Annotated in this window: 106 protein-coding genes and 4 tRNA genes (1 of these 110 running past the window's edge); 84 read left to right on the plus strand and 26 right to left on the minus strand. The window is 71.3% G+C overall.

The annotated features are described in order from the left end of the window. A partial coding sequence (locus AC1DXT_RS13945; RefSeq protein ID WP_477061911.1) for a M23 family metallopeptidase occupies window positions 1-500 on the plus strand: 500 nt, incomplete at its 5' end. 17 nt (window positions 501-517) lie between these two features. On the opposite strand, the gene AC1DXT_RS13950 is transcribed toward AC1DXT_RS13945, so the two are convergent. The 4 genes from AC1DXT_RS13950 to AC1DXT_RS13965 are packed head-to-tail and all read right to left on the minus strand — an operon-like array spanning window position 518 to window position 2928. Continuing rightward, a complete protein-coding gene (locus AC1DXT_RS13950) occupies window positions 518-871 on the minus strand; it encodes a PRC-barrel domain-containing protein (protein ID WP_477061912.1) in 354 nt (117 codons plus the stop codon). Further along, window positions 858-1250 carry a hypothetical protein gene (locus AC1DXT_RS13955; protein WP_477061913.1) on the minus strand — a complete coding sequence of 131 codons (393 nt, stop codon included), beginning with the start codon at window positions 1248-1250 and terminating at the stop codon, window positions 858-860. Before AC1DXT_RS13955 ends, AC1DXT_RS13950 begins: the two co-directional genes overlap by 14 nt. Continuing rightward, window positions 1247-2476: an NRAMP family divalent metal transporter gene (locus AC1DXT_RS13960; protein ID WP_477061914.1), complete on the minus strand. Its 1230-nt coding sequence runs from the start codon at window positions 2474-2476 to the stop codon at window positions 1247-1249. The genes AC1DXT_RS13955 and AC1DXT_RS13960 overlap by 4 nt, the downstream gene beginning before the upstream one ends. Next, window positions 2473-2928, minus strand: coding sequence for a hypothetical protein (locus AC1DXT_RS13965; RefSeq protein WP_477061915.1), 456 nt, complete (start codon window positions 2926-2928; stop codon window positions 2473-2475). The genes AC1DXT_RS13960 and AC1DXT_RS13965 overlap by 4 nt, the downstream gene beginning before the upstream one ends. A gap of 97 nt (window positions 2929-3025) precedes the next feature. Here AC1DXT_RS13965 and AC1DXT_RS13970 point away from each other — a divergent pair, with 97 nt between their 5' ends. Then, window positions 3026-3535, plus strand: coding sequence for a metallophosphoesterase family protein (locus tag AC1DXT_RS13970; RefSeq protein WP_477061916.1), 510 nt, complete (start codon window positions 3026-3028; stop codon window positions 3533-3535). A 229-nt stretch (window positions 3536-3764) separates the two neighbouring features. Here the strand turns inward: AC1DXT_RS13970 and AC1DXT_RS13975 are convergent, their stop codons facing one another. Continuing rightward, complete coding sequence (locus tag AC1DXT_RS13975) at window positions 3765-4160, minus strand: hypothetical protein (RefSeq protein WP_477061917.1); 396 nt, start codon at window positions 4158-4160, stop codon at window positions 3765-3767. 140 nt (window positions 4161-4300) lie between these two features. Between AC1DXT_RS13975 and AC1DXT_RS13980 the strand changes: the two genes are divergently transcribed. Continuing rightward, complete coding sequence (locus tag AC1DXT_RS13980) at window positions 4301-5947, plus strand: FAD-dependent monooxygenase (RefSeq protein ID WP_477061918.1); 1647 nt, start codon at window positions 4301-4303, stop codon at window positions 5945-5947. Between the two features lie 20 nt (window positions 5948-5967). Here the strand turns inward: AC1DXT_RS13980 and AC1DXT_RS13985 are convergent, their stop codons facing one another. From AC1DXT_RS13985 to AC1DXT_RS14000, 4 genes are all read right to left on the minus strand, one after another. Next, window positions 5968-6270, minus strand: coding sequence for a thioredoxin family protein (locus tag AC1DXT_RS13985; RefSeq protein WP_477061919.1), 303 nt, complete (start codon window positions 6268-6270; stop codon window positions 5968-5970). Between the two features lie 70 nt (window positions 6271-6340). Next, window positions 6341-9064: a tyrosinase family protein gene (locus AC1DXT_RS13990; protein WP_477061920.1), complete on the minus strand. Its 2724-nt coding sequence runs from the start codon at window positions 9062-9064 to the stop codon at window positions 6341-6343. 140 nt (window positions 9065-9204) lie between these two features. Beyond that, the gene (locus tag AC1DXT_RS13995; RefSeq protein WP_477062286.1) at window positions 9205-11964 is read right to left on the minus strand and encodes a helix-turn-helix transcriptional regulator; all 2760 of its coding nucleotides are present in this window, start codon (window positions 11962-11964) and stop codon (window positions 9205-9207) included. A gap of 230 nt (window positions 11965-12194) precedes the next feature. Continuing rightward, complete coding sequence (locus AC1DXT_RS14000) at window positions 12195-13325, minus strand: alpha/beta fold hydrolase (RefSeq protein ID WP_477061921.1); 1131 nt, start codon at window positions 13323-13325, stop codon at window positions 12195-12197. Between the two features lie 359 nt (window positions 13326-13684). On the opposite strand from AC1DXT_RS14000, the gene AC1DXT_RS14005 reads away from it, so the two are divergent. The 4 genes from AC1DXT_RS14005 (at window position 13685) to AC1DXT_RS14020 (ending at window position 18001) form a co-directional block, all read left to right on the plus strand. After that, entirely contained in the window at window positions 13685-14641 is a 957-nt protein-coding gene (locus AC1DXT_RS14005; protein WP_477061922.1) for an alpha/beta fold hydrolase, read from the plus strand. A gap of 137 nt (window positions 14642-14778) precedes the next feature. Next, window positions 14779-15264, plus strand: a complete 486-nt coding sequence (locus tag AC1DXT_RS14010) for a hypothetical protein (protein ID WP_477061923.1) — start codon at window positions 14779-14781, stop codon at window positions 15262-15264. A 93-nt stretch (window positions 15265-15357) separates the two neighbouring features. Continuing rightward, window positions 15358-17073: a SulP family inorganic anion transporter gene (locus AC1DXT_RS14015; protein ID WP_477061924.1), complete on the plus strand. Its 1716-nt coding sequence runs from the start codon at window positions 15358-15360 to the stop codon at window positions 17071-17073. A 25-nt stretch (window positions 17074-17098) separates the two neighbouring features. Beyond that, window positions 17099-18001 (plus strand): isocitrate lyase/PEP mutase family protein, encoded by a 903-nt coding sequence (locus AC1DXT_RS14020; RefSeq protein WP_477061925.1) that lies wholly within the window; start codon window positions 17099-17101, stop codon window positions 17999-18001. A 118-nt stretch (window positions 18002-18119) separates the two neighbouring features. Here AC1DXT_RS14020 and AC1DXT_RS14025 read toward each other — a convergent pair whose 3' ends face one another. The 4 genes from AC1DXT_RS14025 to AC1DXT_RS14040 form a co-directional block, all read right to left on the minus strand. Further along, window positions 18120-19550: a 4Fe-4S binding protein gene (locus AC1DXT_RS14025; RefSeq protein ID WP_477061926.1), complete on the minus strand. Its 1431-nt coding sequence runs from the start codon at window positions 19548-19550 to the stop codon at window positions 18120-18122. Between the two features lie 20 nt (window positions 19551-19570). After that, complete coding sequence (locus AC1DXT_RS14030) at window positions 19571-19990, minus strand: hypothetical protein (RefSeq protein WP_477061927.1); 420 nt, start codon at window positions 19988-19990, stop codon at window positions 19571-19573. 196 nt (window positions 19991-20186) lie between these two features. Beyond that, window positions 20187-21260, minus strand: a complete 1074-nt coding sequence (locus AC1DXT_RS14035) for a HAMP domain-containing sensor histidine kinase (RefSeq protein ID WP_477061928.1) — start codon at window positions 21258-21260, stop codon at window positions 20187-20189. Window positions 21261-21301: 41 nt separating this feature from the next. Continuing rightward, window positions 21302-22027 (minus strand): response regulator, encoded by a 726-nt coding sequence (locus AC1DXT_RS14040; protein WP_477061929.1) that lies wholly within the window; start codon window positions 22025-22027, stop codon window positions 21302-21304. A 147-nt stretch (window positions 22028-22174) separates the two neighbouring features. Here AC1DXT_RS14040 and AC1DXT_RS14045 point away from each other — a divergent pair, with 147 nt between their 5' ends. The 6 genes from AC1DXT_RS14045 to AC1DXT_RS14070 all read left to right on the plus strand — a co-directional run bounded on the left by AC1DXT_RS14045 (window position 22175) and on the right by AC1DXT_RS14070 (window position 27745). Beyond that, window positions 22175-22486 carry a glutaredoxin gene (locus AC1DXT_RS14045; RefSeq protein WP_477061930.1) on the plus strand — a complete coding sequence of 104 codons (312 nt, stop codon included), beginning with the start codon at window positions 22175-22177 and terminating at the stop codon, window positions 22484-22486. Window position 22487: 1 nt separating this feature from the next. Then, window positions 22488-23495 (plus strand): cytochrome c biogenesis CcdA family protein, encoded by a 1008-nt coding sequence (locus AC1DXT_RS14050; protein WP_477061931.1) that lies wholly within the window; start codon window positions 22488-22490, stop codon window positions 23493-23495. After that, on the plus strand, window positions 23492-24118 hold the full coding sequence (locus AC1DXT_RS14055; protein WP_477061932.1) for a peroxiredoxin family protein: 627 nt from the start codon (window positions 23492-23494) through the stop codon (window positions 24116-24118). The genes AC1DXT_RS14050 and AC1DXT_RS14055 overlap by 4 nt, the downstream gene beginning before the upstream one ends. A 157-nt stretch (window positions 24119-24275) precedes the next feature. After that, window positions 24276-26702: a heavy metal translocating P-type ATPase gene (locus AC1DXT_RS14060; RefSeq protein ID WP_477061933.1), complete on the plus strand. Its 2427-nt coding sequence runs from the start codon at window positions 24276-24278 to the stop codon at window positions 26700-26702. A 133-nt stretch (window positions 26703-26835) separates the two neighbouring features. Next, complete coding sequence (locus AC1DXT_RS14065; RefSeq protein WP_477061934.1) at window positions 26836-27444, plus strand: DUF305 domain-containing protein; 609 nt, start codon at window positions 26836-26838, stop codon at window positions 27442-27444. A gap of 55 nt (window positions 27445-27499) precedes the next feature. Continuing rightward, complete coding sequence (locus tag AC1DXT_RS14070; protein WP_477061935.1) at window positions 27500-27745, plus strand: SHOCT domain-containing protein; 246 nt, start codon at window positions 27500-27502, stop codon at window positions 27743-27745. Between the two features lie 48 nt (window positions 27746-27793). Here the strand turns inward: AC1DXT_RS14070 and AC1DXT_RS14075 are convergent, their stop codons facing one another. After that, window positions 27794-30511: a helix-turn-helix transcriptional regulator gene (locus AC1DXT_RS14075; protein WP_477061936.1), complete on the minus strand. Its 2718-nt coding sequence runs from the start codon at window positions 30509-30511 to the stop codon at window positions 27794-27796. Between the two features lie 153 nt (window positions 30512-30664). Here AC1DXT_RS14075 and AC1DXT_RS14080 point away from each other — a divergent pair, with 153 nt between their 5' ends. Next, window positions 30665-32038 (plus strand): alpha/beta fold hydrolase, encoded by a 1374-nt coding sequence (locus tag AC1DXT_RS14080; RefSeq protein ID WP_477061937.1) that lies wholly within the window; start codon window positions 30665-30667, stop codon window positions 32036-32038. A 234-nt stretch (window positions 32039-32272) separates the two neighbouring features. On the opposite strand, the gene AC1DXT_RS14085 is transcribed toward AC1DXT_RS14080, so the two are convergent. Both AC1DXT_RS14085 and AC1DXT_RS14090 read right to left on the minus strand, forming a co-directional pair. Continuing rightward, window positions 32273-32500, minus strand: coding sequence for a tyrosine-type recombinase/integrase (locus tag AC1DXT_RS14085; protein WP_477061938.1), 228 nt, complete (start codon window positions 32498-32500; stop codon window positions 32273-32275). Between the two features lie 6 nt (window positions 32501-32506). Then, window positions 32507-32800 carry a hypothetical protein gene (locus tag AC1DXT_RS14090; RefSeq protein WP_477061939.1) on the minus strand — a complete coding sequence of 98 codons (294 nt, stop codon included), beginning with the start codon at window positions 32798-32800 and terminating at the stop codon, window positions 32507-32509. A 343-nt stretch (window positions 32801-33143) separates the two neighbouring features. Between AC1DXT_RS14090 and AC1DXT_RS14095 the strand changes: the two genes are divergently transcribed. After that, entirely contained in the window at window positions 33144-33893 is a 750-nt protein-coding gene (locus AC1DXT_RS14095; protein ID WP_477061940.1) for a M15 family metallopeptidase, read from the plus strand. A gap of 485 nt (window positions 33894-34378) precedes the next feature. Here the strand turns inward: AC1DXT_RS14095 and AC1DXT_RS14100 are convergent. The 3 genes from AC1DXT_RS14100 to AC1DXT_RS14110 form a co-directional block, all read right to left on the minus strand. Further along, window positions 34379-34453 (minus strand) — tRNA-Val (locus tag AC1DXT_RS14100). Window positions 34454-34502: 49 nt separating this feature from the next. Then, window positions 34503-34573, minus strand: a tRNA-Cys gene (locus tag AC1DXT_RS14105). A 55-nt stretch (window positions 34574-34628) separates the two neighbouring features. Further along, window positions 34629-34700: transfer RNA gene (locus AC1DXT_RS14110), tRNA-Gly, on the minus strand. A 146-nt stretch (window positions 34701-34846) separates the two neighbouring features. On the opposite strand from AC1DXT_RS14110, the gene AC1DXT_RS14115 reads away from it, so the two are divergent. Together AC1DXT_RS14115 and AC1DXT_RS14120 are read left to right on the plus strand one after the other, a co-directional pair. Further along, window positions 34847-35914 (plus strand): chorismate-binding protein, encoded by a 1068-nt coding sequence (locus AC1DXT_RS14115; RefSeq protein ID WP_477061941.1) that lies wholly within the window; start codon window positions 34847-34849, stop codon window positions 35912-35914. A gap of 4 nt (window positions 35915-35918) precedes the next feature. Then, complete coding sequence (locus AC1DXT_RS14120; protein ID WP_477061942.1) at window positions 35919-36782, plus strand: aminotransferase class IV; 864 nt, start codon at window positions 35919-35921, stop codon at window positions 36780-36782. 62 nt (window positions 36783-36844) lie between these two features. Here the strand turns inward: AC1DXT_RS14120 and AC1DXT_RS14125 are convergent, their stop codons facing one another. Beyond that, complete coding sequence (locus AC1DXT_RS14125; RefSeq protein WP_477061943.1) at window positions 36845-37198, minus strand: SsgA family sporulation/cell division regulator; 354 nt, start codon at window positions 37196-37198, stop codon at window positions 36845-36847. A gap of 366 nt (window positions 37199-37564) precedes the next feature. On the opposite strand from AC1DXT_RS14125, the gene AC1DXT_RS14130 reads away from it, so the two are divergent. The 19 genes from AC1DXT_RS14130 (at window position 37565) to AC1DXT_RS14220 (ending at window position 55973) form a co-directional block, all read left to right on the plus strand. Beyond that, a tRNA-Val gene (locus AC1DXT_RS14130) sits at window positions 37565-37637 on the plus strand. A gap of 133 nt (window positions 37638-37770) precedes the next feature. Beyond that, window positions 37771-39783, plus strand: a complete 2013-nt coding sequence (gene thrS, locus AC1DXT_RS14135) for a threonine--tRNA ligase (RefSeq protein WP_477061944.1) — start codon at window positions 37771-37773, stop codon at window positions 39781-39783. Between the two features lie 2 nt (window positions 39784-39785). Further along, window positions 39786-40337 (plus strand): HIT family protein, encoded by a 552-nt coding sequence (locus tag AC1DXT_RS14140; protein ID WP_477061945.1) that lies wholly within the window; start codon window positions 39786-39788, stop codon window positions 40335-40337. A gap of 7 nt (window positions 40338-40344) precedes the next feature. Then, window positions 40345-40959 (plus strand): phosphatidylinositol phosphate synthase, encoded by a 615-nt coding sequence (pgsA, locus tag AC1DXT_RS14145; RefSeq protein WP_477061946.1) that lies wholly within the window; start codon window positions 40345-40347, stop codon window positions 40957-40959. Continuing rightward, window positions 40956-41918: a phosphatidylinositol mannoside acyltransferase gene (locus AC1DXT_RS14150; protein ID WP_477061947.1), complete on the plus strand. Its 963-nt coding sequence runs from the start codon at window positions 40956-40958 to the stop codon at window positions 41916-41918. The genes pgsA and AC1DXT_RS14150 overlap by 4 nt, the downstream gene beginning before the upstream one ends. Then, window positions 41915-43141 carry a glycosyltransferase family 4 protein gene (locus AC1DXT_RS14155; protein WP_477061948.1) on the plus strand — a complete coding sequence of 409 codons (1227 nt, stop codon included), beginning with the start codon at window positions 41915-41917 and terminating at the stop codon, window positions 43139-43141. Before AC1DXT_RS14150 ends, AC1DXT_RS14155 begins: the two co-directional genes overlap by 4 nt. Next, window positions 43138-43794: a hypothetical protein gene (locus AC1DXT_RS14160; RefSeq protein WP_477061949.1), complete on the plus strand. Its 657-nt coding sequence runs from the start codon at window positions 43138-43140 to the stop codon at window positions 43792-43794. Before AC1DXT_RS14155 ends, AC1DXT_RS14160 begins: the two co-directional genes overlap by 4 nt. A 99-nt stretch (window positions 43795-43893) precedes the next feature. Continuing rightward, window positions 43894-44817, plus strand: a complete 924-nt coding sequence (pdxS, locus tag AC1DXT_RS14165; protein WP_477061950.1) for a pyridoxal 5'-phosphate synthase lyase subunit PdxS — start codon at window positions 43894-43896, stop codon at window positions 44815-44817. Window positions 44818-44831: 14 nt separating this feature from the next. Beyond that, window positions 44832-45443, plus strand: coding sequence for an NUDIX hydrolase (locus AC1DXT_RS14170; RefSeq protein WP_477061951.1), 612 nt, complete (start codon window positions 44832-44834; stop codon window positions 45441-45443). Window positions 45444-45488: 45 nt separating this feature from the next. Next, window positions 45489-46088, plus strand: a complete 600-nt coding sequence (pdxT, locus tag AC1DXT_RS14175; protein ID WP_477061952.1) for a pyridoxal 5'-phosphate synthase glutaminase subunit PdxT — start codon at window positions 45489-45491, stop codon at window positions 46086-46088. Window positions 46089-46155: 67 nt separating this feature from the next. Further along, the gene (locus tag AC1DXT_RS14180; protein ID WP_477061953.1) at window positions 46156-46911 is read left to right on the plus strand and encodes a YebC/PmpR family DNA-binding transcriptional regulator; all 756 of its coding nucleotides are present in this window, start codon (window positions 46156-46158) and stop codon (window positions 46909-46911) included. Between the two features lie 150 nt (window positions 46912-47061). Next, window positions 47062-47628, plus strand: a complete 567-nt coding sequence (gene ruvC / locus AC1DXT_RS14185) for a crossover junction endodeoxyribonuclease RuvC (RefSeq protein ID WP_477061954.1) — start codon at window positions 47062-47064, stop codon at window positions 47626-47628. An 83-nt stretch (window positions 47629-47711) separates the two neighbouring features. Continuing rightward, window positions 47712-48323, plus strand: a complete 612-nt coding sequence (gene ruvA / locus AC1DXT_RS14190) for a Holliday junction branch migration protein RuvA (protein ID WP_056095076.1) — start codon at window positions 47712-47714, stop codon at window positions 48321-48323. Further along, window positions 48316-49374 carry a Holliday junction branch migration DNA helicase RuvB gene (gene ruvB / locus AC1DXT_RS14195; protein ID WP_477061955.1) on the plus strand — a complete coding sequence of 353 codons (1059 nt, stop codon included), beginning with the start codon at window positions 48316-48318 and terminating at the stop codon, window positions 49372-49374. Before ruvA ends, ruvB begins: the two co-directional genes overlap by 8 nt. A 124-nt stretch (window positions 49375-49498) precedes the next feature. Next, window positions 49499-49915, plus strand: a complete 417-nt coding sequence (gene yajC / locus AC1DXT_RS14200; RefSeq protein ID WP_477061956.1) for a preprotein translocase subunit YajC — start codon at window positions 49499-49501, stop codon at window positions 49913-49915. A gap of 139 nt (window positions 49916-50054) precedes the next feature. Beyond that, window positions 50055-51899 (plus strand): protein translocase subunit SecD, encoded by a 1845-nt coding sequence (gene secD, locus AC1DXT_RS14205; RefSeq protein WP_477062287.1) that lies wholly within the window; start codon window positions 50055-50057, stop codon window positions 51897-51899. Continuing rightward, the gene (gene secF, locus AC1DXT_RS14210) at window positions 51899-52993 is read left to right on the plus strand and encodes a protein translocase subunit SecF (RefSeq protein WP_477061957.1); all 1095 of its coding nucleotides are present in this window, start codon (window positions 51899-51901) and stop codon (window positions 52991-52993) included. Before secD ends, secF begins: the two co-directional genes overlap by 1 nt. Next, on the plus strand, window positions 52990-53568 hold the full coding sequence (locus AC1DXT_RS14215) for an adenine phosphoribosyltransferase (protein WP_477061958.1): 579 nt from the start codon (window positions 52990-52992) through the stop codon (window positions 53566-53568). The genes secF and AC1DXT_RS14215 overlap by 4 nt, the downstream gene beginning before the upstream one ends. Before the next feature lie 80 nt (window positions 53569-53648). Further along, complete coding sequence (locus AC1DXT_RS14220) at window positions 53649-55973, plus strand: RelA/SpoT family protein (RefSeq protein WP_477061959.1); 2325 nt, start codon at window positions 53649-53651, stop codon at window positions 55971-55973. 2 nt (window positions 55974-55975) lie between these two features. Here the strand turns inward: AC1DXT_RS14220 and AC1DXT_RS14225 are convergent, their stop codons facing one another. The 3 genes from AC1DXT_RS14225 to AC1DXT_RS14235 all read right to left on the minus strand — a co-directional run bounded on the left by AC1DXT_RS14225 (window position 55976) and on the right by AC1DXT_RS14235 (window position 59417). Further along, window positions 55976-56536, minus strand: a complete 561-nt coding sequence (locus tag AC1DXT_RS14225; protein WP_477061960.1) for a hypothetical protein — start codon at window positions 56534-56536, stop codon at window positions 55976-55978. Window positions 56537-56646: 110 nt separating this feature from the next. Beyond that, the gene (locus AC1DXT_RS14230; protein WP_477061961.1) at window positions 56647-58644 is read right to left on the minus strand and encodes a DUF349 domain-containing protein; all 1998 of its coding nucleotides are present in this window, start codon (window positions 58642-58644) and stop codon (window positions 56647-56649) included. Next, complete coding sequence (locus AC1DXT_RS14235) at window positions 58641-59417, minus strand: peptidylprolyl isomerase (protein WP_477061962.1); 777 nt, start codon at window positions 59415-59417, stop codon at window positions 58641-58643. The genes AC1DXT_RS14230 and AC1DXT_RS14235 overlap by 4 nt, the downstream gene beginning before the upstream one ends. Window positions 59418-59576: 159 nt before the next feature. Between AC1DXT_RS14235 and AC1DXT_RS14240 the strand changes: the two genes are divergently transcribed. The 6 genes from AC1DXT_RS14240 to AC1DXT_RS14265 are packed head-to-tail and all read left to right on the plus strand — an operon-like array spanning window position 59577 to window position 66094. After that, entirely contained in the window at window positions 59577-60293 is a 717-nt protein-coding gene (locus AC1DXT_RS14240) for an MBL fold metallo-hydrolase (protein ID WP_477061963.1), read from the plus strand. Between the two features lie 31 nt (window positions 60294-60324). Further along, a complete protein-coding gene (gene hisS, locus AC1DXT_RS14245) occupies window positions 60325-61677 on the plus strand; it encodes a histidine--tRNA ligase (RefSeq protein ID WP_477061964.1) in 1353 nt (450 codons plus the stop codon). Between the two features lie 31 nt (window positions 61678-61708). Then, entirely contained in the window at window positions 61709-62782 is a 1074-nt protein-coding gene (locus tag AC1DXT_RS14250; protein WP_477061965.1) for an Rv2578c family radical SAM protein, read from the plus strand. 54 nt (window positions 62783-62836) lie between these two features. Beyond that, complete coding sequence (locus AC1DXT_RS14255; RefSeq protein WP_477061966.1) at window positions 62837-63511, plus strand: hypothetical protein; 675 nt, start codon at window positions 62837-62839, stop codon at window positions 63509-63511. 55 nt (window positions 63512-63566) lie between these two features. Continuing rightward, window positions 63567-65336 carry an aspartate--tRNA ligase gene (gene aspS, locus AC1DXT_RS14260; RefSeq protein WP_477061967.1) on the plus strand — a complete coding sequence of 590 codons (1770 nt, stop codon included), beginning with the start codon at window positions 63567-63569 and terminating at the stop codon, window positions 65334-65336. Further along, the gene (locus AC1DXT_RS14265; protein ID WP_477061968.1) at window positions 65336-66094 is read left to right on the plus strand and encodes a GNAT family N-acetyltransferase; all 759 of its coding nucleotides are present in this window, start codon (window positions 65336-65338) and stop codon (window positions 66092-66094) included. Before aspS ends, AC1DXT_RS14265 begins: the two co-directional genes overlap by 1 nt. Window positions 66095-66107: 13 nt before the next feature. On the opposite strand, the gene AC1DXT_RS14270 is transcribed toward AC1DXT_RS14265, so the two are convergent. Further along, window positions 66108-66467, minus strand: a complete 360-nt coding sequence (locus AC1DXT_RS14270) for a hypothetical protein (RefSeq protein WP_477061969.1) — start codon at window positions 66465-66467, stop codon at window positions 66108-66110. An 8-nt stretch (window positions 66468-66475) separates the two neighbouring features. Continuing rightward, on the minus strand, window positions 66476-68719 hold the full coding sequence (locus AC1DXT_RS14275) for an MMPL family transporter (RefSeq protein ID WP_477061970.1): 2244 nt from the start codon (window positions 68717-68719) through the stop codon (window positions 66476-66478). A 93-nt stretch (window positions 68720-68812) separates the two neighbouring features. On the opposite strand from AC1DXT_RS14275, the gene AC1DXT_RS14280 reads away from it, so the two are divergent. From AC1DXT_RS14280 to AC1DXT_RS14425, 30 genes are all read left to right on the plus strand, one after another. Next, window positions 68813-70183, plus strand: a complete 1371-nt coding sequence (locus tag AC1DXT_RS14280; protein ID WP_477061971.1) for a replication-associated recombination protein A — start codon at window positions 68813-68815, stop codon at window positions 70181-70183. 199 nt (window positions 70184-70382) lie between these two features. Continuing rightward, window positions 70383-71009, plus strand: a complete 627-nt coding sequence (gene rpsD, locus AC1DXT_RS14285; protein ID WP_056095024.1) for a 30S ribosomal protein S4 — start codon at window positions 70383-70385, stop codon at window positions 71007-71009. 111 nt (window positions 71010-71120) lie between these two features. After that, a complete protein-coding gene (locus AC1DXT_RS14290; protein ID WP_056095021.1) occupies window positions 71121-71489 on the plus strand; it encodes a DUF948 domain-containing protein in 369 nt (122 codons plus the stop codon). Further along, window positions 71489-71854: a hypothetical protein gene (locus tag AC1DXT_RS14295; protein WP_477061972.1), complete on the plus strand. Its 366-nt coding sequence runs from the start codon at window positions 71489-71491 to the stop codon at window positions 71852-71854. Before AC1DXT_RS14290 ends, AC1DXT_RS14295 begins: the two co-directional genes overlap by 1 nt. A 40-nt stretch (window positions 71855-71894) precedes the next feature. Further along, entirely contained in the window at window positions 71895-74573 is a 2679-nt protein-coding gene (gene alaS, locus AC1DXT_RS14300; protein WP_477061973.1) for an alanine--tRNA ligase, read from the plus strand. 1 nt (window position 74574) lies between these two features. Next, a complete protein-coding gene (gene ruvX / locus AC1DXT_RS14305) occupies window positions 74575-75144 on the plus strand; it encodes a Holliday junction resolvase RuvX (RefSeq protein ID WP_477061974.1) in 570 nt (189 codons plus the stop codon). A gap of 58 nt (window positions 75145-75202) precedes the next feature. Next, the gene (gene mltG, locus AC1DXT_RS14310; protein ID WP_477061975.1) at window positions 75203-76351 is read left to right on the plus strand and encodes an endolytic transglycosylase MltG; all 1149 of its coding nucleotides are present in this window, start codon (window positions 75203-75205) and stop codon (window positions 76349-76351) included. A gap of 2 nt (window positions 76352-76353) precedes the next feature. Beyond that, complete coding sequence (locus AC1DXT_RS14315) at window positions 76354-77166, plus strand: shikimate dehydrogenase (RefSeq protein WP_477062288.1); 813 nt, start codon at window positions 76354-76356, stop codon at window positions 77164-77166. 89 nt (window positions 77167-77255) lie between these two features. Further along, a complete protein-coding gene (locus AC1DXT_RS14320; protein ID WP_477061976.1) occupies window positions 77256-78932 on the plus strand; it encodes a GspE/PulE family protein in 1677 nt (558 codons plus the stop codon). 121 nt (window positions 78933-79053) lie between these two features. Then, window positions 79054-80640, plus strand: coding sequence for a type IV pilus twitching motility protein PilT (locus AC1DXT_RS14325; RefSeq protein WP_477061977.1), 1587 nt, complete (start codon window positions 79054-79056; stop codon window positions 80638-80640). Beyond that, window positions 80640-81872, plus strand: a complete 1233-nt coding sequence (locus tag AC1DXT_RS14330) for a type II secretion system F family protein (RefSeq protein WP_477061978.1) — start codon at window positions 80640-80642, stop codon at window positions 81870-81872. The genes AC1DXT_RS14325 and AC1DXT_RS14330 overlap by 1 nt, the downstream gene beginning before the upstream one ends. 161 nt (window positions 81873-82033) lie before the next feature. Continuing rightward, complete coding sequence (locus AC1DXT_RS14335) at window positions 82034-82477, plus strand: type II secretion system protein (protein ID WP_477061979.1); 444 nt, start codon at window positions 82034-82036, stop codon at window positions 82475-82477. A gap of 252 nt (window positions 82478-82729) precedes the next feature. Further along, window positions 82730-83158 carry a type II secretion system protein gene (locus AC1DXT_RS14340; protein ID WP_477061980.1) on the plus strand — a complete coding sequence of 143 codons (429 nt, stop codon included), beginning with the start codon at window positions 82730-82732 and terminating at the stop codon, window positions 83156-83158. 147 nt (window positions 83159-83305) lie between these two features. Beyond that, on the plus strand, window positions 83306-84382 hold the full coding sequence (locus AC1DXT_RS14345) for a type IV pilus modification PilV family protein (protein ID WP_477061981.1): 1077 nt from the start codon (window positions 83306-83308) through the stop codon (window positions 84380-84382). After that, the gene (locus tag AC1DXT_RS14350; protein WP_477061982.1) at window positions 84379-85152 is read left to right on the plus strand and encodes a type IV pilus modification PilV family protein; all 774 of its coding nucleotides are present in this window, start codon (window positions 84379-84381) and stop codon (window positions 85150-85152) included. The genes AC1DXT_RS14345 and AC1DXT_RS14350 overlap by 4 nt, the downstream gene beginning before the upstream one ends. Continuing rightward, window positions 85149-87113 (plus strand): pilus assembly PilX family protein, encoded by a 1965-nt coding sequence (locus AC1DXT_RS14355; protein ID WP_477061983.1) that lies wholly within the window; start codon window positions 85149-85151, stop codon window positions 87111-87113. The genes AC1DXT_RS14350 and AC1DXT_RS14355 overlap by 4 nt, the downstream gene beginning before the upstream one ends. A gap of 157 nt (window positions 87114-87270) precedes the next feature. Beyond that, window positions 87271-89046 (plus strand): prepilin-type N-terminal cleavage/methylation domain-containing protein, encoded by a 1776-nt coding sequence (locus AC1DXT_RS14360; RefSeq protein WP_477061984.1) that lies wholly within the window; start codon window positions 87271-87273, stop codon window positions 89044-89046. Further along, the gene (locus tag AC1DXT_RS14365) at window positions 89039-89701 is read left to right on the plus strand and encodes a PulJ/GspJ family protein (protein ID WP_477061985.1); all 663 of its coding nucleotides are present in this window, start codon (window positions 89039-89041) and stop codon (window positions 89699-89701) included. The genes AC1DXT_RS14360 and AC1DXT_RS14365 overlap by 8 nt, the downstream gene beginning before the upstream one ends. A gap of 26 nt (window positions 89702-89727) precedes the next feature. Then, window positions 89728-91281 carry a hypothetical protein gene (locus tag AC1DXT_RS14370; protein WP_477061986.1) on the plus strand — a complete coding sequence of 518 codons (1554 nt, stop codon included), beginning with the start codon at window positions 89728-89730 and terminating at the stop codon, window positions 91279-91281. Between the two features lie 28 nt (window positions 91282-91309). Beyond that, window positions 91310-92119, plus strand: coding sequence for a prepilin peptidase (locus AC1DXT_RS14375; RefSeq protein WP_477061987.1), 810 nt, complete (start codon window positions 91310-91312; stop codon window positions 92117-92119). Window positions 92120-92220: 101 nt separating this feature from the next. Beyond that, window positions 92221-93285 (plus strand): type IV pilus assembly protein PilM, encoded by a 1065-nt coding sequence (gene pilM, locus AC1DXT_RS14380; protein ID WP_477061988.1) that lies wholly within the window; start codon window positions 92221-92223, stop codon window positions 93283-93285. Beyond that, complete coding sequence (locus AC1DXT_RS14385) at window positions 93282-93980, plus strand: PilN domain-containing protein (RefSeq protein ID WP_477061989.1); 699 nt, start codon at window positions 93282-93284, stop codon at window positions 93978-93980. Before pilM ends, AC1DXT_RS14385 begins: the two co-directional genes overlap by 4 nt. Window position 93981: 1 nt before the next feature. Further along, window positions 93982-94788, plus strand: a complete 807-nt coding sequence (locus AC1DXT_RS14390; protein WP_477061990.1) for a hypothetical protein — start codon at window positions 93982-93984, stop codon at window positions 94786-94788. A gap of 73 nt (window positions 94789-94861) precedes the next feature. Next, complete coding sequence (gene aroC, locus AC1DXT_RS14395) at window positions 94862-96052, plus strand: chorismate synthase (protein WP_477061991.1); 1191 nt, start codon at window positions 94862-94864, stop codon at window positions 96050-96052. Continuing rightward, the gene (locus AC1DXT_RS14400) at window positions 96049-96606 is read left to right on the plus strand and encodes a shikimate kinase (RefSeq protein ID WP_477061992.1); all 558 of its coding nucleotides are present in this window, start codon (window positions 96049-96051) and stop codon (window positions 96604-96606) included. The genes aroC and AC1DXT_RS14400 overlap by 4 nt, the downstream gene beginning before the upstream one ends. After that, the gene (gene aroB / locus AC1DXT_RS14405; RefSeq protein WP_477061993.1) at window positions 96603-97727 is read left to right on the plus strand and encodes a 3-dehydroquinate synthase; all 1125 of its coding nucleotides are present in this window, start codon (window positions 96603-96605) and stop codon (window positions 97725-97727) included. Before AC1DXT_RS14400 ends, aroB begins: the two co-directional genes overlap by 4 nt. Window positions 97728-97757: 30 nt before the next feature. After that, window positions 97758-98198, plus strand: a complete 441-nt coding sequence (locus AC1DXT_RS14410) for a type II 3-dehydroquinate dehydratase (RefSeq protein WP_477061994.1) — start codon at window positions 97758-97760, stop codon at window positions 98196-98198. A gap of 123 nt (window positions 98199-98321) precedes the next feature. Then, the gene (gene efp, locus AC1DXT_RS14415; protein ID WP_056094949.1) at window positions 98322-98885 is read left to right on the plus strand and encodes an elongation factor P; all 564 of its coding nucleotides are present in this window, start codon (window positions 98322-98324) and stop codon (window positions 98883-98885) included. A gap of 1 nt (window position 98886) precedes the next feature. Then, window positions 98887-99303 (plus strand): transcription antitermination factor NusB, encoded by a 417-nt coding sequence (gene nusB / locus AC1DXT_RS14420; RefSeq protein ID WP_477061995.1) that lies wholly within the window; start codon window positions 98887-98889, stop codon window positions 99301-99303. 231 nt (window positions 99304-99534) lie between these two features. Then, window positions 99535-100776: a sugar ABC transporter substrate-binding protein gene (locus AC1DXT_RS14425; RefSeq protein ID WP_477061996.1), complete on the plus strand. Its 1242-nt coding sequence runs from the start codon at window positions 99535-99537 to the stop codon at window positions 100774-100776. Between the two features lie 13 nt (window positions 100777-100789). Here the strand turns inward: AC1DXT_RS14425 and AC1DXT_RS14430 are convergent, their stop codons facing one another. Then, window positions 100790-103054, minus strand: coding sequence for a putative bifunctional diguanylate cyclase/phosphodiesterase (locus AC1DXT_RS14430; RefSeq protein WP_477061997.1), 2265 nt, complete (start codon window positions 103052-103054; stop codon window positions 100790-100792). Between the two features lie 211 nt (window positions 103055-103265). Here AC1DXT_RS14430 and pyrR point away from each other — a divergent pair, with 211 nt between their 5' ends. The 12 genes from pyrR to metK form a co-directional block, all read left to right on the plus strand. Further along, complete coding sequence (gene pyrR, locus AC1DXT_RS14435) at window positions 103266-103856, plus strand: bifunctional pyr operon transcriptional regulator/uracil phosphoribosyltransferase PyrR (RefSeq protein WP_056094934.1); 591 nt, start codon at window positions 103266-103268, stop codon at window positions 103854-103856. After that, a complete protein-coding gene (locus AC1DXT_RS14440) occupies window positions 103853-104875 on the plus strand; it encodes an aspartate carbamoyltransferase catalytic subunit (RefSeq protein WP_477061998.1) in 1023 nt (340 codons plus the stop codon). Before pyrR ends, AC1DXT_RS14440 begins: the two co-directional genes overlap by 4 nt. Next, the gene (locus AC1DXT_RS14445; protein WP_477061999.1) at window positions 104872-106194 is read left to right on the plus strand and encodes a dihydroorotase; all 1323 of its coding nucleotides are present in this window, start codon (window positions 104872-104874) and stop codon (window positions 106192-106194) included. The genes AC1DXT_RS14440 and AC1DXT_RS14445 overlap by 4 nt, the downstream gene beginning before the upstream one ends. Continuing rightward, on the plus strand, window positions 106191-106724 hold the full coding sequence (locus AC1DXT_RS14450; protein WP_477062000.1) for a PH-like domain-containing protein: 534 nt from the start codon (window positions 106191-106193) through the stop codon (window positions 106722-106724). The genes AC1DXT_RS14445 and AC1DXT_RS14450 overlap by 4 nt, the downstream gene beginning before the upstream one ends. Continuing rightward, window positions 106721-107893, plus strand: a complete 1173-nt coding sequence (gene carA, locus AC1DXT_RS14455) for a glutamine-hydrolyzing carbamoyl-phosphate synthase small subunit (protein ID WP_477062001.1) — start codon at window positions 106721-106723, stop codon at window positions 107891-107893. The genes AC1DXT_RS14450 and carA overlap by 4 nt, the downstream gene beginning before the upstream one ends. Beyond that, window positions 107893-111231 carry a carbamoyl-phosphate synthase large subunit gene (gene carB / locus AC1DXT_RS14460; protein WP_477062002.1) on the plus strand — a complete coding sequence of 1113 codons (3339 nt, stop codon included), beginning with the start codon at window positions 107893-107895 and terminating at the stop codon, window positions 111229-111231. Before carA ends, carB begins: the two co-directional genes overlap by 1 nt. Continuing rightward, window positions 111228-112073, plus strand: a complete 846-nt coding sequence (gene pyrF, locus AC1DXT_RS14465; RefSeq protein WP_477062003.1) for an orotidine-5'-phosphate decarboxylase — start codon at window positions 111228-111230, stop codon at window positions 112071-112073. Before carB ends, pyrF begins: the two co-directional genes overlap by 4 nt. 144 nt (window positions 112074-112217) lie before the next feature. Beyond that, a complete protein-coding gene (mihF, locus tag AC1DXT_RS14470) occupies window positions 112218-112529 on the plus strand; it encodes an integration host factor, actinobacterial type (RefSeq protein WP_028046342.1) in 312 nt (103 codons plus the stop codon). A gap of 44 nt (window positions 112530-112573) precedes the next feature. Continuing rightward, window positions 112574-113143: a guanylate kinase gene (gene gmk, locus AC1DXT_RS14475; protein ID WP_477062004.1), complete on the plus strand. Its 570-nt coding sequence runs from the start codon at window positions 112574-112576 to the stop codon at window positions 113141-113143. Window positions 113144-113183: 40 nt separating this feature from the next. Beyond that, window positions 113184-113447: a DNA-directed RNA polymerase subunit omega gene (rpoZ, locus tag AC1DXT_RS14480; RefSeq protein WP_028046344.1), complete on the plus strand. Its 264-nt coding sequence runs from the start codon at window positions 113184-113186 to the stop codon at window positions 113445-113447. A 9-nt stretch (window positions 113448-113456) separates the two neighbouring features. Further along, window positions 113457-114653, plus strand: a complete 1197-nt coding sequence (gene coaBC / locus AC1DXT_RS14485) for a bifunctional phosphopantothenoylcysteine decarboxylase/phosphopantothenate--cysteine ligase CoaBC (protein ID WP_477062005.1) — start codon at window positions 113457-113459, stop codon at window positions 114651-114653. 43 nt (window positions 114654-114696) lie between these two features. Beyond that, window positions 114697-115343: the 5' portion of a methionine adenosyltransferase gene (metK, locus tag AC1DXT_RS14490; protein WP_477062006.1), read on the plus strand. 556 nt of this gene lie beyond the right edge of the window; 647 of the gene's 1203 nt are visible here — the first part of the coding sequence; it begins with the start codon at window positions 114697-114699; its stop codon lies off the right edge, out of view.

Genomic DNA, 115343 nt, shown 5'->3' on the forward strand with positions numbered 1-115343 from the left:
CCGCCGCAGAGGCGGCCGGGCGGGAGCCGCCACCCCCGCCACCACCGCCGGCGCCGGCGCCGGTCCAGCCCCCGTCGGGATCGGTGTCCGGAGCCCTGTTCGCCAACCCGACCTCGATCAACCCGATGTACGTGACCTCGGAGTACGGCATGCGGCTGCACCCGATCCTGGGCTACGTGCGCCTGCACGCCGGCATCGACCTGCGCACCGGGTGCAACACGCCCCTGTACGCGCCGCGCGACGCGACAGTGCTCTGGTCGCAGTGGCGCAACGGCTTCGGCAACCAGGTCATGCTCGACTACGGGACGGTCGGGGGGAACTCGGTGATGAGCAGCTCCAACCACCTGACCCGCTCGGTCGTCAGGGCAGGTCAGGGCGTCGCCAAGGGGCAGCTGATCGGCTACTCCGGGAACACGGGCCTCTCCGGTGCATGCCACCTGCACTTCGAGGTCTACGTGAACGGGTCGACCGTCAACCCGCGACCTCTGCTGGCCCGCTGAGCGACGGTCCCCGCTCCTCAGGCCCGTGAGGCGCGCGCGCCCGGCAGGTCGGGCGCGTACCTGCGGTGTCCCGGGCGCAGCACCACGGCGTCCCGGCTGACGGCCTGGACGTCCTCCCAGTGCACCAGGAACGTGCCACGGTGCCGCCAGGCGAACCACCGGGCGAGCACCGCGGGGGCGTTGACGCCGGTGCGCTCGTAGCCGAGGAACGACGTGCCCGTGCGTGGACTGACCAGCAGACCGTGCAGGCGCAGCGCCGCGAGGAGTCCGTCGACAGGGCCGTCCATGACGAGGCGGACGTCGACGACGTACCCGAGCGCGCGGCCGTCGGCGTCGCGGACCGGGGAGTCGAGCAGGTCACCCAGGATCATGGCTGCCCCCAGGGATGCGGCGGATGACGTGGTCGCGGACCCATCGCTCCTGCCAGGTGACGTCCAGCTCGTCGCCGTGCACCCCCAGCCGGACGGTGGTGCCCACGTCGGCGACGTGTGCCCAGCGGATCCGGTGCCAGCGGGATGGCGGTGGTCTCCCACCGAAGATGCGCGTGGCCAGCACGGCCCCGCTCAACAGCGACGTCACGACGACGGTCTGCCTCCCGTCGGGGAGGTCGGCGCCGTCGACTCCGTGCAGCTCGAGGTCGTCGACCGTGCACACCGGGACGCCGTCGACGTCGAGGACCTGCCGGTCGAGCAGGTGCAGGCGCGCGTCGAGCGCGAGTCCCCGGAGGTGCTCGTCGGGGGGAAGGCTCACGATCCGGCTCCCGTCGCGATCATCAGAGGGATCGCGGCGACGGACGCCGCCACGATGATCACCAGGTACACCAGCGCCAACCCGTTGGTGACCCGGCCGTTGACGTGCTCGCCCATGTACTCCGGATCGTTCGCCACCACGAGGATCGGCAGGTAGGTCAGCGGCAGGGCGATGGCGGAGAAGACGACCGAGAACTCGGTGACCTTGATGGGGTCGACGCTGGTCATCAGCACGCCGGCAGCCACCAGGATGCAGACGATCATCGTCAGGTGGAACCGCGCGGCCCGGGCCGGCCGCCGGAACTTGCCCCACGACCAGCCCATGAACTGCGCCAAGGTGTACCCGCTGGACAGCGACGTCTCCAGGGCGGCGCCGAACGTCGCGGCGACGATCCCGACGATGACGACGGCGAGGGCCAGCTTTCCGCCGGCGAGCGCGACCGGCAGCACGATCTGCGAGAGCGACGAGACCTCGATCCCGGCGGGTAGGAACACGATGGCGGCGCACGCGGCGATGGCGATCGACAGCACCCCGCCGAACGGGAAGCCCACCAGCACGTTGAGCCGCGACTGCGCCAGGTCCTTGACGGTCCACCGTTCCTCGACCGCGCCGGAGGAGAAGAAGAACACCTCGTACGGCGTCATGGCGGCGCCGAACAGGGCGATCGCGTAGTACCAGTACACGGCGGGGCCCTCGGTACCAGGGACGCTCGGGTGGAACGCCTGCTCGGCGAGCTCGCTCCAGTCGGGGCCGAGCTGGAAGACCGCGACCGCGAACACGACGAGCGTGAGCCCGACGATCCCGGTGACGTTCTCCATGATCGAGAACTTGGTGCGCCACACCACCAGCCACAGCGCCAGGGCTGCCACGGGGATCCACAACCGCGGCTCCACGCTGCTGGCCAGCTGCAGGGCCAGCGCGATGCCGCCGACCTCGGCCGTCAGCGTGAGCAGGTTGATGAGAAAGCTCGCCGCCAGGTTGGCGCCGGCCGCCCGCGGTCCCAGGCGTTCGCGGATGATCTCGAAGGTCGCCCGCCCGCTGACGGCGGCCACCCGCCCGGACATGCTGGCGAACAGGCAGATCCCCACGACGCCGACGCCGACGACCCAGGCGAGCGAGAGCCCGAAGCGGGACCCGACGACCGCGTTGGTGACCATGTCCCCGATGTCCAGGAACCCACCGATGGCGGTGAGGATGCCCAGCGCGAGCCCGAGGATCTTCTTCACGATCCGCCCGCCGTCTCCAGCGTGGCGGCGATCTCGTCCAGCCGGTCCGCGCTGGCCCCGAGTGCGGCGGTCGCGTCCGACAGCGCGCCGGTCCCGTTCGCCCAGGCGCGTGCCTGCGCCACGGCCGTCTGCGCCGACTGCACGGCGTCGAGAGTGTCGATCTGCCAGGCGGAGCCTGTGCCGTTGCTGGGGACGAAGGTGGCGACGGCGTCGGATGCCTCGGCGAGAACGTGGATCGAGTCGATCAGCGCGGTGTCGGCAACGGGGGCCGACGTGCGGTCGTCGCCGAGCAGCCGCACCGACAGCTGCGCGGTTCCGACCGCGGAGGCAGCCTGGGCCACGGGCTCCGCGAGCGCGCGGGCCTCGTCAGCCTCGGTCGCCGCCGAACCCGTCGCGCAGCCCGCCGCGACGGCGACTGCGACGAGCGCGGCAAAACCGCGGATCGCCTGCATGGACGCATCGTCGCGTTCTCCGGCTCGAGCCGCACGGCGAACGGCGAACGCCGTGCTCGCGAGCCTGCGCGTGATCCGAAGGCGACAGAATCGGAGCATGCGCCTGGTCCTGCTCGCCGACACCCATATCCCGCGGAGGGCGCGCGACCTGCCCGGCGTCGTCTGGGACGCGGTGGACGACGCCGACGTCGTGGTGCACGCCGGCGACTGGGTGTCCGACGAGTTCTCCGACGTGCTCAACCGGCGGGCCCGCCGGATGGTCGGGTGCCACGGCAACAACGACGGTCCCACCCTGCACCGACTGCTGCCGAGAGTCGCGCGTGCCGACCTGGACGGCGTTCGGCTCGGCGTCGTGCACGAGACGGGACCGGCCGTCGGCCGCGAGCACCGGTGCGACGTCGCGCACCCGAACCTCGACGTGCTGGTCTTCGGACACAGTCACATCCCGTGGGACTCGGTCACGCCGGCAGGGCTGCGCCTGCTGAACCCCGGATCGCCGACGGACCGCCGGCGTCAGCCGTTCGCGACGTTCATGACGGCGCAGATCCGACAGGGCGCGCTCGTCGACGTGGAGCTGCACCAGGTCGACCGGCCGTCTCGCTCTTGACCCGACCGGCCGTAGCAGGCGCCGGAGCTGACCCGCCTGACGATCACCGTCGACTTCGAGGGTCACGGCATCGGGCGCCTGCTCGTCCCGCTCGTCGTCCGACGGCAGGCGGCGGCGGAGATGCCGGCGAACCTCCAGGTCCTCAACAGCCGCCTGAAGCTGCCGCACCCCTGATCGATAGCCCGTCCTCGGCACGCGGAGGCCGTGACCCCGCCGCACCGCTCGTCCGTCAGCCGGTGGTGGTGCTCCAGCTGGTGACCTGCTCGCCGACCGCGGCGGCCAGGGCTTCCAGATCGCGCCGCGTCTGACGCCGTGATCTCGCTGCCCGCGCAGCGCCGGCGATGCCTCGCAGCTCGACATCGGACTCGGCCGTCAGGACGACCACGGTCTCGCGGGCGCCGCGTGGAATCAGGTGTGCAGACACTCGGTAGTCGACGTCGTTCCACGCCCCGTACCCGCTCGCGGCCTCCGCGGGGGAGAGGGTGTCGAGCGTGACGTCCGCGTGTGCCAGGTGCCAGACGGTGGCGTCGGTCGCAGCGCCGGCGGCGGTCGTGAGGGCGCGCCACGCGACCTCGGGGTTCACCGGGATCTCGATGCTCGCGGAGGTCTCCTTCGGCACGCCCATGGGTCCATCATGCGCCCGACGATCGGGGTGACGGTGGCCCCGGCTGCGTCGGCGATCGCCCGCACGCTCTGGCACCGTGGCGGTCACTGTGTCGTGCGCAATCCGTACCTGCACCTCGGCTCGGTGGTTACGTTGCTCGTGTGAGCGATGAGGGCGAACCGCTCGGCGCAGCGTCGGTCGAGGTCCTGGTGGTCGGCGCCGGGCCCACCGGCCTCACCCTTGCCGCGGAGCTGGCGCGTCGTCACGTCCGGGTGCGCATCGTCGACCGCCAGCTCGACCGCGTCCGAGAGTCACGGGCGCTGGCGATCCAGCCGCGCACCCTCGAGGTCCTCGCCGGGCTTGGGGTCACCGACGAGCTCCTCCGACGCGGGGATCGCGCTGTCGACGTGCTCATCCACTTCCCCCACAAGGTGGTGCGGTTCCCGCTGTTCGACATCGGGGTCCCGGACACCCGCTACCCGTTCCTGCTCTTCCTCTCCCAGGCCGAGACGGAGCAGGTGCTCGGTCAGCACCTGAACGCGCGTGGGGTACGGCTCGAGCGGGGAGTGGAGCTGGTCGCGCTCGAGAACGGCACGCAGGCCGTCACCTGCACCCTGCGAGACGGTGCGGGACGAGAGGAGACCGTCGTCGCGCAGTACGTCGTCGGCTGCGACGGTCCGCGCAGCGCGGTTCGCACCCACGTCGGGATCCCGTTCACGGGCAACGTCTACCCACAGACCTTCGTGCTGGCCGACCTCGAGGCCGACGGGATCGAGAGGGGAGCCGCGCACGCGTTCCTCGGCACGTCGGGGATGCTGTTCTTCTTCCCGCTCGGCAGGCCGACCACCTGGCGCATGCTGGTGATGCGACCCCCTGGCGACGCGGGCCGCGCCGACGATGACGTGACCCTGTCGGAGCTCCAGGCCCTCGCTCACCGCTACACGGGTGGGCAGGTGCGGTTGCGCGACCCGGTGTGGATGACGAACTTCCGGCTGCACAACCGTGGAGCCGCGCACTATCGCGCCGGCCGGGTGTTCGTTGCCGGGGACGCCGCGCACGTGCACAGCCCGGCCGGGGCGCAGGGGATGAACACCGGGATCCAGGACGCGGTGAACCTCGCCTGGAAGCTCGCGCTGGTGACCTCCGGTCGCGGGAGGCCAGCCCTGCTGGACACGTACGAGTCCGAGCGGGCGCCGGTCGGACGCACCGTGCTCCGCTTCACGGACCGCGCCTTCACGATCGCAACGTCCCCGAACGCTGCGGTGGTGTTCGCGCGAAGCCGTCTCGCCCCGGCGATGCTGCCTGTGCTGGTGCGTGTCCGCGCCGGTCGTGCGGCGGCGTTCCGGACCATCTCCGAGCTCGGCATCCGCTACCGTCGCAGCCCACTCTCGGTCGAGGCCCCCCGATCCTCCCGTCGCGCGAGCCGTGCCGGCGATCGACTCCCCGACGCGCCACTCGAGCTCGACGGCAGGTCGACGACGCTGCACGAGGCCACCGCCGGGGAGTGGTTCCACCTGCTCGTCCACGGACCGTCCGACGTCCGAGGTCCCGACATCGACGACGTCCTCTCCTCCGGACGCGGCACGGTCGCCGTCCATCGCCTGAGCACGGTCGCCGCGCCGCACGTCCTGCACGACGCGTCGGGTCGAGCCCACAGGCTCCTGGGCGTGAGCGGCTCGCGACCCGGTCACGTCCTTGTTCGCCCGGACGGGTACGTGGCATACCGCGGCGGCGGCGACATGAGCGGACTGCGGGAGTACCTCGACGCCTGGTTGACCCAGGTGCGGGGTGACGGAGGGCGCCGCTGACCCGGCCACCTCGGGATGGTTCATCGCAGCACGGCCACCAGCTGCTCCACGGTCGGAGAGCCCGCAAGCCCGTCAGGGGTGGTGAAGAGCCGGCACGCCGGACCCCCGACCCTCGCGCCCGGTGCTCCGAACGGATCACGACCGTCGACGAGGACCGTCGGCGATCCCGCGAGTCCGGTCGTCGCGGCATCCTCGGCCGTGTCCACCTGCACGTACGAGATCGACTGGTCCGCACGACCGACCGCGGCCAACGCCAGTCGCAACCGCTCGTCGGCCAGGCGCCAGTGCGGGCACCGGGCGACGTACAGGAGCTCCACCTCCACGGGGTCATCGTCGCACCCACCCCTTCACGGACCCGTAGCGGCACCGGGCGATGCGTCCGGGGCCGCGTGGTCAGCGGTGGTCGGTGCAGTGGGCACGGATGCAGCGACGGAGCTCCTCGGGCGAGATGTCGTTGCGCTCGAGGAACTTGGCACCGACCTCGGTGAGGCAGTCGAGCAGGTCGCACAGGTCGCGGCCCTTGCCGCCGCCGGGGTCGTCGGTCGGGGTGCTGGGCCGGTCGCCACCGCGGATGGCGACGGCGGTGAGCAGCTGCTCGCGGGTGAAGGCGCTGCCGCGCATGGTGAGCCCGTCGGCGACGACCCTGACCTGGTAGGTACCCGGCAGGGGAGTGGCCAGGGTGCCGGTGAACAGGCCCCCGGTGGTCTCGGCCAGGGTGAGCATCGAGACGCCGGTGGGACCGGTGACGTGCGCAACCACGTGTGCTCGGTGTTCCACGGGCAACCCGTACTCGGTCAGCGCGGCGTGGATGGTCGCCGTGCTGCCGGGTTCGATGCTGGGCTGCTCGAGGCTCGCCGCGAGGCGCAGGTTGGACGCGGAGTAGACGTTCACCGAGTACCGCGCGCCATGAGCGGCGGCCCGCGCGAACGCGATCCTGCCCTCGTCGTCGTCGCGACTGCGCAGGCGCTTGAGGACCTTCTTCCAGGCGCCCTCGTCGATCGTCAGGATCGCGTGCCAGGTGCCCTCGTGGGCGCCCGCGCCGACGGGCACCGGGAGGTTGGTGCGGTAGTAGCGCATGTCGTCGCCGGCCCCGGCAGTGACGCCGACCCCGGACGCCGTCGCGGGGTCGATGATCGTGCCGTCCGGGGTCTCGAGCACCATGTCGATCACGGGCAGGTCCTCCAGCAGGACCACGGTCGCGTCGATGTCGGCCTCGTTGAGCACGAACGGGATCCGCAGCGTGTCGCCGGGGGGCAGGTACCCGGAGGGGTCCACCACGATGGCGGTGTCCGTGACGCCGGCGAGGATCTGCAGGAAGTACTTCGTCAGCCGGAAGTACTCGTCGGTGCCCGGCGTGAGCACGCCCGTGAGCAGCAGGTAGCCGCCGGTGTTGTTCGCCAGCTTGCGCAGCGCGGTCGTCGAGACCTGGGCCTCGTTGCCGAGCCCGATGGCGAACGTGCGCTGGTCGATGCTCGCCGTCACGCTGTCGATCGTCGCGTCCCGGTTCTCCAGGCCGTCGGTGAAGACGATCAACGCCTTGTGCTGGTAGTCGGTGGCGGGCACCGCGCTCAGGACGTTGCGGGCCATGACGACGCCGTCGCCGATGGAGGTCGCGCCGGCGAGGTTGGTGTGGTGGTCGCCGATCGCGGAGAGCGCGATGACGCGGTTCGGGTCGAAGTCGCCGCCAGGCCCGATGAGCGTGACGCCGAGCCCGGGGAACGTCGGGTCGGCGACCGGGTAGGCGTCGGTGTCGAACCGGATCAGGCCCAGACCGTTGCCCGCCTGGATGAGCTGGCCGAACCGGCCGGCGGCCTGCTTGAGCACCTCGATACGGGTTGCTCCGGAGGTCCCCGCCGGGTCGTCCATCGACCCCGACTGGTCCAGGGCCATCATGACCGCGACGGTGGGCCGGGGGATCGAGTTCCCGGTGAGGTCGAAGACGAAGTCCTGGCCGGTCTCGACGCACCGGATCGTCGTGGTACCGGTCGGGGCGCTCGTTCCGGCCGCGCCGCCCGTCATGCCGAACCAGATCCTGGCCTCGGTGTAGGGCACGAGGGCGTGCGGCACGGTGACCTGGCCGCCAGGGGTCAGGACGAGGTAGGGGCTCGCCGGCGCGACGATGACCTCGAAGGTGACCGCGTCGCAGGAGTACACGCGGAAGACCGCCGCGCGAGCGGTCGTCTCGCCGGTCGGCACGTCGTTGAAGGTGATGTGGCTGCCCGGATTGACCACCTCGAGCAGCGAGACCTCGGGCACCGTGTCGTAGCACGGCGGAGCGACCATCGAGGGGTGCTTGTAGGTCTTGACGACCTGCTGGTTGTCCGGCGGTGCCCACGGGCGCAGCTGGAGCGACGGGTCGGCGACGTTGCCCGCCCACGGCTCCACGGGTCCGTTCAGACCCGGGTCAGCGCTGTCGCCGGCGTACACCGTGGCGGGATTGAGCCGTTCGGGGTGTCCTGCCGCGGTCTGCCACATCGAGTACAGCCGGTCGACGTTGGAGTGCAGCAGGAACACGAACGGGTCGTGGAACGAGTAGTGCGCCTGGGTGAGCGTGCCGCCGATGAACCCGTGCGCGTCGCCGTGGACCTGCTGGATGTTGTCGTTGAAGATCTCCCAGGTCGCCGACCCGACGACGGTCGCGTCCGACAGACTCACCGGGGAGGCCGACAGGGTGGTGCTGCCGCCGTTGACCGAGCGCCAGATGTGGGTGTGGCCACCGCCCTCGGTCGACTCGAAGGCGCCCAGCGGTGCCCCGGCGTCGCCCTGGGAGTCGCCCATGAACGACGTCGTGAACAGGTTCGCCCGGCCGTCCGCGGTGCTGCGGGGGTCGACGCTCCAGTTCCAGTAGTGCAGCGACAGGTCGGGGTCGACCTCGCGGATGAGCTGCTCGAACCGGTTGACGATCTCCCGGTGCCAGGGCACGAAGCCCGGTCCGCCGTGCACGTTGACGCCCGAGAGGTGGGCGTTCTTGTGGATGTCCTCCTGCTTGTCCCAGAAGGTCACGCCGTCCGGGTAGATCTTGCTCGTGTCGAGCGTGAGGATCGCGGCGACCAACCTGTCGCGTTCCGCCTGGGAGACCAACGCGATGTCCCGCCTGATCCCGTCGCCGATTGCCATGACCGACCTCCCCCGTGAAGTCGACGGCCGCACTGGTCGTCAGCGGGAAGGAGCGCGCCCGGGAATCCCGAGATACCGGCTAGCCCTCACGCGGCGTCGCCGCCAAGGCGTTGACGGCCACTGGCGCTGGGCGGTCGACCCTACGAGGCCGGCAGTGCCGCCAGCCCCGCACCGGGGAGTGCGGAGTTCAGCTCTCGACGGGAGCTCACGCGCAGCTTGGTGAAGACCTTGCCCAGGTGCCACTCGACGGTGCGCGCACTGAGGAAGAGCCGAGCTCCGATCTCCGGGTTCGTCAGACCGTCGCTCGCCAGCTGGGCGATCTGCGCCTCTTGGAGGGTGAGACGGTCTCGCGTCTCCACGGTCCGGCTGCGCGCTCTCTCCCCGGTGGCGAGAAGCTCGCGCCGAGCGCGCTCGACGAACGCGTCCATGCCGATCGTGGTGAGCATCTCGTGGGCGGTGCGGAGCTGGTCACGGGCGCTGACGCGCTGGCCCCGGCGCCGGAGCCACTCGCCGTAGAGCAGGTGGGCGCGAGCGAGCTCCGGTCGGAGCTGTGTCCGGCTCAGGCGTGCGATCGCTTCTCGGTACGAGGACTCGGCCGCGTCACCATCGCTCAGTAGGGCACGGGATCGCGCATGGATCCCGAGTGCCCAATCGGTCTCGCATCCCTCGATGTGCTGCCCGAGTCGACGGAGAGCGTCGCTGGCCAGATCTGCGTGGTCTGTCCGCGTGGCAGCCTCGATGAGCTCGCTCAACGCCCACGAAGCAACGTGTAGCTCGGGTGTGCTGTCGCACGCCGCCACGGCCTCCGTGCGCGCCTCGTCATAGCGGCCGAGTCCGTTGAGGAGCACGGAGCTCGCCCAGCGCGCGTACTGGACGGCGGTTCCCTGTCCGCCGACGGTGGCGTGGGCGACGACTCCCGCGATGAGATCGGAGGCGAAGGCCTCGTGGCCGCGTGCTCCCGCGAGGGCGAGCGCAGCGTGTGGGGCGATGCGGGTGTTGGTCGCCTCCTTGATGGTGTCCACTTCGGCCACCAGCAGCGCCGCCCGCGAGAAGTCACCGCCGGAGACCGCGGCCTGACCGCACGCGTTGTCTGCGACAGCCAGGACCTCGAGCGCCCCTGCGTCGCGGGCGAGTCGAACAGCCGCCGTGCCGATCTCGAGCCCGCGGTCGTAGTCCCAGATCAGGTTCGCCGCTCGGGTCGCGAGCCACCCCCACCGAAGCACCTCCTCCTCGGAGACGTCGCGACTCGCGAACGCAGCGACCGCACGCCGTAGCGCGGGCACTGCCGCCGGACGTCCGTCGGAGAAGACCAACGCCAAGCCGTCGAGGAGCAGATCGCACGGAAGAGGAGAAGGCACAGGCTCGGGCGCGGTCGCCACGGCGCGGGAGACGTCCAGGAGGCTGCCGCCCTCACCCGCCAGATGGCCGGCGAAGAGCGCTGCGGCCCACGCGTCGAGATAGGTGTTGCGCGACAGGCGTACGTCGAGGGTCTCGAGCTTCCGAGCTGCCCTGAGCAGGAGCAGCGAAGCCTCGCCCCCGCGGTTCTGGGCGAACGCGACCTCGGCGTTCAGCCGATCGACGCGGGCTCGAGAGAGCTCGTCGAGTGGTCCGGTCTCCGCTGCGGCCACCAGCCGGGACGCCGCGTCGAACGCGCCGGCTTGCAGACTCGCCTGGGCCGCGGCCAACGCGCGATCGGCCCGCAGCGTGGGCTCCCGCGTCAGCGCGACCGACCGCTGCAGAAATGCGGCGGCAGCGGCGAGTCCACCGCGAGCCCTGGCCCGTCCGGCCGACCGCTCGAGCTCGGCGGCGATGACGTCGTCGGGACCGAGCACGGCCTGAGCGCGGTGCCAGGCCCGACGATCGGGGTCGATCTCAGGATCGGTGGCCGCGGCCAGTGCTCGATGTGCGTTGCGGCGTTCCGTCGGCGACGCTGCCCGGTAGATCGCCGAGCGCAGGAGGGGGTGACGGAAGCCCACGCGTGCGTCGATCTCGATCAGGTCGTCCGCCTCGGCCGGCGCCGCCGCGTCAACGGGGATACCGAGCTCGGACACTGCGCGCCAGAGCAGGTTGGGATCACCGACCGGTTCCGCCGCCGCCACCAGCAGCAGGCGTTGCGTCTCGTCCGGGAGAATCTCGATCCGGCGGCGATAGCTCGCTTCGATCCGGCTGGGCACGGTCACCTTGCCCGGGACGGAGAAGCCGCCCGCGACGGCAGCTGACGACTGCCCACGCGGGAGCTCCAGCAGGGCGAGCGGGTTGCCGTGCGCCTCGGCGATGATCCGGCCGCGTACCGACGCATCCAGCGGTCCGAGGCTCGAGGCAATGACCAGGCGTGCCGCGTCATCCTCCGACAGCCCTCGGAGGCGCAGTTCCGGCAGGCCCTCGAACTCGCTGGGGGAGTCCCCGTCGCGCTCGGCAAGAACGAGGACGACCGACTCCGCGTGAAGACGCCTCGCGACGAACGAGAGCACCTGGGCCGAGGACCGGTCCAGCCACTGGGCGTCGTCGACGAGGCAGACGACCGGCCGCGCTTCAGCGTGCTCGGCGAGCTGGCTCAGCAGGGCCAGCCCCACGAAGAAGCGATCAGGCGGCTGGCCCGAGCTCAGGCCGAACGCCGTCTCCAGGGCCTCGCGCTGCGGTGCGGGCAGACGCCCGAGGCCATCGAGGAGCGGTCGGGACAGCTGATGGATAGCCGCGAACGGCAGCTCCATCTCCGACTCGATACCGACCACCCTGACGACTCGACAGCCTGTGCTGCGGACCGCCAGGTACTCGAGCAGCGCGGTCTTGCCGATGCCGGCTTCGCCGCGTAGCACCACAGTCCGGCTGTCGCCTGCCCGCGCAGCTTCGAGATGGGCGTCGAGCTCCGCGCACTCGCTCCCGCGGCCACGCAACTGCATCACGACCCGCTGCTGTGACACCTGTCACTCCTCTGGCCGCCGTGTGCCGTTGCGTGGCGTCTGCCAGAGCATATTCCCGTGCGGCGCGCGACCGGAGGAGCGGGCCTGCTGGTCGCGCAGCCATCCTTCGCGTCCGGTGGAGGTGCGGTCACCCGGGGCGAGCAGCGGGGACCGACGGCTCGATGCCTGGTCGGTCCCCGCAGTCCAGCGGTGTTCGCCCTGGGGTGATGTCAGTCCGCTCCCTTCTCCGCCGCGCCGTACGGCACGAGGAACTCGGTCAGAACGTCGAGCAGCTCGCCCGGGGCTTGCTCGGCGACCCAGTGCCCGGATCCGGGGAGAACCGCGGTCGTCACGTCGGTCGCGGTGAGCTCCATGCCATGCCCGACAGCGTCGCCCCAGCTGTTCTCTCCGCCGACAGCGAGGACGGGGATCGTCAGCTTCGTGGCCTGACGCACCGCACGGTTCTGGTTCACGGTGGCGTCCCAGTCGCGGTAGAGCCCGAAGCTCGTCCGCAGGACGTCCCTGTTGCGGGTGTAGAGGTCGATGTAGTAGTCGATCGCCGCGTCAGGCAGTGTCGCCCCGCCGCCTTGGATGGAGTACTCGTAGCGGTAGAAGGCGTCGGCGTTGCTGCCGACCATGTCGAGGATCAGGTCGTTGTCGACACGGTTGAACGGAATGTGCCACAGCTTGTCGTTGAGCTGGTCGGGAACGAACATCGGCGGCGCTGGGGGCTGCGCGAGATCGCCGACTCCGGGAGGACCGGGAATCTCCGCGAAAGCAAGGCGCTCGACCCGGTCGCGGTGGTCAGCGGCCAGGGCATAGGAGACGACGGCGCCGGTGTCGTGGCCGACCACGGCGAACTTCTCGTGGCCGAGCTTCGTCATCAGCGCAGCGAGGTCGTCGGCGAGCGTCGCCGCGTCGTACCCGCCTGCCGTCCCCTCGGACCGGCCGATACCGCGCTGGTCGACCGCGATGACGGTGTAGTTCTTGGCCAGCTCCGGCATCACCAGGCGCCAGGCGTACCAGGTCTCGGGCCAGCCGTGCACGAGCAGGAGGGGCGGGCCCTCGCCGCCGATGACCACGTGCTGACGGATGTTGTTGGCCCGCACGAACCGGCTCTCGAAGACGGTCCTGAATCCGGCAGGCAGGTTCGGCGCCGTCGAGACGAGACCGATGTCGCGGGACGCCCTGACCGTGCGCGACGGCGCATCGGCTACCGCGTCGGCCGACACGGCCGTGCTGCCGAGTGCGGCGATGGCGGCGGCACAGGCGATCGCCACCAGTCGCGTTGCGCGACGCCGCCTCGTCGACGACCCGTGCGTCCGGCTCGCAGGCAGGGGCTTGAGAGAGAACTCGTCCATGGGCTTCTCCTTCAGGAACACCGACCACGGTGATCGGTATCGACGACCTTCGTCGTCGCGCCGCCGCGTCGCGCCCGGGAGCCCCCCTGTCTGCTCACGGGGCCGCCGGTGGAGGTTGCGGGGAACCCGCCTGGGCTCAGAGCTCGGTACGCCGTCTGGTGTGCTGCTCGGAATCGCGTGCGTGGTGGTGGCAGACGCCTCTGGTCACGCTGCGACACCGGTGGCCCGGGGGCTCGTTCGCTGCTCCCGGGGACTGGACCAGGGTGCTCCCTGGCGCGAGCCGGCGGTCGCGGGAGCCACGGTTCAGGTGCTGGAGCCGTCTCGGCGTCGGCCCCCAGAGAAGAGAAGGGATTCCCATCATGACCGCACTCTCGCTCTACCCGGAGTCCGAGGCCTTCGGCTCGGTCGTGCGAGCGCCCGACCTGCCGGACGGATTCACCGCGACATTCACGAGCCGCCTGATCGACGCGAACGGCATCCGCCAGCACGCGGTGATCGGTGGCGACGGGCCCGCCCTGCTCCTCGTGCACGGTTGGCCGGAGACCTGGTACGCCTGGCGCCACGTGATGCCCGAGCTTGCGAAGGACTACACGGTGGTTGCCGTCGACCAGCGCGGCCTCGGCCTGACCGACAAGCCGGAGGGCGGGTACGACGCCGCGACGCTCGCCGGCGACCTCGCGGCCCTCATGCACGAGCTGGGGCACGACCGGTTCGCCGTCGTCGGCCACGACACCGGACTCGTGATCAGCTATGCCCTCGCAGCGGACTACCCCGACCGGGTCGACCGCGTCGCGCTCGCCGAGGTCCCGGGGCCCCCCACCCCGGACCACTCACCACCGTTGTTCGCACCACGGCAGGTCAACAACAAGCTGTGGCACATCGCCTTCAACCGTGCCGGTGAGATCGCCGAGCAGCTCGTCGTGGGTCGGGAGGCGATCTTCTTCGGCTACGAGTTCGCCGTCCAGGGGGGTCAGGTCCCCGATGCCGCCATCGACTACTACGTCAAGGGTCTCGCCGCGCCCGGCGCGCTTCCCGGCAGCTTCGGCTTCTATCGCTCCTGGGACGAGACCATGGCGCAGAACGGGGCACGAGCCGCCCGCAAGCTGACGATGCCCGTCCTCGGCATCGGCTGCGAAGCGAGTTGGGGCGCATCGGTGGCCGGTGCGCTGTCGGCCGTTGCCGAGGACGTCGAGACCCTCGTCGTTCCCGGGACCGGTCACTGGGTCGCGGAAGCCGCGCCGGAAGCACTGTTGGCCGGACTGTCGGCGTTCTTGGCGCCGTTCGGCGCTCTCGCCGACTCACGCGCGATCGGTTAGCCAACCAGGGAGTCACACCGCCGCGGGCCTCGTGACACTGCTGGGAGCCGCGCTCCTGGTGCCGATGAACCCGTCGCGTCCCCGTCTCGTCTCCATTGTGAGGGGCCCGTCGTGGGCCCCCGGAGGAGGGGTTGACGATGACGACGATCCTGAGGCGCGTCGCGATGGCGGCGGCGATCGTGGCGACCGCCGGGTTGCTCGGGGCGCCCGCGGCGGTGGCCGGTGGCGAGCACGGGGGCGGTGGTGGGCGGACCGTCCTGAGGGCGGAGCTGGCCGGCAGCCTGACGACCGACCCGGTGCTGTTCCAGACGACACCGGGCGGCGCGGACTGGGTGATCGGCGACGGCCAGGCTCGGCTGCGCCACGACGGTCGGCTGGACGTCCGGGTCGAGGGCCTCGTCCTGACGTCGACCGGGGCGAACCCCATCCCACAGCTCGCGGCGAGCGTGGCGTGCAACGGGGCCGTGGTCGCGACGACGGCGGTCGTGCCGTTCTCGTCCACGGGTGACGCCAAGATCCACGCCCGGCTCGCCCTGCCGGAGCGGTGCATCGCTCCTGTCGTGCTGCTCAACCCGCGCGGCAATGCGGCGGTCTACATCGGGGTGACCGGCACGGAGGCATGAGGCCAGCAGCTCGACGAGGACCGTGGCCATAGCGGTGCGTCGGGGGACGTCCGGCCCGGGTGTCCGTCAGGTGCCCGGTCCTAGGCTCGAGAGGTGGACCGCGGGCGGGTCGTAGGGCTGCTCCCCGGCGTCGGTGTGACCCGGAGCTACGAGCGCGCGTGGCTACGACGGGACCTGGTCGCCGGGGCGACGCTCGTCGCGGTCGCGATACCTGCGGGCATGGCTTACGCCACGGCCGCAGGGCTGCCGCCGGTCACCGGCCTGTACGCGACGATCGTGCCCCTTCTCGTCTACGCGGTCGTCGGCCCGTCGCGGGTGCTCGTGCTCGGGCCCGACTCGTCGCTCGCGCCGATGATCGGGGCCGCGGTGCTGCCGCTCGCGTTGGGCGATGCCGACCGTGCCGTCGCGCTGGCCGGCATGCTTGCCGTGCTCATGGGCCTCATGCTCATCGGCGGCCGCGTGCTGCGGCTCGGGTTCCTCACCGGCCTGCTGTCGATGCCGATCCGCGTCGGCTACATGAACGGGATCGCGCTGGTCGTCATCGCCGGCCAGCTGCCCAAGCTGCTCGGCGTCGCCGTGCCTCCCGGGTCGGTCTGGGAGCACCTCGGCCAGACGGTCGCCGCGGTCGCCGACGGTCAGGTCGATGGCGCGGCGGCCGCGATCGGCGTCGGATCGCTCGCGGTCATCGTCGCGGCGCGCGCGCTGGGTGCCACCGCGAAGGGCATCGTGCTGGCGGTCGTCGGGGCGAGCGTCCTGACTGCTGCGCTCGGGCTCGCCGACCAGATCCCCGTCGTGGGCGCCCTGCCGTCCGGCCTGCCCGCACCGGCCCTCGCGGGCCTCGACCCCGCAGACGTGCTCGCGCTCGTCGGTCCGGCGGCCGGCATCGCACTCATCACGTTCGCCGACACGACTGTCCTCTCGCGCGCGCTCGGCGGCAGCCGGGGGGAGGCCGTCGACGGCAGCCAGGAGATGGGCGCGCTGGGAGCCTCGAACCTCGCGACCGGGCTGCTCGGCGGCTTTCCCGTCTCGGGGAGCGCGTCGCGCACGCCGGTCGCGGTCCAGGCCGGCGCCCGCACGCAGCTGACCGGCGTCGTGGCCGCCGTGCTGCTCGTCGTCTTCATGCTGGTCGCACCCGGCCTGTCCGAGTACCTGCCGTCGGCGACACTGGCCGCGGTCGTCATCGCAGCTGCGTCCTCGTTCGTCGACGTGCACACGCTCGTCCGCCTCGTGCGGATGAGCCGGAGCGACGCGGCGCTGCTGGTCGCGGCGTTCCTCGGTGTGGCGTTCGTCGGCGTGCTGCAGGGCATCGCCGTCGCCGTCGCCTTGTCGCTCGCGGTGTTCGTGCGCCGAGCGTGGGATCCGTACCGCGCCGAGCTGGTCAGCGTGGAGGGCGTTCCCGGGTTCCACGACCTCAGCCGGCACCCCGAGGGGGAGCGGGTCCCAGGCCTGGTGATCGCGCGGTTCGACGCGCCCCTCTTCTTCGCCAACGGCGACGTGTTCGACACCTGGGTTCGCGGCCTCGTCGCGGACGCCCCGACGCCGGTGCGCCGCGTGATCATCGCGTCAGAACCGATCACGGGCCTCGACACCACCGCACTCGACGAGCTCGTCGAGCTGGACGACCATCTCGCCGCGCTCGGGGTCGACCTGGTGTTCGCGGAGATGAAGGGCCCGGTCAAGGACCGCCTCGTGCGCTTCGGCGTCGGCAGCCGGTTCGGTGCCGACCACTTCTTCCCCACCGTGCACAGCGCTGTGCGGGCCTACCGGGCCGAGCGAGCCGGTTCGGCGGACGTGACCGACGCGGGCTGACGGCCGAAGGGCGCTGAGTCGTCGGGTGATCCGGACCCGGGTGGCAGACGCAACAGACCTCACACAGGTCGACTCGATCGGAATAGAGTGCGAGAAACCTGGCTCGTTGACGGGGTGTGGGTCGGACATGGACGAGGATCGGGTCGCCGAGTTCCATCGGCTGCATCGTGCGGGGTGCTTCGTGATGCCGAACCCGTGGGACGTGGGGAGCGCGCGTCTCCTGGAAGAGCTGGGGTTCCAGGCGTTGGCGACGACGAGTGCCGGCCTGGCCTGGACGCTCGGCCTCCCGGACGCCCGGGTCACCCTGGATCAGACGCTCGAGCATCTCCGTCAGGTCGCCGAGGCAGTGTCGGTGCCGGTCAACGCAGACTTCAAGGACGGGTACGCAGTGGATCCCGCCGGCGTCGCGGCGAACGTGAAGCTGGCCGCGGGGACGGGGATCGCCGGGCTCTCGATCGAAGACTCTTCAGGAGATGAGGCCGATCCGCTGTTCGACTTCGAGCTGGCGGTGGCGCGGGTGGCCGCGGCACGCCAAGCGATCGACGAGAGCGGCACGGGGATCGTTCTGACGGGCCGCTCCGAGGGGTTCGTCTGCGGCCGTCCCGACATCGACGAGACGATCAGACGGCTCCGTGCGTACGCAGACGTCGGCGCGGACTGCCTCTACGCTCCGCGAGTCGACAACCTGGAGCACGTGTCCGCCATCGTGGCGGCGGTGTCGCCGAAACCGGTGAACCTCCTGATCAACTCTCCGTTCACCACGGTTGCCGAGGCCGCGCAGCTCGGGGTCCGCCGTATCAGCGTGGGGGGCACGCTCGCGCGTACCGCGTGGGACGGAGTCCTGTCGGCCGCAAGGGAGATCGCGGAGCGAGGGACGTTCTCGCGGTTCGAGCGTCTACCGGACGTCGAGGCCCTGTTCGGGGACTGAGAGTGTCGACGCCCGGCGAGGGTGGACGTCGTCCCGCGGCTTGAGCGCACCCCGATGGGAAGACTGCCGTGCTCTGCCCGAGTCGTCACGGCCCGGGGTGAGCGTCAGCAGGCAGCGGTCACATGCGGTGGGCCATGGGTAGCAGGAACATCCACACGTTGATCGCACCGAGCAGCACGATGATCGCGACGTACGGCATGAGTGTCGCCCTCCGGCGGGCGGTCGTGCGATAGCGACGGTGGGCGATGCGTCGAGCCGTGTAGAGCGAGCCCGCGATGCCCAGTGCGAGCAGGGCGAACTGCAGGACCTGGATGGCACCCGTGCTCATGAGCGCAGGATCGCCGCCGGTGCCGCCGACGCCGAAGAGTGCGCCGACGGTGTAGTAGACCGAGCCGCCCTCGGCGAGCAGGTGGAACAGGTTGTGCGCGAGGTGCGCGGCGACGTCCAGGGGGATGAGCGCGTACCCGAAGCGGGCGAAGTTCAGCTTCGTGCTCTCGAGGTTCCGGCTGGCGGCGACGCGAGACGCCAGAGCCAGCAGGCCCACAGGTACCGACACGGCGACGGCGAACGCCACGGTGAAGATCACGGCGTAGCTGGTGATCCCCGTGAGCGCCTCGATCTGGGCGAGGACGACGTTCCAGACCTCGAGCATGGTGATGTTCTGGATCAGGACGATGCCCATGATCGCCATGGCGAGCATCGACTGCTCGATCTTGGGCTTGGTGATGAACCACAGCTCGCTGGTGGGCTTGCGCAGGCGCACCTGGATCGCGTCGTTCGGGCAGGACTTGATGCAGTTGGCGCACAGGTTGCAGTTCGCGGAGTCCTCCATCGTGCGAGGGAACGTGAACAGCGGGCACCCGGCCACCTTGTCGTTGCCGTTGTAGCAGACGGCTTTGGCCTTGCAGGTCCTGCAGATGTCGGAGTCGGCACGCAGCTCGACCATGCCGGTGCGGGCGTAGTTGCCCGACAGGCCGCCGAGGAAGCACAGGTACCGGCAGAACGTGCGTCGCTGGAACAGGGCGCCGGAGGCGATCACGGCGGTGGTGAGCAGGAGGAGGAGGACCCCGGATCCCCACGGCGACTCCACGACACCCCAGACGTGGTCGGCCCACGTGATCGCGAGGAACGACACATCGATGATCCAGATGCCGTTGTTCTTGAGGAAGTTCGGCACGGGCCGGTTGACTCCGACCCACTTCTGCACGACGTCCGAGATCGCGCCGAACGGGCAGACCGCGCACCAGAAGCGTCCCAGCAGCACGAACACGATCGGGATGACCGGCCACCACAGCACCCACATGAGCGCGGTGCCGGCGTTCTCGTGCGCGACGTCCGGGCCGACGAGCAGCTGGTAGGCGACCAGTCCGAAGACGGCCGCCACGGGGATCTGGAAGATCTTCGGGTACCACCCGGAGCGCAGCGAGCGGGCGACCCACGGGATCGTCATGAGGTTGCGACCCACCGGCGGCGGGGTCAGGTCCGGGCCCGGCGTGACGTCCGGGTCGACGGCGTCGACCTGAGCCGGCGGCGGAGTGAGCGTGGTCATCGTGGTGTCCTTCGCGAGGGTCAGGCAGCGGCGGGGGCGGCGGCCGGGCGGGGCCGGTGGCGGGGGCGATCGCGGTCGCGTCGGCGCAGCACCGCAGCAACGACCAGGACGGCTGCGTTCAGGCCGGCGAAGGTCGACAGCACGGCCGCTCGCGGACGGGCGGAGGAGGGCGTCGCGTCGGTGCTCGCACCGTGCTCGCTGTGCCCGGCCGCCGATTCGTCGGGCTCGGTGTCGGCCCCTGTGTGATCCATCCCTTCCATGTCGCTCATGTCGTGAGCGGGCGGAGAGGTGGGGTCAGCCGGCTCGGCCACGGCACCCGCGCTCACGAGGGTGACCAGCTGCGCTGCGCTCGGCGTCGTCGCGAACGCGAAGGCGGGGTAGCCGGTCAGCGACGCGGCGAGTGCCACGACGGCGGGCAGTCGGACAAGGGCGGGATGCATGCGAGCTCCTCGAGAACGGTTCCGTCAGAACTGTCGACGGGCCGAGGGCCGCGCACATGGGACCTGTAGGTCCGAGACCTGAACCTCCATCGAAACTTCATGGACTGCCCGGCCCAGGACGTGGGCGCGGGATCGGCGGTGCGGGCGAGGCATCGCGCAGAGGCGACCAGGAGTCGGGTGCCCTGGGGTTGGTCGCTCAGCCCGACTGGCCCGGCGCGGGCATCAGGTCGATGTCGAACCGCGATCCGCGGCCCAGCCCGGCGCTGTGGGCCGTGACGGTGCCGCCGTGGGCGACGACGATCGCGCGAACGATCGCCAGGCCGATCCCGGAGCCACCGCTGTCGCGGTCCCGCGCCGTGTCGACACGGTAGAAGCGCTCGAAGATGAGGCCGACCTGCTCGGGGTCGATGCCCTCCCCGGTGTCGGCGACGGTCAGGCGGACGAGACCAGCCTCGGTCAGTGCTGCACCGAGGCGCACCGATCCGCCGCGCGGCGTGTGTCGCAGGGCGTTGTCGAGCAGGTTGCCCAGCACCTGGCTCATCCGGTCCGCGTCGGCGGTGACAGCCGGCAGTCCTGGGTCCACGTCGAGGGTCAGCTCGACACCGGCGGAGACGTAGCTGCCGCGGGCGGCAGAGAGTGCCGCGGACAGGAGCTCGCCGGGTGGTGTCGGTGCGAGCACCAGGCTGCGGGCACCTTGTTCCGCGCGGGTGACCGCCGCGAGGTCGGCGGCGAGTCGTGCCAGCCGGGTGCCCTGGTCGCGCAGCACGCTCACGGTCTGCGGTGTCAGGGTGGTCACCCCGTCCTCCAGGCCTTCCAGGTACGCGCCGATGACCGCGACCGGGGTGCGGACCTCGTGCGCGACGTCCGCAAGCAGACGCTGTCGAAGGGCGTCACTCTCCTCGAGCTGGCGTGCCATGTCGTTGAAGGCGTCGGCGAGCTGGTCGAACTCGGCACCGAGTGACGGGCGGTCCACGCGCGAGTCGAGATGGCCGCCGGCGATGCGGGTCGCGGCCGAGGTCAGGGTGCCGAGGGAGGAGGCGATGCGCCGGGTCAGGAACACGCTCACGGCGAGCGACGCGACCACGGAGGCGGCCAGGCCGATGGCCAGGGCGAGTGCGCTGGCCGACTGAAACGCCTCTTCGGCGTGCATGACCGCGCTGGGTCCGGCCCCCATGCCGGCCTCACCCATGTGCTGGTGGAAGATCACCGGTCCGACCGCCCCCGCGACGATCCACGCGGTGATCCCGCCGGCCAGGATGACCAGGGTCATGGCCGCCATGAGCCTGCCGGCCAGCCCCCATCCCGGCGATCTCATCCGCCGGTGCCGATCCGGTAGCCCACACCGCGGACGGTGCGGATGTAGCGCTGCGCGTCGGCCGTGTCGCCGAGCTTCTGCCGCACGTGCAGCACGTGGACGTCGACCAGGTGCTCGTCACCCACCCAGTTCTCACCCCAGACGGCCTCGATGAGGACGCGGCGGCTGAAGACGAGCTGCGGGGAGAGCGCCAGCGCCGCGAGCACGTCGAACTCCGTTCGGGTGAGCGGCACCGGCTCGCCCTCCAGGAGGACCTCCCGGGCGGGTAGATCGATCGAGAGGGCGCCGATGCGCACCGGTTCGCTCAGTGCCTCGATGCCGTGAGGCGCGCGTCGCGGTCTGCGGAGCAGAGCGGCGATGCGTGCCTGAAGCTCGCGTGGGCTGAACGGCTTGGTCATGTAGTCGTCGGCGCCGACGGACAGCCCGATCAGGGTGTCGACCTCCTCGCTCCGGGCGGTGAGCATCACGACGTAGCAGTCGGAGAACGTGCGCAGCTGCCGGCACACCTCCACGCCATCGATGCCGGGAAGTCCGAGGTCCAGCACCACGACGTCCGGGTCGATCGACCGCGCCGCCTCGAGACCTTGGGGGCCGTCGTGGGCCAGGTGCACCTCGAAGCCGTCGCGTTCCAGGTAGTCGGCGATCAGGGTGGCCAGCGCCTTCTCGTCGTCGATGACGAGGGCACGTCGGGACGACGGCATCTGCGGGGCCATGTCACACATTGTGTCCGGTCGGCACGGTCAGATCGCGGGACCACCGACCGCTCGGGCCAGGCTTCATCGAACGCTCATCACACCGCGACGGCAGAAACAGCATCGGGCGGGACCGTGGTCGTGGCACCGAAGCCCACCCACCCCGATGGAGATCCCGTGACCGACCAGTACGCGACGCCACCTGCCCCGGTGACGGTCGTGCACGCGACCGCGTGCCACCTGTGCGACGACGCTGTCGAGGCGCTCACCGAGCTGTCCAGGACACTGCCCCTCACGGTGCGGATCGTCGAGCTGGAGTCCGCCGAGGGGGCGTCGCTGGTGGCCGTCCACCGTCCCTCGATGAACCCGCTCGTGCTGGTCGACGATGCGTACTTCAGCGCCGGGCGGCTGCCGCGCAAGAAGCTGGCGAAGCTGCTCGAGCGGCGTACCGGCGGGGCCCCGCAGGACGCCTCGCCCGTGGGGGCATGAGGTGGGTGCCGAGCTCCTGACCACGGGCAGCATCCTGGCGGCGTTCTTCGCCGGCGGTGTGGCTCTGTTCGCGCCGTGCTGCATCGTCTTCCTGGCACCCAGCTACCTGGCCGGAGCGATCAAGAACCGCCGGTGGCGCCTGCTGCCGCTGACCTTCATCTTCGCCGCGGGCCTGGCCCTGGTGCTGGTGCCGATCACGCTCGGGATGAGCCTGCTCTCCGGTGCGATCGCGAGATACCACGGCCCGCTGTACTGGGCGGGCGGGCTGCTCATGATCGCCCTCGCCGTGCTCGCGCTCTCGGGGAAGATGTGGTCGCTGCCCAGCTTCCTGCGGGCCCCGGACACCAGCCGCGGCGACTCGGCCAGCTTCTTCGCCCTGGGTGTCTTCTCCGGCGTGGCCTCCAGCTGCTGCGCTCCCGTCCTCGCCGGCGTCATGACCCTGTCCGCGTTGTCCGGCTCGGCCGTCGGCGGGCTGACCCTGGGGCTGGCCTACGTGTTCGGCATGGTCTTCCCGCTGTTCGTGATGGCCCTGGTCTGGGACAAGGCGAGGCTGGGGGAGCGCACGCTCGTGCGCGCCAGGCTCGTGCGCATCCGCCTCGCCGGTCGCGTCATCGTGACCAACACGCTGAACGTTGGCGTGGCCGTCGGCTTCGCGGTGATGGGCGTCTTCATCATCGCGCTGGCCGGTGACGCCAACATGACCGGCGGCACGCAGGCCCAGGACTCGGCCGCGAGCACGCTCACCGACATCTTCCTGGCGGTTCAGCGGTTCGTGAGCCCTGTCCCCGAACCCATCCTGGGCGCCGGGCTCCTCGTCCTCGTCGGCGTGTTCGTCGTGGCGATGCTCTCCGAACGTCGCCGCCGCGCAGGCCGAGCCCCCGACGACGCCGCGGCCGACGTGCCCGCTGAGCCCGTCGACGAGCACCCGTCACTGGCCGACGAGGCGAGCGACGCGGACGTTCCGTCGTGTCACTCCACCACGACCTCACAGCAAGGAACAGCGCGATGACCTCCGGAACCGCCAGCCGACGCCAGGCCGAGCACGAGCACCAGCTCGACGAGCTCAGGCAGAACGAGGCCCGCGCCAGGCGCGGCCGACGCCGCATCGGGCTGGCGGCGTGGGGCGCAGGCTTCCTGGTCATTGCGACGCTGGTGACCGTGGCGCTGCTCAGCTCGCGACCCGTCGTCTCGGCGGAGACCCGCCACGCCCCCGGGTTCACCCTCCCGACCTCGGACGGGCAGACGGTCTCGCTCTCGTCGTTCCTCGGCGAACCCGTGATCCTCTACTTCAACGAAGGCGCGGCGTGCGATGCGTGCCTGCAGCAGATGGCCGAGATCGAGAAGGAGCCAGGCTTCGCTGCGGCCGGGATCACCGTGCTGCCGATCGTCATGAACACCGCCGAGCAGATCAACGCCGACCGCGACCGGCTCGGCGTAGCCAGCCCGTTCCTGCTGGACGACGGCACGGTCTCGCGGGCCTACGGAACCCTCGGCACCGGCATGCACGAGGGCCTCCCGGGCCACGGGTTCGTCCTCGTCGACGCCGACGGTGTCCAGCAGTGGTACGGGAACTACCCCTCCATGTGGCTCGAGCCCAAGGAGCTCCTCGACGAGGCCACGGCCCGGCTCTAGGCAGCACCCGACCCCACGACTCGGCGCTCGACCACGTCGGCTTCATCAAGGCTTCATGGTCGGCTGGGAAGTTCCTTGCGGGCACCCGCGTTATGCCTCCAACACATACCCCCATGGGGTATGCAGAGGAGCTAGTCCGACGAGACGGGGAGCGGTCATGAAGGTCGAGACGACAGTCCTGGAAGTGGGGGGCCTGCACTGGGCGACCTCCGAGCCGATCGTGGAGCGCGCGCTGGCCCGCCGCCCCGGGGTCCTGGGTGTGGAGGCCAACGCACTCGCCCAGACCGCGAACGTGACCTACGACGCCGACCAGACCTCCCTGGCCCAGCTCGTCGGCTGGGTCACCGAGTGCGGCTACCACTGCGACGGTCGCTCCGTCCCGCAGCACATCTGCGAGCCGATGGACGATCCGGCCGGCAGCCGGATGCCCGCGTCGAGCGCTGATCTCCGGGGCGCCGGGTCCGCGCACGGTCATCACGGCGACCACGGTGCGACTGCGCCGATGTCGGCCCAGGACACGATGGGGCACGGCGGTCATCACGGCGGCGGCTCGATGGCAGACATGGTGCGCGACATGCGCAACCGCTTCCTGGTCGCGCTGCTGCTGTCGATCCCGATCGTCCTGTGGTCCCCGATCGGCCGCGAGCTGCTCGGATTCTCGGCCGGCACCCCGCTCGGCCTGCGCGACGACGTGTTCAGCCTGCTGCTCTCGCTGCCGGTCATCTTCTACTCGGCGTGGATCTTCTTCGACGGCGCCTACCGGGCGCTGCGGGCGCGGACGCTGGACATGATGGTCCTGGTCGCCGTCGGTGTGGGCACCGGGTGGCTCTACAGCCTGTGGATCACCCTGACCGGCGGCGGTGAGGTCTTCTACGAGGCCGCCACGGTCCTGACAACGTTCGTCCTGCTGGGGCACTGGGTCGAGATGCGGGCTCGGGGCGGCGCGAACGACGCCGTCCGGACGCTGCTCGAGCTCGCTCCCGACACGGCGGTCCTCCTGCGGGACGGGGTCGAGGTCGAGGTCCCGACGGGTGAGGTCCTCGTCGGCGACCTGCTTCTTGTGCGGCCCGGAGCGAAGGTCCCGGTCGACGCGGTCGTCGAGGCGGGGGAGTCCGAGGTCGACGAGTCGATGGTCACCGGAGAGAGCCTGCCGGTGCCGAAGGCTCCCGGGTCGCAGGTCATCGGTGCGTCGATCAACACCACCGGGACCCTGCGGGTGCGGGCCGCCAAGGTCGGCTCGGACACCGCCCTGGCTCAGATCGTCGCGATGGTGCAGCAGGCGCAGAACTCCAAGGCGCCCGGCCAACGGCTGGCCGACCGCGCAGCGTTCTGGCTCGTGCTCGTCGCGCTGGTCGGGGGGACCGTCACGTTCCTCGCCTGGACCCTCGCCGGGGCCAGCGTGCCCACCGCGATGCTGTTCGCCATCACCGTGGTCGTGATCACCTGCCCCGACGCCCTGGGTCTCGCCACACCGACGGCCATCATGGTCGGCACCGGGCTGGGCGCCCGCCGCGGTGTGCTGTTCAAGAACGCCACGGCGCTGGAGACGTCCGCACGCATCGACACCGTGGTGATGGACAAGACCGGCACCCTCACCAGGGGCGAGCCGGAGGTGACGGATGTGGTCGTCGATCACCTGCCCGGGCTGGAGGTCCTCGCGCTGGCGGCCGCCGTGGAACGCGAGTCCGAGCACCCCCTGGCGCGTGCCGTCGTCGCGCACGCCACCAAGCTCGGCGCCTCCGTGCTCGTCGCCGTCGACTTCCGCAACGTTCCTGGCCACGGTGCCGGGGCCACGGTCGACGGTCGCCGGGTGCTGGTCGGCAACCAGCGGCTGATGTCCGCCGAGGGCGTCGCGCTCGGGGAGCTGTCCGCCCGGCGCGACGAGCTGGCGCAGTCGGGCAGGACCGCCGTGCTCGTCGCGGTCGACGGCCGGCTGGTCGGCGTGGTCGCACTGGCCGATGCCGCCCGGGAGACCGCGGCCGCTGCCGTGGCCGCGTTGCACGAGGCCGGTCTCGAGGTCGTCATGCTCACCGGGGACAACGAGGCGACCGCCCGCCGCATCGCCGGCCAGCTCGGCATCGACGCTGTCGTGGCGGAGGTGCTGCCGGGCGACAAGGCCGACCAGGTCGCCCGTCTGCAGGCCGATGGACGCACGGTCGCCATGGTGGGTGACGGCGTCAACGACGCCCCCGCCCTGGCCAAGGCCGACCTCGGCATCGCAATCGGCGCCGGCACGGATGTCGCGATCGAGACGGCGGATGTCGTCCTGATGCGATCCGACCCGCTCGACGTGGCGATCGCGCTGCGGATCGGGAGGGGCACGTTGCGCAAGATGCGGCAGAACCTGGGCTGGGCGATCGGCTACAACGCCCTCGCACTCCCGATCGCCGCAGGCGTGCTCTACCCGTCGCTCGGCGTGTCGCTGAGCCCCGAGATCGCCGCCCTGACGATGTCCGGGTCCTCGGTGATCGTCGCCGTCAACGCCTTGCTGCTCAAGCGGCTGCCGCTCCCCGCGACGCAGGATGCCCGCCTGCGTGCACCGACGACCGTGAAGGAAGCAGTCAGCGGGGGAGCAGGACGGTGAACGGCCCCTTCTTCCCGGGCGACGGGCGCCACCTTCATCACACCTTGATGAGACGACGACCGGCCATGAGGGTGTCACGGCGCAAGGTGAGCAGGGCCGATGAACTCGACGACCGCTCAAGGAGACCTGACTCATGAACCCGATGCGTCGCCGCCTGACCGCCTCTGCCGCTGCGGTCGCCCTGGCGATCGCCCTGGCCGCGTGCTCCAGCAGCAACGACACAGGGCAGGCGCCTGGCTCGGACCAGGGCACGGAGAGCACGGCGGCCACCCACAACGACGCCGACACCCAGTTCGCGCAGCTGATGATCATCCATCACCAGGGCGCCGTCGAGATGGCCGACGTCGCGATCGCCCGAGCCGCGAGCCCCGAGGTCAAGGCCCTCGCACAGCGCATCCAGGCCGCCCAAGGGCCTGAGATCGACCTCATGACCGGTTGGCTCGACGACTGGGACGAGGAGACGTCCCACGACATGGGCATGGACGACATGGACATGGGCGGGATGGACATGGACGGCATGAGCCAGTCCGAGGTGATGGACGAGCTCGACGGCCTCGACGGCACCGAGTTCGACCGGTCATTCCTCGAGCGCATGGTGGCGCACCACCGCGGCGCCATCGAGATGTCCGAGCAGGAGAAGGCCGAGGGCATGAACCCCGACGCCATGGCCCTGGCGGGCACGATCATCGACGCCCAGACGGCGGAGATCACGGAGATGCAGAACCTGCTCGCTGGCCTGTGAGGAGTGGATCGTCATGATGTGGTGGGGACACGGCGGATGGGGCGCCAGTGCCTGGGTGACCATGGCCCTGATGATGCTCGTGTTCTGGGGACTGGTCGCAGCACTCGTCGTCTGGATCATGCGCAGCGCCTCCAGCGGCGGGACGGCCCGGGGCGACGCTGGCAAGACGCCGCTCCCGAGCCCGGACAGCGTCCTCGCGGACAGGTTCGCCCGCGGCGAGATCGACGAGAGCGAGTTCGTCCGAAGCAGAGACGCCCTGCACGGCTCACGAGGTAGGCCGCGAGAGCCGCGGGACCAGTGAGAGCGGGTCGCGCGCATGTCGTGCGCATCGTCGGACCAGGACCTGGCGTCAAGCGAGTGAGAGCTGGGCGAGCTCGCCGCGGGAGCTGACGCCTGTCTTGGCGAAGCAGTTGCGCAGGTGGAAGGCGACGGTTCGTGGCGACACCCAGCAGTGGGCGGCGACCTCCTTGTTCGACATCCCCTGGCTGACGAGCTGCGCGACCTGGAGCTCCATCGGGGTGAGCTGCACCAGGGTGCTGACGTCGCGCGTGCGTGCCGTCTCACCGGCTGCGCGCAGCTCTCGAGCGGCCAGGGCGCTCAGGGGCGCGGCGCGCAGGTCCTCGAGGTTCTCGAGTGCCCGGCGCAGGTGTAGGCGCGCGTCGACACGGTGCTGCGCGCGTCGCAGGTGCTGACCGTAGGCCAGGTGCGTGCGGGCGAGGTCGAACGGTCGGGCGGCGTGCGCGTAGTGGGCCAGCGAGAGCTCGAAGTGTTCGGGTGCTCCTGCCTGCGGCGAGAGCAGCGCGCGGGCGTGTTCGACGGCTCCGAGCGCCCAGGGCCATCGGGTGCCCTGGGCGAACGGCACGAGCTCGTCGAGCCATTCGGTCGCCTGCTCGGGTTGGTTGGCGTGCACCGCAGCAGTGATGCGGTCGATCGCTGCCATCCGGGTGAGTGCCGGCACGCGCATCTGGGTGACGTGGTGGAGCGCGGCTTCGGCGGCGCCCGCCTGTCCCGCTCGGGCGCCGTCGGCCCAACGGATCAGGTCGGCTGTCGGAGCGGCGAGGATGCCTAGCGGGTGGTGCTCGACCACGTCGTCGAGCTCGGCGCGGACCTCGGGCGCCCCGTCCTCGCCCCGGAGCGCCGCGAGCAGGACGAGCCACGCGAGTGGGGTGGCGGACAGGGCTCGCTGACCGACGCTGGTGCTCAGGCGGTGTGCCTCGTCGGCGGACCTTCCGACAGCGGACCACTGACCGGCCAGGAACAGCGGGAACGCCTGGCGGGGGAGCGCGTACAGCACGGTCATCCCCGCTCCGCTCTGACGTCCGGTGCCGAGCATCGCCGCGAAGGCCTGCGCTGCCGTGGCATCGTCGCCGAGGTGCACGGCGGCCTGTCCGAGGTGCGCCAGGAGGTCGGGGTCCGCGTCGGTGCGGTTCCGGGCGGCGCCTCGCAGGTGTGCGACGGCCTCCGGCCAGGCRTGCTGGGACGCAGCGGTCATGGCCAGCAGCAGGTCGTGCAGAGTCTGGGTACGTGGGTCGTCCGGCTCGTGCCCGGATCGGATCACGACCGACGGGTCGAGGCGGATCTCGCTGTCTCCGCCGTAGGCAGCAAGGCCCGCGGCGGCGACCGCGAGATCGAGTGCGCGACCTGGCGCCGTGTCAGCCGCGGCGACGGCCGCGGACACGAAGATGCGGTGGGCAGCCGCCGCCGAGCCAACGTTCACCTCGATCCGGCCACGAAGCCGGTCGACGTCCGCGAGCAGCACGGGGTCGTCGGCCTCGCCCCGGGCAGCGGTGGCGAGCGACCGGGCGCGGGTCGTCTGGCCGGCGGCCCACGCGTTGCGCGCGGCAGAGAACCGCCGTTCCGCCCGCAGGTCGGAGTCCGGGGAGAGCTCAGCCGCGCGCTCGAAGAAGTCGGCCGCCGAGACATGACCCCCTCGTCGTTCGGAGCGAGCACCGGCGCCGTCGAGACGGGCCGCGATCGCCGCGTCCGGTCCGTCTGCCCCGAACGCGGCGTGCCACACCTGGCGGTCCGGTTCGCCCACGCCCTCGAGTGCTGCCGCCAGCGCGCGGTGCACATCCCGGCGCACGCTCGGGGGCGCGGCCTGGTAGAGGGCCGAGCGCACGAGAGGATGCCGGACGCGCAGGTGGTCACCGTCTCGGACCACGAGGCCCGACCCTTCCGCCTCCGCCAAGGCGTGGTCCGGGATGGCGAGGCTCCCGGCCGCGCGACGAACGGTGGCGACGCGTCCGGAGTCGTCGGCTGCGACGATCAGCAGGACGTGCTGAACCAGTTCCGGCAGGCGCCGAGCACGGTCGAGGAAGACTCGCTCCATGCCTGCGGTCACGGGCAGAGACGCCGGCACGGGTTCGGCGCCGTTGAGCTGGTCCGAGGTCAGCGCGGCAGAGAGCTCGACCAGGGCGAGGGCGTTCCCGCCGGCCTGGCGCAGCACCCGATCGGTCGCGACGGAGTCCTTACCGGCGCCCGTGTGGTCCTCGACCACTGCCCGCGCGGAGGCCTCGTCGAGCTCGCCGATGAGCAGCGAGGGCACTCCCGGGTGCGGGAACGACATCTCGAGCCCGTCGCGGACCGAGAACAGCAGCACGACCCGATCGGCATCCAGCCGGCGGGCTGTGAACAGCAACGCGTCGGCCGACGCGGCGTCGAGCCAATGGGCGTCGTCCACCATCGCGAGCACTGGCTGGATCTCGGCGGCCTCCGTGACCAGCGACAGCGTCGCGACGGCGACGAGGAACGGGTCGACGGGGTCGCCGTCGTGACGACCGAACGCGAGGTCGAGCGCCCGGGCCTGTGGCGGCGGGATGCGGTCCAGCAGCGGGAGCACCGGCCGCAGGAGCCGGTGCAGGGACGCGAACGCCAGCGGCGACTCCGACTCGATCCCTTGGGTCCGGAGCAGCGTCACCCCGTGGCAGGCCTCGGCGAGGTCGTCGAGGAGCGCGGTCTTGCCCGTTCCGGGATCGCCGTGCAGCGCGAGCGTGCCCGCACGCCCCCGCCGTACGCCGTCGACGAGAGCGGCCAGTCGCGCTCGTTCGCCGTCCCGCCCGTGCAGCACACATCGACGCTACCCAGCCCGGCGCTACCGCGGTGGGCGTCCGATCCCGGCACTTTGACCGGGGCGAGCCGACCGGGCGACCGCGAGGCTCGACACGACGGCGATTCGGAACCCCCACGGCGTCCACCATCCAAGCTGAGGAGAGCGCTCATCATGTCTACGACGTACGAGAACCCCGAGACGACGAAGGACCGGTCGAGCGTGCGCTCGCCCGCACGATCTGGACACATCGGATGGGTCGTGGCCGGTTCGCTGATCAGCGGTCTCCTGTCCGCGCTGCTGCTGGCCGCCGCACCCTTCGTCCCCCCGCAGGAAGCGGCCGTCACCGGTGCGGTGCTGTGCGGGTTCGCGCTCGGCTGGGCGATGCTCGCTCTTCTGTCGGTGCGGATGACGGACCAGCCCCAGTCGTGGGCGGCCGTCCCTGCCGTCGTCATGGGCATCGGCGGGTTCCTCCTCCTGACGCTGGGGTCTTCGGTGGACCCGGTCCTGGGCTGGGTCTGGCCTCCGGCCGTGCTGGTGCTGGTCGTCTGGATGGTCGCTCAGTCCCGCCGCCACCTGCAGAGCCGGAGCCGACGCTGGCTGCTGTACCCGGTGACCGCGATGCTGGCGGTTGCCGCGGTGGGCGGGATGTACGAGACGCTCGGCGCAGCTACCGACCCGTCGACACGAATCACCGGACACTCGATCGACGTCGGTGGGCGGTCGCTGCACCTGGAGTGCACCGGTACCGGAAGCCCGACCGTCCTCCTGCAGCCCGGTGGTGGCGCGATGTCTGCTCAGATGGCATGGATCGCACCCCGGGTCGCAGCGAGCACCCGCGTCTGCGTGTACGACCGCCCCGGCCGCGGCGGCAGCGACCCGGTGGAGACCGCCCAGGACGCGACGCAGATCGCCGTCGACCTGCACACGCTGCTGGAGCAGGCGAACGTTCCCGGACCGTACGTGTTGGCCGGCCACTCCTTCGGGGGCCTGTACGCGCTGACCTACGCTGCCCGCTACCCCGACCAGATCGCCGGCTTGGTGATCGTCGACACGACCGCCCCCCGCGATCAGCCCGTGCCCGCAGGCTCCGACCGACCGAGCCGCTACGACCCCGTCGACCGGCTCGCCACCTTGTTGTCAACCTCTGCCCGGCTCGGCCTGACGCGTCTGTACGCGACGACCGAAGGCGCCGGCCTGCCGCCCCGGTCCGGGAGCGAGGTGCGCGCATCCACCGCAACCGGCAGCAACCTCCGCAGCTTCATCGACGAGTTCGCCCAGGCCAACCGGTCCATGGGCGAAGCGGCATCGTTCACCGACTTCGGCGCACGGCCACTGGTCGTCCTGACCGCAGGTACCGGTACCGACGCCGCGCTGACTGCGAGCCACGAGCGCATCGCCCAGATGTCGAGCAACAGCACCCACCGCGTCATCGCCGGAGCGACTCACGACGAGCTCGTCTCGGACCAGGACGACTCCGCCGCGACCAGCGATGCGATCCTCGACGTGGTCGCGGCGATCCGCGGCGCGACGACGGTGACCGAGTAGCAGGGTCTGGGGCATCCGCCCTCGACCGTCCGTCACCGGTCGCCCGCGGTGCCACAGCGGTTCCAGAATGCAGGAAGCGGCGCGGTCCCGGGGGGACTCGCGCCGCTGACCTGCACACACATGGTGGACGGTACTGGGATCGAACCAGTGACCTCTTCCGTGTCGGGGAAGTCAGGCGATGCCGTCTGATCTGCGGGTTGGTGCATCGGCTCAGGTCAGAGGCCCTATAGATCCCTACGCGCTACTCCGCGCCACCCCCGGACTCTCGGCTGATGTTCCGCCAATGTTCCGCCGGAACACGTCGGCGTACGGGTCCGCGACGTCGTCGGCGCGCGGCTGGAACCGGGCGTAGGTGTCGAGCGTGGTCGACGGCTTGGAGTGCCCGAGGCGGTGCGCGACCTCGATGGGTGGCAGCCCAGCCGCGAGCATCCACGACGCCGCGGTGTGCCGCAGGTTCCGCATCGTGATCTAAGGCACCGGGCTCCCGTCGACGACTGCTGACGCGACCGCGGGATCCCACACACGGCGTCGCAGGTTGTCGCGACGAACGTGGACGCCGCGCTCGGCCGTGAAGAGGAGCTGTCCGCGCTGGCGGTCCTGCTGCGCGATGTGCTCGGCCAGGAGGTCGACGACGCGGTCCGGAATGGGGATCCACCGGTCAGAGCCGCGGGTCTTGCCGGACTCGCGCAGCTCGACGACCCCGCCGACCTCTTCGAGGACCCGGTGCCCGACGTGCACGCGCCGCCGGGCCGGCTGGGGCATGGGTCGGGCGGCAGCTGCACGGTGCGCTACAGGACGCGGTCCGCTGGCACCCAGGCGTGCCAGTGCTGTTCGGGGCCGATGGTCTGCCGGATGCAGAGCCAGGCTGCGGGTGCTGGTGGTGCGGGTGCGCGTGACCGGTGGGCGGGGTGCCGGCGAGCTGGTCAGCTCGAGCCACATTGACCAGGCCTCCCCGTAACACGGTCGGGACGCTAGCCTGGATGTGCTGCGAGACACCGCGGCCGCACCGACGGCGCCGCGGATCGTCGCGGACGGCTCGGAAGGGCACGGGACTCGTGGGCATCCAGCGTGCACCAGGGCGGGGCACGATCGAGGTCGGCTGGCCATGACCCCGGTCGCGATCCTCAACGGGCTCTTGCCGGAGAGCATGCTCGCCACTATCTCGGGCACCAATCAGCGTGTGGCGCGCGAGTTCGTCGCGCAGACCGAGGCACTCCGGACAGCGTTCCAGGAGAGGTTCGGGAAGGCACTCAAGATCACCGACGCGTACCGGACGTTCGATGAGCAGGTGAGCTTGAAGGCTGATCTGGGCTCCTTCGCCGCCAAACCGGGAACGTCGAACCACGGGTGGGGCCGGGCCATCGACTTCGGGTCCGGCGTGAATGTGGAGGAATCAGCCGAGTACCTCTGGATGAAGGCGAACGCTCCCGATTTCGGCTGGCACCATCCGAAGTGGGCCGAGGACAACAACCCGAAGAACGGCCAGCAGGAACCGTGGCACTGGGAGGCGACGTTAGCCGCCGGCCTCTTCGACGTCAGCCCCGAGATGGAGGACGACATGTACAACGAGGACGATCGCTTCGCCATGGGCCTGGTCCTCGCGGCGGTAGGACGCATGGAGATAGCCATGGGGCAGGTGGTCCCGAACACGAACCGGCTCCCGCACATCCACACCCAGGCGGACATCATCGCCGCGGGTGTGGGCAACGTCACGAACGGCGTCGTGACTCTGTTGGCGCGTGACCCCGGTGCCGTGACGGCGGCCGACATCGCTGAGGCGATCCCGGACGACTTCGTCGAGCTGGTCGCCGCGGCGTTGGCCGCCCGGATCCAGGGCAGGCACCCGCCTGGGTGACGCGGTCGCGGCGATGCCTGCGTGAGGTCGGTAGCCCTCGTAGCTCGCACGTCAGTGACAGATGCGGCCGGATCGCTTGTCACACGACTCCCCAACAACGAGAGGTCCGGTCCAGCTCACATCGGCTCCCGACGAGCCCGGGCGTCCGTCCGACGACCTCCTCATACGCGTGCCACGCCGAGTGGTGAGGGTTGATCGCAGATGACTGGGCGCTGCCATTGATCGCGCGGTGGTGTCAGCGCCGCACCGCTGATCGGTTGCGCTGGGCCATTCCGAACCGCATCGGGATGATGCGTCGTGGTGCGGTGCGGTTCGAAGTACGCGGATGCGGTCGGTGTAGTCCATGCGGCGGACGGTACGGGGGAGCGGTGACAGGCGGGCCGTCGCGGAACAGGAACTGATGCTGGTGTTCCGCCGATGCTCCGCCGTACGGCAGAGGCCCTCTCCGTCGTGAGACGGAAAGGGCCTCTGACCTGCGGTGATGCTGGTGGGCGATACTGGGATCGAACCAGTGACCTCTTCCGTGTCAGGGAAGCGCGCTACCGCTGCGCCAATCGCCCGGGGATCAAGCCGGGTCATGCATGGGGTGAAACACAAGAAGCTGCTACGAGGTGGAGATGGGATTCGAACCCACGTATACGGCTTTGCAGGCCGCTGCCTCGCCACTCGGCCACTCCACCCTGAGACCGCAGTCCTCAGCGGCTGCGGTCAGCCGATCAGGAGTGTCTGCCTCCGAGCGGACGACGGGATTCGAACCCGCKACCCTCACCTTGGCAAGGTGATGCTCTACCACTGAGCCACGTCCGCACAGCACGTCGTTCCGGCATTCACCGGTGTTCCGTGTGCGTCCCGAACTCTAACTGACGATCTCCGCGAGAGTCCAACTGGCTCCCGGCAGCCGGGTGATCGTGCGGATCGCGGGTGGTCGGGGTGCCGGTCGATAGCGTGTGCGGGTGCCTGAGCAGACCCTCCGTTCCCGTGGCGTCGCGTGGTTCGCGGGCGTGCAGGCGAGGGGTGTCGTCGAGGTCGTCGACGTGCGGGCCGAGCCCGAGCGGCTCTCGGTGCCGGGCTGGTGGGCGGTCGTCGGGGACTTCGAGGGACGTGTCCGGGCGTGGCGTTTCGCCGAGACCAGGACCACGGGTCCGACGACGACGAGTGCCTGGACCGGGCCGGACGTGACTGCCTGGGTCTCGTCTCTGGACCGTGCCGAGTACGTCTCCGCGGTGGACCGGGTGCGCGACCGCATCCAGGAGGGCGACGTCTACCAGGCGAACCTCTGCCGCGTGCTCAGTGCGCCTCTGCACGACGAGCCGGATGCGCGCGCACTGGGTGCAGTCCTGGCGGCGGGCAACCCGGCGCCCTACGCGGGCGGGTTGCACGTGCCGGGAGAGGCCTGGGTGGTCACGGCGTCGCCCGAGCTGTTCCTGCGGGTGGAGGACGGTGTGGTGACGTCGGGTCCCATCAAGGGGACGGCGGTCACCGCGGACGCGCTGACGGACAAGGACCGCGCCGAGAACGTCATGATCACCGACCTCGTGCGCAACGACCTGCAGCGCGTGTGCGTGCCGGGCACCGTGGAGGTGACGACCCTGCTGGGCGAGGAGCACCACCCCGGCCTGGTCCACCTCGTCAGCACGGTCCAGGGCGTCCTGGCCGACGACGTCGTGCGAGCCCCTGACCTGTGGGCGCGGCTGCTGGATGCCACGTACCCGCCGGGGTCGGTGTCGGGCGCCCCGAAGTCGTCGGCCCTCGACATCATCGCCGCCCTGGAGACCGCCCCGCGGGGGCCGTACTGCGGAGCGGTCGGGTGGATCGAGGTGAGCCCCGACGGCTCGGTGCGGGCGGAGCTCGCCGTCGGCATCCGCACGTTCTGGTGGGAGGACGGCGTGCTGCGGTTCGGTACGGGTGCGGGGATCACGTGGGGGAGCGACGCGCAGGCCGAGTGGGCCGAGACCGAGCTCAAGGCCGCGCGGCTCGTCGGCCTCGCCTCCGGCGTCCGTGTCGAGCCGGTGACAGACTGACCCGATGGGTGTCGTGATCTGGTCGAACGGTCGTCTGCACGGTCCGGAGGACCTTCTCCTGTCGGGCATCGACCACGGGCTGACCGTCGGCGACGGGGTGTTCGAGACGTGCGCGGTCTACGACGGCACCGCGTTCGCGCTCACTCGTCACCTGCGACGCCTGAAGCGGTCCGCGCTTGGCATCGGCCTGGCCGAGCCCGACGAGGACGCGGTGCGCGACGGGGTCGCTGCGGTGCTCGCCGCCGCCGGACCGGACACGGGCCGGCTGCGGATCACGCTCACGGGCGGGCCGGGTCCGCTGGGCTCCTACCGGTTCGCGCCCGAGGACCAGCGCCAGAGCGTCCTCGTCCTGGCGGGGCCGGGCGCGCGGTCCGAGGTCTCGCGCGTCGTGCGGGTGCCGTGGGTGCGCAACGAACGGTCGGCGGTCGCCGGCCTGAAGACGACGTCGTACGCGGAGAACGTGGTCGCCGTGGCCGAGGCGTACCGGCAGGGCGCCGACGAGGCCCTGCTGGCGAACACCGTCGGGGAGCTCTGCGAGGGCACGGCGTCCAACGTCTTCGTCGAGCGCGACGGCGAGCTGGTGACCCCACCGCTGTCCAGCGGTTGCCTGGCCGGCATCACCCGCGAGCTCCTGCTCGAGTGGTCGGCCGCCGCGGGGCACCCGGTCCGGGAGGCGGCGCCGGGGGAGCTCCGGTACGAGGTGCTCGACGAGGTCGCCGGCGGGACCGCGCACCTGACGATGAGCGGCTCCATCCGCAACGTCTCGCCCGTCGTGAGCCTCGACGGCACCGACGTCGTCGTGGGGCCGCTCTCGAGGCAGGCGCAGCAGCTGTTCCAGGCACGGTTGGCGGACGACCTCGACCCCTGACCGCGTCCGGACATGCGACGACCGGCCCCGCCTCAGGCGGAACCGGTCGGCGTGAGCTGTGGTCAGGCTGTCAGCAGCGCGGCGATCAGCGCCGTGATCTCGCCTTCCATGCGGTCGCTCTCCGTGCCCAGAGGCACGAGGGCCTCGGTTCCGGCGAGGAATCGCTCGATGGGCTCCGTGGGGGCGGCGAGCAGCGCGCTGCCCTCGACACCACTGAGCGACACGAGCGTGTAGTCGGGGTCTTCGTCACGCCACACCTGCACGTCACCGGTCCCGGCGGGGGCATCGGCCGTCGCGTGCATCCCCAGAGAGAGGAGCTCGCGGCCGATGAGCCAGGTCGACATGGTGTGGGGGCCGGTGAAGACCGCGCGCACCGTGTACGGATCGGAGGTTCTGAAGGAGAACTCGGCGCTCACGGGGATGACGCTGGCGTCGGACCCGATGAGCTGCATGGCGACGACCTCGACGACGTCATAAGTCGAGCTCGGCATCGGGTCCTCCTGTTCGCAAGGGCTGGAGGTCCCATCATGGCAGGCCAGATGCCCGATTGGACCGGTAGGCGCTGCGAGTTCACCCGGAGGGACGCGCGGGTGGCTCGAGAGACCAGGTGACAGCACCCATCTTGGGGACGGCGCACCCTCTTGACGCCAGCGCCACGACCTGCGTGCGACGCGTTTCGGATTCTAGACCCGACACGGGTAGCATCCTCCTCGATGTCACCCGCGGGTGCACGTCCTCTCTGCGTACCGGCGTGTCGCAGCGATGGCGTCGCCGGCGACGACGGGCGATTGGCTCAGTTGGTAGAGCGCCTCGTTCACACCGAGGAGGTCATCGGTTCGAGTCCGGTATCGCCCACTCGATCAGAAGGGGTCGGCCCAGACGGGTCGGCCCCTTCTGTCGTGCATAAGAGGTCCGGGGGGCGACGAGCCCGCCGGTAGCATCGAGGGGCTCGCCGCCAGGGCGAGCGGCCACGAAGGAGGCTGTACCGGTGCCCGAGCTCATCACCCTGACCGTCGACGGGATCGCGACCACGGTGGAGCCGGGGACGACGGGTACCGACCTGTACTCCGCCCGCCGCGACGTCCTCGTCGCCCGCGTGGACGGCGAGCTCCGTGACCTGCACCTGCCTCTGCCGGACGGCGCCGTCGTGGAGGCCGTGACCATCGAGGAGCCGGACGGCCTCGCGGTGCTGCGGCACTCCGCCGCGCACGTGCTCGCGCAGGCCGTGCAGGAGGTCAACCCGAAGGCCAAGCTCGGCATCGGCCCGCCGATCACCGACGGCTTCTACTACGACTTCGACGTGGACACCCCGTTCACCCCCGACGACCTCAAGGCGATCGAGAAGGTCATGGGCCGGATCGTCAAGGAGGGGCAGACCTTCCGGCGCTGGGACGTCACCGAGGAGCAGGCCCGCGCCGAGATGCGCGAGGAGCCGTACAAGCTGGAGCTCATCGGCCTCAAGGGCGACCCGACGGCGGCCGACGGTGCGTCCGTGGAGGTCGGGCTCGGTGGCCTGAGCATCTACCAGAACGTGCGTGGAGCCGGCCGCGAGAGCGAGGCGGTCGTGTGGCAGGACCTGTGCCGCGGGCCGCACGTGCCGAGCACCCGGGTGCTCGGCAACGGCTTCCAGCTGACCCGGTCGGCGGCCGCCTACTGGCGCGGGTCGGAGAAGAACCCGCAGCTGCAGCGTGTCTACGGCACCGCGTGGCCGACGAAGGACGAGCTGCGCGCCTACCTCGAGCGCATCGCCGAGGCAGAGCGCCGCGACCACCGCAAGCTGGGCAACGAGCTGGACCTGTTCTCCTTCCCGGAGGAGATCGGCTCCGGGCTGGCCGTGTTCCACCCCAAGGGCGGCATCATCCGCATGGAGATGGAGCACTACTCCCGCCGGCGGCACGTGGAGGCGGGGTACTCGTTCGTCAACACCCCGCACATCACCAAGGAGCAGCTGTTCCAGATCTCGGGGCACCTCGACTGGTACTCGGAGGGCATGTACCCCCCGATGACCCTGGACGAGGAGCGCGACGCCGAGGGCAACATCCGCAAGCAGGGGCAGAACTACTACCTCAAGCCGATGAACTGCCCGATGCACAACCTGATCTTCGCGGCGCGCGGGCGCTCGTACCGGGAGCTGCCGCTGCGGCTCTTCGAGTTCGGCACCGTCTACCGCTACGAGAAGTCGGGTGTGGTCCACGGCATGACCCGCGCGCGCGGGTTTACCCAGGACGACGCGCACATCTACTGCACCCGCGAGCAGATGAAGGACGAGCTGACCAGCCTGCTGACCTTCGTGCTCGACCTGCTCAAGGACTACGGGCTCGACGACTTCTACCTGGAGCTGTCCACCAAGAACCCGGAGAAGTCCGTCGGTTCCGACGCGGCCTGGGACGAGGCCACCGAGACCCTGCGCCAGGTGGCCGAGGCCTCGGGTCTGGACCTGGTTCCGGACCCGGGCGGTGCCGCGTTCTACGGTCCGAAGATCTCCGTGCAGGCGAAGGACGCGCTGGGACGCACCTGGCAGATGTCGACCATCCAGCTCGACTTCAACCTGCCGGAGCGGTTCGAGCTCGAGTACACCGCGCCCGACGGCACTCGCCAGCGGCCCGTGATGATCCACCGCGCGCTGTTCGGGTCCATCGAGCGGTTCTTCGCCGTGCTGACCGAGCACTACGCCGGTGCGTTCCCCGCGTGGCTGGCGCCCGTGCAGGTGCTCGCGGTGCCCGTCGCGGAGCCGTTCGAGGGGTACCTCGACGACGTCGTGTCGCAGCTGCGCGCGCAGGGGATCCGTGCCGAGGTGGACCGGTCCGACGACCGGTTCGGCAAGAAGATCCGCAACGCCAGCACGCAGAAGATCCCGTTCGTGCTCATCGCGGGCGGCGAGGACGCGGACGCCGGGGCCGTGTCGTTCCGCTACCGCGACGGCCGCCAGGACAACGGTGTGCCGGTCGCGGAGGCGATCGAGCGGATCGTCTCGGCGGTGCGCGACCGCGTGCAGGTCTGAGCGTGAGCGAGCCCGCCGACCACTTCGCCGGCGTGCCGGACGGCTTCCAACGGCTGTGGACACCGCACCGGATGGCGTACCTGGGCGGCCAGGACAAGCCGGTCGACCGCGAGGCCGGCCAGGGGTGCCCGTTCTGCCGCATTCCGACGCTGTCCGACGAGGACGGACTCATCGTCGCGCGCGGCGAGGTCGCGTACGTGGTGCTCAACCTGTACCCGTACAACTCCGGTCACCTGCTGGTCTGCCCGTACCGGCACGTCGCCGACTACACGGACCTGACGGAGGCCGAGGTCACCGAGGTCGCCGAGCTCACCCGCACGGCGATGCGCGTCCTGCGCGAGGTGTCGGCGCCGCAGGGCTTCAACCTCGGTATGAACCAGGGCGACGTGGCGGGTGCGGGCATCGCGGCTCACCTGCACCAGCACGTCGTCCCCCGGTGGGGTGGGGACTCGAACTTCCTGCCGATCGTCGGGCGCAGCCGCGCGCTGCCCGAGCTGCTGGGCGACACGCGGGCACGGCTGGCGGCCGCCTGGCCGACCGGATCGAAGGGATGATCGGCACGTGCTGAACGGACTGCGCGGCGCCATGACGCGCTTCTTCACCCCGATCGCCAGGGCGCTCCTGCGGCTGGGCGTCTCGCCGGACGCGGTGACGATCGCGGGAACCCTCGTCGTCGTCGTCACCGCGCTGTGGGCGTTCCCCACCGGACACCTGCTCGTCGGCACCCTGGTCATCGCAGTCTTCGTGCTCACCGACTCGCTCGACGGCGTGATGGCACGCCAGGCGGGCCGGTCCGGACCGTGGGGCGCGTTCCTCGACTCCACCCTCGACCGGTTCGGCGACGGCGCGATCTTCGCCGGGCTCGTCCTGTGGTTCACCGCAGGCGGGGACGACCGGCTCACCGCGGTCCTGGCGCTGGCGTGCCTCGTGCTCGGCTCGATCGTGCCGTACGCGAGGGCACGCGCCGAGGGTCTCGGCATGACCGCCTCGGGCGGCATCGCGGAGCGGGCCGACCGGCTCGCTCTCGTGCTCGTGGCGACCGCGGCGGTCGGCTTCGGCGCACCGGACGTCGTCCTCACCGTCGTGCTCGCCCTGCTCGCGCTCGCGTCGGCCGTGACGATCGTGCAGCGGATGAGCAAGGTGTACCGCCAGGCCGCGGCGCAGGTGTCCGAGTGAAGGTCGACGTCGCCCGCGCCTACGCCCTCGCGTGGAAGGTGGCCGGCAGGCTGCCCGGCGCGGTGCTGCGCGCCCTGTGCGACCTCGCGGCGGACGTGTCCTGGCTGCGGCACGGCGGGGGCGTCCGCCAGCTGGAGAAGAACCTCGCACGCGTGCGTCCCGAGCTGGACGCGCGCGGGCTGCGCAGGCTCAGTCGTGCGGGCATGCGGTCGTACATGCGCTACTTCGGGGAGGCGTTCGCCCTCGCGACGATGTCCCCGGAGCAGGTCGACGCGCGCGTCCGGGCCGTCGGCATGGAGAACCTGCGTCGCTTCACGGACCAGGGCCAGGCCGTGATCCTCGCGCTCGGCCACACCGGCAACTGGGACCTCGCCGGCGCGTACTCCACCCGAGCGATCGCGCCGGTCACCACGGTGGCCGAGCGCCTCGAGCCCGAGGAGCTGTTCCAGGAGTTCGTCGCGTTCCGGGAGAGCATCGGGATGACGATCTTCCCGCTGACGGGTGGGGGAGACGTGTTCCGGGGTCTGGTGCGCGCGGCCCGCGGGGGCGCGGGTCTGCTGCCCCTGCTCGCGGACCGCGACCTCACGGCCAAGGGTCTCGAGGTGGACCTGTTCGGACACAAGGCGCGCGTGGCCGCGGGTCCCGCCGCGCTGTCGGTGACGACCGGTGCGCCGCTGGTCACCACGGTCATCTACTACGAGCGGCTCCGTGGCGCGCAGCGTCGGGCGGCCGGGTCGCCGTGGGGCATCGTCATCCAGTTCAACAAGGCGATCGAGATGCCGGCCGGCGTGCCGCGTGCCGACCGGGTGCGCGCGATGACGCAGGCCTGGGTCGACGAGTTCGCCGCGGGCGTCCGGCAACGCCCGCAGGACTGGCACATGCTGCAGAAGGTGTTCGTCGAGGACCTGGACCCCGCCCGCTACGAGGCGATGCTCGCGGCGCAGGGGAGCGCGTCGTGAGCCCGCGCAAGGCGGAGCGGGCGCTGCGGGTCGGGATCGTGTGCCCGTACTCCTACGACGTCCCCGGCGGGGTGCAGTTCCACGTGCGGGACCTGGCCGAGGCGCTGATCGCCCGCGGGCATGACGTCTCGGTCCTGGTGCCCGCGGACGACGAGACGCCGATCCCGCCGTACATGACCGCGGCCGGCCGTGCCATCCCGGTCCGGTACAACGGGGCGGTCGCGCGGATGACGTTCGGTCCGGTGACGGCCGCGCGCGTCCGCAAGTGGCTCGCGGCGGGGGAGTTCGACGTCCTGCACCTGCACGAGCCGGTCACGCCCAGCCTCGGGATGCTCGCCCTGTGGATCGCCGACGGGCCGATCGTGGCCACGTTCCACACCGCCCTGATCCGGTCGAGGCCGCTCCAGATGGCCTACCCCTTGGTGCGGCAGTCCCTGGAGAAGATCTCCGCCCGGATCGCCGTGTCGGAGGACGCTCGCCGCACCCTGGTCGAGCACATGGGCGGCGACGCCGTGGTGATCCCCAACGGGGTCTACGTCGACGCGTTCACCGCGGCGCAGCCGGACCCGCGCTGGACCGGAACTCCCGAGCGGCCCACCATCGCGTTCCTGGGGCGGCTCGACGAGGCGCGCAAGGGCCTGCCGGTCCTCCTCGAGGCCGTCCCGCGCGTGCTCGCCGTCATCCCCGGTGCCCGCTTCCTCGTCGCCGGTCGCGGTGAGACCGGTCCGGAGGAGGTGCGCGAGCTGCTGGGCGAGGAAGCTGCCGCGGCCGTCGAGTTCCTCGGCGGGATCTCCGACGACGACAAGGCGAACCTGCTGGCCTCGGTCGACGTCTACTGCGGTCCGCAGACCGGCGGCGAGAGCTTCGGGATCGTCCTGGTCGAGGCGATGAGCGCGGGAGCCACCGTCGTCGCCAGCGACCTCGGTGCGTTCTCCCGCGTGCTCGACGACGGCGAGGCCGGCGAGCTGTTCCGCACGGGCGACAGCGAGGACCTCGCGCGCACGCTCGTGCGGGTGCTGCAGGACCCGGAGCTGCGGGCCAGGGTCTCCGCGCACGCGCTCGAGGTCGTCCGGCAGTACGACTGGTCGACCGTGACGGACCAGGTGCTGGCCGTCTACGAGATGGTCGTCGCGGGGCGGCAGTCACCCGTCGGCGAGGACCCGTCGTCGGTGCGGGGCGCGCGGCTGCTCGAGCTGCGCCGAAACAGGGGTGAGTCCCGATGAGGTGGTCCGAGATCACGGTCTACGTGACGATCGTCCTCGCGCTCGCCGGGTGGTGGCTGTGGGTGGCGGCGTCGCGCCTGGACCGCCTGCACCGCAAGGTCGGGACGTCCCGCGCGGTGCTCGACGCCCAGCTGGTCCGCCGCGCGACGGTCGCGGCAGAGATCGCGACGTCGGGTCTGCTCGATCCCGTGAGCTCGGTGCTCGTCGGCGAGGCCGCGTGGGCCGCGCTGTCAACGGGGACGAGCGAGCTGCCTGCCGACCTGCTCGCACTGGTGGGTCCCGACGACGCGCCCGCGGGTGGTGCTGCCCTGCTGGAGGTCGACCGAGGAGGCATCGAGAGCGAGCTGTCGGCGACGCTGCGCGAGGCTCTCGACGAGCCCGAGGAGGTGGCCGCGCTGCGCGCCGACCCCGCAGGTGAGGAGCTGATCGGGCTCCTCGCCTCGTCCTGGTACCGCGTGCAGCTGGCCCGTCGGTTCCACAACGAGGCGGTCGCCCAGACGGCGCGCGCCCGGCGCGGTCCGCTGGTCCGGCTGCTGCGGCTGGCCGGCCACGCGCCCGAGCCGCGCAGCCTGGAGATGGACGACGCATGGCCCGAGAACCTCGGCCGTCCGGGCGCGCGCAGCGGCCCCGCGGAGACCACCTCCCCGCGCTGAGACGCGCCCGGACGTGCGTCGAGCACGGTCTACGATTGCCCGATCAGGCCGCTGACGCGGCCGCACACCCCGACCGCACCACGATCTGTGAGGCTCGACGTGACCAGCGAGAACAGCCAGCCCACCACCGCGACGCACGCCGGCGTCATCGGCACCGCCCGCGTGAAGCGGGGGATGGCCGAGATGCTCAAGGGCGGCGTCATCATGGACGTTGTCACCGCGGACCAGGCGAAGATCGCCGAGGACGCCGGAGCTGTCGCCGTGATGGCCCTCGAGCGCGTGCCCGCCGACATCCGCGCCCAGGGCGGCGTCGCGCGCATGAGCGACCCGGACCTGATCGACGGCATCATCGAGGCCGTCTCCATCCCCGTCATGGCGAAGGCCCGGATCGGCCACTTCGTCGAGGCGCAGGTGCTGCAGTCGCTCGGTGTCGACTACGTCGACGAGTCCGAGGTGCTCACGCCCGCCGACTACGCGCACCACATCGACAAGTGGGCCTTCACGGTTCCCTTCGTCTGCGGCGCCACGAACCTGGGCGAGGCCCTGCGCCGCATCACCGAGGGCGCGGCGATGATCCGCTCCAAGGGCGAGGCCGGCACGGGTGACGTCTCCAACGCCACGACCCACATGCGCACCCTGCGCGACCAGATCCGCCGCCTCACCTCGCTGCCGGAGGACGAGCTGTTCGTCGCCGCCAAGGAGCTGCAGGCGCCGTACGACCTGGTCAAGGAGGTCGCCCAGGCGGGCAAGCTCCCCGTCGTGCTGTTCACCGCGGGTGGCATCGCCACCCCGGCGGACGCCGCGATGATGATGCAGCTCGGCGCCGAGGGCGTGTTCGTCGGCTCCGGCATCTTCAAGTCGGGCAACCCCGCCGAGCGTGCCGCGGCGATCGTCAAGGCGACCACGTTCTTCGACGACCCGGACGTCATCGCCAAGGTCTCCCGTGGCCTGGGTGAGGCCATGGTCGGCATCAACGTCGAGGACGTGCCGGAGCCGCACCGCCTCGCCGAGCGCGGCTGGTGACGCAGGACCACGCCATGTCGGAGGCCGCGGACGATCCGTCCGCGGCCTCTGCCGTGCCCTCCAGGTCGAGCGTCGACGGCGGCGGCCCCGTGCACGCGCTCGGGACGGAGTGGCGCCGGGGCGACGACGGTCTGCTGTTCCGCGAGGCTGCCCGCGTGATCCTGCTCGACGAGGACGACCGCGTGCTGCTGATCCGCGGGCACGACGCCGACCAGCCCGACCGCAGCTGGTGGTTCACGGTCGGCGGGGGGATCGACGACGGCGAGGACGCGCTGTCCGCCGCCGTGCGCGAGGTCCGCGAAGAGACCGGCATCGTGCTGGACCCTGCGCAGGTCCTCGGCCCGGTGTTCACCCGGTCGGCGATCTTCGACTTCTACGCCGAGCACTGCCGGCAGGACGAGATCCTCTACCTGGCGCGCGTCCCCGCCGCCGCGTTCGCCGCGGTCGACCGGGCCGGCTGGACCGACCTGGAGCTCGACGTCATCGACGAGCTGCGCTGGTGGGCGCTCGACGACCTGGACCTGGTGGACCTCGAGGTGTTCCCCGACCGGTTGGTCGAGCTGGTGCGCGGCCTGCTGCCGGCGTGGGACGGCGTCACGCGACATCTCGGTCTGGCCCGGGAGTAGGACCGTCGACGAAGCACCGGTCCGCGACGCCTAGACTCGCCCGTCGTGACCGTGACCGTCGGAGTCCTCGCCCTGCAGGGTGACGTGCGCGAGCACGTGCACGCCCTCACGTCCGTGGGTGCGCACGCCGTGCCCGTGCGTCGGCAGCGGGAGCTCGACACGGTCGACGCCCTGGTGATCCCCGGTGGCGAGTCGACGACCATCGACAAGCTCCTGCGGGCGTTCGAGCTGTTCGGTCCGGTCCAGGAGCGGTTGCGCGCCGGGATGCCCGCGTACGGCTCCTGCGCGGGGATGATCCTGCTGGCCGACCGCGTGATCGGCGGGATCGAGGGGCAGCAGACGCTCGGCGGGGTCGATGTCACCGTGCGCCGCAACGCATTCGGGCGGCAGGTGGAGTCGTTCGAGACCGACCTGTCGATCGAGGGTGTGGACGGGCAGGTGCACGCGGTGTTCATCCGGGCGCCGTGGGTCGAGGAGGTCGGTCCCGCCGCCACGGTGCTGGGCCGCGTCGAGTCGGGTCCCGCCGCCGGTAGGATCGTGGCCGTCCGCCAGGGCCCCTTGCTCGTGACCTCGTTCCACCCGGAGGTCACCGGGGACACCCGGGTGCACCAACTGTTCGTAGAGATCGTCCGCGACAGCCTGTGAGGACCGGCGCGGCAGCCGGCTCCGGGGCACCCGGACATGCACAGAAGACGAAGGGGTTGCTGAAGCGATGTCGGGTCACTCCAAGTGGGCCACCACCAAGCACAAGAAGGCCGTGGTCGACGCCAAGCGGAGCAAGCTCTTCGCCAAGCTGATCAAGAACATCGAGGTGGCCGCGCGCACCGGCGGCGGTGATCTCGCGGGCAACCCGACGCTCTTCGACGCGGTCCAGAAGGCCAAGAAGAACTCGGTCCCGATCGACAACATCAACCGCGCGGTCAAGCGCGGGTCCGGCCAGGAGGCCGGTGGCGCCGACTACTCCACGATCATGTACGAGGGCTACGGCGCCGGAGGCATCGCGGTGCTGGTCGAGTGCCTGACCGACAACCGCAATCGCGCCGCGTCCGACGTCCGCGTGGCGTTCACGCGCAACGGCGGCCAGATGGCCGACCCCGGCTCGGTCTCCTACCTGTTCTCCCGCAAGGGCGTCGTCATCGTGCCCAAGGAGGGCACCGACGAGGACTCCGTGGTCGAGGCGGTCCTCGACGCCGGCGGCGAAGAGGTCAACGACATCGGCGAGGCGTTCGAGGTCCTCTCCGAGGCGACCGACCTCGTCCCCGTCCGCACGGCCCTGCAGAACGCCGGCATCGAGTACGACTCCGCCGACGTCGTGTTCTGGCCCGCCACGCAGATCGAGGTCGACGCCGAGGGTGTGCGCAAGATCCTGCGCCTCATCGACGCCCTCGAGGACTCCGACGACGTGCAGAACGTCTACGCGAACTTCGACGCCTCCGACGAGGTCATGGCGGAGCTCGAGGAGGACTGACCTGCGCGCCTCCCGGTCCGTCGCCCGATCGGTTGCGAGCAGGAGGAGCTACCTGCGCGCCTCCCTGTCGGTCGCCCGATCGGTTGCGAGCAGGAGGAGCTACCTGCGCGCCTCCCTGTCGGTCGCCCGATCGGTTGCGAGCATGAGCCCGTGCGCGTCCTCGGAGTCGACCCCGGCCTGACCAGGTGCGGTCTCGGCGTCGTCGACGGTCTCTCGTCGCGTCGACTGTCCATGGTCGCCGTCGGCGTCGCGACGTCCGACGCCCTGTGGGACGTCGACCAGCGGCTCCTGTTCATCGAGCGGCAGATCGAGGAGTGGCTCGAGGAGCACGCGCCCGACGCGGTCGCCGTCGAGCGGGTGTTCGCCCAGCAGAACCTGCGCACCGTCATGGGCACCGCGCAGGTCGCCGGCATCGCGATGGTCGCCGCGGCACGCCGCCGGATCCCCGTCGCGCTGCACACGCCCAGCGAGGTCAAGGCCGCGGTGACCGGCAACGGGCGTGCGGACAAGGCGCAGGTCCAGACGATGGTGCAGCGGCTGCTCCAGCTCGACGAGCTCCCCCGGCCGGCGGACGCGGCCGACGCGTTGGCACTCGCCGTGTGCCACCTGTGGCGACCCGCCGGTGCGCTCGGTGCACCCCAGCGTGCGCCGGGCTCGATGACCGCGGCGCAGCGGGCGTGGGCCACCGCCGAGCAGGCGGCCCGGCGCCGCGGCTGACCGCGTGTCTTCGTACACGTGTTCGTCTGCGTGTGCCAGAGTGTCCGTCAGCAGATTCGTTCTCGACTGATGGAGGTGGCCGGGTGATCGCGTCGGTCCACGGCACGGTGCAGGCGTTGCGGCTCGACGCCGCGGTGGTCGAGGTCGGGGGAGTCGGGCTGCTCGTGCACGCGACACCGGCCACCCTCGCGGGGTTGCGGGTGGGCTCCACCGCGCAGCTGGCGACGTCGCTGCTGGTCCGGGAGGACGCGCTGACCTTGTTCGGGTTCGCCGACGCCGACGAGCGCGAGGTCTTCGAGACCGTGCAGACCGTCAGCGGTGTCGGTCCCCGGCTGGCGCTGGCGATGCTCGCGGTGCACACGCCCGACGGCCTGCGGCGCGCGGTGCTCGACGAGGACCTCAAGGCCCTGCAGCGCGTGCCCGGCATCGGCCTGAAGGGCGCGCAGCGCATCGTGCTCGAGCTCAAGGACCGGATCGGGGCCCCCGCGAACGTGTCCGCCCCGGCGGCCGCGGTGTTCGGCGGCGACCGCCGCGACCAGGTGGTCGAGGCCCTCGTCGGCCTCGGCTGGAACGCGCGCGCGGCCGGTGACGCGGTGTCGACCGTCCTCGAGGGCACGGAAGGCCCGGTGGCGGCCGACGAGGTCGCCGGCGTGCTGCGCGCCGCGCTCCGGACGCTGGGTGGCGGGCATGGCTGACGAGTACGAGGAGCTCGTCACCGAGCGCTTCGCGGCAGAGTCGCTCGTCCAGTCCGGCGCCGACGACCTCGAGCGTGCCGCCGAGGCGGCTCTGCGTCCCCGACGGCTCGACGAGTTCGTCGGCCAGCGCGTGGTGCGGGACCAGCTCTCGCTCGTGCTCGACGCCGCGCGCGCCCGCGGGAAGGCGCCTGACCACGTCCTCCTGTCCGGACCGCCCGGCCTGGGCAAGACGACGCTCGCCATGATCATCGCCGCCGAGATGGGCGCCCCCTTGCGGGTGACCAGCGGACCGGCCATCCAGCATGCGGGCGACCTGGCGGCGGTCCTGTCCTCGCTCGAGGAGGGCGAGGTCCTCTTCCTGGACGAGATCCATCGGCTGGCACGGCCCGCCGAGGAGCTGCTCTACATGGCCATGGAGGACTTCCGGGTCGACGTCATCGTGGGCAAGGGAGCGGGCGCCAGCGCGATCCCGCTGACCCTGCCGCCGTTCACGGTGGTGGGCGCCACCACCCGCGCCGGTCTGCTCCCGGCGCCGCTGCGCGACCGGTTCGGCTTCACGGCACACCTCGACTTCTACTCGTCCGACGAGCTCGAGCGGGTGCTCGTCCGGTCGGCCGGCCTGCTCGGCGTGCCCCTGGAGCATCCCGCTGCCGCCGAGCTGGCCTCGCGCTCGCGCGGCACGCCCCGCATCGCGAACAGGCTGCTCAGGCGCGTGCGCGACTGGGCCGAGGTGCGCGGCGACGGCACGCTCAGCCTGGTTGCGGCGCGCTCTGCCCTCGAGGTCTACGAGGTCGACGACCTCGGGCTGGACCGGCTCGATCGCGCCGTGCTGACGGCGTTGTGCACGCGGTTCGGCGGCGGACCGGTGGGGCTCACCACGCTCGCGGTGGCGGTCGGCGAGGAGCCCGAGACGGTGGAGACGGTCGCCGAGCCGTTCCTGGTGCGCGAGGGTCTTGTCGGACGTACACCACGCGGTCGGATCGCCCTCCCGGCGGCCTGGGCGCACCTCGGTCTCGAGGTGCCCCACGGGTCGGGCACACTGTTCGGCTGAGCCGCCGCCCGAAAGCGCAGATCTCGGAACCCCCGCGGGGGCCTGTGCGTTGGAGCGGCGAGCCGCTGCGCCTAGACTGCGGCGGACACATCACCCTGATCGGAGCCGTACCGCCGTGGAACTCATGCTCATCTTGGCCATCGCCCTGGGCGCCCTCTGGCTCATGTCGAGCCGTACACGCAAGCAGCAGCGTGCGGCGCAGGAGTTCCGGAACAACCTCGTGGCGGGCGACGAGGTCATGACGGCGTCCGGTCTTCTGGGCACCGTCGTGGCCGTCGAGGACGACGTGATCACGCTCGAGTCGAGCCCCGGCGCCCAGACGCGCTGGATCCGCGCGGCGATCGCCAAGAAGATCGAGCCGCCGGTCGAGGAGATCGACGACGCCGACGACGACGAGCTCGAGGACGACGTCGACGACGAGAACGACGTGGTGACCGATGCGGACCGCATCAGCCGCGCGAACGACGACGTGATCGATGTCCCGGACGACCTGTCCTCGCTGCCGCCCGCCCGCAAGGACGGGGAGCCGGACACCAAGTAGACCGTTCGGTCCGGGTGACGACGCCCGGACCTCGACCCCACGGGCCGCCTTCCGCGGTCGGTGCGCGCACGAGAGAAGAACTCCGTTGGCTCCTCCTACACGCCGTCAGAGGCCCGTCCGCACGCTCGTCGTGCTCGGGATCCTCATCTTCGCGCTCCTCGGCACCATCGCTGCGGGGACCAAGTGGTCCACCGCGACGTGGACGCCGAACCTCGCGCTCGACCTCGAGGGCGGGACGCAGATCATCCTGACCCCGGTCGCGGACAACGGTGAGGAGGTCACGTCGCAGACGATCGCCCAGGCGATCGACGTGATCCGTCAGCGGGTCGACTCCTCGGGTGTCGCCGAGGCCGAGATCACCAGCCAGAGCGGCGGCAAGATCGTGGTCGCGCTCCCCGGCAACCCGAGCGAGGAGACCATCGCGCTGGTCGAGACCTCGGCGCAGATGGCGTTCCGGCCCGTGCTGGCCTACGGCAACCCGACGCCGACGGACACGACCCCGACCCCGGAGCCGACCGAGTCCGCGGCCGCGACGGACCCGGCCGCGCCGGCTCCGACCCCCACGCCCACCGCCGCGGCGGAGGAGCCGTCGGACGTGCCCAGCAAGGCGGCGCCCGACAGCCCCAGCGACATCGCGTACTACGTCACCCCGGCGGTCCAGGCCCAGTTCGACGCCCTGGACTGCACCGATCCCGCCAACCTCACCGGCGGCGTCAACGGGGACCCGGACAAGGCCTTCGTCACGTGCGACCAGGACGGTAGCGCGAAGTACATCCTTGGTCCGGTGGAGATCGAGGGCGCGCGGATCTCCAGCGCGACCTCCGGCCTGAACCAGCTGCCCAGCGGCGGTCAGGGCAACAAGTGGGTCGTCAACATCGCGTTCGACTCGCAGGGCACCACAGAGTTCACCGACGTGACCACCCGCCTGCAGGGCCTCGCGGGCTCGCCGCCGCAGAACCAGTTCGCGATGGTTCTCGACGGCCTCGTGATCTCGGCTCCGAGCCTCGCCACCGGCGTGATCATCGCGGACGGCAAGGCGGAGATCTCCGGCACGTTCACGCGCGAGTCTGCGGCAAGCCTGGCCAACCAGCTCAACTTCGGCTCGCTGCCGCTCACGTTCACCGTGGAGAGCAAGGAGCAGATCTCGGCGACCCTCGGGTCCGAGCAGCTGGAGAAGGGGCTGCTCGCCGGCCTCATCGGACTCGGCCTCGTGGTGCTCTACTCGCTCCTGCAGTACCGGGCGCTCGGTCTGGTGACGGTGGCGTCGCTGGTGATCGCCGGGACGCTCACGTACAGCATCATCACGTTGCTCTCGTGGACCCAGGGGTACCGGCTCTCGCTGCCCGGTGTCGCCGGTCTGATCGTGGCCATCGGCATCACGGCGGACTCGTTCATCGTGTACTTCGAACGCATCCGTGACGAGCTGCGGGAGGGGCGCACCCTCGTCGCGGCCGTCGACCGTGGCTGGGAGCGCGCCCGGCGCACCATCCTGGCGTCCGACGCGGTGAACTTCCTCGCCGCGATCGTTCTCTACCTGCTCGCGGTCGGCAGCGTCCGCGGCTTCGCGTTCACCCTCGGTCTCACGACCCTGATCGACGTGCTCGTGGTCTTCATGTTCACGCACCCGCTCATGCAGCTCATCGCGCGGACGAAGTTCTTCGGCCAGGGTCACCGGCTCTCCGGTCTCGACCCGCGTCGCCTCGGGGCTCCCGAGACGCGGTATGTCGGACGCGGTCGCGTCGTGCACGGCCCGCGGCCCTCCGGGGTCGAGGACGAGGCGGTCGAGGACGCACCTGTCGACGCCGAGCCGACCCCGCGCGTGCCTGTCGCCGTCGGCGGGGGCACCAGCGGTCTGACGATCGCTGAGCGTCGGGCTGCGGCCCGTGCCGCCGAGCAGAAGGCCGTGGCGAAGGACGCCCCGGTCGACGCACCTACCCAGGACGCCGAGCCCGAGTCCGGGCGCACCGAGGGGAACGAGCACTGATGGCCGCCGGATTCGCCCAGTGGGGCAACGACCTCTACACCGGCCGTCGCTCGTACGACATCGTCGGTCGGCGCAAGATCTGGTTCACGATCTCGACGATCCTCGTCGTCCTGTCCGCGGTCTTCCTCGTCAAGCCTGGCCTGAACCCGGGAATCGAGTTCCGGGGCGGCTCCGAGTTCGTCGTCTCCAACGTCGCCGAGACTGATCAGCAGCTGGCCACCGACACGGTCCTGGCGATCTCGCCGGAGGAGCAGCCGAAGGTCACGACGGTCGGCTCCAACGCCCTGCGCATCCAGACCTCGACCCTCACCGATGACCAGGTGACCGAGGTCAAGAACGCCCTGGCCGCCGCGTACGACGTGTCGGCGGCGACCGACGTCACGAGCTCGTTCATCGGCCCGTCGTGGGGTGCGGACATCTCGCAGAAGGCCATCACCGGCATCCTGGTGTTCCTGCTGTTCGTGACCATCGTCATGACGGTCTACTTCCGCAACTGGCGGATGGCGATTGCCGCGCTGATCGCGCTGTTCCACGACCTGATCATCACCGTCGGCGTGTATGCCGCCGTCGGCTGGGAGGTCACGCCGGCGACGGTCATCGGCTTCCTGACGATCCTCGGGTACTCGATCTACGACACGGTCGTCGTGTTCGACAAGGTGCGGGAGAACACCTCCGACACTCTCATGCAGTCGCGGTACACCTACGCCGAGAAGGCGAACCTCGCGGTCAACCAGACGCTGGTGCGCTCGATCAACACCTCCGTCGTCGCCCTGCTCCCCGTGAGCGCGATCCTCTTCGTCGGGGCGTTCGTCCTCGGTGCGGGCACGCTGCGGGACATCGCGCTGGCCCTGTTCGTCGGCATGCTCATCGGCACGTTCTCGTCGATCTTCCTGGCCACCCCGTTCGAGGTCGCCCTGCGCGAGCGCGAGCCGGCGATCCGCGAGCACACCAAGAAGGTCCTGGACGCCCGCAAGGCGCGTGCCGAGGCCGGCGAGGACGACCCGGTCTCCGCCGGTCAGGTCCGCGTGGCGGTCGGCGCGCTCAAGCCGGGTGCGCACCAGGGCATCGCGGCGCAGCCCAAGCGGAAGCGATGACCGTTCCCGAGCGCGCGACGGGGGCGCCCACGGGCGTCCCCGTCGCGCGTGCGGACGTGCTGCGCCGCATCGACGAGCTCGTCCGGTTGGTACCGGACTACCCGCAGCCGGGCATCATGTTCCGCGACATCATGCCGCTGCTGGCGGATGCGTCCGCGTTCGCCGACGTGATCGCCGAGATCGCCGGCCGCGTCGACGGCCCGGTCGACCTCGTGGCCGGCATGGAGGCGCGCGGCTTCCTGCTCGCCGCACCCGTGGCGGTGGCGCTCGGGGCCGGGGTTCTCCCCGTGCGCAAGGCCGGCAAGCTCCCCGGCCCGACCGCGTCGGAGTCCTACGAGCTCGAGTACGGCACGGCCACCATCGAGATCCACCCGGCCACGGTCCCCGAGGGTGCCCGCGTGCTGGTCATCGACGACGTGCTCGCCACCGGCGGCACCGCGGCGGCCACGGTGGCCCTGCTGCAGCGGTGCGGTGCGGACGTCATCGGGCTCTCGTTCCTCGTGGAGCTCGAGGCCCTGCGGGGTCGTGACCTGCTCACCGGTCACGCGATCGACGTCCTGGTCTCGGTGCCCTGACCAGCGTGGTCGCGCTCGTCGTGACCGTCCCACCCGCCGCACGGTCGTAGACTGTCGCCTCGACCGTGGGAGGGGGTGTGATGAGCGAGGACGTCCGCACGCCCGAGACCGGCGTCCCGGCGACGCAGAGCGACTCTCCGTCCAGCCGCATGCGCTCGCGCCTCGGCCGGTTCGGCGCCCGCAGCGGTGCCGCGTTCCCGGCCATCGAGCCGGTGCTCCAGGCTGCGCGCACCAACCACCCGAAGGCCGATCTGGCGGTCGTGGAGCAGGCGTACGTGGTGGCCGAGAAGGCGCACCGTGGGCAGCTGCGCAAGAGCGGCGACCCGTACATCACGCACCCCGTGGCGGTCGCGACGATCCTCGCCGAGCTGGGCATGACGCCGTCGACGCTGGCGGCCGCGCTGCTGCACGACACCGTCGAGGACACCGAGTACTCGCTCGACCAGCTGCGCCGCGAGTTCGGCCCCGAGATCGCGATGCTGGTCGACGGCGTGACCAAGCTGGACAAGGTCACGTACGGCGACGCGGCGCAGGCCGAAACCGTCCGCAAGATGGTCGTCGCGATGTCGCGGGACATCCGCGTGCTCGTCATCAAGCTCGCCGACCGCCTGCACAACGCGCGGACGTGGAAGTTCGTCGCGGCCGCGTCGGCCGAGAAGAAGGCCCGCGAGACGCTCGAGATCTACGCGCCCCTGGCCCACCGGCTGGGCATGAACACGATCAAGTGGGAGCTCGAGGACCTCTCGTTCGCGACGCTCTACCCCAAGGTCTACGACGAGATCGTGCACCTGGTGGCCGAGCGCGCGCCAGCCCGCGAGGAGTACCTGGCGACCGTCCGCGAGCAGGTGGGCGCCGACCTGGGCAAGGCGAAGATCAAGGCGACGGTCACCGGGCGGCCCAAGCACTACTACTCGATCTACCAGAAGATGATCGTGCGCGGCCGCGACTTCGCGGACATCTACGACCTCGTCGGGGTGCGCGTCCTGGTCGACTCGGTGCGGGACTGCTACGCGGCGCTCGGCGCGCTGCACGCGCGGTGGAACCCGGTCCCGGGCCGGTTCAAGGACTACATCGCGATGCCCAAGTTCAACCTGTACCAGTCGCTGCACACCACGGTCATCGGACCCGGCGGCAAGCCCGTCGAGATCCAGATCCGCACGCACGACATGCACCGTCGGGCGGAGTACGGCGTCGCCGCGCACTGGAAGTACAAGGAGAGCGCGAAGAACGCCGGCACCACCGACAAGGACTCCGCCGGCAACGACATGCAGTGGCTGCGGCAGCTGGTCGACTGGCAGAAGGAGACCGCGGACCCGAGCGAGTTCCTCGACTCGCTGCGCTTCGAGATCGCCGGCTCCGAGGTCTACGTGTTCACGCCCAAGGGCGACGTGATCGGTCTGCCGTCGGGGTCGACGCCCGTGGACTTCGCGTACGCGGTGCACACCGAGGTCGGCCACCGGACCATGGGCGCCCGGGTCAACGGTCGTCTGGTTCCGCTGGACTCGTCGCTCGAGAACGGCGACGTGGTCGACGTCTTCACGTCGAAGTCGGAGACCGCCGGGCCCTCTCGGGACTGGCTCGGCTTCGTCAAGAGCCCACGCGCCCGCAACAAGATCCGCCAGTGGTTCTCCAAGGAGCGCCGCGAGGAGGCGATCGAGCACGGCAAGGACGCCATCGCCAAGGCGATGCGCAAGCAGAACCTGCCGATCCAGCGTCTGCTCTCGCACGAGTCCCTCGTGGCCCTCGCCAACGAGATGCGGTACGCCGACGTCTCCGCGCTCTACGCGGCGATCGGCGAGGGGCAGGTGTCGGCCGGCACGGTCGTGCAGCGGCTGGTGCAGTCGATGGGTGGCGAGCCGGCAGCCGAGGAGGACCTCGCCGAGGTCGCCCGGCCCGGTCAGACGCAGCGGCGGGTCCGCACCGGTGACCCCGGCGTCGTGGTCAAGGGTGTCGACGACATCTGGGTGAAGCTGGCCAAGTGCTGCACCCCGGTGCCCGGCGACGAGATCGTGGGCTTCGTGACGCGCGGCGCCGGCGTGAGCGTGCACCGCTCGGACTGCATCAACGTGACGAGCCTGCGCAACGAGCCCGAGCGCATGGTCGACGTGGAGTGGAGCCACACCAGCTCGTCGCTGTTCCTCGTGCAGATCCAGGTGGAGGCGCTCGACCGCAGCCGGCTCCTGTCCGACGTCACGCGTGTGCTGTCGGACTCGCACGTGAACATCCTGTCCGCGTCCGTGTCCACCTCGCGCGACCGGGTGGCGCTCTCGCGGTTCGTGTTCGAGATGGCCGAGCCGTCCCATCTGGCGTCGGTCCTCGCGGCCGTGCGCAAGGTCGAGGGCGTGTTCGACGTCTACCGCATCACGGGGGCCAAGGCCGCCGAGGAGCCGGCGATCCGCGCCTGACGTCAGAGGCCCTGCAGGGTGCTGCGGGCCTGACGGACCCCGCGCCGGCCGCGGAGCTCCACCAGGTGCTCGAGTGCTCGCTCGGGGTCGAAGCCGACCTCGCGCAGTCCTTTCAGCACCGGCACGGCCTCGTCGCGCGGCAGCATCCGGGCGAGATCGGTGCCCGTCCGCTGCACGGTGGTGACCTTGAGGCTGCCGACGCGAACCACGTCCTGCGGGGGGAGGTCGGCCTCGGCGGCGAACCGCTCGGGGTGCGGGTCGGTCCGACGCCCCCCGGTGCGCACGAGCACGTCGACGCGGACCGGGGGAAAGCACCCGGTGTGCACCCAGGCGGCCGCGCGTCGTCCGACGACCCCGCGTGCGGGCACCAGCGGCGCCAGCGCTACCGCGCGCAGCTCGGGAGTGTCGCTGAGGTCGGCCGCGATCGCGACCTCCCCCCAGACGATCCGCACGACGCCGTCCCGGAGCAGACCGAACCACGCGGCTGCCCCGACGTCGTCACGGCTGACGGTGCGGGGGAGGACCGGGGGCACCGGGCGGAACTCGTCGAGTCGGGTGCTCACCCGTGCAGCATGGCGCGTGCCGGGACCTCGCCGGCCGCGGTCGACGGATCTGTGGACGACCGAGGCCCCCACCCGGACGGGCAGGTGCCTCGGTCGATCAGGCTGCGGGGTCAGCCGCGGGCGTCCTGAGCCGCGCGCTGCACCTGCTCGAGCCAGGAGCGCCGGGCGTCCAGCGCGGCCTGGGCGTCCGCGATCTTCCGCGCGTCGCCGGCCGCCTTGGCGCGGTCCAGATCGGCCTCGAGCCCCGCGATCGCCTGCTCGAGCTGCGCAGCTGCCCCCTCGGCGCGCGCACGCGTCTCCGGGTTGGTGCGGCGCCACTGAGCCTGGTCGGTGTCCCGCACGACCGTCTCCACGGCCCGCAGTCGCGCCTCGATCCGCTGGACGTCGGCGCGCGGCACCTTGCCGGCGGCCTCCCACCGGTCCTGGATCTTGTGCAGCGCCGACTTGGCCGCCGCGAGGTCGGTGACGGGCACGAGGGCCTCTGCCTCGGCCAGCAGGGCTTCCTTGACCTCGAGGTTGGCGCGGAACTCCTCGTCGGTCGCGGCCGACTGGGCGTCCCGTGCGGCGAAGAACGCGTCCTGTGCCGCGCGGAACCGGGCCCACAGGGCGTCGTCGTCGGCACGGCTGGCCCGTCCGGCCGCCTTCCACTGCGCCATCAGGTCACGGAAGACACCCGCCGTCGCGCCCCAGTCGGTGCTCGACTGCAGCCGCTCGGCGTCGGCCACCAGGGCCTCCTTGACCTGCTTGGCGGACGCGTTGCGCGTCTCCAGCTCGGCGAAGAAGTGGCGACGCTCGCGGTCGAACGTGGTGCGGGCGTGGCTGAACCGCTTCCAGAGGGACTCCTCCGTGGGCCGGTCGAGGCGCGGTCCGGTGCGCTGCGCCTCCTTCCACTGGTCCAGGAGCAGACGCAGCTGCTCACCGGCGGGCCGCCACTGGATGCGGGACGGGTCCGTGGACGCGATCTTCTCGGCCTGCTCCACGATCTCGGTGCGGGCCACGACGGCTGCCTCGCGCGCCGCGGCACGCTCCGCCTCCGCGACCGCGCGGCGCTCGGCCGCGGTGGCCCGGAGGGCGTCCAGGCGAGCACGGAGCCCGTCGAGGTCGCCCACCGCCGCGGGCTCGGCCACCTCGTCGGTGAGCCGGGCCAGCGTCTGGTCGATCTCCTTGACGGACAGGTCCGTCGCGGCGAGGCGTGCCTCGAAGAGCGTGACCTTGGCCTGCAGGTCCAGGAACCGGCGGACGTAGAGCGCCAGCGCCTCCTCGGTCGTGGCGCCCGGGTACTGGCCGACGACGCGCTCACCCGCAGCCTCGCGGACGGAGACGTTGCCCTCCTCGTCCACGCTGCCGAACGTGGCGGCGTGGGCTGCCTCTGCGGCGTCCTGCGGGGGCGGCACGGGCGCGGCAGGTGCGGCCGCGGTCGCAGCGGGGGCCGGGTGCGTCGGCGGGTGGGGGACCGGACGCGGTCGCGGGACCGGGCGCACGGCGGACGGGGTCGGCGCGGACGCCGCCGCCGGGGCGGAGGCCGGCTCGTCTGGTGCGGCCTCGGGCGCGGACGCCTCGGTCTCGGCCTCGCTGGCCTCGAGCTGGGCTGGCTCGTCGGTGGCCGCGGGAGCGTCGGCGACCTCGTCGGTGGCAGCGAGGGTGTCGGCGGTCTCGTCGGTGGCCGCGGGTGCGTCGGCGAGCTCGTCGCTGGCCGCGGGGGCGTCGGCGACCTCGGGCGTGGCCGCGGAGGCGTCGGCGACCTCGGACGTGGCCGCGGGCTCGTCGGTGGCCGCGGGAGCGTCCTCGACGACCGTCTCGTCGGCGGTAGGTGCGTCTGCCACGACGGTCTCGTCAGCAGCTGCCGGTACCTCGGCGACGACGGTCTCGTCGACTGCAGCGGGCGCGTCCGCGGCGACGGTCTCGTCGGGAGCCGCGGACGTCTCGTCGGCCGACGCGTCCTGCGCGGCCGACTCCTCAGGTGCCTCGGCGGCGGGAGCGTCCTCCGTGACCTGGTCGGGAGCCGTGGCGTCGACCTCGTCGGGCACCGCGGGCGCCGCGGGCTGCTCGGCGTCGGGCGCCAGGACGAGGTCGTCGGGGTCGGGTCCGGACGTCGGGGTCTGAGTCACTGGATGTTCACTCCCTCGATGATGACGTCGGACACCGGGACATGGGTCCCTTCGACGGTGCCCGCGTCGGCGATGGCCTGCAGCACGTCCATGCCGGACGTGATGTGGCCGAACACGGTGTAGCCACCCGCACTGTCTGCGGGAATAGGTGAGTCCTCGTAGACCAGGAAGAACTGGCTGCCCATCGAGCTGCCGTCGTTCTGGGTCCGTGCCATGGCGATGGTGCCCGCGGGGTACACGCCGTCGGCGGGTGCGTTCTCGATCGGGCCCCAGGTGTAGCCGGGTCCGCCGGTGCCGCCGGTGGTGGTGTCCGCGACGCCGAGTGCCGTCGGGTCGCCGCACTGCAGCACGAAGAGTCCTTCCTCCGTGAGGCGGTGGCACTTGGTCGCGTCGAAGAAGCCCTCCTGCGCGAGCGTGACGAAGTTGGCGACCGCCTGCGGAGCGGCCGCGCCGTCGAGCTCGATGCCCAGGTCGCCCTGGGTGAGCGCGATGTCACCGGTCCAGGTGCGGCCCTCGGCGAGGGCGGGGTCCGGGACGTCGGCCGAGTTGGCGGGCGGGGTCGTCGCGGTGGCCGTCGGGGTGGGCGAGGCTGCCGGGTCGTCGTTGTTCGTCAGGGCGATCGCGGCGACGACTCCGGTGGTGAGGACGAGCGCGGCGACGATGCTGCCGGCGATCACGCGCTGGCGGTGGCGGCGCGCCCGGGCCTTGGCCTGGCGCTCCTGCCACTTCTCGTACCGGCGGCGCTCGTACTCACGCTCGCTCTTGCTGGACACGCACACTCCTCGCGACGTCGCGCGGTGCGGCAGGCCGTCCACCTGCCGCACTGCATGAAGGGAACCCGGGACAGTCTAGGCAAGCCAGCGCCACCGGCGACCAGCGACGCCGAGGGGCGACATCACAGTCCGGACACGCCGGGGGATACCGTGCCTCCCATGCAGGTCATCACCGTCGTCTCCGCGGTCTTCGGCGCGCGCTGCAGCGTGCTCGTCCACGACGACGGCTCGTGCGTCGTCATCGACGCCGGGGCAGGGGTCACCGACTCCGTGCTGCAGCTCGTCGCGGACCGCGACCTGCGGCCGGCCGCGGTGCTCGCGACGCACGGGCACGTCGACCACACGTGGGATGCCGGCCCTCTGTCCGACGCCCTCGACGTGCCGGTGGTGCTGCACGCCGCCGACGCCTACCGCCTGGCCGACCCGTTCGGCACGCTCGGGCTCCTGGGCTCGTCGGGGAGCCCGTCGCACGACCCGTCCGGACCTCTCGCCCAGGCGATCGCCGCCACCGGCATCGACCCCGCGAGCTACACGGCCCCGCGGCGGGTCGAGCCGTTCGGTGGCATCGACGACGCCCGCTCCGCCGACACCGTCATGCAGCTCGGCAGCCTCCGCATCGTCGCGCGGCACGCCCCCGGACACACGGAGGGCTCGACGCTCTACCTGGTCGACACCGTGGCCTTCACGGGGGACGTCCTGTTCGCGGGGTCGGTCGGCCGCACGGACCTGCCCGGCGGAGACGACGCGACGATGCAGCTGACCCTGCGCGAGGTCGTCGCGACCCTGCCGCCCGGGACGATCGTCGTCCCCGGTCACGGACCGACGAGCGACATCGCCACCGAGCTGGCGCGCAACCCGTACCTCGCGCGGCTCTGAGGTCCTCCGGGGTCTGGAAGGATCAGGGCCCATGGCACGACCCACCCCCCTGTCCGGATTCCCCGAGTGGTTGCCCGACGGGCGCCTCGTCGAGCAGCACGTCCTCGACGCCCTGCGCCGCACCTTCGAGCTGCACGGTTTCGTCGGCATCGAGACGCGCGCCGTCGAGCCTCTCGACCAGCTGCTGCGCAAGGGCGAGACCTCCAAGGAGGTCTACGTGCTGCGCCGCCTGCAGGAGGAGGCGGGGGCCGAGCCGGACCGTGCCGGGACGCTGGGGCTCCACTTCGACCTGACGGTCCCGTTCGCGCGGTACGTGCTGGAGAACGCCGGTCACCTGGCGTTCCCGTTCCGCCGCTACCAGATCCAGAAGGTGTGGCGGGGTGAGCGGCCCCAGGACGGGCGGTTCCGCGAGTTCGTCCAGGCCGACATCGACGTCGTCGGCGCGGGCGCGCTGCCGTACCACTACGAGGTCGAGGTCCCGCTGGTGATGGCGGAGGCGCTCGGTGCGCTGCAGGAGATCGGCGTGCCGCCGGTCCGGATCCTGGTGAACAACCGCAAGGTCGCCGAGGGCTTCTACCGCGGGCTGGGGCTGACGGACGTCGAGGCCGTGCTGCGGAGCATCGACAAGCTCGACAAGATCGGCGCCAAAGCCGTCGCGGCACTCCTGGTCGCGGAGGCCGGGGCCGACGACGCGCAGGCGCGCGCGTGCCTGGAGCTCGCGAGCATCAGCGGCTCCGACGAGACGGTGATCGACCGCGTGCGGGCCCTGGCGGGGGAGTCGAACGACCTCCTCGACGAGGGTCTCGCGGAGCTCGGTGCGCTCATCCGCGCGGCCGCCGTCCGGGCTCCCGGCGTGGTCGTCGCCGACCTGAAGATCGCCCGGGGGCTCGACTACTACACGGGGACCGTCTACGAGACCGTCCTGGTCGGGCACGAGCAGCTCGGCTCGATCTGCTCGGGCGGGCGGTACGACACGCTCGCGTCGGACGGTGCGAACACCTACCCGGGCGTCGGGTTGTCGATCGGCGTGTCCCGGCTCGTGTCGCGACTGCTGGGCGCCGGCCTGGTGACGGTCACGCGCTCCGTCCCCAGCGCGGTGCTGGTCGCGGTGTCGACCGAGGACGCGCGCGACAGGTCCGATGCCGTCGCCACCGCGCTGCGCGCCCGGGGCATCCCGGTCGAGGTGGCGCCGTCCGCGGCGAAGTTCGGCAAGCAGATCCGGCACGCCGACCGCCGGGGGATCCCGTTCGTGTGGTTCGTCGGCGACGGTGACGCGGCGGCGGACCAGGTCAAGGACATCCGCTCCGGCGACCAGGTGGACGCCGACGCGGCGACGTGGATGCCCGACGACGCCGACCTGTGGCCGCGCGTCGTGCCTGCTTGACACCAGTTCGAACAGGTGTTCGCATGGACGCATGCGATGGGACGGTCAGAAGCTGGGGAGCGACGAGACGTCGGCGCTGCCCGGGCTGGCGCTCGCCGGACTGCAGCGCAGCGTGCGCACACCGGACTTCGCCGGGGTCACGTTCCATGAGGTGACGTGCAAGAGCGCGCTCAACAAGGTCCCGGCGGCGTCCTCGATGCCGTTCCGGTGGACGGTGAACCCGACGCGGGGCTGCCTCCATGCGTGCCGCTACTGCTTCGCCCGGCCGACCCACGAGTACCTGGACCTGGACGCCGACCGGGACTTCGAGACCCAGATCGTCGTGAAGACCAACGTCGTCGACGTGCTGCGGGCCGAGCTCGCGCGGCCGTCGTGGGCACGCGAGCACGTGGCGCTGGGGACCAACACCGACCCGTACCAACGCGTCGAGGGCCGGTACAGGTTCATGCCGGGGATCATCGAGGCACTGGCATCGAGCGGCACACCGCTGTCCATCCTCACCAAGGGCACCCTGCTGCGACGCGACCTGAGTCTGCTGGCGGAGGCGTCCCAGACGGTACCGATCGGTATCGGCGTCTCCCTGGCGATCGGCGACGAGACCCTTCAGCAGGCCCTGGAGCCCGGCACGCCGACGCCTCGGGCGCGCCTCGATCTCATCCGGGCGGTCCGCGACGCGGGGCTGCCGTGCGGCGTCATGGTCGCGCCCGTGCTGCCGTGGCTCACGGACGACCGGGGACGCCTCGACGCTCTGCTGCGGGAGCTCGCCGACGCGGGCGCCACCGGGGTGACGGTCCTGCCACTGCACCTGCGGGGGCCGGTCAAGCCGCTCTTCCTCGCCTGGCTGCGCGAGCACGCGCCCGCCCTGGTGCACCGCTACGAGGAGCTCTACGGGCGCGGGGCGTACGTACCGCGGGAGTACGCGCGGTGGCTCGACGAGCGTGTGCGCCCCCTGCTGGTGCGGCACGGCTTCGCCGACGGGGCGGGACACCGGTCGGGTCGCCGCGAGACGCCGGGCGAGGGCTCGTACCCGACGGGCAGCCTGGCTGCGGCGGACCTTCCCGCGCTCGAGCCGAGCGTGGCGGCGGCGCAGCCCGTGCTGTTCTGACGGGTCGCTCGTCCGGCAGGCGGCCAGGACCGGCCGGAGCTACGGTGCCCGGATGTGCGCACCAGCAGCTCAGGCCCCCGCACGGTGGTCGCTCCGATGACCCGGTGGGTGTTCGACGGGCACATCGCGGGCGTGGGGACGCAGGAGGGCACGCGGATCGTCGTCGGCCGCTGGCTCGGCTCGCCCGTCGGCCCGTTCGCCGACGTCATGGTCGAGCGCGCGGACGGCACCCGGCTCCTGCTCGCGCCGCGTGACGACGTGGCCGAGCTGGTGGCGTCGACCTACGACTTCGACGCCGTGCACGTGGTCCCGGTGACGCTCGCGGCGGACGAGCGTCGACGTCGCTGGCGCCTCCGTGCGGGGCCGCTGACGGCGGACCTGACGATCGGTGCCCGGACCGCCGTCGGGCACGCGCTCGCCCTGGTGCCGCGTGCTCCCGCCGCCGCCGTGCTCGTCGCCACCGCGATCGACCCCGTCTCCCGCGTTCTCCTCGACGGCGTGCGCACCCGCGGCACCGCAGGCCAGGGCCGACGCGAGTGGTACACCGCGACCGACCAGCACGCCGTCACCGCGATACGTGCGCTGTGGGGGTCCGAGGACCTGGGCGCGCTGGCACCTGTCGTGCCACCGGTGAGGTTCGGGTTCTCGTCGGTGCCGACCGCGCCCACCGTCACCCGCGTGCTGACCACCGTGGAAATCGCGGCGAGCCCCTCCCTGCCCGGGCACTAAGATCGTGCGGGCGTCCGACGGGCGCACCCACCACCCCGACCCCGAAGGACCTTCCGTGCTCCGCACCCACACGGCCGGCTCGCTGCGAGCCGAGCACATCGGTACCACCGTCACCCTCACGGGCTGGGTGGACCGGCGGCGGGATCACGGAGGGGTGGCGTTCGTCGACCTGCGGGACGCGTCGGGCATCGCCCAGGTCGTCATCCGCGACGAGGCCGTCGCGCACGGCCTGCGCGCGGAGTACGTGCTGCAGGTGACGGGCGAGGTCGGGCGTCGGCCCGCCGGGAACGAGAACCCCAACCTGGCCACGGGCGAGGTCGAGCTGGTCGCCGCGCAGGTGGTCGTGCTCAACGAGGCCGAGCCGCTGCCGTTCCAGGTGTCGTCCTCGCTCGACGAGCCGATCGGCGAGGAGGCTCGCCTCAAGTACCGGTACCTCGACCTGCGCCGGCCGGCCCCGGCCCGCGCGATGAAGCTGCGCGCGAAGGCGAACCAGGCCGCGCGTCGCGTGCTCGACGCGCAGGACTTCGTCGAGGTCGAGACGCCGACCCTGACCCGCTCCACCCCGGAGGGCGCTCGCGACTTCCTGGTGCCCGCGCGCCTGGCGCCGGGCTCCTGGTACGCGCTGCCGCAGTCGCCGCAGCTGTTCAAGCAGCTGCTCATGGTCGGCGGGCTCGAGCGGTACTACCAGATAGCCCGCTGCTACCGGGACGAGGACTTCCGCGCCGACCGTCAGCCGGAGTTCACGCAGCTGGACGTCGAGATGAGCTTCGTCGAGCAGGACGACGTCATCGCCCTCGGCGAGCAGATCCTGGTCGCGCTCTGGGACCTCATCGGGGTCACCATCCCGACGCCGATCCCGCGGATCACGTTCGCGGAGTCCATGGCGCGCTACGGCAACGACAAGCCGGACCTGCGCTTCGGGCTCGAGCTGGTCGAGCTCACCGAGTACTTCGCGGAGACCCCGTTCCGGGTGTTCCAGGCCCCGTACGTCGGCGCGGTCGTGCAGCCCGGTGGCGGGTCGACGCCGCGGCGCGGGTTCGACGCGTGGCAGGAGTGGGCCAAGCAGCGCGGAGCCAAGGGCCTGGCGTACGTCACGGTCGGTGAGGACGGCGAGCTCGGCGGTCCGGTGGCCAAGAACCTCTCCGAGTCGGAGCGCGCCGGGCTCGTGGCGGCCGTCGGCGCGAACCCCGGCGACGCGGTGTTCTTCGCGGCCGGGCCGGTGAACGACGCCCGGGCGCTCCTCGGTGCCGCGCGTCTGGAGATCGGTCGCCGCGGTGGCCTGATCGACGAGAACGAGTGGAAGTTCGTCTGGGTGGTCGACGCGCCCCTGTTCAAGCCCACGGGCGAGGACGACGACGTGGCGGTCGGCGGGGGCGCCTGGACCGCGGTGCACCACGCGTTCACCTCACCGACGCCGGAGTGGCTCGACACGTTCGAGCAGGACCCCGGTGCCGCGCTGGCCTACGCGTACGACATCGTCTGCAACGGCAACGAGATCGGCGGCGGGTCCATCCGTATCCACCGCCGGGACGTGCAGGAGCGCGTGTTCGAGGTCATGGGCATCGGGCCGGAGGAGGCGCAGGAGAAGTTCGGCTTCCTGCTCAAGGCGTTCCAGTTCGGCGCGCCGCCGCACGGCGGGATCGCGTTCGGCTGGGACCGCATCCTGGCGCTCCTGACCGGCTCGGAGTCGATCCGCGACGTCATCGCGTTCCCGAAGTCGGGCGGCGGGTTCGACCCGCTGACGGCTGCGCCGGCACCGATCACGCCGGAGCAGCGCCGCGAGGCCGGCGTCGACGCCAAGCCGAAGGTCGCCACCGAGGCCTGATGGTCGACGTGCTCGAGGTCCTCCCGCCGCGCTGGCGGGAGGACCGGATGCTGCTCGGTGACCGCAGCCGCTGGAGCGCGGTCGAGGTCCTCGGGGACGACGACGCGGTCGTGCTGGTGATCGGCGGACCGGATCGTCCCAGCCTGCTCGGGCGTGGCGACCCTGCCTCCGTCGACCGCCTCGTCGCCGCCCAGGACGTCGGTCACGCCCGGTGGATGAGCGTGCCCCGCGGGTCTCGTCCGCGGGCAGACGTGCTCGCCCGGCTCGATCTGGTCCCGTTCTCCACCTGGGACTGGCTCTCGACGGACGCCGCCCCTCCGGGGGTCGCGGGGGAGAGCTCCGTCGTCCGGCTCGATCCGCAGGCCGACGCAGACAGGATCCGCACCTGCCTCCACTCGGCCAACCCCGAGACATCAGCGGACCCCACCGCGCCCGACGAGCTCGGGTGGTGGGGGGTCGAGGTCGACCGCGCGCTGGGCGGCGTCGTCGGTGTCTCGGCTCGACGTGGCGTGCGCGACGACGCGTCCTGGCACGTGCACGGCCTCGGCGTCCTGCCGACCCTGCGCGGGAGCGGCATGGGGACCGCCCTCACCGCGGCCGCGACGCGCGCGGGCGTGCTGGCCGGGGCGTCGTGGGTGTCGCTCGGCATGTACGCACAGAACGACACGGCACGCCGGATCTACCGTCGGCTCGGCTTCCGCACCGACGCCGAGCTCACGTCCTTCGGCCCGGCGGGCTCGGAGCGTCCTCCCGGCTGACGTGCGGTCCGGGTCACCACCGTGTGGGCGGCTCGACCTCGCCCCGCAGGGACAGGTGGCCGCCCTCGGGGCCGTCGCGCTCCGGAGCGCCCTGCAGCGCGCCGTCGCCCGCGTCGACGGAGAGGGTGACGGGCCGCAGAGCCGCGGACCGACGCCACAGACGGCCGAGGACGATCCACGCCACGATGCACACGACGCACAGGGTGAGGAACGGCAGGATCGCCACCGGCGAGATGCCCTCGAGACCCGCCAGGACGGCGATCGTCCGCGCCAGGAACCCGACGAGCAGCAGGACCAGGAGCGTGGCCGCACGTGCGTGCCGGCGCGCACGAAGGTACGGGACGCGGTCCACGGCTGTGCGGTGGCTGGGCACGGTGCTCGTCAGTGGGTGATCGAGATGCGGTCGTAGGCGCGCCGCAGGAACGGCGGGGCCCACCAGTTCGCACGGCCGAGGAGCGTCATCGTCGCCGGGACGAGCAGCATCCGCACCAGGGTCGCGTCGATGAGCACCGCGACCGCCAACGAGAAGCCGACCTCCTTGATCACCAGCAGCTCACCCGCGACGAAGCCGGCGAACACGACGATGACGATCAGCGCGGCCGAGGTGATGATGCGGCCGGACCGCTGCAGGCCGAAGCGCACGGCGTCGTTGTTGGACACGCCCTGGTCGACGAACTCCTTGATCCGGGACAGCAGGAAGACCTCGTAGTCCATGGCCAGCCCGAACGCGAACGCGACGACGAGCGCGACGACGTAGGTCTCGATGCCACCGGTCGGCGTGAAGTCGAGCAGGCGGGACAGGTGGCCGTCCTGGAACACCCACACGAGCACCCCCAGCGACGCCGCCAGGGACAGCGCGTTGGTGAGGAGCGCTTTGACGGGCACGACGACCGAGCCGGTCATCAGGAAGAGCAGGACGAGCGTCGTGATCGCCACGATCCCGATCGCGATCGGTGCCCGGTCGACGACGGCGGCGGTGAAGTCGATCTGCGAGGCGGCCTGACCCGTGACCCAGGTGGGGAACGGTGCGTCGAGGTCGCGGACCTGGTGCACGACACCGCGGGCGACGGCGTCGCCGGGGTCGTCGGTGTCGGGCCGGACCCCGATCACCACGTAGGAGTCCACCGGGGACGGCGGGTCGACGGACGCGACACCGTCGAGGTCCTCGAGGGTCGCGGCCCACGCGGTGGCCTCGTCGAGGGAGGTCTGCGCGACGACGGTGATCGCCGGGGTGGAGGCCGCGGGGTAGTCGCTGGCGAGGACGTCGACGAACTCGCGCTGGGTGCTGCCGGCGGGGAGCAGCTCGGTGGTCGAGTTGCGCAGCTCGATGTGGGCGAGCGGGAGGGCGAGGATCCCCAGCACCGCGAGCGACCCGAGGAGCACGAACCAGGGGTGCCGCTGCACGCGTGCGGCGAGCCGCGAGAAGAGCCCATCCTCGGTCTGCACGTCGGCGGTGCGCGCCAGGATGCCGCGCAGCCCGGGGATCCGCGCCAGGATGCTCGGCCGGATGAGTCGGCGGCCCGCGAGCACGAGCAGCGCGGGCACGAGGGTCAGGGCGGTCGCGACGGCCACCACGATCACGGCGACGCCCGCCGCACCGAACGCACGCAGGATCGGCGGCCGGAAGACGAGCAGGCCCGCGATCGAGATGGCCACGATGAGCGCGGAGAAGGTCACCGTCCGGCCGGCGGTGGCCATGGTGCGCTCGATCGCGGTGAGCACGGCGCCGTCGCCGCGCCGTCGTCGGCTCCCGCGGCCGCCGTCGCCGTCGACGACGCGGTGCAGCTCCTCCCGGAACCGGGACACCATCAGCAGCCCCCAGTCGATCGAGAGGCCGAGACCGAGGACCGTCACGATGTTGACGACGGACGAGTCGAGGTCGAGCAGGTAGGAGAAGCCGAGCAGCGCCGCGAGGCCGCCGGCGATCGAGGCGATCGCGCCCATCATCGGCATCGAGGCAGCGAGGAAGCCGCCGAAGACGAGCACCATGATCAGGAGCGCGATCGGCAGGGCGATGGTCTCGCCGGTGCGCAGGTCGGTCTCCACCTGGTCCGTGATGGCCTCGACGATCAGGCTCGTGCCGCCGACTATCCCGGTCACGCCGGGCGCGGCCACCTCGAGGTCCGCGGGGACGTCCCGGAGGCGCTCCGCGACCTCGTCCAGGGCAGCCTGCTCCTCGTCCGGCGACAGGTCCGGTGCGAGCTCGACGACGACCAGGAACCCGTCGCCGTCCGCGGCGAGCAGGGGGGCCGCGGCAGGGTTGGCCGCGCCGTCCGGCAGGCCCAGGGCGTCGATGACGGACACGACGCCCTCGATCTCCGCGAGCTCGGCGCGCGCCGGGGCCAGAGAGGTGGCCACCTCCGGGTCCGTCGGGTCGACACCCTGGAGCACCAGCGTGAGCGAGGGGCCGCTCTCGTCGGAGTCCTCGAGGATCTGGCGCCCCTCGGCGCTCTCGGACCCGGGGACCGAGGGAGCGCCCGTGCTCAGGCGGTCGAACAGGTTCTCCCCGTGCACCCCGAGGACGGCCAGACCGTAGCCGAGCACGGCGAGGACCAGCCACGCGACGACGGTGAGGCGTGGATGGTGGGCGACAGCGCGACCGACTCGGGCGAACACGCCGGTCATCGTCGCAGGTGGAACAGCCGTCGCGCACACGGAGTCACCAGATCGCCGTGATGGCGTCTCTCGGACGTGGGTCCTCGTGCGTACCCTGCCCGCATGGACCTGTTCGATGCGGTGACGTCGACGGCCACCGGCCTGCCCGCCGTCGGTGCCGGTGCGCCACTCGCCGTGCGCATGCGACCGCGGGACCTGGGGGAGGTGGCCGGCCAGGAGCACCTGCTCGTCGGGGGCTCGCCGCTGCGCCGTCTGGTGGAGCCGGCCAACGAGGCCGCCCGCCGGGCAGCGCCGACCTCGGTGGTCCTGTGGGGACCGCCCGGCACCGGCAAGACGACGCTCGCCTACCTCATCGCCGCCACGTCCGGCCGCCGGTTCGTCGAGCTGTCGGCGGTGACCGCAGGTGTCAAGGACGTGCGCGCCGTGATCGAGGACGCCCGTCGGCGGCTGGCGACGGACGGCACCGAGACCGTCCTGTTCATCGACGAGGTGCACCGGTTCACCAAGGCGCAGCAGGACGCGCTGCTGCCCAGCGTGGAGAACCGCTGGGTGACCTTGGTGGCCGCCACCACGGAGAACCCGTCGTTCTCGGTGAACTCGCCGCTGCTCTCGCGTTCCCTGCTGCTCACGCTGCAGCCGCTGGACACCGAGGACGTGCGTCGCCTGGTGCGCCGCGCGGTCGAGGACGAGCGGGGCCTGGACGGCTCGATCAGCCTGTCCGAGGACGCGGAGGAGCACCTGCTGCGCCTGGCCGGAGGCGACGCGCGCAAGGCACTGACCATCCTCGAGGCCGCCGCCGGTTCCGCCCTGTCCGAGGACGACGCCGTCCCACCCGTCGCCGTGGACCTCGCGACGATGGAGCGGGCCATCGACGTCGCCGCGGTGCGCTACGACCGCGACGGCGACCAGCACTACGACGTCATCAGCGCGTTCATCAAGTCGATGCGCGGCTCCGACGTCGACGCCTCGCTGCACTACCTCGCGCGGATGATCGCCGCGGGGGAGGACCCCCGGTTCATCGCCCGCCGGATCGTCATCGCCGCCGCCGAGGACGTGGGCATGGCGGACCCGAGCGCGCTGCAGACGGCGGTCGCGGCCGCTCAGGCTGTCGCACTGATCGGTATGCCCGAGGCGCGGATCATCCTGGCGGAGGCCGTCGTGCACCTGGCGACGGCCCCGAAGTCGAACGCGGCGTACACGGGCATCGACAGGGCGCTGGCCGACGTGCGAGCGGGTCGTATCGGGTCCGTGCCGCCCCACCTGCGCGACGCGCACTACCCGGGGGCGAAGCAGCTGGGGCACGGGACGTCCTACCTGTACGCGCACGACCAGCCGCACGCGGTGGCCGCCCAGCAGTACCTGCCCGACGAGCTGGTGGGCACGCGGTACTACGAGCCGAGCGACCGTGGGTACGAGCGCCAGGTGACCGAGCGGCTGGACCGGATCCGCGCGATCCTCGACGAGCAGGGCTGATTCGGGTTTCACCGCCGCCGCAGGGTAGAGTGTCACGGTCGTCCGCGGGACGGGTGTGCATCCACGCCCCCAGCTCGGACGGCCACCTGGGGCCTTAGCCAGCGTCGGAACAAGACACGGCGCACCACACGGTCGGCCCCACGCCCGGCGGAGCTCTCCGACTTCGGGTGTGACGTCTACAACGACAGGAAGTAACTCTGTGAGCAGCGTGACCCGCTCGCGTCGCCAGGTGCGCCTTTCCCGCGCCCTCGGCCTCGCGCTGACGCCCAAGGCCGTCAAGCACTTCGAGAAGCGGCCGTACCCCCCCGGCGAGCACGGCCGTGCGCGTCGTCGCACCGAGTCGGACTACGCGGTCCGCCTCCGCGAGAAGCAGCGTCTGCGCGCCCAGTACGCGCTGCGCGAGAAGCAGATGGCTCGTGCGTACGAGGATGCCCGCAAGGCCCCGGGCCTGACCGGTGAGGCGCTCGTCGAGAACCTCGAGACGCGTCTCGACGCCCTCGTCCTGCGTTCCGGCTTCGCCCGGACGATCCTCCAGGCCCGCCAGGTCGTCGTGCACCGTCACATGCTCGTCGACGGCAAGATCGTGGACCGTCCCTCCTTCCGCGTGAAGCCGGGCCAGACGCTCCAGGTCAAGCCGAAGAGCCAGGCGACCGTGCCGTTCCAGGTCGCCGCCGCCGGTGCCCACCGCGACGTGCTCCCCACGGTCCCGGGCTACCTCGACGTGCAGCTCGAGAAGCTCAGCTCCGTCCTGGTCCGTGCCCCCAAGCGCGCGGAGATCCCCGTGACGTGCGAGGTCCAGCTGGTCGTCGAGTACTACGCCCGCTGATCTGATCTCCTCACGGACGCCCCGCCGCGCAGCTGCGCAGCGGGGCGTCCGTGCGTTCAGGACAGGTAGGGTTTCGGCGGGGTCGACGACCCCAGGACCAGGAGGCTGGACATGTCGGTGGGTGACGTCGCGGGTCTGATCGCCGCGATCGCGTTCGTGCTGCTCGTGGGCTTCTTGGCGGTCCCCTTGATCAAGCTGGGACGCGTGCTGGACGAGACGCGGACCTCGGTCAAGGAGATCACCGACCACACCGTGCCCGTGCTCGACGAGACCGCCACGCTCGTGGCGTCCTCGAACACGCAGCTGGCGAACATCGACACGGTCACCACGGCGGCCGCGCAGGTCTCGGAGAACGTCTCGGCGTTGACGTCCCTGTTCGCCGCCACCGTCGGATCGCCCATGATCAAGGTCGCCGCCTTCTCGTACGGCGTGCGCCGGGCGCTGTCCGGTCTCGCGGCGAGCGCGCGCCGGAGCCGATGATGGCCCGCCGCCTCACCTGGCTCGCGGTCGGGGTCGTCGTCACGGTCGTCGTCCTGCGCAAGGGGCGCACGATCGTCGAGACGTACCTGCCCGCCGGGACGACCGACGCCGTCGACGGTGTCCAGCGGGTCTCGCACGCGGTCGCCACCCTGAAGAGCGAGTTCCTCGCCGGGATGGCCGAGCGCGAGCAGCAGCTGCGGCACGACCTCGTGGGCGACGCCGACATCGACGCGCTCCGGGCGGAACGGCCCGAGCGGGTCGACAAGCTGCGCAGCGCGTGGTCGGCCCGGTCCTCCCGCCACGGCGACGACTGGGCGGGTCCCACCGAGGACCCCGACGACGACGACGGCTACACCTTCTTCTAGGCACCACCCCGATCACCACAGAACGACGACGAGGACACCGATGCGTACCGCCGAGATCCGCCAGCGCTGGCTCGACTACTTCGAGGGCAAGGGTCACGTCGTCGTCCCCTCGGCCTCGCTGATCTCGCCCGACCCGTCGACGCTGTTCGTCATCGCCGGCATGGTGCCCTTCATCCCGTACATGCTGGGGGAGCAGACCGCGCCGTGGCCGCGCGCCACCAGCGTGCAGAAGTGCGTGCGCACCCTCGACATCGAGGAGGTCGGCAAGACCACCCGGCACGGCACGTTCTTCCAGATGAACGGCAACTTCTCGTTCGGGGACTACTTCAAGGAAGGCGCGATCACCTTCGCCTGGGAGCTGGTCACCGGGTCGCGTGAGTCGGGCGGGTTCGGCTTCGACCCCGACACGATCTGGGTGACCGTCTTCCACGACGACGACGAGGCGGCCGACCTGTGGAAGCAGATCGCCGGGCTGCCCGACGAGCGGATCCAGCGCCGGGGCTGGAAGGACAACTTCTGGTCCACCGGTGCGCGCGGGCCGTCCGGTCCCTGCTCGGAGATCTACGTGGACCGCGGTCCCGAGTACGGCGCGGAGGGTGGTCCCGTCGTCGACGAGGACCGGTACCTCGAGATCTGGAACCTCGTCTTCATGCAGTACGAGCGCGGTGACGGGGGCGGCAAGGAGAACTTCCCGATCCTGGGCGACCTCAAGCAGAAGAACATCGACACCGGCATGGGGCTCGAGCGCGTCGCGTACCTGCTGCAGGGCGTCGACAACCTGTACGAGATCGACGAGGTCTTCCCCGTCATCCAGGGCGCACAGGAGCTGTCCGGCAAGCAGTACGGCGCGGTGCACGACGACGACGTCCGGATGCGCGTCGTCGCCGACCACGTGCGCAGCGCGCTCATGCTCATGGGCGACGGCGTCACGCCCTCCAACGAGGGCCGCGGCTACGTGCTGCGCCGCCTGCTGCGCCGTTCCATCCGGGCGATGCGCCTGCTGGGCGTCGACGACCTCGCGCTGCCGTCGCTGCTGCCCCTGAGCAAGGACGCGATGAGCCCGTCCTATCCGGAGCTGGCGGCGAACTTCGAGAAGATCAGCCAGGTCGCGTACGCGGAGGAGGACACCTTCCGCCGCACGCTCGCGGCGGGGACGACGATCCTCGACACCGCGGTGCAGGCGGCCAAGTCGTCTCCCGAGCCGTTGCTCACGGGTTCGCAGGCGTTCCAGCTGCACGACACCTACGGCTTCCCGATCGACCTCACGCTGGAGATGGCGGCCGAGCAGGGCGTCTCCGTCGACGAGACCGCGTTCCGCACCCTGATGAAGGAGCAGCGGGACCGCGCTCGGGCGGACGCGCTGGCCAAGCGCGCGGGCCGCGCCGACACGGCGGCCTACCAGGAGCTGCACAGCACGCTGAGCAGCGAGACCGCCAAGCCGGTGCAGTTCATCGGCTACACGGACGCGACGGCACGCTCGCGCGTGGTCGGCCTGCTGGTGGACGGCGTCCCGGCGCCGGCCGCGACCGCGCCCGCGGACGTGGAGGTCGTGCTCGACGTGACCCCGTTCTACGCCGAGGCGGGCGGGCAGCTGGCGGACACCGGCGTCATCCTGCTCGACGGCGGTGCCCGCATCGAGGTCGACGACGTCCAGGCGCCGGTCAAGGGTCTGTCCGTGCACCACGGGCGGCTGGTCGACGGCACGGTGACCTTCGGCGAGTCCGGTACCGCGACCATCGACGTCGACCGCCGCCGGGCGATCGCGCGCGCCCACACGGCCACGCACCTGGTGCACAAGGCGCTGCACGAGTCCGTCGGGGAGAGCGCCACGCAGGCGGGCTCGCTCAATGCGCCGAGCCGGCTCCGGTTCGACTTCCGGTCGCCCTCGGCGACCCCGTCGCAGGTCGTCGCGGAGATCGAGGCTCGCGTCAACGATCGGCTGCAGGACGACCTCGAGGTCACCGACTCGGTGATGAAGATCGACGAGGCACGTGGCCGGGGCGCGATGGCACTGTTCGGCGAGAAGTACGGCAACGAGGTCCGCGTCGTCGACATCGGCGACGGCTGGTCGCTCGAGCTGTGCGCCGGCACCCACGTCAAGCGGTCCGGCGAGCTCGGCCTCGTCACCCTGCTGTCCGAGTCCGCGATCGGCTCCGGCGTGCGGCGTGTCGACGCGCTCGTCGGTGCGGGTGCGTACGGGTACCAGGCGAAGGAGCGCGCGCTCGTCGGACAGCTCTCGGGCCTGCTCGGGGCGCGTCCCGACGAGCTCTCGGAGCGGGTGTCCTCGCTGCTCACCAAGCTCAAGGACTCCGAGAAGGAGCTCGCAACCCTGCGCCAGGCGACGCTGCTCGCGCAGGCCGGCGCCCTGGCGTCCGGCGCGCAGACCGTGGGGGAGACCCGCGTGGTCACGCACGACGCCGGCGAGGTCGGTGGCGACGAGCTCCGCACCCTCGTGCTCGACGTCCGTGTGCGGCTCGGCGAGGCGTCGCCCGCGGTCGTCGCGATCGGAGGCGTGAGCAAGGGACGGCCGGTCGTCGTCGTGGCGACCAACGCGGCCGCGCGGGAGCGTGGCGTGCGCGCCGGGGCTCTCGTCCGAACGGCGTCCGGGATCCTCGGCGGCGGCGGGGGCGGCAAGGACGACCTGGCTCAGGGTGGCGGCACGGATCCCGCGCGGCTCGCCGAGGCACTGGCGGCGGTCGCCACGGCGGTGAGCGGCTGACGTGCCCGCCGCCCCTGATCCCGACGCGGCCGTCGTCCGCGGCCCCCGGCTCGCCGTCGACGTCGGCTCGGTCCGCGTCGGGCTCGCGAGCAGCGACCCCGACGGGCTGATCGCCACGCCGGTGGCCACGCTCGCCCGTGCGACCGGCACGAAGGGTCGGCTCCCTGCCGACCTCGCGCAGGTGGTGCGGGAGGTGCAGGAGCGAGGTGTGGGTGTTGTGTACGTGGGACTCCCGATGCACTTGTCGGGTGCCGAAGGTTCCGCATCTGCGGCCGCGCGCGCGTACGCTGTCCAACTGGCGCAGGCCGTCGCACCCGTCGCGGTGCGGTTGGTCGACGAGCGGATGAGCACGGTGTCCGCCCATCACGCGCTGCATGCGTCCGGCCGATCCGGACGCAGCCACCGGCAGGTCGTCGATCAGGCGGCCGCGGTGGTGATCTTGCAGTCCGCGCTGGACGCGGAGCGTGCGTCGGGACGACGTCCCGGTGAGCGGGTCCCGGTCGACCCAGGACAGCACGTTCCAGTGGCGCGCGGGGGGGCTGCGGGCGACGCACGGACGACTGTGGAGTGACTCGCACGTGACCAACAGCCAGACCGACCGCTGGGCCCCTGGAGAACGGAGCGACGAGGTGAGTGATCTCTTCGGCGGCGACACCCGCGTCGCCCCTCCTGAGCACCGGCCCTCGCGATCCCGCGGTCGAGCCAAGGAGCAGCGCGAGCGCAAGCGTCGCCGTCGTCGCTCGATCTGGGTGCTCGTCGTGGCCCTCCTCATGGTGGTCGGCGCCGCCTACGTGGTCGTCGAGCTGATGGGCGGCTTCTTCCAGGGTCAGGGAGGCTCCGGCAGCGGGGTCAAGGACTACACCGGGGTCGGTCACGGCAGGGTGGAGATCGTCATCAAGCCCGGCGACACCGGCGCGGACATGGCGACGACGCTCGTGGACGCCGGGGTCGTCGCCACCGCCAAGGCCTTCAACGACGCCTTCGCCGCGAACCCGCAGGCAGGCTCGATCCAGCCGGGCACCTATTCGATGCTGCTCGAGATGAAGGCCTCCGACGCCGTCACCGCGCTTCTCAACCCGTCGAGCCGGGTCTCGTTCAAGGTCACGATCCCCGAGGGGCTCACCAAGGACCAGATTGCGACGAAGCTCAGCGAGAAGATGGCCGTCCCCGTCGAGGACGTCCAGGCCGCGATCGCGGACCCCGCTGCCATCGCGCTCCCGGCCGAGGCCAACGGCAACGCCGAGGGCTGGCTGTTCCCTGCCACCTACGATATCCAGCCGGACGCCACGCCGGCGAGCGTGCTGGCGCAGATGACCGCGCAGACCGTCGCCGTGCTGACGCAGAAGGGTGTCCCGCAGGACCAGTGGGAGACCGTGCTCAACAAGGCGTCGCTGGTGGAGCGCGAGGCGAAGCTCCCCGAGGACCGGCCCAAGGTGGCCCGTGCCATCGAGAACCGGCTCGACAAGGAGATGGTCCTGCAGATCGACGCGACGGTCGCCTACGGGCTGGGCATCTCGGGCATGGACCTGACCACGGAGATGACGCAGGACGACTCCAACGCCTACAACACCTACACCCACCTCGGGTTGCCGCCGTCGCCGATCGCCTCCCCGGGTGCGGTGTCGATCGACGCGGTCCTCAACCCTGAGCCGGGTGATTGGCTCTTCTGGGTGGCGGTCAACCTCGACACCGGGGAGACCCGGTTCGCCGTCACGAACGAGGAGCACAACGCGAACAAGGCACTGCTTCGTCAGTGGCAGGCGGAGAACAGCGGGTGACCATCGCCGCCCCTCGACGGGCGGCGGTGCTCGGGCACCCGGTGGCGCACTCGCTGTCACCGACGCTGCACCGTGCCGCCTACGCGGCGCTGGGCCTCGACGGCTGGCGCTACGACGCCGTCGACGTCACCGAGGCTGAGCTCGAGGCGTTCGTGCGCGGGCTCGACGGCTCCTGGGCGGGGCTGAGCCTGACCATGCCGCTCAAGCAGACGGTCATCCCGCTGCTCGACCACGTCGAGCCGCTCGCCGAGGTGGTCGGTGCGGTCAACACCGTGCTGTTCCAGGGCCGCACGCTCGTCGGCGCCAACACGGACGTGCACGGGATCGTCGCCGCCCTGGGCCTGGACGGCCCGGTCGGGACCGCGGCCGTGCTCGGCGCGGGCGCCACCGCGTCGTCGGCGCTGGCCGCACTCGCGCAGCTGGGCTGCACCTCCCCGGTGGTCTACGTGCGCGCGGTCGCACGGGCCGGCGGTCTCATGCGTGCCGCGCACCGGATGGGGGTCACCCCGGTGTACCGCACGCTCGATCACGCCGGCGAGATCGGGCAGGCGGACGTCGTCGTGTCGACCCTCCCGCCGCACGCCGCCGATCCTCTGGCGGGCCGGCTCGAGCACGCCGCGGGCACCCTCCTGGACGTCGCGTACGACCCGCGCCCCACGGCGCTGTCCCTCGCCTGGGCGGCTGCCGGGGGAGTGGTGGTGGGCGGTGAGCAGATGCTGCTGCACCAGGCCGCCGAGCAGGTCCGCCTGATGACCGGGCACCCGGCACCTCTTGCCGCGATGTCGGCCGCCCTCGAGGACAAACTCAGCGGCTGACTTCCTCAGGCACGTCGACCTCCCTGCCGATGTCTACAGAGACATCCGCGCGGCCAGCACCCGGCCGCCAGCTCGACGGAGGGACGCGCGTGAAGCAGCTCGGGGAGATCCTGCTCGACGACGGACTGGTCACGGAGGCGCAGCTGCTCGCCGCGCTGGACGAGACGTTGGCCCGGGGCACGACGTTGGGACGCACGCTGGTCGAGCTCGGGGTCCTCACCGAGTCCCAGCTGGTCAAGGCGCTCGCCAACCAGGTCGGCATGGACTTCGTCGACCTCGACGACTACCCGGTCGACCGCATGGCCGTCAGCCTGGTCCCCGGCGCGCTGTGCCGCCGCTACTCCGTGCTTCCCGTCGCTCTCGAGGGCGGGTCGATCGTGCTCGCGACCTCCGACCCCGGCAACGTCATGGCGGTCGACGACGTGCGCTCCGTCTCGGGCATGTCCGTCATCCCTGTCATCGCCACGCACGACAACCTGCTGCGCGCGATCGACCGGTACTGCCGTGCCGACGACGAGATGGAAGACCTGTCGCAGGCGTTCGAGGACGCCGACGCCGAGGCCGAGGCCGACCTCTCCAAGATGGCGGAGATCGGCAACGAGGACGCGCCGATCGTGCGGTTCGTCAACCTGCTGGTGACGCAGGCGATCACCGACCGGGCCTCGGACATCCACATCGAGCCGTCCGAGCACGACCTCCGGGTCCGCTACCGGATCGACGGCGTGCTGCACGAGACCCAGCGGGCGCCCAAGCAGATCACCGGCGGCGTCATCAGCCGCGTGAAGATCATGAGCGACATCGACATCGCGGAGCGCCGCAAGCCCCAGGACGGCCGCATGTCCGTGGTGCACAACGGGCGCAAGATCGACCTCCGGGTGGCCACGCTGCCGACCGTGTGGGGCGAGAAGATCGTCATGCGAATCCTCGACAACTCCACCGCGAGCCTCGACCTGCGCGACCTGTCGTTCCTCGAGTCGAACTACGAGGTGTACCGCGAGTCGTACACCAAGCCGTACGGGATGATCCTGGTCACCGGGCCGACCGGATCGGGCAAGTCGACCACGCTCTACGCGACCCTCAATGCGGTGTCCAAGCCGGAGATCAACGTCATCACGGTCGAGGACCCCGTCGAGTACCGGCTCGCCGGCATCAACCAGGTCCAGGTGAACGTGAAGGCCGGCCTGACGTTCGCCGGGGCGCTCCGATCGATCCTGCGGTCCGACCCCGACGTCGTCCTCCTCGGTGAGATCCGCGACCACGAGACCGCGCAGATCGCCATCGAGGCCGCCCTCACCGGTCACCTCGTGCTCTCCACGCTGCACACCAACGACGCGCCGTCCGCCATCACCCGTCTGACGGAGATGGGCATCGAGCCGTTCCTCGTCGGTTCGGCCCTGGACGCGGTCGTGGCCCAGCGGCTCGCGCGCAAGCTCTGCAACAAGTGCAAGGAGCCGTACACGCCGACCCCCACGGAGCTCCTCGCGGCCCGTTTCCCGTGGGTCGACGGGGAGCCGCTGCCGGAGCTCATGCGCCGGGTCGGCTGCGCCACGTGCTCCAAGACGGGGTACCGGGGTCGGCTCGCGCTGCACGAGGTCATGCGGGTCACCGAGGAGATCGAGCGCCACGCAGTCGCTCACTCGTCGTCCGCCGACATCGCTGCGACGGCGGTGAAGCAGGGCATGATCCCGCTGCGCGACGACGGCTGGCACAAGGTCGCGCTCGGGCAGACCTCCATCGAGGAGATCCTGCGCGTCGTCGTCACGTAGTAGCGACGCGTGCTGATGCCTCAAGTCGGGCATCCGCACCGCCGATGAACGGTCCAGGACGAAGGCCTGGTACCGGCACGCCCGTGCCGGTCGAACCGGGTGACCACGTGGAGGGAATGACGTGAGCGAGAACTATCAGGCACCCGCGGGGGAGCCCTCGCGGCCGTTGCCGCCCTACCGACCCGTCGGACCGCAGGCGGGGGCGCCGGCGATGTTCTCGCCGATCCCGTCGCAGAGCACCGCGCAGCAGGCGCCGCCCAGCCCACCGCCGTACCAGGCGCAGGCTCCGGCCGCGCCCGGGGCCGCCTACCAGGCCGGTCCGTCCGGTCCGCCGCCCTACACGCCGCCGCCCGCCGCGCCGGCGACGTCGTTCTCGCCCCAGGGGCCGACCACCTCCGCGATGGGCGCCACCCGGGTCTTCATGCCGGCCCAGGCTCCGGCTGTCGGCGCTCCCGGGCACGTCCCCGCGCCCCAGGCCCCGGCCGAGCCCGCAGCGCCCGCTCCGGCCGCCCCGGCCCGCGACCGCGGGCAGCGCCGCGGCATGGGTCAGGAGCAGCAGGAGGGTGACCTCCCGATCGACGAGATCCTCACCGAGATGGTCCGGCTCGGTGCGTCCGACGTGCACCTCACCACCGGCACGACGCCGATGGTGCGCATCAACGGCTCGCTCAAGGCGCTCGACGGCTTCGGCCAGGTGATGCCGGAGGGTCTGCGCCGCACGCTGTACGCGTTCCTGACGCAGAAGCAGCGGGAGAAGTTCGAGACCAACCTCGAGCTCGACCTGTCCTACTCCGTGCGCGGTCTCGCGCGGTTCCGCGTGAACATCTACCAGCAGCGCGAGTCCATCGGCGCCGCCTTCCGCGTGATCCCCTACGAGATCAAGCCGCTCGAGGCGCTCGGTATCCCTGCGGTCGTCGGCACGTTCGCGGGCATGCCGCGCGGGCTCGTGCTCGTCACCGGACCCACCGGCTCCGGCAAGTCGACCACCCTCGCCTCGATCGTCGACCTCGCCAACCGGACGCGCGAGGACCACATCATGACGGTCGAGGACCCGATCGAGTTCCTCCACCGGCACAAGAAGTGCGTGGTCAACCAGCGCGAGGTCGGCCAGGACACGCACTCCTTCGCCAACGCCCTGAAGCACGTGCTCCGGCAGGACCCCGACATCATCCTGGTCGGCGAGATGCGCGACCTCGAGACGATCTCGGTGGCCCTGACCGCGGCCGAGACCGGTCACCTGGTCTTCGCCACGCTGCACACCCAGGACGCGGCGCAGACCATCGACCGCGTCATCGACGTGTTCCCCGCGCACCAGCAGTCCCAGGTACGCACCCAGCTGGCCGGTGCCTTGCAGGGGGTCGTCTGCCAGACGCTGGCCAAGCGCTCCGACTCGCCGGGCCGGGCGGTGGCCACGGAGGTGCTCGTCGCCACCCCCGCCATCCGCAACCTCATCCGTGAGGGCAAGACCCACCAGATCTACTCGGCGATGCAGGCAGGCGCCAAGCAGGGCATGCACACCATGGACCAGCACCTGTCCGAGCTGGTGAAGACGGGCAAGATCACCTACGAGACCGGGCTGGAGAAGTGCCATCACGTGGAGGACTTCAACCGACTGACCGGCCGCTTCTCCGGCGGCTCGCAGGGCGCCGCCGGCCTGGGTGACCAGGCCAGCATGGGTGGCTCCGCCTTCGGAAGCCAGGCCTTCTGATGGCCGGCGGGACGAAGACGTACGAGTACGCCGTCCGGGACAAGGGCGGCAAGATCGTCAAGGGTCGCGTCGAGGCGACCAACCAGGCGGCAGTGGCCAACCGGCTGCGGGAGATGGGGCTCGCCGCCGTCTCCATCTCCGAGGTGTCGACCGGCGGCATGAACGCCGAGATCAACATCCCGGGCTTCGGCGGCAACAAGATCACGCTCAAGGACCTCGCGATCATGTCGCGGCAGCTCGCCACGATGATCGACGCCGGCCTCTCACTCCTCCGGGCTCTGACGATCCTGGCGGAGCAGACCGAGTCCAAGCCGCTGGCGAAGGTCGTCGCGCAGGTGCGCAACGACGTCGAGATCGGCACCGCGTTCTCGACCGCGCTCGGCAAGCACGTCGACGTCTTCCCGCCGCTGATGATCAACATGGTCAAGGCCGGCGAGGTCGGTGGTTTCCTCGACCAGACGCTCGTGTCGGTCGCGAACAACTTCGAGGCCGAGGTCAAGCTCCGCGGCAAGATCAAGTCCGCGATGACCTACCCGGTCGTGGTGTTCGTCATCGCGATCCTGGCCACTGCCGGCATGCTGCTGTTCATCGTCCCGGTCTTCGCAGGGATGTTCTCGGACCTCGGCGGGACGCTCCCGCTCCCGACGCAGATCCTCATGTGGATGTCGCAGGCCCTCAAGATCACGATCATCCCGCTGATCATCGCGCTCGTGATCTTCACCGTGTGGTGGGGCAAGCACAAGAACGACCGGGGCATCCGCGAGCGCCTGGACCCGTGGAAGCTCAAGGTGCCCGTCTTCGGGCAGCTGTTCCGGAAGATCGCGGTCTCGCGGTTCACCCGCAACTTCGGCACCATGATCCACGCCGGCGTCCCGCTCCTGCAGGCGCTCGACATCGTCGGTGAGACGAGCGGCAACCTCGTCATCGAACGTGCGGCCAAGGCGGTTCAGGAGTCCGTCCGACGCGGCGAGTCCCTGGCCGGGCCGTTGTCCCAGCACCCGGTGTTCCCACCGATGGTCGTGCAGATGATGGCCGTCGGTGAGGACACCGGAGCGCTCGACACGATGCTGGCCAAGGTCGCCGACTTCTACGACGACGAGGTCGAGTCGACCACGGAGCAGCTCACGAGCCTGATCGAGCCGCTCATGATCGTCGTCATCGGCGCGATCGTCGGTTCCATGGTCATCGCCATGTACATGCCCATCTTCGGTGTGTTCAACCTCATCAACTGATCTCCCTGCAGTGACGCGGACGGGTGAATGCCGACTCTCCGCCGAGGCCCGCTCAAGAGTGCGTCCGCCGCGGCCGATTGATCCCTTGCACCACCCGAACAGACGGCCTCCGGGCCGTCAATGAATCCGCACATTCCTTCCTGACTCCCTGGGAGATCGGCATGATCGCTCGCGTCCGCACGTCCATCGAGAAGAGGGATAAGGGCTTCACCCTTATCGAGCTCCTCGTCGTCATGATCATCATCGGCATCCTTGCCGCCATCGCGATACCGGTGTTCCTGAGCCAGCGCCAGAAGGCTCGTGACACGTCGACCAAGGCAGACGTCTCGACGCTCGGCAAGGAGATCGCCACCTATTTCGTCGACGGCACCGGCACGCTGGCGATCACCTCCAGCGGGACGGACCCGGTGTCCCTCACGTTCTCCGACGGCGCCGGCTACACCAGCGGCGCGATCCGACTGAGCAACGGCAGCGTGCTCACCAGCGATGACGCCGACATCGTCAGCGACTCGAACTGGTGCGTCTCGCTCAAGAACGACAACGGCAAGGTGGTCGACTACCAGTTCACCGCCACCGGCGCGCTGTCGACAGGCGCCTGCCCCTGATGCACGGCTCCGCCGCCTGACGGCCGGGAGGGATCTCGTGATCCCTCCCGGCCGCGGTCGTTCCGGCTCGGAACACGGGTGGAGCGTCCGTTCGGGTGAAACCCAGAGAATTCCCCGTCGAGTGCTCAACCTGCTCGACCTCGACGCCGATCCAGCAGCGTATGACTGAACCGCCTCGTCGAAGATGGCGTCGCGGGATGGAAATGACAACTCGACCGCAACTCACACCTGGAGCACAGCATGATTGCTCGCATGCAGAAGTCCATCGACGAGAAGGACAAGGGCTTCACCCTTATCGAGCTCCTCGTCGTCATGATCATCATCGGCATCCTCGCCGCGATCGCGATCCCGGTCTTCCTGAGCCAGCGCCAGAAGGCCCGCGACACGTCGACGAAGGCCGACATCTCCACGATCGGCAAGGAGATCGCGACCTTCTTCATCGACGGCACCGTTGCGCCCTCGGTCTCGCAGGCGGCCATCGGCGGCGACGTCACGGCGGCCGGCTCCACCATCCGCGTGAGCACCGGCACGGACGTGACGGACTCGACCGCCACGAGCATCGTGAGCGACACCGCGTGGTGCGTCCAGGCCACGAACGCTGACGGCAAGCAGAAGGTCTACAGCTACTCGGCCGACAAGGGCCTGCGCCCCGGCGGTTGCACCGCTGCGACCAACTCCTGATCGACCTGCTGCCGGGTGGATGTCTGACCATCGGTCAGGGATCCACCCGGCAGTGACAGGTGCGGCCGCCCCCMCGGGGCGGCCGCACTGCATTGCCCCGCGGCGCGATCCGCCCAGCTGCACCCCCGTTCTCGGAGAGGTACGCACGTGGTCAAGGTGTTCAGGGAGCGCACGTCCCGGAGGGACGACGGCTTCTCGCTGATCGAGGTCGTCATCGCCATGGTCGTCCTGGGCACGATGGCGGTCGCGGTGATCGGCGTGATCATGAACACGCAGGCGCTCGGCGTGACCAACCGGTCTCGAGTCGCGGCGGCGAACCTGGCGGCTCGCGAGGTGGACATCCTGCGCGAGGAGTTCTCCCGGACGGCCGACGCGCCGATGAACATCGCCAACCAGGGCACCGTCACCAACCCGCACCCGCTCGCCGGCGGCACCGCCGGGCAGCCGCTGCGCGTCGACGGCAAGGCGTACACCGTGCAGCGCAGCGTCGCGTGGAACATCACGGGCGAGGGGGCTTCGGCGTGTTCCGGGGGAGTGGGCGTCAAGTACCCGACCCTCCGCGTGACCGTCTCGGTGACGTGGTCGTCGATGGGGACGACGGAGCCCGTCGTCTCGCGTTCGTCGTTCGCGCCGCGCAAGGACGACAAGGTTCTCGGCTTCAACGGCTACGTCGCGGTGAAGGTCTCCGATGCCACCGGCGGCGCGAGCGTCGGGCGGACGGTCGTCGTGTCCTCGGCAGCCGAGACGCGATCCGGTGTCACCGACTCGTCCGGGTGCGCCGTCGTGCAGGTGAACCCGGCGCTCACCGGGAGCTCCTACTCCGCACGCGTCGCCGACGCGAACTTCGTCGACATGTCGAGCACGAGCGGGCCGACCAAGATCGTCGGGGTCGTCGCACGCGGGCAGCTCAACAACACCACGACCTTCACCGTGGCTCAGGCGGCGACCCTCACGCTGCGGTTCGTCACCGCCGCGGGTGCCCCCGCGACGCCGGCCGAGGTCGCGGGCGGGCAGGTGTCGGTCACGGCGGCCGAGTTCGCCGGCGCGAGCGGGACCAAGCTGATCCCGGTGACGGGCACGACCATGGTGGTCACCGGCCTGTGGCCGACGCAGTACACGGCTTTCTGGGGCAGCACGCCCTCGGGGGATCCGAACACCCCGGTGGTGATCCCTGCGGGCGGCTCGGGGACCATCGACGTCAAGCTCCCGGCGGTGACCCCGTGACCGCCCTCCGCCCGGTGCGCCGGGACCAGCGGGGGTCGTCCCTCGCGGAGCTGCTGGTCACGATGATGATCCTCTCCGTGGTCATCATCGCGACGGCGACGTTGACCATCGGGTTCCAGCGGACCAACGGGCAGAACATCACCCGGCAGCAGCAGGTGGACGTCGCACGGTCCGCCAGCGAGCGGCTCAGCAAGGTCGTCCGCACCGCGGTCAAGCCCAGTCAGCTGATCGACTGCGTGACCTCAGCGTGCGACGACATCACGGCGTTCATCTCCGCGTCCGGAAGCGGGATGCAGTTCTACGCGAACCTCGACAACGGTGGGAACTCGATCGGCGCGAGCAAGGTGTCCTATGCGGTCGCGACGACCGGTGCGGACGCCGGCGTCCTCATCGAGAAGATCCAGATCCCCGACCACGACGCGGCGGGCAAGCCTGTCCTGACGTCGACCGGGTACACCTACTGCAACGCGGAGCTGGCGAGCGCTCCCGCGTCGTGCAAGGCGAACCTCAAGGTCCGCCGGGTGGCCACCGGGGTGATCACGTCGCCGACGCCCCTGTTCTCGTACTTCGACGACCTCGGACAGCCCATGCCTGTCGCGCCCGGCGCCGCGCTGACCGTCGACCAGATCAGCAAGGTGCTCGCGATCGAGCTCAACGTCAAGGTCGAGCTCAAGACCGCGTCGGCGGTCAAGCCGACCACGTACATCCAGCGCGTCCTGCTGCCGAACTCACAAGCGGTCCTACGTCCCGGAGATGAGTCCACGCCATGACGGATCAGACGCCTTCCCGCCGCCGGAGCCTGCTGCGTGCGCAGCGCTCGGACGCAGGCGCAGCCATCGTGCTCGTCATCGGCTCGATGCTGGTCCTCGCCATGCTGGCGCTGACCGCGCTGTCGTTCTCGCTGTCCGGGACGAAGTTCGCGCGGTTCGACCAGGACTACACCGGTGCCATGGCCGCCGCCCAGTCCGGGGTCGAGGACTTCATCAGCCGGATGAACCGCGAGGACGTCTACGGCTACACGCCCGACTGCAGCAACCCGGCGTGGAAGGGCCCCATGCCCACGGCGAGCAACTCGTGCTCGTGGTCGCCGACCACGGCGCCCGGGTGGCAGGTCGTCGAGGCGGGGCAGACCGGCCCGAAGGCGGCCGCCTTCCACTACTCGGTCGACTCGAGCAAGCAAGGAGTCGGCATCTACCAGCTCTACGTCACCGGGCGGGTGAACAACCGCTACCGGACGATCGACGTGACGGTGGGCAAGGGCGGCTCGACGGACTACGTGTACTACACCGACTTCGAGTCCGCCGACCCGGCGAACGTCCAGGCCTACGACCCCAGCGGGACGACCAAGGTGGTCTGCGGCAAGGACGGCTCCACCAACGCGTCGTACTGGCACTCGTCCGCCGCGACCGACGGCAAGCCCTCACGCTCGGGCAAGGGGTGCGTGGAGATCCAGTTCGTCGGTGGCGACGAGCTGGACGGCGAGGTCATGACGAACGACACGATCTACGCGAACCTGCGAGGCGGGAAGAAGGCGCTGTTCAAGAAGCAGGTGTGGACCGCGGACCAGGACTGCAAGACCGCGACGGCGGCCGCCAGCACCTGGGAGGCGGCCTGCCTGCGCTCGGGCAGCGTCGCCGACTTCAACGGCATCCAGCCGAAGGCCCACGACCCCCTGTACCTCGAGGACTCGTCAGCCGCCTTCGCGAGCGTGCCCGGCTGCCACTACTTCGGTTCCACCCGGATCAAGTTCACCGCCGACGGCAAGATGACGGTCTGGAACAAGACCTCCGTCAACGGCAACCAGGCGCCGCTCGCGGTCCCCATCCCCGGCGGCGCGACCCCGTCCTGCGGCGACCTCATCTCGTTGAACAGCGACGCCGGCGCCACGGTGGCGGTGCCGAACGAGATGGCGGTGTACGTGGCCGCCTCCGCGAGCCTGACCGCTCAGCGCCAGTGCTACGCCCAGGAGCTCGGCGGGGGGACGTCATCGTCCGACCGCCTGCCGCTGGGCACCTACAACGGGACCCCGCCCGCCACCAAGGACAGCACCTACACGGCCGACGCCAACATGCTCGAGGTCACCAAGTACTGCGGCCAGGGCAACCTCTACGCCGAGGGCGTCCTCAAGGGCCGGGTGACGCTCGCCGCCGCCCAGTCGATCATCATGACCGGCGACCTCGTCATGGCGGGCGGGACCGGCACCGGCAGCACCGACATGCTCGGCCTCGTCGCCACCAACGCCGTCGAGGTGTTCCACCCGCGGGTGGGCACCGTGAAGTCGATCGGCAAGTGCACGAAGACGGACCCCGTGGACGGCAGCTGCACGAAGTACAGCACCACGCAGTTCGAGTGGACGACGAAGGTGACGGGTGAGGCCGACGTCGCAGGATGGCCGCGGCGGTACAAGGAGCCGTCGGCGTCGGTGTACACGCCGGTCGACGGCATCCAGATCGCGGGGTCGATCCAGACGCTGCAGCACTCGTTCCTCGTGCAGAAGTACGACGTCGGCGGAGACGCCGGCACGCTCCTGGTCGTCGGTTCCATCGCGCAGAGATGGCGCGGGATCGTCGGCGAGACGGTCAGCGGCGTCTTCAACGGCTACCTGAAGCTGTACAAGTACGACACCCGCCTCCAGTACTCGACGCCTCCGTACTTCCCCAAGTGGGCGAACGCCAAGTACACGCTGCGCTACAGCGGCGAGGTGACCACCCCGCCGGCGGTCAAGAGCTGAGTTGTCGGAGCAGTTTCGCGCTCCAGGCTCAAGTTACGCGGCAGATGTGCCGTTCAGGGCGTAGGAGCAGGCACGTGCACCGCTCTCACACCTTGGTGTGCATCGACGAGGGTGGCGGGAAGGCAGGTCTGCAGTGAGAGAACGCATTCGCGGTCGAGTGGTTGCGGCGCACACGGACGACGGCTTCACGCTCATCGAGGTCATCGTGGCGATGTTCGTGACCGTGACGGTGATGCTCTCCTTGTCGTACTCCGTCATCTCCAGCCTGAAGACGATCCAGCAGGCACGCCAGCGCCAGACGGCGACAGCGCTCGCGACCCAGCAGCTCGAGCGCCTGCGCGCTCTCCCGTACGACATGGTGACGCAGCCCAACGCGACCATGACCGTCAAGGCCGGACTGTCCTACGTCTCGGCCGTCGCGGGCACCACCACGTTCACGCYGTCTGCGCAGCTCCTTCCGTCCGTCGCCGAGCCGCTCGTGGTCAACACGGTCTCCGGCCAGTGGACCGACGAGTCGATCAACGGCGTGACGTACCGGGTGCAGACCTACGTCACCAAGTCGGCACCCACGTCCTCAGGCTCGCAGGCCTTCAACCTCACGGCGATCGTGAAGTGGAAGAGCTCGGTGATCCCCGCGGGGCGGGAGACGGTGCTGCGCTCGACCACGTTCTCTCCCGCCGGCTGCCTGTCGACGGCCACCAGCCCCTTCGCCGCTCCGTGCCAGGCCTACTTCACGGTGCGCGCCGGGGAGGCGCTGAGCGGCGTGACCGTGACCGACCCGGTCGACTCGGCCATGCTCATGCAGGGCCTGGACGCGTCGAAGCTCCAGCTCGACTTCGCGAACACCTCGACGAACTTCCTCGTCGAGCAGACCGCCAACGGGACCGCGGGCGCCGCGACCTCCGGGGCGTCGAAGGTGGGGTCCACCACGATCGAGACCGGTGGAGAGTCGGCAGGTGTCGCCGTGGACTCCGACCCGTCCTCCGTCCCGGCCCAGTCGCTCGCGGCCAACACCCCCGCCCACTCGTCCAGCACCCTGACGGCCTCCGGCTCGGCCGGAACGCTGCGGTTGGTCCCGTCCACCGCCGACTCGGGCTCGGCGCGGGCGGCCATCTTCGCCGACACCGCGACGTGCGTCGGTGCGACCGGCACCTCCTTGTCGACAGGGCCGGCGTCGATGCTGCGGCCGTGCGCGTCATCCACCGTCCAGTCCGCCGGGTCGGCAGCCACGCTCACCTACACCTCGCCCAGCGGCACGGACGTGACGGTGGCCTCCTTCGGCACCGGTGGCGCTCCTTCGCGGGCCGTGGCGGCGATCCTCGGTGCGAACAACACCGGCGCGTGCGCGGCCGGCGGCAACGTCGACTGCGGGCACGCGGCCTCCGCCCGCTCGCTCGGCACGGCAAGCTTCGGCACCTCGGCGTTCGCGTCGGCGCCCGCGGGGTTCGTGCAGAACCAGGGTCTGTGGTCGGTCAGCGGTCTGCAGGAGTACGTCCGCTCGGAGGAGGGCTACGGCGCCGGAGCTCCCGCGTTCACCCGGACCGGCACGCTCGTCGTCTGGAACGGCACGGGGTACACCACCGTGAACCTCGCGACCTACCAGACGCCCGCGACGGGAAGCGTCCCGGCGTCGGACACGTTCGCCATCCCGCCGACGAGCATCGGGTACGGGGGTGTCACGATCGACTACGAGGGCACCGTGACGGTGCAGCGTCCCAAGGTGACGCGTCTGCCGGCGACGAGGACCGGAGCGCTCTCGACGATCTGCAAGACGGATGCCTGCGAGACGTCGGTCGACGCCTCGGGATCCGTGACCTCGCAGGTGACGGTCACGATCAGCAGCGGAGCCACTGTGCTCACGAAGTTCGCGGTGGTGAGCGACCTCGGTGGTGTCACGGCCGACGCGACGTACAAGGCTGCGGCAAATGCGTGAGCTTCGGCGCCGGTGGCTCGCCTCTCGGGCGCGCCCGAGCACCGACTCGGGGATGACGCTCGCCGAGGTTCTCGTCTCGATGATGGTCTTCTCGATCGCGATGGCCATGATCATGTCGGCCGTCATCGCCGTCATGGGCGTCACCAAGGAGTCGCAGGGGGCGTCCGACGCGGTGTTCGCCACGCGGCAGGCTCTGGCGACCATCGACCGGCAGGTCCGGTCGGGCAACGTGCTGTTCAGTCCGGCGGACGAGGTCGCGTTCGTCTCGACGTGCCAGGACATGGGCACCAACAAGGGCTCGTGCATGCGGATCTTCACACAGTCCAACGGCGCCGAGAAGTGCGTGCAGTGGCAGATGGCGGCCGACGGCACGGGCACGTACCAGCTGCAGATGCGTAGCTGGGAGACCACCTGGCAGACCGGCGGGACGGTGACCGGCTGGGGCGTCGTCGCACGCGGCTTGACGATGGCTCAGGCGCCGTTCGAGCTCGATGTCGGCGCGGGGAACATCTACGGCGAGCGGTTGCTCAAGGTGCACCTCGTGGCACGGAATGCCGAGTCCGGCCGCGACGTCGCCGTCGATGCGTCGATATCGGGTCGCAACACCAGCTATGGCTACACGGGCAGCCAGTGCGTCCCGGTCCCGCCGGCATGATCCAGACGGAAGGCGTGAAGACGATGATGCGTAGGTTCCTCCCTCGGCGCGACGACGACGGCGTCGCGCTCGTCGCCGCCATGGCGGTCGTGATGCTGGTCGGGATTCTCGTGGTGGTGTCCATCAAGATCGCGATCGCGGAGTCGACAGCGACAGGGCGGGACCGCCAGCGGTCGTCGGCCGTGTCCGTCGCAGAGTCGCAGGTCGACACGATCATGGCGCAGATCCAGTCGTCGGCACCGGCGGCGTTGACGTCGTTCTGCGGCACGCTCGCGGGTTCAGCGGACGTCGCGCGCGACGACTTCGGCGTCTCCTCGACGGTCACCTACTACAAGGCCGACGGCGTGACTGCGGTGCCGTGCGCCTCGATCCCCACCACGCAGGTGGCCTACGCGAAGATCCGCACGGCCGCGACATCAGACTCGCTCGCCGGCACGTCAGCGGCGAAGCGTTCCGTCGAGAGCCTCGTACGACTCACGCCGGCCTACGGCAACGACCTCGACAAGGCCATCTTCTCGAACTCCAACCTGACGATGTCGAACAAGACGGTGCTCACCAGCGCCTCCGGCACCCCCGACGCCGACGTGTACACCAACGGCGACTTCTACTGCCGGAACAACCAGGAGTTCCACGGGTCGATCTACGCCCAGGGCTCCGTCTACCTCGAGTCGCAGTGCACGGTCTCGGTCGACGTCTGGGCCAAGGGCAAGGTCCAGATCACCAACCCGTCGGCATCGGTCGGCGGGCGGGTGCTCTCGTCGACGAGCACGGTCAGCCTCGACAAGGCGGCGCTCGGCCAGCAGGCCCGCGCGAAGGGCGCCGTCTCGGGACAGGTGTGCGGGACCGCCGGCAAGTGCTTCTCGAACGTCGCGGTGGACGCACCCCCGACCGTCGCGTTCCCTGAGCTCGTGTGGGACGCCGCGACGCAGGCGCAGTGGGCTGCCCACGGGTACACCAACGTCGTGACGTTCCCGCAGGGCATCTACACGTGCGGCCTGTACGGCGGGACCGACAAGGTCACCGGCCCGGACGGCAAGGCGGTCAACCTCAACGGCAAGGCCGACGGGGTCGGGATGTGGCTCTACGCCAACTCCTACAAGCTCACCGGTCCGACGATCGTCATCAACACCTGCCCGACGAGCAAGATCATCCTGCAGGGCGTCGGGATCCTGATGAAGGACAACCTCCTGCTCGTCTCCCGTGCAGGCATCCAGTTCACCAACAACTCGCAGATCACCTCGGTGGCCGGCACTGCGACCGCCGCCGACCCGAACCTGCTCTACTTCATCCAGCCGGCGTCGTACTACGGAACGACGACGACCTGCTCGGGGGAGGGCATCTCCCTCGACAACCAGGTCTCGGTGGACAGCACGGTGAACACGCTGCTGTACTCGCCGTGCGCGATCCGCAAGGCGAACCAGTCGACGATCGTCGGCCAGGTCTACTCGGGATCGACCCTCTCGGTCGACAACCAGCTCGACATGGCGTACGTGCCGCTGCCCGTCTGGGGTGGCATCGCGTCACAGGCCTCGATCGACTCCTACTCCATCGAGATCCTCTACAAGCGCGAGTCCGCGTGACGGCCGCCGGAACGGGAGCGACGACGCGGTGACCGTGGTACCTGACGACGTCCTGAACGTCGCCCTCGTCCTCGCGGTCGGTGTGATCGGCCTCCTGATCGGCTCGTTCCTCAACGTCGTCGTCTGGCGCGTGCCGCGGGGGGAGTCGGTGGTGAACCCGCCGAGCGCCTGCCCGCGGTGCGGCCACACCATCCGGGCGCGCGACAACGTGCCCGTGCTCTCCTGGCTGCTGCTGCGGGGCCGGTGCCGTGACTGCGGCGAACCGATCTCCGCCAGGTACCCGTGGGTCGAGCTCGGGACCGGCGTCCTCTTCGCCCTCACGGCCTGGTTCGCGGGGCCGACGTGGATCCTGCCGGCGCTCCTGTACCTCGCGGCGATCTCGGTCGCGCTGGCGCTGATCGACATCGACACCAAGCGGCTGCCGAACGCCATCGTGCTGCCGGCCTACCCGGTCGCGCTCGTCCTGCTCACCCTCGCGAGCTGGAACCCCGGCGGCGAGTCGGACTGGTCCGCGCTCCTGCGGGCGGTCCTCGGCGGCGCGGTGCTGTACGCGGTCTACTTCGTCACGGTGCTGGTGTACCCCGCGGGCATGGGGTTCGGCGACGTGAAGCTCGCAGGCGTTCTCGGCCTCTACCTCGGCTGGTTCGGCTGGGGCGCGCTCTTCGTCGGGTGGTTCGCCGCCTTCCTGCTGGGCGGTCTGTTCTCCGTCGGGCTGCTCGTGCTCGGCCGCGCCGGCCGCAAGTCCGGCATCCCGTTCGGACCGTGGATGCTGCTCGGCGCCGCCGTCGGCATCGTCGCCGGTCAGCCGCTGTGGGACTGGTACATCGGCGCGCTCTGACGGCCGAGATTGCACCGAGCGATTGCGGCACAAGGCCTCAAGTCGCGACCCGCGCCACCCGATAGGACGAATGAACTCATTCGGCCGTGGGAAGGACTCTCGTGGGTACCACACGCGTTATCGGGCTGGACATCGGCTCGTCGTGCGTCCGGGCTGCGGAGCTCGAGTTCGGGAACGGCGGCCCGACGGGCAAGACGCCCCCGATGCTTGTGCGCTTCGGCCAGGTCGCCCTGCCTCTCGGCGCAGTCCGGGACGGCGAGGTCGTCCAGCCCGAGACCGTCTCCAGCGCGCTGCGGCAGCTGTGGTCGCAGGCCAAGTTCGAGTCCAAGGACGTGGTCATCGGCGTCGGCAACCAGCGTGTCGTCGTGCGCGAGCTCGACCTTCCCTGGATGCCGCTGGCCCAGCTGAAGGCGTCGCTGCCGTTCCAGGTGAGCGAGCTGCTGCCCATGTCGACGGACGACGCCCTGCTCGACTACTTCCCGACGGCCGAGTACGACGGCCCCCAGGGCCGCACGGTGCACGGCATGCTCGTCGCGGCGCAGCGGGACACCGTCAACGCGAACGTCATCGCGGTCGAAGGGGCCGGCCTGCGGCCGCGCATGGTCGACCTCAACGCCTTCGCCCTCCACCGCGCCCTCGCGCGCGGTGAGCTCGCACGGGCGACCGCGGCGTTCGTCGACATCGGCGCGACGATCACCACGGTCGTCATCTCGGCGCAGGGATCTCCCCGCCTCGTCCGGTCGCTGCCCACAGGCGGCCAGAACGTCACCGCCGCCGTCGCCACCGCGTTGGGCATCGCCGCAGCCGAGGCCGAGGCCGTCAAGCGCGAGGTCGGCATCGGCTACGCGGTCGGTCCCGAGCGGGCCGACGCGGCGGAGGCCATCAGCACCGTGGTCCGTGCGCTGGTCGAGTCGGTGCGCAACACGTTCGTCTACTACTCGAGCAACAACCCCGGTGCCGGCATCGACATGTGCGTGCTCACCGGCGGTGGATCCCACCTCCCCGGCCTCGGGCAGTACCTGTCGAGCGCGAGCCGGCTGCCGGTCACCCTCGGTGACCCGCTCGCCGGCCTCCGCTCCGCGAAGACCGTGCAGCGCGACGCGCTGAACGGACATGAGTCGTTCATCGCCCTCCCCGTCGGACTGGCCTACGGAGTTGCCGCATGACCACGCTTCTGGAACGACCGAAGGGCCGGCCGAGCGCCGGCACGGCGCTGAGCGGGACGCTCCCGCAGGTCAACCTGCTGCCGCCGGAGATCCGGGCTGCCCGTGGGTTGCGCGCCACGAAGCGCTGGCTGGTGATGAGCCTCGTCCTGGTCGTCGTCCTGTGCATCGGCGCGTTCGGGCTGGCTCTCATCTCGGGCGCTCAGGCAGCGACCGAGCTCGCGGAGGCGCAGGCAGAGACCACGCGGCTCCAGGAGGCGCAGGCGCAGTACGCCGAGGTCCCCGTGGTCCTGGCTGCACTCGACGGCGCGACGAGTGCACGTGCGACCGGCATGGCGACCGATGTGCAGTGGAAGTCGTACATCGACGCCATCGCCGCGGTGCTGCCCGCGAACGTCAGCTTCGACACCCTCACGGTGAACGTCGCGACACCCATGACCGGGGCACCGGCGCCGACCGACCCCCTGCAGCAGCCCAGCGTCGGACAGATCCAGTTCACCGCGCGGACGTCGACCATGCCGGACGTGTCCGCATGGATCGACGCCCTGAACTCCGTGCCCGGCCTGGGTGACGCGTGGGCCTCCTCGGCCACCATCACCGAGGACGAGTCCGGGATCTACTACACCGTCGCTTCGACGGTCCAGGTGAAGGACACGGCGTACTCGCACCGGTTCGACGCCATCGAGGGGGAGGGCTGACATGGCCGGCGCGAAGAAGAGCACCTGGATCGGCGGCACCGTGTTCGTCGGCGTCGTCATCGCCGCCGCGGCGTGGTTCCTTGCAGTCTCCCCGACCATGTCGGCGGCATCCGAGCTGCGCGACCAGGCCGAGCAGACGCGTGAGCAGAACGCGTTGACCGAGATGAAGGTGGCCAAGCTCAAGGCCGACTTCGAGAAGCTCCCGGAGTACAAGGCCCAGCTGGCAGTGCTGCAGCAGCAGGTCCCGACGAGCGCGATGCTCTCGGACTACCTGCGTCAGCTCGATCAGGTCGCGGCCGCTCATTCGGTGACCATCACGACGATCACGCCGTCGACGCCGCAGGCAGTGTCCGTGGCCGCACCGGTCGTCGTCGCCCCCGCCCCCGCCGAGACGCCCGCGGCCGAGGGCGAGTCGTCCTCGACGGACGGGACGGCGCCGGTCGTCGATCCCGCTGCGGTGCCCACGACACAGGGCGGCGTTCCGGCAGGGTTCACCTCGATCCCGATCGCGCTGACCGTCGTCGGCACCTACGAGAACACGAACGCCTTCCTCTACGACCTGCAGAACGTCACGACGCGGCTCTTCCTCGTCAGTGCGTTGGCAGGCACGTCGCAGGACGAGGCCGAGGCGTCCGCCGGGAAGCCGGCGACGGCGGTCGGCGACCAGGAGCTGGTCATCACCGGCTTCACGTACGTCCTGCCCGACGCCCTCGGGGTTCCCGCCCCGGTCGACCCGAACGCCGCTCCGCCGGCGCTCCCGGGTGCGGTCCCGGGCAAGAACCCGCTGGTCCCGATCGCCGGTCGCTAACCGACGTCGCACTCACGGTCCACCCTCCGGGCGTCAGCCCGGGGGGTGGACCGCGTCATGGGAGGATCCGTCCATGCTGCGTTGGTTGACCTCCGGTGAGTCCCATGGTCCGGCGCTCGTCGGCATCCTCGAGGGCCTCCCGGCGGACGTCGAGGTGCAGAGCTCCGACATCCAGGAGGCGCTCGCCCGGCGGCGGCTCGGGTACGGCCGCGGTGCGCGGATGAAGTTCGAGCAGGACGAGGTGCGGTTGCTCGGCGGGGTGCGGCACGGTCGTACGCAGGGCGGTCCGATCGCGATCGAGATCGGGAACACCGAGTGGCCCAAGTGGGTCGACGTCATGTCGTCGGACCCGGTGGCAGACCCCGACGTGCTGCTCCGGGCGCGAAATGCACCGCTCACCCGGCCTCGACCCGGGCACGCGGACCTGGTCGGCATGCGCAAGTACGGTTTCGACGACGCGCGGCCCGTGCTCGAGCGCGCCAGTGCCCGGGAGACGGCCACCCGCGTCGCGCTCGGCACCGTCGCGGCGCGGTTCCTCGAGCAGGCAGCCGGTGTGCGGCTGGTGTCGCACGTCGTGAGCATCGGACCCGTGTTCGCGCCGGACGACGCCGCACTTCCGACGCCGGACGACGCCGCGGCGCTCGACGCCGACCCGGTGCGCTGCTTCGACCCGGCGGCCTCGGCCGCGATGGTCGCGGAGATCGACGAGTGCCACAAGGACGGCGACACGCTCGGCGGCGTCGTCGAGGTGCTCGCGTACGGACTGCCGTCCGGCCTCGGCTCCTACGTGCACTCCGACCGCCGCCTCGACGGGCTGCTGGCGGCCGCGCTCATGGGCATCCAGGCCATCAAGGGCGTCGAGGTCGGTGACGGTTTCCGCACCGCGGCGCGGCGCGGGTCGCAGGCGCACGACGAGATCGAGCGGGACGCCTCCGGGCGGATCGTGCGCCGGACCAACCGCGCCGGCGGTCTCGAGGGCGGGATGACCAACGGCGAGATCCTCCGGGTGCGTGCCGCGATGAAGCCGATCTCCACGGTGCCGCGTGCGCTCGACACGGTCGACACCGCGACGGGTGAGGCCGCCAAGGCCCAGCACCAGCGCTCGGACGTCTGCGCGGTCCCGCCGGCCGCGGTCGTCGCCGAGGCGATGGTCGCCCTCGTGCTGGCCGACGCGCTGCTCGCCAAGACGGGCGGCGACTCCGTCGCGGAGGTCCGCCGGAACCTCGAGGCGTATGTCGCGTCGATCCCGGACCTGCTCGCGTGAGCCCGGCGCCGGGCCCGCACATCGTCCTCGTCGGACCTCCCGGGTCCGGCAAGTCCACGGTCGCGCTCGCCCTCGGGGAGCGGTGGCAGCTGGCCGTGCGGGACACGGACTCCGACGTCGAGGCGACGGCGGGGAAGTCGATCGCCGAGATCTTCGTGGAGGACGGCGAGCCCGTGTTCCGCGGGCTGGAGCGGGACGCGGTCCGGGACGCGCTCGCCGAGCACGACGGCGTCCTGGCGCTCGGCGGCGGGGCGGTCCTGGACGAGACCACCCAGGAGCTGCTGACCGCGTACGCGGCGGGCGGGGGAGTGATCGTGTTCCTCGACGTGACGCTGGCCCATGCCGCGCCCCGCGTGGGCTTCAACCAGTCGCGGCCGCTGCTGCTGGGCAACCCGCGGGCGCAGTGGCAGGCACTCATGGAGGCACGGAGGCCCGTGTACGAGCGCCTGGCCACCGTCCGCGTACTGACGGACGGCCAGCGGCCCGCCGACGTCGCGGAGCTGATCGAACAGGAGCTCGCGGTCCTGCGCCGCGGCGAGGGGAGCACGTCATGACCGAGTCGCGGACCGTCCGCGTGTCCGGGGACCAGCCGTACGACGTCGTGATCGGCAGGAACCTGCTCGGTGCACTCCCCGACCTGGTAGGGCCGGGAGTCCGCCGGGTCCTGGTGGTGCACCCGGCGGCGCTGGCGACGACCGCCGACGCCGTCCGGGAGGACCTGCGGGCGCACGGGTACGAGGCGTTCATCGCCGAGGTGCCGGACGCGGAGGAGGCCAAGACGGCCCAGGTGGCAGCGTTCCTGTGGCAGGTGCTCGGGCAGGCGGACTTCACACGCACCGACGCGATCGTGGCGGTGGGCGGGGGCGCGACGACGGACCTCGGCGGGTTCGTCGCCGCGACGTGGCTGCGTGGCATCCGTGTGGTCCACGTGCCCACCACGCTGCTCGCGATGGTCGACGCCGCCGTCGGGGGCAAGACGGGGATCAACACCGCGGAGGGCAAGAATCTCGTCGGCGCGTTCCACCCACCCGCCGGGGTGCTCTGCGACCTCGCCGCGCTGGAGTCCATGTCGAAGCACGACTTCGTCGCCGGGCTGGCCGAGGTGGTCAAGTGCGGCTTCATCGCGGACCCGCGCATCCTCGAGCTCGTCGAGGCGCACACCGACGTCCTCACCGATCCCGTGTCGGCGGCGTCGTCGCCCGTGCTGCTCGAGCTCGTCGAGCGCGCGGTGGCGGTCAAGGCCCGGGTGGTGGGGGAGGACCTGCGCGAGGGCGGGCTGCGCGAGATCCTCAACTACGGGCACACGTTCGCCCACGCGATCGAGCACGTCGAGCGCTTCCAGTGGCGGCACGGCGCGGCTGTCTCGGTGGGCATGGTCTACGTCGCCGAGCTCGCGCGGCTGGCCGGGCGGCTCCCCGACGAGGTCGTCGACCGGCACCGCGCGATCCTCACCTCGCTCGGGCTGCCTGTCACCTACCGCGGGGACCGCTGGGACCGGCTCCTCGCCGCCATGCGACGGGACAAGAAGACCCGCGGGGACCTGCTGCGGTTCGTCGTGCTGGAGGACATCGGCAAGCCCGTGCGCCTCGAGGGCCCCGATCCCACGCTCCTGGCCGCGGCGTACGCCGAGCTGAGCGAGGGCGCCCCGGCGCCGTCGCGAGCGATCTCCCTCTGACCAGCACGACCGTCACCTAGGCTTCCCGGCATGACGCGCGTGCTGGTGCTCAACGGTCCCAACCTCGGTCGGCTGGGGGTGCGGGAGCCCGAGGTGTACGGCTCGGCGACGCACGCAGACCTGGTGGTGTCCGTCTCCGGCTGGGCCGACGAGCTCGGCCTCGAGGTCGAGGTGCGCCAGACCGACGACGAGTCCGTGCTGGTCGGCTGGCTGCACGAGGCCGTCGACGCGCGCGCCCACGTGGCGCTCAACCCGGCGGCGTTCACGCACTACTCCTACGCCTTGCGGGACGCCGCCGCGCAGGTCACGCACGCGGGGCTCGTGCTGGTCGAGGTGCACCTGTCCAACCCGTACGCGCGCGAGTCGTTCCGGCACGTCTCGGTGATCGGACCGATCGCCACGGGCACGGTCGCCGGCTTCGGCGTGCTCGGCTACCGCCTCGCGCTGGAGGTCGTCGCCGCCCGGGTGTGACGGTGGGCAGGTCGCCGCACGGTACGATGGTCGGCGGTCTGCGGCCGGGGAGGCCGCGCACGCCCTGCAGGGGCCGCGCCTCCGGCGGACCGCACAGAACTCACTCGACAGGAAGCGACGATCGTGGCGACCACCAACGACCTCAAGAACGGCACCGTGCTGAAGATCGACGGCCAGCTGTGGACCGTGATCGAGTTCCAGCACGTCAAGCCCGGCAAGGGTGGCGCCTTCGTCCGCACCAAGCTGAAGAACGTCATGTCGGGCAAGGTCGTCGACCGGACGTTCAACGCCGGCCTGAAGGTCGAGACGGCGAACGTCGACAAGCGCGACATGCAGTACCTGTACAAGGACGGCACGGACTTCGTGTTCATGGACACGGACACGTACGACCAGATCCACATCCCCGAGGTCACGGTCGGCGACGTCTCGCACTTCCTCCTCGAGAACCAGAACGCGATGGTGGCGACGAACGAGGGCGTGCCGCTGTACGTCGAGCTCCCGCCGTCGGTGATCCTCGAGGTCACCTACACCGAGCCCGGCCTGCAGGGCGACCGCTCGTCGGCCGGCACCAAGCCCGCGACGCTGGAGACCGGCTACGAGATCCAGGTGCCGCTGTTCCTCGAGGCGAACACGAAGGTCAAGGTGGACACCCGTGACGGGAGCTACCTGGGCCGCGTGAGCGACTGAGGTGGGAGCTCGCACCAAGGCCCGTAAGCGGGCCCTCGACGTCCTCTTCGAGGCCGACCAGCGCGGCATCGACCCCGTGAGCCTGCTCGCGGACCGCATCGCGCACCCCGGCACGGAGGCCTCGCTGCCGCAGTACTCGGTGGACGTGGTCGAGGGCGTGATCGCCGAGCAGGACCGGATCGACGAGCTGCTGGCGACGCACGCCCACGGCTGGACCATCGACCGGATGCCCGCGGTCGACCGTGCCCTGCTGCGCATCGGCACGTGGGAGATCCTGTTCAACGACGATGTCCCGGACGCGGTCGCCGTGGACGAGGCCGTCGAGCTGGCGCGGTCGCTCTCCACGGACGACTCGCCGCAGTTCGTCAACGGCCTCCTGGGCCGCATCGTCGACCTCAAGCCGACGCTGCTCGCCTGACCTGCAGTCGACGCCCGCGCATCCCAGGGGAGCGCGGGCGTCGTCGTTCCCGGGTCTCGGCCGTCCGGGTGATCGTGGTGCGACCGGATGGGGCGAATGCGCAGGTGGGGCCCACAACAGGTGACTGCAAGTTGCAGCAACGCCTTGCACCGGTCGTGCTGCGCCCCTAACCTCGGGCACGCCGCGGCCCGACGACGGGTCGTGCCCGCCCGTCGAACCCCGGAGCCACCGATGCACCGTCGCATCCGCTACGCCGCCCTCCTCGCCGCGCCCCTGGCCGTTCTTGCACTCACGTCGTGCTCCAGCAGCGCGCAGAGCGCCCTCGACCCCAGCGCGGAGATCACCGTGTGGGCCGACGAGTCCAGGACCGCGGCGCTCGAGTCGCTCGGGGAGCAGTACACGGCCGACACCGGTGTCGCGGTCCACGTGGTCGGGCACGACAACGAGACCATCCGCGACGACTACTCCCAGGCCGTCGACCGCGGGGACGGGCCCGACGTCCTCATCGGTGCGCACGACTGGCTCGGACAGCTGGTGTCGACGGGCAGCGTCCTGCCGGTCGAGCTGCCGGACCCCACCGCGTTCGTGCCCGTCGCGGTCGAGGCCATGGCGTACGACCACGTGACCTACGGCGTCCCGCTGTCGACCGAGAACGTGGCGCTGGTCCGCAACGACGCGCTCGTCTCGTCGACGCCGGCGACGTTCGACGCGCTGGTCGCGCAGGGCCAGGAGGTCGTCGAGCGCGGCGCCGCCGCCTACCCGGTGCTGCTGCAGCAGACCGAGGCCGCGAGCGACCCGTACCACCTCTACCCGCTGCAGACCTCGTTCGGTGCTCCGGTGTTCGCCACCAACGAGGACGGCTCCTACTCGGACCAGCTGGCGCTCGGCGGGGACGCCGGCCACGCGTACGCGGACTACCTCGCCGCGCTCGGGGAGCAGGGCGTGCTCGACCCCGCCATCACGTCCGACGTCGCCAAGGCGGCCTTCCTGGCCGGTGAGTCGCCGTACATCGTCACCGGTCCGTGGAACACGGGGGAGTTCGTGGACGCCGGCCTGCAGATCAGCGTCCTGCCGGTGCCGCCCGCCGGCCCGCTGCCGTCCCAGCCGTTCGTGGGCGTGCAGGGCGCGTTCGTCAACAGCTCGAGCCTGCGCGCGGCGGCCGCCACGGACTTCGTGACCGACTTCCTGGCGACCCCGGACGCGCAGCTGACCCTCTACCGGGAGAGCGGGCGCGCACCGGCGCTGCGGGCCGCGGTCGAGGAGATCACCGACGACGCCGTCGTGCGCGGGTTCTCGGCCGCAGGTGCCGACGGCGCGCCGATGCCCTCGATCCCGCAGATGTCCGTCGTCTGGACGTTCTGGGGCGGCTCGGAGCACCTGGTCATCTCCCGCAGCGCGGACGCGCACCGGCTGTGGGACGAGATGGTGGCGAGCATCGCGGCGGCGATCGCTCCCGAGGCGCTCGAGCAGTAGCCGCGAACGGGCGTCAGGGGCGCGGGACCGCCGTGAGGCGCACGCCGTCGCGGCCGGTGCTCGGCGTCGGCACGCCGAGCGAACGCAGCGGGCGGGCCGGCTCGGGGACGATCGCCATCGCGCCGGTGGTCGGCCGCGGACCGCGGACCGGGAGATTGGGAGCAGCCCTGCCGAGGAAGTTGCCCTGCACGCGGGTCACCCCCATCGCGGCGAGCGCGGTGAGCTGCATCGGCGTCTCGACACCCTCGGCCACGATCCCGAGACCGTGGGTCTGCGCGAGGGCGACGATGGCCCGGACGACGCCACGGCCGCGCTCGGAGCCCATGTCCCGCACGAACGACCGGTCGATCTTCAGCTCGTCGACGGGCAGCCGGGCGATCCGCGCCAACGAGCTGTAGCCGGTGCCGAAGTCGTCGACCGCGATCCGGGCTCCGCGGGCTCGCAGCTCCGAGAGCACGGGGACCGCCGACGACGTCCGCACGAGGGCGCTCTCGGTGATCTCCAGGGTGAGGTGCTCCCAGAAGGCGTCGCCCCAGGCGGTCTCGATCTGCTCGAGGGCGTCCGGCTCGGCCAGCTGGCGAGCCGCGACGTTCACCGACACGGGCATCTGGAACCGCTCGAGCGCCCGACGGGCCTGGCGCAGCACCTCGAGCCCGATGGGCACGATCAGGCCCGACTCCTCGGCCAGCTCGAGCCAGTCGGCCGGGAGGATGAGGTGGCCGTGGTGGTCCCACCGTGCGAGCGCCTCGACCTGGACGATCTCGAGCGACTCGGCGTCCACGATCGGCTGGAAGTAGGCGGTGAAGTGACCGTCGGCCACCGCCGCCTCGAGCGCGGCCCGCTGGTGTCGCTCCGCCTCGACCCGGCGGCGCAGCGCCCGGTCGAAGACCCGGAACCCGGACCGGGAGCGCTTGGCCTCGAGCATCGCCGTGTCGGCGTGCCGGACCAGGGCGTCGGCGTCCACGACGTCGCCGGGGAGCCACGTGGCGACGCCGACGGTGAGTCGAGCAGGTCGGCTGCCGCCGGCGCGGTCGATGAACCCCTCGCGGATCGCCCGGGCGATCGCGACCAGGTCCGCGTCCTGGGGCGCCCGGCCGAGCACGACGACGAACTCGTCGCCGCCGACACGCCCGACGTACGCCTCATGGTCCGAGAGCGCGTTGCGCAGGTAGTCGGCGACGCGGACGAGCAGCGCGTCCCCGTGGGCGTGACCGAAGGAGTCGTTGACCCGCTTGAACCCGTCGAGGTCGCAGTAGATGAGGGAGACCCGGGTGCGCTCGACGTTCGCCCGCTCCAGCGTGGCCAGGAGGTGCTCCTCGACCGCTCGGCGGTTGGGCAGGCGTGTGAGCGGGTCGGCGAAGGCCGTGGTGTGCAGCCGCTCGCTCAGCTGGTAGCGCTCCGCGGCCGCGGAGACGATCTGCGCGAGGTCGATGAGGAAGGTCCGCGCGGCCGGGGGGTGCTCGACCTTGTCGGAGGAGAACAGCTCGGTGACGAAGCGGTCGCGGGCGATGGGCCGCAGCGATCCCTCGATGCTGGGGTCGCGCAGGATCGTCCGGGCCTCGTCGCGGGCCGTGAGGAGCAGGCCGTCGGCGTCCTTGACGAACCAGGCGGAGTTGGCGAGCCGGGCCAGGGCGTCGCGCATCTGGTGCTGACGGACGGCCGCGTCCTGGGCGTCGCGCAGCCGGTAGAGCGCGAGCACCTCGATGCCGACGGCGAGCGGGATGGCCCACAGCGCGGCGCACATGGCTCCGAACGTGAAGTCGCGCACCAGCACGCCCGCGGTGAAGATGGCGAGCGACTCGGCACCGGCGATGACGAGGAGCAACCCGAAGGCGGTCACCCGGGTCCGGCCGACCGCGACCACGACGTAGGACACGACGACGGCCGCGGGCGCCAGCAGCAGTGCGGCCGAGAGCACGTCGGCATCGGGGACGTAGCTGTCGAGCGGGATCCACCAGAGCCCTGCGCGTGCGACGAAGAGGGCGATCGTGGCCCAGAGCCAGTACCGGGTGCTCGGTCCACCAGCGATGGCCCGCGTGGCGGGGATCGCGATGACGAGGAAGCCGGCGACGAGCTGCGCGTGGACGAAGACGAGGACGTCGCGCACGGTGCCGGGCGTGGTCAGCGCGAACAGCCCACCGGCCAGGAGCACCAGCGCCATGTGGATCGACCAGGCGAGGGACCAGGCGGCGCTGGCCGGCCGGACCTCCCCGCGCCACCACACCCACTGGAGCACGCAGAAGCCGCCGACCAGGCCTGCAGCGAGAAGCTGCAGCACGGTGACCCACGTAGGAACGGTTCCGAGCACGATGGGGGCATCGTCACATCGTTGCCCCAGGATGACGTGGCATCCGGGTGACGGAGGTGCGTTCCTGCACGTGGCACGTGATGGACGTCGCGTCCGGAGGACCGTTCGCGGGCGGTAGGGTGAGCGCCGCAGAGACATTCCTTTAAGACCCGTCCAGTGAGGCGGGGAAGGAGTTTGCTTGATGAGCACAGGTACGCCCGCGCCCGCCTCGGATGCTGTCGACGACGACGCCAACGTGGTCCTCGGCGCCCCGGAGATCGGCCGGGCCCTCACCCGCATCGCGCACGAGATCCTCGAACGCAACAAGGGCGGCGCCGACGTCGTCCTGCTGGGCATCCCCACCCGAGGCCTGCCGCTCGCGCGTCGTCTTGCCGAGCGCCTGATCGCGGTCGAGCCGAGCCTCGACCCCGCGCTCCTCGTGGGCAGCCTCGACGTGACGATGTACCGCGACGACCTCGCGCACCACCCCACCCGGACCATCGGCGCCACGGACATCCCGGGCGGAGGCCTGGACGGCAAGGTGGTCGTGCTCGTCGACGACGTCCTGTTCTCGGGACGCACCATCCGGGCGGCCCTCGATGCGATCAGCGACCTCGGCCGGCCGAGGGCGGTCCAGCTGGCGGCGCTCGTCGACCGTGGGCACCGCGAGCTGCCCATCCGCGCCGACTACGTCGGCAAGAACCTGCCGACGTCCACGAGCGAGCGCGTCCGCGTGCTGCTCGAGGAGAACGACGGCCGCGACGCCGTGCTGATCGAGGGAGGGGTGCGATGAAGCACCTGCTGTCCACCGCCGACCTCGACGTCGCCGACGCCGTCCGGATCCTCGACACCGCCGGCTCGATGGCGGCCACGCAGGGCCGGGAGATCAAGAAGCTGCCCACGCTGCGCGGCCGCACCGTGGTGAACCTGTTCTTCGAGGACTCCACGCGCACCCGCATCTCGTTCGAGACCGCCGCCAAGCGGTTGTCGGCGGACGTCATCAACTTCTCCGCGAAGGGGTCCAGCGTCTCCAAGGGCGAGTCGCTCAAGGACACCGCCCTGACGCTGCAGGCGATGGGCGCCGACGCGGTCGTGATCAGGCACCACGCGTCCGGGGCACCGCACACGCTCGCCACGTCCGGCTGGACCACGGGTGCCGTCATCAACGCGGGCGACGGGATGCACCAGCACCCCACGCAGGCGCTGCTCGACGCGTACACGCTGCGCCGGCACCTGTCCGGTCCGGGCGACGTGACCGGTCGCGACCTGGTCGGGCTGCGCGTGGCGATCGTCGGCGACGTGCTGCACAGCCGCGTCGCACGCTCCAACGTGCACCTGCTGCACACGCTCGGCGCGGAGGTCGTGCTGGTGGCGCCCCCGACCCTGCTGCCCGTCGGGGTCGCTGCCTGGCCCGCGCGCGTCTCGTACCACCTGGACGAGGTCATCGCGGACGAGAAGCCGGACGCGGTGATGATGCTGCGGGTCCAGCGCGAGCGCATGTCGAGCGCGGGGGGCGGGTTCTTCCCGAGCCCGCTGGAGTACACGCGCCGGTACGGCCTCGACGCCCGCCGGCTCGCCCTGCTGCCGGAGCACGCGATCGTGCTGCACCCCGGTCCGATGAACCGCGGCCTGGAGATCTCCGCCGACGCCGCCGACTCGCCGCGCGCGGTCATCGTCGAGCAGGTGGCCAACGGCGTGGCGGTCCGCATGGCCGTCCTGTACCTGCTGCTCTCGGGCGGCGACGCCCCTGCTCGAACGGCGGGTTCGGGGGCCCCCGAGAAGAGCTCCGACGAGACGAAGGTGGACGCGTGACGAGGAACTACCTGCTGCGGGACGTCAGCCCGCTCGGCGACGGCACGACCGACGTGCTGCTCGCCGACGGCGTGATCGCGGCGATCGGGCCGGACGCCGAGGCGCAGGCCGGCCCCGACCCGGTGATCATCAACGGCGCCGGGCTGATTCTGCTGCCCGGCCTCGTCGACCTGCACACGCACCTGCGCGAGCCGGGCCGGGAGGACGCCGAGACGGTCCGCTCCGGCACGCGCGCCGCCGCGATGGGCGGGTTCACCGCCGTGCACGCGATGGCGAACACGACTCCGACGCAGGACACCGCGGGCGTCGTCGAGCAGGTCTGGCGGCTCGGGCGCGACGCCGGCTGGGTGGACGTGCGACCGGTCGGAGCCGTCACGGTCGGCCTCGAGGGCGAGCGGCTGGCGGAGCTCGGCGCCATGGCCGAGTCCGCGGCGCAGGTCCGGGTGTTCTCCGACGACGGCAAGTGCGTGCACGACCCGGTCGTGATGCGGCGCGCCCTGGAGTACGTCAAGGCGTTCGACGGGGTCATCGCGCAGCACGCGCAGGAGCCGCGGCTGACCGAGGGCGCCCAGATGCACGAGGGCGTGGTCTCCGCCGAGCTGGGTCTGGCCGGCTGGCCCGCGGTCGCGGAGGAGGCGATCATCGCCCGCGACGTGCTGCTCGCCGAGCACGTGGGCTCGCGGCTGCACGTCTGCCACCTGTCCACGGCCGGCTCGGTCGAGATCATCCGCTGGGCCAAGTCCCGGGGTATCGACGTCACCGCAGAGGTGACCCCGCACCACCTCATGCTCACCGACGAGCTGGCCCGCGGGTACGACCCGGTGTTCAAGGTCAACCCGCCCCTGCGCACCCAGCGGGACGTCGAGGCGGTCCGCGAGGGCCTGGCCGACGGCACGATCGACATCGTCGCCACCGACCACGCGCCGCACACGCGCGAGGACAAGGACTGCGAGTGGGGCGCCGCGGCCTTCGGCATGACCGGTCTCGAGACCGCGCTGTCCGTCGTGCAGGAGACGATGGTCGACACCGGCCGCATGACCTGGGCCGACGTCGCCCGCGTGCTCTCGACCACCCCGGCGCGCATCGGTCGGGTCAGTGACCACGGCCGGCCGATCGCCGTGGGGGAGCCGGCCAACCTCACGCTGGTCGATCCGGGCATCCGCCGGACCGTGGTGCCTGAGGAGCAGGCGACGCAGAGCGTGAACTCGCCGTTCCGCGGGCGCGAGCTGTCGGGCTGCGTGATCGCCACGTGGCTGCGCGGCCGCGCGACCGTGATGGACGGGTCGGCGTGCGACGAGAGCGTGGTGGTCAGCTCGTGACCCGCCAGGCGGTCTCCACGGTCGTCCTCGTCCTGGTGGTGATCGTGGCGTTCTGGGGCATGCGCGCCGGCTGGAAGGCCCGCACGCGGCGGTCGTCGGCGCTTGTCCCGGCCCTCCCGGTCGCTCCCGCCGCACTGGGTGCCGAGCGGCTGGGGCCGGTCGACGCGACCTACGTCTCGACGACCCGCGCGGGGGACTGGCTCGACCGGGTCACCGCCGAGGGGCTCGGGGTGCGCAGCCCCGCGCAGGTCAGCGTCTTCGACGCCGGCGTGCGGATCACCCGCCAGGGCGCGCCCGACCTCTTCGTGCCGACCGCAGCCCTGCGGGACGCGACGCGTGCGCCCGGCATGGCCGGCAAGGTCGTCGGGGGAGAGGGCCTCGTCGTCCTCACCTGGCAGGCCGACCCCGAGGACCCGCGCGGTCTGGACACCGGCCTGCGACCCCAGCACGCCGCGGACCGCGAGCGGCTCATCGACGCACTGACCACCTTGACCTCGGGCCCCGCGCCCGCGCAGGAGGAGAACTCATGACTGCCACCGACACCCCGCACGCGGTGCTCGTCCTCGAGGACGGCCGGACGTTCACCGGCCGTCCGTACGGCGCCGAGGGCTCCACGCTGGGCGAGATCGTCTTCAACACCGGCATGACCGGCTACCAGGAGACCCTCACGGACCCGTCGTACCACCGCCAGATCGTCGTCATGACGGCCCCGCACATCGGGAACACCGGCGTGAACGACGAGGACGACGAGTCGTCGCGGATCTGGGTGGCCGGCTACGTGGTGCGCGACCCCGCACGTCGTGCCTCGAACTGGCGGTCGGTCCGCACGCTCGACGACGACCTCGTCGCGCAGGAGATCGTCGGCATCAGCGAGATCGACACCCGTGCGCTGACCCGTCACCTGCGGGAGCGTGGCGTCATGCGCGCGGGCATCTTCTCCGGCGCCGCGCTGCTGGACGAGAACGGCGAGCGCAAGCCGGACGACGAGCTGCTCGACGTCGTGCTGGCCGCGCCCGCGATGGCGGGTGCCGACCTGGCCGGCGAGGTGTCCACGGACGCCGCCTACGTGGTCGAGCCGATCGGGGAGCACGTCGCGACGGTCGCGGCGGTCGACCTGGGCATCAAGGCGATGACGCCGCAGCGCCTCGCCGAGCGCGGCGTGCGGGTCCACGTGCTGCCCTCCAACGCGACCATCGACGACGTCCTGGCGACCTCGCCCGACGGCGTCTTCTTCTCGAACGGGCCCGGCGACCCCGCCGCGGCGACCCACGAGATCGACCTGCTGCGGGACGTGCTCGACCGACGGATCCCGTTCTTCGGCATCTGCTACGGCAACCAGCTGCTGGGCCGCGCGCTCGGCTACGGCACATACAAGCTGGGCTACGGCCACCGCGGCGTGAACCAGCCGGTGATGGACCGGGCGACGGGCAAGGTGGAGATCACCGCGCACAACCACGGGTTCGCGGTCGACGCGCCGCTGGACGGCGAGTCCGTCGCACCGCACGACGGCGGTCGCTACGGCCGGGTCGTCGTCAGCCACGTCGACCTCAACGACGACGTCGTCGAGGGCCTGCAAGCGCTCGACCTCCCCGCGTTCTCGGTGCAGTACCACCCGGAGGCGGCCGCCGGTCCGCACGACGCCGCGTACCTCTTCGACCGGTTCCTCGACCTCATGAACGCACAGAAGGGTGCTGCCTGATGCCCCGGCGCACAGACATCAAGAGCGTTCTCGTCATCGGGTCCGGCCCGATCGTCATCGGCCAGGCGTGCGAGTTCGACTACTCGGGGACGCAGGCCTGCCGCGTGCTCAAGGAGGAGGGCCTGCGGGTCATCCTGGTGAACTCCAACCCGGCCACGATCATGACGGACCCGGAGTTCGCCGACGCCACCTACGTGGAGCCGATCACCACCGAGATCCTCACCACGATCATCGCCAAGGAGCGCCCGGACGCGATCCTGCCGACGCTGGGTGGCCAGACGGCCCTCAACGCGGCGATCGCGCTGGACGAGGCCGGCGTGCTGGAGAAGTACGACGTCGAGCTGATCGGCGCCAACATCGCGTCGATCCAGAAGGGCGAGGACCGCGAGCAGTTCAAGGAGGTCGTGGAGGTCTGCGGCGCCGAGAGCGCGCGCTCCGCGATCGTGCACACCATCGACGACGCGCTCGCCGCCGTCGACGATCTCCTGTACCCGGTCGTCGTGCGGCCCTCGTTCACCATGGGCGGACTCGGCTCGGGCATCGCGTACGACGAGACCGACCTGCGCCGCATCGTCGGGCAGGGGCTGCACTACTCGCCCACCACCGAGGTGCTCCTCGAGGAGTCGATCCTCGGCTGGAAGGAGTACGAGCTCGAGCTCATGCGCGACAAGCACGACAACGTCGTGGTCGTCTGCTCGATCGAGAACGTCGACCCGGTCGGCGTGCACACCGGCGACTCGGTCACCGTCGCCCCGGCGCTGACCCTCACCGACCGCGAGTACCAGCGGCTGCGGGACATCGGCATCGCCGTCATCCGCGAGGTCGGGGTCGACACCGGTGGCTGCAACATCCAGTTCGCCATCGAGCCGTCCACCGGCCGCATCGTCGTCATCGAGATGAACCCTCGGGTCTCGCGCTCGTCGGCCCTGGCGTCCAAGGCGACCGGCTTCCCGATCGCCAAGATCGCCGCCAAGCTCGCGGTCGGCTACACGCTGGACGAGATCCCGAACGACATCACCGGCGGCTCGACGCCGGCGTCCTTCGAGCCCACGCTCGACTACGTCGTGGTCAAGGTCCCGCGGTTCGCGTTCGAGAAGTTCCCCGCGGCGGACGACACGCTCACGACGACCATGAAGTCGGTCGGCGAGGCCATGGCGCTCGGACGGAACTTCACCGAGGCGCTCGGGAAGGCGATGCGGTCCCTCGACAAGAAGGACTCGGTCTTCCACTGGACCGGCGACGCGCTGGCGGGCGACGCGCTCGACGCGCTGGTCGCGACGATCTCGCGGCCCACCGAGCACCGCCTCGTCGACGTGCAGCAGGTGCTGCGGTTCGGCGTGTCCCTGGAGAAGGTCTACGAGCTCACGGGCATCGACCCCTGGTTCCTGGACCAGATCCAGCTGGTCAACGAGGTTGCCGAGCAGACCCGCACGGCCGACGCCCTGACCCGCGACGTGCTCCTGCACGCGAAGCGTCACGGACTGTCGGACGCGCAGATCGCGACGCTGCGCCGGACGTCGGAGGACGCGGTGCGCCGTGCACGCCACGCGGTCGGCCTGCGGCCGGTGTTCAAGACGGTCGACACCTGCGCCGCCGAGTTCGCCGCGAGCACGCCCTACCACTACTCCACGTACGACGAGGAGACCGAGGTCGCCCCGCGCACGCGGCCGGCCATCCTCATCCTCGGCTCGGGCCCCAACCGGATCGGCCAGGGCATCGAGTTCGACTACTCCTGCGTGCACGCCGCGCTGGCGCTCAAGGGCGAGTTCGAGACCGTCATGGTCAACTGCAACCCCGAGACGGTCTCCACGGACTACGACACCTCGGACCGCCTGTACTTCGAGCCCCTGACGTTCGAGGACGTGCTCGAGGTCTACACCGCCGAGCTCGCCGCCGGACCCGTCGAGGGCCTCATCGTCACGCTCGGCGGTCAGACGCCCCTGTCGCTGGCCCAGCGCCTGCTCGACGCGGGACTGCCGATCCTCGGCACCTCGCCGGCCGCGATCGACGCCGCCGAGGACCGGGGGGAGTTCGGCAAGGTGCTCGAGGCCGCGGGCCTGCCGGCTCCGGCGTTCGGCACCGCCACCACGCAGGCGGGCGCCCGCGACACGGCCCGCCGGATCGGCTTCCCGGTGCTCGTGCGGCCGAGCTACGTGCTCGGCGGCCGCGGCATGGAGATCGTCTACAGCGAGCCGCAGCTGGACGAGTACGTCAAGCGCGCGCTCGACAACGCGGCCGACGGGGGGCGCGCGGGCACGCTGCCGCCGCTGCTCATCGACCGCTTCCTCGACGACGCCATCGAGATCGACGTCGACGCCCTGTTCGACGGCACGGAGCTGTTCCTCGGCGGCGTCATGGAGCACATCGAGGAGGCCGGCATCCACTCCGGCGACTCCGCGTGCACGCTCCCGCCGGTGACGCTCTCGACCTCGGAGCTGGAGCGCATCCGGCTGTCCACGGAGGCCATCGCGCGCGGCGTGGGGGTGCACGGGCTGCTCAACATCCAGTTCGCCCTGGTCTCCGACGTGCTCTACGTCCTCGAGGCCAACCCGCGGGCGTCGCGCACGGTGCCGTTCGTCTCCAAGGCCACGGGGGTCTCCCTGGCCAAGGCCGCGGCCCTGGTCATGGCGGGGCGCTCGATCGCAGACCTGCGCGCGATGGGCATCCTGCCCGTGGACGACGCGAGCGTCCTCGACCTCGACTCACCGATCGCGGTCAAGGAGGCGGTGCTCCCGTTCAAGCGGTTCCGCACCAAGGAGGGCGTCGTCGTCGACACCGTGCTCGGCCCGGAGATGCGCTCGACGGGCGAGGTCATGGGCTTCGACGTCGACTTCCCGACCGCGTTCGCCAAGTCGCAGGACGCCGCGTTCGGGGGACTCCCCACGGGCGGCCGGGCGTTCATCTCTGTCGCCGACCGGGACAAGCGCTCGATCGTCTTCCCGGTGAAGCGCCTGGCGGAGCTCGGCTTCGAGATCCTGGCGACCGAGGGGACCGCGGCGGTCCTGCACCGCAGCGGCATCGCCTCGACGGTCGTCCGCAAGTACTCGTCGGGTCGCGGCGCGGCGGGGGAGCCGACGATCGTCGACCTCATCACCGCCGGCGACGTCGACATCGTGGTGAACACCCCGTCCGGCCAGGGTGCTCGCGCCGACGGCTACGAGATCCGCGCGGCCACGGTCGCGGCGGACAAGGCGATGGTCACCACTGTGCAGCAGCTGGGTGCGGCGGTCCAGGCCATCGAGGCGCGACAGGCGGGACCGTTCCGGGTGACCAGCCTCCAGGAGCACGACGCGGCCGCTCTGGTGCGCCGTGAGGCACGCGCGGCGGCCCGCACGTGACCGCCCCGTTCGGGACGCGCCTGGCGGCCGCCATGGAGGCCCACGGGCCGCTGTGCGTCGGCATCGACCCCCACACGAGCCTGCTGGACGCGTGGGGCCTGCCGGACGACGCCTCGGGGTTGCGACGGTTCGCCGTGACCGTCCTCGAGGCGGTCGGGGGCCAGGTGGCCGCCGTGAAGCCGCAGGCGGCGTTCTTCGAGCGGCACGGCTCTGCCGGGGTGGCGGTGCTCGAGGAGGTCGTCGCGGTCGGCCGCGAGTCCGGCACTCTGGTCATCGTCGACGCCAAGCGCGGGGACATCGGCTCGACCATGGGCGCGTACGCGGACGCCTTCCTGCGCGACGGCTCGCCGCTCGCCGGTGATGCCCTGACCGTGTCGCCGTACCTCGGGTTCGGGTCGCTCGACCCCGCCGTCGACCTCGCGCTCTCATCCGGACGGGGCCTGTTCGTCCTGTGCCTGACCTCCAACAAGGAGGGCCGGGAGGTGCAGCACGCGCGCACCGAGGACGGCGCTACCGTCGCGGCCGTCGTGGCCGCGCGAGCGGCTGCGCTGAATGCGGGGGCGGTGCCGATGGGGTCGGTCGGGCTCGTCGTGGGCGCGACGGTCGGAGACGCGGCGGCCCGCACCGGCGTGGACCTGGCCGCGGTGAACGGCCCGCTGCTCGCCCCCGGCGTGGGTGCGCAGGGTGCGGGACCGCGCGAGCTGGCCCAGGTCTTCGGGTCCGCGCGCGGTCAGGTGCTGGCGTCCTCGTCGCGCGGCGTGCTCGTCGCCGGCCCGTCGGTGGCCGCGCTGCGGGCGGCCGCCCGGCGGGCCTCGGACGAGGCGGCTGCGGCGTTGTCCTGAGCTCGACGGGCTGTGTCGGTGCAGGTCGCGGGCGGCTGAACGCGCGTCCGCATTGCCGATGAGGGTGGCGCTCGCTAGTTTCGTTCTCACGATCCCGCGCACTTCCACGTGGGTCGCCGGCCCACTGACGAGAAGGTGACGCGCGTGGCACTCCCTCCGCTGACTCCCGAACAACGAGCGGCAGCGCTCCAGAAGGCCGCCGCCGCCCGGCAGGCCCGCGCTGAGGTCAAGAATCGCCTCAAGTACTCGCAGGGGACCCTCTCCGAGGTGATCGCGCAGGGGCAGGCGGACGAGACGATCGGCAAGCTCAAGGTCCTCGCGCTCCTCGAGTCCCTGCCTGGCGTGGGCAAGGTCAAGGCGCGTGCGATCATCTCCGAGATCGGAATCTCCGAGACGCGTCGCGTGCGTGGTCTCGGGCCGCACCAGGTGAAGGCTCTCGTCGACCGCTTCGGGTGACGTCGGGGGCCGCGCCGCGCATCTCGAGGAGCACCGCGCCACCCATGACGACGACGCCAGCCCGGTTGACCGTTCTCGCCGGACCGACCGCCGTCGGCAAGGGCACCGTGTCCGCCGACGTCCGGACCCGCTATCCCGAGGTCTGGTTGTCGGTGTCCGCGACCACGAGGCCCCCTCGGCCCGGCGAGGTCGACGGGGTCCACTACCTGTTCGTGACGGGCGACGAGTTCGACGCCATGGTCGAGCGTGGCGACCTGCTCGAGTGGGCCGTCGTGCACGGACGCAACCGATACGGCACGCCGCGACGGCCCGTCGAGGAGCGTCTGGCCGCCGGGTTGCCGGCACTGCTGGAGATCGACCTGCAGGGTGCGCGGCAGGTCCGCGAGTCGATGCCCGGCGCGCACTTCGTCTTCCTGGCGCCCCCGTCGTTCGCGGAGCTCGAGCGTCGGCTGGTCGGCCGGGGGACCGAGGACGCGGAGGAGCGGGAGCGCCGCCTGGAGACCGCGCGCGTGGAGCTCGCCGCGGAGGCCGAGTTCGACCAGGTGATCGTCAACGACGACGTCCACCGGGCGACCGACGAGCTGGTCCGCGGGATGGGCATCGCGACCAGGTAGGATGAGGGCAGTCCAACCCCTTTACGTACGGGAGATCACCGTGTCCGGAACCGTCGCCGCCCCCACCGGCATCACCGACCCGCCCATCGACCGTCTGCTCGAGCGCGCCGACTCCAAGTACGCGCTCGTCCTGTACTCGGCCAAGCGCGCGCGTCAGATCAACGCCTACTACTCGCAGCTCAACGAGGGTCTGCTCGAGTACGTCGGCCCGCTGGTGGACACGCGCCCGCAGGAGAAGCCGCTCTCGATCGCGATGCGCGAGATCGACGCCGGCCTGCTCACCTCCGAGGCCACCGAGGGCTGACCTGCCCCCATGCACATCGTCCTCGGCGTCGCGGGCGGGATCGCCGCCTACAAGGCCGTCCTGCTCCTGCGTCTGCTGCGCGAGGACGGCCACTCCGTCCGCGTGGTGCCCACGCGTGCGGCGCTCGAGTTCGTCGGGCGCGCGACGTGGGAGGCCCTGTCGGGGCAGCCGGTGACGACGGACGTGTTCGAGGACGTGGACCAGGTGGCGCACGTCGCCGTCGGCAAGCAGGCCGAGCTGGTGATCGTCGCCCCCGCCACGGCCGACCTCCTGGCCCGCGCCGCGACCGGTCAGGCGGACGACCTTCTGACCGCCACTCTGCTGGTCGCCCGCTGCCCGGTGCTGCTGGCGCCGGCGATGCACACCGAGATGTGGGAGCACCCTGCCACGGTCGCGAACGTGGCGACGCTGCGCTCCCGCGGCGTGCACGTGCTCGACCCCGCGGCGGGCCGCCTGACGGGCACCGACACCGGGCCCGGACGACTCCCCGAACCCGACGAGATCGCCGCCGCCGCGCTCGCCCTGGTCTCCCACCTGCCCCAGGACCTCGCGGGTCGGCACGTCGTCGTCTCCGCCGGCGGCACGCGTGAGCCGCTCGACCCGGTGCGCTTCCTGGGGAACCGGTCGTCCGGCCGCCAGGGCGTGGCACTGGCACGGACCGCGCTCGCCCGGGGTGCCCGGGTGACGCTGGTGGCCGCGAACCTCGACGTCCCGGTCCCGACGGGCGTCGACGTGGTCCGGGCCGAGACCGGCGCCGAGCTGAGGGACGCCGTGCGCGCGGCGGCGAAGGACGCGGACGTGGTCGTGATGGCCGCGGCGGTGGCCGACTTCCGCCCACGCACCAGCGCCGAGAGCAAGATCAAGAAGGAGCCGGGCGGCGGCGCCCCGGTGCTCGAGCTCGTCGAGACGGTCGACATCCTCGCGGAGCTGGCCCACGACCGGCTGCGCGCCGGGCAGGTCGTGGTGGGCTTCGCGGCGGAGACCGGCGACGACTCCGGCAGCGTGCTCGAGCACGGACAGGCGAAGGCCCGACGCAAGGGCGCGGATCTCCTGGTGGTCAACGCGGTGGGCGGCGGCCGGGGGTTCGGCACGGACGCGAACGACGTCACGATCCTCGACGGGTCCGGCGCGATCGTGGGCACCGCCGCGGGGAGCAAGGACGTGGTGGCCGACGCCGTCTGGGACGCGGTCGTCGCGCGCGCCTGAGATGTCGCCCCGGCTGCGGACCGCTCCTATTACGCTGTCCGCCATGACCGAGCCCGACATGCGCCTGTTCACGTCCGAGTCCGTGACCGAGGGGCACCCGGACAAGATCTGTGACCAGATCTCCGACGCCATCCTCGACGCGATGCTCGAGCAGGACCCGCAGGCCCGCGTGGCGGTCGAGACGATGGTGACCACCGGTCTCGTGCACGTCGCCGGGGAGGTCACGACCAGCGCGTACGTCGAGATCCCGCAGATCGTGCGCCAGGTGGTCAAGGGGATCGGGTACACCTCGTCGGCGATCGGCTTCGATGGCGACTCGTGCGGCATCTCCGTGTCGATCGGGCAGCAGTCGCCCGACATCGCCGCCGGCGTCGACAAGGCCCTCGAGGTCCGCGAGGACGCGTCCGACCTCGACCCGCTGGACGCCCAGGGCGCCGGCGACCAGGGACTGATGTTCGGGTACGCCAGCGACGACACCCCGTCGCTGCTGCCCCTGCCGATCTGGTTGGCGCACCGGCTCGCCGAGCGCCTGACTCTCGTGCGCAAGGAGGGGATCCTGCCCGGGCTGCGCCCCGACGGGAAGACCCAGGTCACCATCGGCTACGACGGTGACCGCGCGGTCCGGCTCGACACGGTGGTCCTGTCCACGCAGCACGACCCCGACGTGCAGCTCGAGACCACGCTGCGCCC

Source organism: Cellulomonas sp. P1_G12_2, from assembly GCF_056405535.1.

Bases quoted from the DNA above. Each gene is read 5' to 3' on its own strand.
- AC1DXT_RS13950 (WP_477061912.1), bottom strand. From the start codon at position 871: ATGATCCTGGGTGACCTGCTCGACTCCCCGGTCCGCGACGCCGACGGC.
- AC1DXT_RS13965 (WP_477061915.1), bottom strand. From the start codon at position 2,928: ATGCAGGCGATCCGCGGTTTTGCCGCGCTCGTCGCAGTCGCCGTCGCG.
- AC1DXT_RS13970 (WP_477061916.1), top strand. From the start codon at position 3,026: ATGCGCCTGGTCCTGCTCGCCGACACCCATATCCCGCGGAGGGCGCGC.
- AC1DXT_RS13975 (WP_477061917.1), bottom strand. From the start codon at position 4,160: ATGGGCGTGCCGAAGGAGACCTCCGCGAGCATCGAGATCCCGGTGAAC.
- AC1DXT_RS13990 (WP_477061920.1), bottom strand. From the start codon at position 9,064: ATGGCAATCGGCGACGGGATCAGGCGGGACATCGCGTTGGTCTCCCAG.
- AC1DXT_RS13995 (WP_477062286.1), bottom strand. From the start codon at position 11,964: ATGCAGTTGCGTGGCCGCGGGAGCGAGTGCGCGGAGCTCGACGCCCAT.
- AC1DXT_RS14000 (WP_477061921.1), bottom strand. From the start codon at position 13,325: ATGGACGAGTTCTCTCTCAAGCCCCTGCCTGCGAGCCGGACGCACGGG.
- AC1DXT_RS14005 (WP_477061922.1), top strand. From the start codon at position 13,685: ATGACCGCACTCTCGCTCTACCCGGAGTCCGAGGCCTTCGGCTCGGTC.
- AC1DXT_RS14010 (WP_477061923.1), top strand. From the start codon at position 14,779: ATGACGACGATCCTGAGGCGCGTCGCGATGGCGGCGGCGATCGTGGCG.
- AC1DXT_RS14025 (WP_477061926.1), bottom strand. From the start codon at position 19,550: ATGACCACGCTCACTCCGCCGCCGGCTCAGGTCGACGCCGTCGACCCG.
- AC1DXT_RS14030 (WP_477061927.1), bottom strand. From the start codon at position 19,990: ATGCATCCCGCCCTTGTCCGACTGCCCGCCGTCGTGGCACTCGCCGCG.
- AC1DXT_RS14035 (WP_477061928.1), bottom strand. From the start codon at position 21,260: ATGACCCTGGTCATCCTGGCCGGCGGGATCACCGCGTGGATCGTCGCG.
- AC1DXT_RS14040 (WP_477061929.1), bottom strand. From the start codon at position 22,027: ATGTGTGACATGGCCCCGCAGATGCCGTCGTCCCGACGTGCCCTCGTC.
- AC1DXT_RS14055 (WP_477061932.1), top strand. From the start codon at position 23,492: ATGACCTCCGGAACCGCCAGCCGACGCCAGGCCGAGCACGAGCACCAG.
- AC1DXT_RS14060 (WP_477061933.1), top strand. From the start codon at position 24,276: ATGAAGGTCGAGACGACAGTCCTGGAAGTGGGGGGCCTGCACTGGGCG.
- AC1DXT_RS14065 (WP_477061934.1), top strand. From the start codon at position 26,836: ATGAACCCGATGCGTCGCCGCCTGACCGCCTCTGCCGCTGCGGTCGCC.
- AC1DXT_RS14080 (WP_477061937.1), top strand. From the start codon at position 30,665: ATGTCTACGACGTACGAGAACCCCGAGACGACGAAGGACCGGTCGAGC.
- AC1DXT_RS14085 (WP_477061938.1), bottom strand. From the start codon at position 32,500: ATGCGGAACCTGCGGCACACCGCGGCGTCGTGGATGCTCGCGGCTGGG.
- AC1DXT_RS14090 (WP_477061939.1), bottom strand. From the start codon at position 32,800: ATGCCCCAGCCGGCCCGGCGGCGCGTGCACGTCGGGCACCGGGTCCTC.
- AC1DXT_RS14095 (WP_477061940.1), top strand. From the start codon at position 33,144: ATGACCCCGGTCGCGATCCTCAACGGGCTCTTGCCGGAGAGCATGCTC.
- AC1DXT_RS14120 (WP_477061942.1), top strand. From the start codon at position 35,919: ATGGGTGTCGTGATCTGGTCGAACGGTCGTCTGCACGGTCCGGAGGAC.
- AC1DXT_RS14160 (WP_477061949.1), top strand. From the start codon at position 43,138: ATGAGGTGGTCCGAGATCACGGTCTACGTGACGATCGTCCTCGCGCTC.
- AC1DXT_RS14170 (WP_477061951.1), top strand. From the start codon at position 44,832: ATGTCGGAGGCCGCGGACGATCCGTCCGCGGCCTCTGCCGTGCCCTCC.
- AC1DXT_RS14180 (WP_477061953.1), top strand. From the start codon at position 46,156: ATGTCGGGTCACTCCAAGTGGGCCACCACCAAGCACAAGAAGGCCGTG.
- ruvB (WP_477061955.1), top strand. From the start codon at position 48,316: ATGGCTGACGAGTACGAGGAGCTCGTCACCGAGCGCTTCGCGGCAGAG.
- yajC (WP_477061956.1), top strand. From the start codon at position 49,499: ATGCTCATCTTGGCCATCGCCCTGGGCGCCCTCTGGCTCATGTCGAGC.
- secF (WP_477061957.1), top strand. From the start codon at position 51,899: ATGGCCGCCGGATTCGCCCAGTGGGGCAACGACCTCTACACCGGCCGT.
- AC1DXT_RS14215 (WP_477061958.1), top strand. From the start codon at position 52,990: ATGACCGTTCCCGAGCGCGCGACGGGGGCGCCCACGGGCGTCCCCGTC.
- AC1DXT_RS14220 (WP_477061959.1), top strand. From the start codon at position 53,649: ATGAGCGAGGACGTCCGCACGCCCGAGACCGGCGTCCCGGCGACGCAG.
- AC1DXT_RS14240 (WP_477061963.1), top strand. From the start codon at position 59,577: ATGCAGGTCATCACCGTCGTCTCCGCGGTCTTCGGCGCGCGCTGCAGC.
- hisS (WP_477061964.1), top strand. From the start codon at position 60,325: ATGGCACGACCCACCCCCCTGTCCGGATTCCCCGAGTGGTTGCCCGAC.
- AC1DXT_RS14250 (WP_477061965.1), top strand. From the start codon at position 61,709: ATGCGATGGGACGGTCAGAAGCTGGGGAGCGACGAGACGTCGGCGCTG.
- AC1DXT_RS14265 (WP_477061968.1), top strand. From the start codon at position 65,336: ATGGTCGACGTGCTCGAGGTCCTCCCGCCGCGCTGGCGGGAGGACCGG.
- AC1DXT_RS14275 (WP_477061970.1), bottom strand. From the start codon at position 68,719: ATGACCGGCGTGTTCGCCCGAGTCGGTCGCGCTGTCGCCCACCATCCA.
- AC1DXT_RS14280 (WP_477061971.1), top strand. From the start codon at position 68,813: ATGGACCTGTTCGATGCGGTGACGTCGACGGCCACCGGCCTGCCCGCC.
- AC1DXT_RS14290 (WP_056095021.1), top strand. From the start codon at position 71,121: ATGTCGGTGGGTGACGTCGCGGGTCTGATCGCCGCGATCGCGTTCGTG.
- AC1DXT_RS14295 (WP_477061972.1), top strand. From the start codon at position 71,489: ATGGCCCGCCGCCTCACCTGGCTCGCGGTCGGGGTCGTCGTCACGGTC.
- alaS (WP_477061973.1), top strand. From the start codon at position 71,895: ATGCGTACCGCCGAGATCCGCCAGCGCTGGCTCGACTACTTCGAGGGC.
- AC1DXT_RS14330 (WP_477061978.1), top strand. From the start codon at position 80,640: ATGGCCGGCGGGACGAAGACGTACGAGTACGCCGTCCGGGACAAGGGC.
- AC1DXT_RS14335 (WP_477061979.1), top strand. From the start codon at position 82,034: ATGATCGCTCGCGTCCGCACGTCCATCGAGAAGAGGGATAAGGGCTTC.
- AC1DXT_RS14340 (WP_477061980.1), top strand. From the start codon at position 82,730: ATGCAGAAGTCCATCGACGAGAAGGACAAGGGCTTCACCCTTATCGAG.
- AC1DXT_RS14355 (WP_477061983.1), top strand. From the start codon at position 85,149: ATGACGGATCAGACGCCTTCCCGCCGCCGGAGCCTGCTGCGTGCGCAG.
- AC1DXT_RS14365 (WP_477061985.1), top strand. From the start codon at position 89,039: ATGCGTGAGCTTCGGCGCCGGTGGCTCGCCTCTCGGGCGCGCCCGAGC.
- AC1DXT_RS14370 (WP_477061986.1), top strand. From the start codon at position 89,728: ATGCGTAGGTTCCTCCCTCGGCGCGACGACGACGGCGTCGCGCTCGTC.
- AC1DXT_RS14385 (WP_477061989.1), top strand. From the start codon at position 93,282: ATGACCACGCTTCTGGAACGACCGAAGGGCCGGCCGAGCGCCGGCACG.
- AC1DXT_RS14390 (WP_477061990.1), top strand. From the start codon at position 93,982: ATGGCCGGCGCGAAGAAGAGCACCTGGATCGGCGGCACCGTGTTCGTC.
- aroC (WP_477061991.1), top strand. From the start codon at position 94,862: ATGCTGCGTTGGTTGACCTCCGGTGAGTCCCATGGTCCGGCGCTCGTC.
- aroB (WP_477061993.1), top strand. From the start codon at position 96,603: ATGACCGAGTCGCGGACCGTCCGCGTGTCCGGGGACCAGCCGTACGAC.
- AC1DXT_RS14410 (WP_477061994.1), top strand. From the start codon at position 97,758: ATGACGCGCGTGCTGGTGCTCAACGGTCCCAACCTCGGTCGGCTGGGG.
- AC1DXT_RS14425 (WP_477061996.1), top strand. From the start codon at position 99,535: ATGCACCGTCGCATCCGCTACGCCGCCCTCCTCGCCGCGCCCCTGGCC.
- pyrR (WP_056094934.1), top strand. From the start codon at position 103,266: ATGAGCACAGGTACGCCCGCGCCCGCCTCGGATGCTGTCGACGACGAC.
- AC1DXT_RS14440 (WP_477061998.1), top strand. From the start codon at position 103,853: ATGAAGCACCTGCTGTCCACCGCCGACCTCGACGTCGCCGACGCCGTC.
- carA (WP_477062001.1), top strand. From the start codon at position 106,721: ATGACTGCCACCGACACCCCGCACGCGGTGCTCGTCCTCGAGGACGGC.
- carB (WP_477062002.1), top strand. From the start codon at position 107,893: ATGCCCCGGCGCACAGACATCAAGAGCGTTCTCGTCATCGGGTCCGGC.
- gmk (WP_477062004.1), top strand. From the start codon at position 112,574: ATGACGACGACGCCAGCCCGGTTGACCGTTCTCGCCGGACCGACCGCC.
- coaBC (WP_477062005.1), top strand. From the start codon at position 113,457: ATGCACATCGTCCTCGGCGTCGCGGGCGGGATCGCCGCCTACAAGGCC.